105 protein-coding genes and 1 pseudogene (2 of these 106 running past the window's edge) are annotated in these 112588 nt (G+C 72.8%); 56 read left to right on the forward strand and 50 right to left on the reverse strand.

Annotated elements, in window-relative coordinates; all coding sequences use genetic code 11:
* The 4 genes from A6F73_RS18390 to A6F73_RS18405 all read left to right on the forward strand — a co-directional run.
* Positions 1-859, forward strand: partial view of a family 2B encapsulin nanocompartment shell protein gene (locus A6F73_RS18390; protein ID WP_063348812.1) — the 3' portion only. The gene continues 563 nt to the left of window position 1, outside the view; the window shows 859 of its 1422 coding nt (coding positions 564-1422); its start codon lies off the left edge, out of view; the stop codon is at positions 857-859.
* Between the two features lie 265 nt (positions 860-1124).
* The gene (locus tag A6F73_RS18395) at positions 1125-2174 is read left to right on the forward strand and encodes a family 2 encapsulin nanocompartment cargo protein polyprenyl transferase (RefSeq protein ID WP_063348813.1); all 1050 of its coding nucleotides are present in this window, start codon (positions 1125-1127) and stop codon (positions 2172-2174) included.
* A 300-nt stretch (positions 2175-2474) separates the two neighbouring features.
* Positions 2475-3824 carry a DUF1254 domain-containing protein gene (locus A6F73_RS18400; protein WP_063348814.1) on the forward strand — a complete coding sequence of 450 codons (1350 nt, stop codon included), beginning with the start codon at positions 2475-2477 and terminating at the stop codon, positions 3822-3824.
* A gap of 98 nt (positions 3825-3922) precedes the next feature.
* Entirely contained in the window at positions 3923-5257 is a 1335-nt protein-coding gene (locus A6F73_RS18405; protein WP_063348815.1) for a DUF1254 domain-containing protein, read from the forward strand.
* Positions 5258-5302: 45 nt separating this feature from the next.
* Here A6F73_RS18405 and A6F73_RS42230 read toward each other — a convergent pair whose 3' ends face one another.
* Entirely contained in the window at positions 5303-7177 is a 1875-nt protein-coding gene (locus tag A6F73_RS42230) for a hypothetical protein (protein WP_167745865.1), read from the reverse strand.
* 172 nt (positions 7178-7349) lie between these two features.
* On the opposite strand from A6F73_RS42230, the gene radA reads away from it, so the two are divergent.
* Both radA and disA read left to right on the forward strand, forming a co-directional pair.
* Positions 7350-8861 (forward strand): DNA repair protein RadA, encoded by a 1512-nt coding sequence (gene radA / locus A6F73_RS18415; RefSeq protein WP_063348817.1) that lies wholly within the window; start codon positions 7350-7352, stop codon positions 8859-8861.
* Positions 8862-9062: 201 nt separating this feature from the next.
* On the forward strand, positions 9063-10121 hold the full coding sequence (disA, locus tag A6F73_RS18420) for a DNA integrity scanning diadenylate cyclase DisA (protein ID WP_063351299.1): 1059 nt from the start codon (positions 9063-9065) through the stop codon (positions 10119-10121).
* 199 nt (positions 10122-10320) lie between these two features.
* Here disA and A6F73_RS40455 read toward each other — a convergent pair whose 3' ends face one another.
* The gene (locus tag A6F73_RS40455) at positions 10321-11202 is read right to left on the reverse strand and encodes a hypothetical protein (RefSeq protein WP_063348818.1); all 882 of its coding nucleotides are present in this window, start codon (positions 11200-11202) and stop codon (positions 10321-10323) included.
* Between the two features lie 266 nt (positions 11203-11468).
* Between A6F73_RS40455 and A6F73_RS18430 the strand changes: the two genes are divergently transcribed.
* Positions 11469-12344, forward strand: coding sequence for an A/G-specific adenine glycosylase (locus tag A6F73_RS18430; protein ID WP_063351300.1), 876 nt, complete (start codon positions 11469-11471; stop codon positions 12342-12344).
* Positions 12345-12429: 85 nt separating this feature from the next.
* Here the strand turns inward: A6F73_RS18430 and A6F73_RS18435 are convergent, their stop codons facing one another.
* Positions 12430-14037, reverse strand: a complete 1608-nt coding sequence (locus tag A6F73_RS18435; RefSeq protein ID WP_063348819.1) for an MDR family MFS transporter — start codon at positions 14035-14037, stop codon at positions 12430-12432.
* Between the two features lie 219 nt (positions 14038-14256).
* Here A6F73_RS18435 and A6F73_RS18440 point away from each other — a divergent pair, with 219 nt between their 5' ends.
* Positions 14257-14892: a TetR/AcrR family transcriptional regulator gene (locus A6F73_RS18440; protein ID WP_063348820.1), complete on the forward strand. Its 636-nt coding sequence runs from the start codon at positions 14257-14259 to the stop codon at positions 14890-14892.
* A gap of 60 nt (positions 14893-14952) precedes the next feature.
* On the opposite strand, the gene A6F73_RS18445 is transcribed toward A6F73_RS18440, so the two are convergent.
* Positions 14953-15879, reverse strand: coding sequence for a M23 family metallopeptidase (locus tag A6F73_RS18445; RefSeq protein WP_079135796.1), 927 nt, complete (start codon positions 15877-15879; stop codon positions 14953-14955).
* A 373-nt stretch (positions 15880-16252) separates the two neighbouring features.
* Between A6F73_RS18445 and A6F73_RS18450 the strand changes: the two genes are divergently transcribed.
* Complete coding sequence (locus A6F73_RS18450) at positions 16253-17446, forward strand: beta-eliminating lyase-related protein (protein ID WP_063348822.1); 1194 nt, start codon at positions 16253-16255, stop codon at positions 17444-17446.
* A 99-nt stretch (positions 17447-17545) separates the two neighbouring features.
* Here the strand turns inward: A6F73_RS18450 and A6F73_RS18455 are convergent, their stop codons facing one another.
* The 15 genes and pseudogenes from A6F73_RS18455 to A6F73_RS18525 all read right to left on the reverse strand — a co-directional run bounded on the left by A6F73_RS18455 (position 17546) and on the right by A6F73_RS18525 (position 35699).
* On the reverse strand, positions 17546-19903 hold the full coding sequence (locus A6F73_RS18455; protein WP_063348823.1) for an immune inhibitor A domain-containing protein: 2358 nt from the start codon (positions 19901-19903) through the stop codon (positions 17546-17548).
* A 341-nt stretch (positions 19904-20244) separates the two neighbouring features.
* On the reverse strand, positions 20245-22764 hold the full coding sequence (locus tag A6F73_RS18460; RefSeq protein ID WP_063348824.1) for an ATP-dependent Clp protease ATP-binding subunit: 2520 nt from the start codon (positions 22762-22764) through the stop codon (positions 20245-20247).
* Between the two features lie 650 nt (positions 22765-23414).
* Positions 23415-23765, reverse strand: coding sequence for an Lsr2 family protein (locus A6F73_RS18465; protein WP_063348825.1), 351 nt, complete (start codon positions 23763-23765; stop codon positions 23415-23417).
* Between the two features lie 91 nt (positions 23766-23856).
* Positions 23857-24393, reverse strand: a complete 537-nt coding sequence (locus A6F73_RS18470) for an amino-acid N-acetyltransferase (RefSeq protein ID WP_063348826.1) — start codon at positions 24391-24393, stop codon at positions 23857-23859.
* Between the two features lie 10 nt (positions 24394-24403).
* The gene (locus tag A6F73_RS18475; RefSeq protein ID WP_079135797.1) at positions 24404-24841 is read right to left on the reverse strand and encodes a BlaI/MecI/CopY family transcriptional regulator; all 438 of its coding nucleotides are present in this window, start codon (positions 24839-24841) and stop codon (positions 24404-24406) included.
* A gap of 262 nt (positions 24842-25103) precedes the next feature.
* Positions 25104-26639: pseudogene (gene lysX / locus A6F73_RS18480) on the reverse strand (bifunctional lysylphosphatidylglycerol synthetase/lysine--tRNA ligase LysX); the annotation flags it as partial.
* A 115-nt stretch (positions 26640-26754) separates the two neighbouring features.
* A complete protein-coding gene (locus tag A6F73_RS18485; RefSeq protein WP_079135799.1) occupies positions 26755-27495 on the reverse strand; it encodes a hypothetical protein in 741 nt (246 codons plus the stop codon).
* Positions 27496-27652: 157 nt separating this feature from the next.
* Positions 27653-28438 (reverse strand): type III pantothenate kinase, encoded by a 786-nt coding sequence (locus A6F73_RS18490; protein ID WP_063348829.1) that lies wholly within the window; start codon positions 28436-28438, stop codon positions 27653-27655.
* A 29-nt stretch (positions 28439-28467) separates the two neighbouring features.
* Positions 28468-29439 carry a carboxylating nicotinate-nucleotide diphosphorylase gene (gene nadC, locus A6F73_RS18495; protein WP_063348830.1) on the reverse strand — a complete coding sequence of 324 codons (972 nt, stop codon included), beginning with the start codon at positions 29437-29439 and terminating at the stop codon, positions 28468-28470.
* A 4-nt stretch (positions 29440-29443) separates the two neighbouring features.
* Complete coding sequence (locus tag A6F73_RS18500) at positions 29444-31117, reverse strand: L-aspartate oxidase (RefSeq protein WP_063348831.1); 1674 nt, start codon at positions 31115-31117, stop codon at positions 29444-29446.
* A gap of 16 nt (positions 31118-31133) precedes the next feature.
* Positions 31134-31583 carry an aspartate 1-decarboxylase gene (gene panD / locus A6F73_RS18505; RefSeq protein ID WP_063348832.1) on the reverse strand — a complete coding sequence of 150 codons (450 nt, stop codon included), beginning with the start codon at positions 31581-31583 and terminating at the stop codon, positions 31134-31136.
* A 103-nt stretch (positions 31584-31686) separates the two neighbouring features.
* Entirely contained in the window at positions 31687-32592 is a 906-nt protein-coding gene (gene panC / locus A6F73_RS18510; protein WP_079135800.1) for a pantoate--beta-alanine ligase, read from the reverse strand.
* The gene (locus A6F73_RS18515; protein WP_063351303.1) at positions 32592-33521 is read right to left on the reverse strand and encodes a DUF2520 domain-containing protein; all 930 of its coding nucleotides are present in this window, start codon (positions 33519-33521) and stop codon (positions 32592-32594) included. The genes panC and A6F73_RS18515 overlap by 1 nt, the downstream gene beginning before the upstream one ends.
* Positions 33522-33744: 223 nt before the next feature.
* A complete protein-coding gene (locus tag A6F73_RS18520; RefSeq protein ID WP_063348833.1) occupies positions 33745-34434 on the reverse strand; it encodes a response regulator transcription factor in 690 nt (229 codons plus the stop codon).
* A gap of 38 nt (positions 34435-34472) precedes the next feature.
* A complete protein-coding gene (locus tag A6F73_RS18525) occupies positions 34473-35699 on the reverse strand; it encodes a sensor histidine kinase (RefSeq protein ID WP_063348834.1) in 1227 nt (408 codons plus the stop codon).
* 155 nt (positions 35700-35854) lie between these two features.
* Between A6F73_RS18525 and A6F73_RS18530 the strand changes: the two genes are divergently transcribed.
* Both A6F73_RS18530 and A6F73_RS18535 read left to right on the forward strand, forming a co-directional pair.
* Positions 35855-36844, forward strand: a complete 990-nt coding sequence (locus tag A6F73_RS18530) for an SAM-dependent methyltransferase (RefSeq protein ID WP_347878543.1) — start codon at positions 35855-35857, stop codon at positions 36842-36844.
* Positions 36841-38010 carry a hypothetical protein gene (locus A6F73_RS18535; protein ID WP_063348836.1) on the forward strand — a complete coding sequence of 390 codons (1170 nt, stop codon included), beginning with the start codon at positions 36841-36843 and terminating at the stop codon, positions 38008-38010. Before A6F73_RS18530 ends, A6F73_RS18535 begins: the two co-directional genes overlap by 4 nt.
* A gap of 66 nt (positions 38011-38076) precedes the next feature.
* On the opposite strand, the gene A6F73_RS18540 is transcribed toward A6F73_RS18535, so the two are convergent.
* Complete coding sequence (locus A6F73_RS18540) at positions 38077-38913, reverse strand: hypothetical protein (RefSeq protein ID WP_063348837.1); 837 nt, start codon at positions 38911-38913, stop codon at positions 38077-38079.
* 267 nt (positions 38914-39180) lie between these two features.
* On the opposite strand from A6F73_RS18540, the gene A6F73_RS18545 reads away from it, so the two are divergent.
* The 6 genes from A6F73_RS18545 to A6F73_RS18570 all read left to right on the forward strand — a co-directional run bounded on the left by A6F73_RS18545 (position 39181) and on the right by A6F73_RS18570 (position 45958).
* The gene (locus tag A6F73_RS18545) at positions 39181-40032 is read left to right on the forward strand and encodes a glycerophosphodiester phosphodiesterase (RefSeq protein ID WP_063348838.1); all 852 of its coding nucleotides are present in this window, start codon (positions 39181-39183) and stop codon (positions 40030-40032) included.
* Between the two features lie 97 nt (positions 40033-40129).
* Positions 40130-41092, forward strand: coding sequence for a Ppx/GppA phosphatase family protein (locus A6F73_RS18550; protein WP_063348839.1), 963 nt, complete (start codon positions 40130-40132; stop codon positions 41090-41092).
* 606 nt (positions 41093-41698) lie between these two features.
* Positions 41699-42526: a sugar phosphate isomerase/epimerase gene (locus A6F73_RS18555; protein WP_079136295.1), complete on the forward strand. Its 828-nt coding sequence runs from the start codon at positions 41699-41701 to the stop codon at positions 42524-42526.
* Between the two features lie 46 nt (positions 42527-42572).
* The gene (locus A6F73_RS18560) at positions 42573-43340 is read left to right on the forward strand and encodes a class I SAM-dependent methyltransferase (protein WP_063348840.1); all 768 of its coding nucleotides are present in this window, start codon (positions 42573-42575) and stop codon (positions 43338-43340) included.
* Positions 43341-43503: 163 nt separating this feature from the next.
* Positions 43504-45348, forward strand: coding sequence for a dihydroxy-acid dehydratase (ilvD, locus tag A6F73_RS18565; RefSeq protein ID WP_063348841.1), 1845 nt, complete (start codon positions 43504-43506; stop codon positions 45346-45348).
* A gap of 79 nt (positions 45349-45427) precedes the next feature.
* Positions 45428-45958 (forward strand): hypothetical protein, encoded by a 531-nt coding sequence (locus A6F73_RS18570; RefSeq protein WP_063348842.1) that lies wholly within the window; start codon positions 45428-45430, stop codon positions 45956-45958.
* A gap of 3 nt (positions 45959-45961) precedes the next feature.
* Here the strand turns inward: A6F73_RS18570 and A6F73_RS18575 are convergent, their stop codons facing one another.
* Together A6F73_RS18575 and A6F73_RS18580 are read right to left on the reverse strand one after the other, a co-directional pair.
* Positions 45962-47344 carry a hypothetical protein gene (locus tag A6F73_RS18575; protein ID WP_063348843.1) on the reverse strand — a complete coding sequence of 461 codons (1383 nt, stop codon included), beginning with the start codon at positions 47342-47344 and terminating at the stop codon, positions 45962-45964.
* A gap of 157 nt (positions 47345-47501) precedes the next feature.
* Positions 47502-47951, reverse strand: coding sequence for a hypothetical protein (locus tag A6F73_RS18580; protein ID WP_159398487.1), 450 nt, complete (start codon positions 47949-47951; stop codon positions 47502-47504).
* 165 nt (positions 47952-48116) lie between these two features.
* Here A6F73_RS18580 and proC point away from each other — a divergent pair, with 165 nt between their 5' ends.
* The 3 genes from proC (at position 48117) to A6F73_RS18595 (ending at position 50966) form a co-directional block, all read left to right on the forward strand.
* Positions 48117-48944 carry a pyrroline-5-carboxylate reductase gene (proC, locus tag A6F73_RS18585; protein WP_063348845.1) on the forward strand — a complete coding sequence of 276 codons (828 nt, stop codon included), beginning with the start codon at positions 48117-48119 and terminating at the stop codon, positions 48942-48944.
* Between the two features lie 22 nt (positions 48945-48966).
* Positions 48967-49617: an HAD family hydrolase gene (locus A6F73_RS18590; protein ID WP_063348846.1), complete on the forward strand. Its 651-nt coding sequence runs from the start codon at positions 48967-48969 to the stop codon at positions 49615-49617.
* A 152-nt stretch (positions 49618-49769) separates the two neighbouring features.
* On the forward strand, positions 49770-50966 hold the full coding sequence (locus tag A6F73_RS18595; protein WP_063348847.1) for an MFS transporter: 1197 nt from the start codon (positions 49770-49772) through the stop codon (positions 50964-50966).
* A 28-nt stretch (positions 50967-50994) separates the two neighbouring features.
* On the opposite strand, the gene A6F73_RS18600 is transcribed toward A6F73_RS18595, so the two are convergent.
* A complete protein-coding gene (locus tag A6F73_RS18600; RefSeq protein ID WP_063348848.1) occupies positions 50995-51510 on the reverse strand; it encodes a DUF11 domain-containing protein in 516 nt (171 codons plus the stop codon).
* A gap of 120 nt (positions 51511-51630) precedes the next feature.
* On the opposite strand from A6F73_RS18600, the gene A6F73_RS18605 reads away from it, so the two are divergent.
* From A6F73_RS18605 to A6F73_RS18620, 5 genes are all read left to right on the forward strand, one after another.
* Positions 51631-52827, forward strand: coding sequence for an acetoin utilization protein AcuC (locus tag A6F73_RS18605; RefSeq protein ID WP_063348849.1), 1197 nt, complete (start codon positions 51631-51633; stop codon positions 52825-52827).
* Positions 52828-53053: 226 nt separating this feature from the next.
* The gene (locus A6F73_RS18610; protein WP_063351305.1) at positions 53054-53263 is read left to right on the forward strand and encodes a helix-turn-helix domain-containing protein; all 210 of its coding nucleotides are present in this window, start codon (positions 53054-53056) and stop codon (positions 53261-53263) included.
* A gap of 189 nt (positions 53264-53452) precedes the next feature.
* Positions 53453-53551, forward strand: coding sequence for an AURKAIP1/COX24 domain-containing protein (locus tag A6F73_RS39420; protein WP_003948845.1), 99 nt, complete (start codon positions 53453-53455; stop codon positions 53549-53551).
* Positions 53552-53770: 219 nt separating this feature from the next.
* Entirely contained in the window at positions 53771-54883 is a 1113-nt protein-coding gene (locus A6F73_RS18615; protein WP_063351306.1) for an NAD-dependent epimerase/dehydratase family protein, read from the forward strand.
* A gap of 7 nt (positions 54884-54890) precedes the next feature.
* Complete coding sequence (locus A6F73_RS18620) at positions 54891-55910, forward strand: 1-acyl-sn-glycerol-3-phosphate acyltransferase (RefSeq protein ID WP_063348850.1); 1020 nt, start codon at positions 54891-54893, stop codon at positions 55908-55910.
* Between the two features lie 113 nt (positions 55911-56023).
* Here A6F73_RS18620 and A6F73_RS18625 read toward each other — a convergent pair whose 3' ends face one another.
* From A6F73_RS18625 to A6F73_RS18635, 3 genes are all read right to left on the reverse strand, one after another.
* Entirely contained in the window at positions 56024-57346 is a 1323-nt protein-coding gene (locus tag A6F73_RS18625) for a DUF5667 domain-containing protein (RefSeq protein WP_063348851.1), read from the reverse strand.
* A 270-nt stretch (positions 57347-57616) separates the two neighbouring features.
* The gene (locus A6F73_RS18630; protein WP_063351307.1) at positions 57617-58438 is read right to left on the reverse strand and encodes an ECF subfamily RNA polymerase sigma factor, BldN family; all 822 of its coding nucleotides are present in this window, start codon (positions 58436-58438) and stop codon (positions 57617-57619) included.
* Positions 58439-59007: 569 nt separating this feature from the next.
* Entirely contained in the window at positions 59008-60042 is a 1035-nt protein-coding gene (locus tag A6F73_RS18635) for an HAD-IB family hydrolase (protein ID WP_063348852.1), read from the reverse strand.
* A 119-nt stretch (positions 60043-60161) separates the two neighbouring features.
* On the opposite strand from A6F73_RS18635, the gene A6F73_RS18640 reads away from it, so the two are divergent.
* From A6F73_RS18640 to hemB, 7 genes are all read left to right on the forward strand, one after another.
* On the forward strand, positions 60162-60446 hold the full coding sequence (locus A6F73_RS18640; RefSeq protein WP_063348853.1) for a glutaredoxin family protein: 285 nt from the start codon (positions 60162-60164) through the stop codon (positions 60444-60446).
* Positions 60447-60609: 163 nt separating this feature from the next.
* Positions 60610-61356, forward strand: a complete 747-nt coding sequence (locus tag A6F73_RS18645; RefSeq protein WP_063348854.1) for a 3'-5' exonuclease — start codon at positions 60610-60612, stop codon at positions 61354-61356.
* 101 nt (positions 61357-61457) lie between these two features.
* The gene (locus tag A6F73_RS18650) at positions 61458-62351 is read left to right on the forward strand and encodes a redox-sensing transcriptional repressor Rex (RefSeq protein ID WP_208869094.1); all 894 of its coding nucleotides are present in this window, start codon (positions 61458-61460) and stop codon (positions 62349-62351) included.
* Between the two features lie 100 nt (positions 62352-62451).
* Complete coding sequence (locus A6F73_RS18655; protein WP_063348855.1) at positions 62452-63789, forward strand: glutamyl-tRNA reductase; 1338 nt, start codon at positions 62452-62454, stop codon at positions 63787-63789.
* A 41-nt stretch (positions 63790-63830) separates the two neighbouring features.
* On the forward strand, positions 63831-64841 hold the full coding sequence (hemC, locus tag A6F73_RS18660; RefSeq protein ID WP_063348856.1) for a hydroxymethylbilane synthase: 1011 nt from the start codon (positions 63831-63833) through the stop codon (positions 64839-64841).
* Entirely contained in the window at positions 64838-66487 is a 1650-nt protein-coding gene (locus A6F73_RS18665) for a bifunctional uroporphyrinogen-III C-methyltransferase/uroporphyrinogen-III synthase (RefSeq protein ID WP_063348857.1), read from the forward strand. The genes hemC and A6F73_RS18665 overlap by 4 nt, the downstream gene beginning before the upstream one ends.
* Before the next feature lie 67 nt (positions 66488-66554).
* Positions 66555-67535, forward strand: a complete 981-nt coding sequence (hemB, locus tag A6F73_RS18670; RefSeq protein ID WP_063348858.1) for a porphobilinogen synthase — start codon at positions 66555-66557, stop codon at positions 67533-67535.
* Between the two features lie 91 nt (positions 67536-67626).
* Here hemB and A6F73_RS18675 read toward each other — a convergent pair whose 3' ends face one another.
* The 3 genes from A6F73_RS18675 to A6F73_RS18685 form a co-directional block, all read right to left on the reverse strand.
* Positions 67627-67893: a hypothetical protein gene (locus A6F73_RS18675; protein WP_063348859.1), complete on the reverse strand. Its 267-nt coding sequence runs from the start codon at positions 67891-67893 to the stop codon at positions 67627-67629.
* 263 nt (positions 67894-68156) lie between these two features.
* Positions 68157-68501, reverse strand: a complete 345-nt coding sequence (locus tag A6F73_RS18680) for a hypothetical protein (protein WP_063348860.1) — start codon at positions 68499-68501, stop codon at positions 68157-68159.
* Between the two features lie 77 nt (positions 68502-68578).
* On the reverse strand, positions 68579-68923 hold the full coding sequence (locus tag A6F73_RS18685; protein WP_031063477.1) for a hypothetical protein: 345 nt from the start codon (positions 68921-68923) through the stop codon (positions 68579-68581).
* Between the two features lie 302 nt (positions 68924-69225).
* On the opposite strand from A6F73_RS18685, the gene A6F73_RS18690 reads away from it, so the two are divergent.
* Positions 69226-69882, forward strand: a complete 657-nt coding sequence (locus A6F73_RS18690) for a hypothetical protein (protein WP_063348861.1) — start codon at positions 69226-69228, stop codon at positions 69880-69882.
* A gap of 79 nt (positions 69883-69961) precedes the next feature.
* On the opposite strand, the gene A6F73_RS18695 is transcribed toward A6F73_RS18690, so the two are convergent.
* The 4 genes from A6F73_RS18695 to A6F73_RS18710 all read right to left on the reverse strand — a co-directional run bounded on the left by A6F73_RS18695 (position 69962) and on the right by A6F73_RS18710 (position 71567).
* Positions 69962-70342, reverse strand: coding sequence for a hypothetical protein (locus A6F73_RS18695; RefSeq protein WP_063348862.1), 381 nt, complete (start codon positions 70340-70342; stop codon positions 69962-69964).
* Between the two features lie 119 nt (positions 70343-70461).
* Positions 70462-70731: a chaplin gene (locus A6F73_RS18700; protein WP_063348863.1), complete on the reverse strand. Its 270-nt coding sequence runs from the start codon at positions 70729-70731 to the stop codon at positions 70462-70464.
* Between the two features lie 105 nt (positions 70732-70836).
* Positions 70837-71079, reverse strand: a complete 243-nt coding sequence (locus tag A6F73_RS18705; RefSeq protein WP_063348864.1) for a chaplin — start codon at positions 71077-71079, stop codon at positions 70837-70839.
* A gap of 236 nt (positions 71080-71315) precedes the next feature.
* Positions 71316-71567, reverse strand: coding sequence for a chaplin (locus tag A6F73_RS18710; protein WP_063348865.1), 252 nt, complete (start codon positions 71565-71567; stop codon positions 71316-71318).
* A 231-nt stretch (positions 71568-71798) separates the two neighbouring features.
* Between A6F73_RS18710 and A6F73_RS18715 the strand changes: the two genes are divergently transcribed.
* From A6F73_RS18715 to A6F73_RS18730, 4 genes are all read left to right on the forward strand, one after another.
* The gene (locus A6F73_RS18715) at positions 71799-72038 is read left to right on the forward strand and encodes a chaplin (protein ID WP_063348866.1); all 240 of its coding nucleotides are present in this window, start codon (positions 71799-71801) and stop codon (positions 72036-72038) included.
* Positions 72039-72270: 232 nt separating this feature from the next.
* Positions 72271-73947, forward strand: a complete 1677-nt coding sequence (locus A6F73_RS18720) for an RICIN domain-containing protein (RefSeq protein WP_244293434.1) — start codon at positions 72271-72273, stop codon at positions 73945-73947.
* A gap of 171 nt (positions 73948-74118) precedes the next feature.
* Entirely contained in the window at positions 74119-75411 is a 1293-nt protein-coding gene (locus tag A6F73_RS18725; protein WP_063348867.1) for a glycosyltransferase family 39 protein, read from the forward strand.
* A gap of 63 nt (positions 75412-75474) precedes the next feature.
* Complete coding sequence (locus A6F73_RS18730; RefSeq protein WP_063348868.1) at positions 75475-75966, forward strand: MarR family transcriptional regulator; 492 nt, start codon at positions 75475-75477, stop codon at positions 75964-75966.
* Between the two features lie 65 nt (positions 75967-76031).
* On the opposite strand, the gene A6F73_RS18735 is transcribed toward A6F73_RS18730, so the two are convergent.
* On the reverse strand, positions 76032-76520 hold the full coding sequence (locus tag A6F73_RS18735) for a hypothetical protein (RefSeq protein WP_063348869.1): 489 nt from the start codon (positions 76518-76520) through the stop codon (positions 76032-76034).
* Positions 76521-76953: 433 nt separating this feature from the next.
* Here A6F73_RS18735 and hemL point away from each other — a divergent pair, with 433 nt between their 5' ends.
* The 7 genes from hemL to A6F73_RS18770 all read left to right on the forward strand — a co-directional run bounded on the left by hemL (position 76954) and on the right by A6F73_RS18770 (position 83952).
* The gene (gene hemL / locus A6F73_RS18740) at positions 76954-78282 is read left to right on the forward strand and encodes a glutamate-1-semialdehyde 2,1-aminomutase (protein WP_063348870.1); all 1329 of its coding nucleotides are present in this window, start codon (positions 76954-76956) and stop codon (positions 78280-78282) included.
* A gap of 72 nt (positions 78283-78354) precedes the next feature.
* On the forward strand, positions 78355-79002 hold the full coding sequence (locus A6F73_RS18745) for a histidine phosphatase family protein (protein WP_079136296.1): 648 nt from the start codon (positions 78355-78357) through the stop codon (positions 79000-79002).
* Between the two features lie 162 nt (positions 79003-79164).
* Entirely contained in the window at positions 79165-79770 is a 606-nt protein-coding gene (locus A6F73_RS18750; protein WP_244293435.1) for a TlpA disulfide reductase family protein, read from the forward strand.
* Positions 79767-80540, forward strand: a complete 774-nt coding sequence (locus A6F73_RS18755; protein ID WP_063348873.1) for a cytochrome c biogenesis protein CcdA — start codon at positions 79767-79769, stop codon at positions 80538-80540. The genes A6F73_RS18750 and A6F73_RS18755 overlap by 4 nt, the downstream gene beginning before the upstream one ends.
* Before the next feature lie 2 nt (positions 80541-80542).
* Positions 80543-82297, forward strand: a complete 1755-nt coding sequence (locus A6F73_RS18760; RefSeq protein ID WP_244293436.1) for a cytochrome c biogenesis protein ResB — start codon at positions 80543-80545, stop codon at positions 82295-82297.
* Between the two features lie 3 nt (positions 82298-82300).
* The gene (gene ccsB, locus A6F73_RS18765; RefSeq protein WP_063348874.1) at positions 82301-83425 is read left to right on the forward strand and encodes a c-type cytochrome biogenesis protein CcsB; all 1125 of its coding nucleotides are present in this window, start codon (positions 82301-82303) and stop codon (positions 83423-83425) included.
* 122 nt (positions 83426-83547) lie between these two features.
* The gene (locus A6F73_RS18770) at positions 83548-83952 is read left to right on the forward strand and encodes a hypothetical protein (protein ID WP_063348875.1); all 405 of its coding nucleotides are present in this window, start codon (positions 83548-83550) and stop codon (positions 83950-83952) included.
* A gap of 109 nt (positions 83953-84061) precedes the next feature.
* Here A6F73_RS18770 and A6F73_RS18775 read toward each other — a convergent pair whose 3' ends face one another.
* Positions 84062-85180, reverse strand: coding sequence for a ScbA/BarX family gamma-butyrolactone biosynthesis protein (locus A6F73_RS18775; protein WP_159398488.1), 1119 nt, complete (start codon positions 85178-85180; stop codon positions 84062-84064).
* 350 nt (positions 85181-85530) lie between these two features.
* Here A6F73_RS18775 and A6F73_RS18780 point away from each other — a divergent pair, with 350 nt between their 5' ends.
* On the forward strand, positions 85531-86157 hold the full coding sequence (locus A6F73_RS18780) for a ScbR family autoregulator-binding transcription factor (protein ID WP_063348877.1): 627 nt from the start codon (positions 85531-85533) through the stop codon (positions 86155-86157).
* Between the two features lie 67 nt (positions 86158-86224).
* Here the strand turns inward: A6F73_RS18780 and A6F73_RS18785 are convergent, their stop codons facing one another.
* From A6F73_RS18785 to A6F73_RS18800, 4 genes are all read right to left on the reverse strand, one after another.
* Positions 86225-86842: a ScbR family autoregulator-binding transcription factor gene (locus A6F73_RS18785; RefSeq protein WP_063348878.1), complete on the reverse strand. Its 618-nt coding sequence runs from the start codon at positions 86840-86842 to the stop codon at positions 86225-86227.
* A gap of 226 nt (positions 86843-87068) precedes the next feature.
* Positions 87069-87278: an acyl-CoA carboxylase subunit epsilon gene (locus A6F73_RS18790; RefSeq protein ID WP_063348879.1), complete on the reverse strand. Its 210-nt coding sequence runs from the start codon at positions 87276-87278 to the stop codon at positions 87069-87071.
* An 83-nt stretch (positions 87279-87361) separates the two neighbouring features.
* The gene (locus A6F73_RS18795) at positions 87362-88963 is read right to left on the reverse strand and encodes an acyl-CoA carboxylase subunit beta (RefSeq protein ID WP_063348880.1); all 1602 of its coding nucleotides are present in this window, start codon (positions 88961-88963) and stop codon (positions 87362-87364) included.
* Between the two features lie 451 nt (positions 88964-89414).
* Positions 89415-89822 carry a PLD nuclease N-terminal domain-containing protein gene (locus A6F73_RS18800; protein ID WP_063348881.1) on the reverse strand — a complete coding sequence of 136 codons (408 nt, stop codon included), beginning with the start codon at positions 89820-89822 and terminating at the stop codon, positions 89415-89417.
* A 90-nt stretch (positions 89823-89912) separates the two neighbouring features.
* Here A6F73_RS18800 and A6F73_RS18805 point away from each other — a divergent pair, with 90 nt between their 5' ends.
* Positions 89913-91370 carry a menaquinone biosynthesis decarboxylase gene (locus A6F73_RS18805; protein ID WP_063348882.1) on the forward strand — a complete coding sequence of 486 codons (1458 nt, stop codon included), beginning with the start codon at positions 89913-89915 and terminating at the stop codon, positions 91368-91370.
* A complete protein-coding gene (mqnP, locus tag A6F73_RS18810) occupies positions 91358-92263 on the forward strand; it encodes a menaquinone biosynthesis prenyltransferase MqnP (RefSeq protein ID WP_063351311.1) in 906 nt (301 codons plus the stop codon). The genes A6F73_RS18805 and mqnP overlap by 13 nt, the downstream gene beginning before the upstream one ends.
* A gap of 48 nt (positions 92264-92311) precedes the next feature.
* Here the strand turns inward: mqnP and A6F73_RS18815 are convergent, their stop codons facing one another.
* The 6 genes from A6F73_RS18815 to A6F73_RS18840 all read right to left on the reverse strand — a co-directional run bounded on the left by A6F73_RS18815 (position 92312) and on the right by A6F73_RS18840 (position 96518).
* Positions 92312-92569 carry a hypothetical protein gene (locus A6F73_RS18815; protein WP_063348883.1) on the reverse strand — a complete coding sequence of 86 codons (258 nt, stop codon included), beginning with the start codon at positions 92567-92569 and terminating at the stop codon, positions 92312-92314.
* Positions 92566-92916: a hypothetical protein gene (locus A6F73_RS18820; RefSeq protein WP_244293437.1), complete on the reverse strand. Its 351-nt coding sequence runs from the start codon at positions 92914-92916 to the stop codon at positions 92566-92568. Before A6F73_RS18820 ends, A6F73_RS18815 begins: the two co-directional genes overlap by 4 nt.
* 36 nt (positions 92917-92952) lie before the next feature.
* A complete protein-coding gene (locus tag A6F73_RS18825) occupies positions 92953-93744 on the reverse strand; it encodes a nucleoside-diphosphate sugar epimerase (RefSeq protein WP_159398489.1) in 792 nt (263 codons plus the stop codon).
* A gap of 207 nt (positions 93745-93951) precedes the next feature.
* The gene (gene gcvH / locus A6F73_RS18830) at positions 93952-94347 is read right to left on the reverse strand and encodes a glycine cleavage system protein GcvH (RefSeq protein WP_063348884.1); all 396 of its coding nucleotides are present in this window, start codon (positions 94345-94347) and stop codon (positions 93952-93954) included.
* A gap of 116 nt (positions 94348-94463) precedes the next feature.
* On the reverse strand, positions 94464-95219 hold the full coding sequence (locus tag A6F73_RS18835) for an alpha/beta hydrolase (protein ID WP_063348885.1): 756 nt from the start codon (positions 95217-95219) through the stop codon (positions 94464-94466).
* A 72-nt stretch (positions 95220-95291) separates the two neighbouring features.
* Complete coding sequence (locus A6F73_RS18840; RefSeq protein ID WP_063348886.1) at positions 95292-96518, reverse strand: FAD-dependent oxidoreductase; 1227 nt, start codon at positions 96516-96518, stop codon at positions 95292-95294.
* A gap of 102 nt (positions 96519-96620) precedes the next feature.
* Between A6F73_RS18840 and A6F73_RS18845 the strand changes: the two genes are divergently transcribed.
* On the forward strand, positions 96621-97394 hold the full coding sequence (locus tag A6F73_RS18845) for a TetR/AcrR family transcriptional regulator (protein ID WP_063351314.1): 774 nt from the start codon (positions 96621-96623) through the stop codon (positions 97392-97394).
* A gap of 146 nt (positions 97395-97540) precedes the next feature.
* On the opposite strand, the gene A6F73_RS18850 is transcribed toward A6F73_RS18845, so the two are convergent.
* The 3 genes from A6F73_RS18850 to A6F73_RS18860 form a co-directional block, all read right to left on the reverse strand.
* A complete protein-coding gene (locus A6F73_RS18850) occupies positions 97541-99625 on the reverse strand; it encodes a hypothetical protein (protein ID WP_063348887.1) in 2085 nt (694 codons plus the stop codon).
* 249 nt (positions 99626-99874) lie between these two features.
* Positions 99875-100585: an MOSC N-terminal beta barrel domain-containing protein gene (locus A6F73_RS18855; RefSeq protein WP_063348888.1), complete on the reverse strand. Its 711-nt coding sequence runs from the start codon at positions 100583-100585 to the stop codon at positions 99875-99877.
* A gap of 128 nt (positions 100586-100713) precedes the next feature.
* Positions 100714-101457 carry a cyclase family protein gene (locus A6F73_RS18860; RefSeq protein ID WP_063348889.1) on the reverse strand — a complete coding sequence of 248 codons (744 nt, stop codon included), beginning with the start codon at positions 101455-101457 and terminating at the stop codon, positions 100714-100716.
* Between the two features lie 66 nt (positions 101458-101523).
* Here A6F73_RS18860 and A6F73_RS18865 point away from each other — a divergent pair, with 66 nt between their 5' ends.
* The 6 genes from A6F73_RS18865 (at position 101524) to A6F73_RS18890 (ending at position 107547) form a co-directional block, all read left to right on the forward strand.
* A complete protein-coding gene (locus tag A6F73_RS18865) occupies positions 101524-102198 on the forward strand; it encodes a UbiX family flavin prenyltransferase (RefSeq protein ID WP_063348890.1) in 675 nt (224 codons plus the stop codon).
* Positions 102199-102317: 119 nt separating this feature from the next.
* Positions 102318-102776 (forward strand): Lrp/AsnC family transcriptional regulator, encoded by a 459-nt coding sequence (locus A6F73_RS18870; RefSeq protein ID WP_063348891.1) that lies wholly within the window; start codon positions 102318-102320, stop codon positions 102774-102776.
* A 3-nt stretch (positions 102777-102779) separates the two neighbouring features.
* Positions 102780-103742, forward strand: coding sequence for a threonine/serine dehydratase (locus tag A6F73_RS18875; protein ID WP_063348892.1), 963 nt, complete (start codon positions 102780-102782; stop codon positions 103740-103742).
* Positions 103743-103794: 52 nt separating this feature from the next.
* Positions 103795-104958 (forward strand): aminofutalosine synthase MqnE, encoded by a 1164-nt coding sequence (mqnE, locus tag A6F73_RS18880; protein ID WP_063348893.1) that lies wholly within the window; start codon positions 103795-103797, stop codon positions 104956-104958.
* 112 nt (positions 104959-105070) lie between these two features.
* Complete coding sequence (locus tag A6F73_RS44385; RefSeq protein ID WP_347878544.1) at positions 105071-106339, forward strand: L,D-transpeptidase family protein; 1269 nt, start codon at positions 105071-105073, stop codon at positions 106337-106339.
* A gap of 263 nt (positions 106340-106602) precedes the next feature.
* Complete coding sequence (locus A6F73_RS18890; protein WP_063348894.1) at positions 106603-107547, forward strand: beta-ketoacyl-ACP synthase III; 945 nt, start codon at positions 106603-106605, stop codon at positions 107545-107547.
* A 209-nt stretch (positions 107548-107756) separates the two neighbouring features.
* Here A6F73_RS18890 and A6F73_RS18895 read toward each other — a convergent pair whose 3' ends face one another.
* Complete coding sequence (locus tag A6F73_RS18895) at positions 107757-108404, reverse strand: TetR family transcriptional regulator (protein WP_063348895.1); 648 nt, start codon at positions 108402-108404, stop codon at positions 107757-107759.
* A 436-nt stretch (positions 108405-108840) separates the two neighbouring features.
* Here A6F73_RS18895 and A6F73_RS18900 point away from each other — a divergent pair, with 436 nt between their 5' ends.
* A complete protein-coding gene (locus A6F73_RS18900; RefSeq protein WP_063348896.1) occupies positions 108841-111252 on the forward strand; it encodes a PQQ-binding-like beta-propeller repeat protein in 2412 nt (803 codons plus the stop codon).
* Between the two features lie 49 nt (positions 111253-111301).
* Here A6F73_RS18900 and galE read toward each other — a convergent pair whose 3' ends face one another.
* Entirely contained in the window at positions 111302-112288 is a 987-nt protein-coding gene (gene galE, locus A6F73_RS18905; protein ID WP_063348897.1) for a UDP-glucose 4-epimerase GalE, read from the reverse strand.
* 236 nt (positions 112289-112524) lie between these two features.
* Here galE and A6F73_RS18910 point away from each other — a divergent pair, with 236 nt between their 5' ends.
* Positions 112525-112588 carry the 5' end (the start) of a trypsin-like peptidase domain-containing protein gene (locus A6F73_RS18910; RefSeq protein WP_244293649.1) on the forward strand. 995 nt of this gene lie beyond the right edge of the window, so only the first 64 of its 1059 coding nucleotides appear in the window; it begins with the start codon at positions 112525-112527; its stop codon lies beyond the right edge, outside the window.

The raw sequence follows: 112588 nt of genomic DNA on the forward strand, positions 1-112588 counted from the left end.
CACCTCCGGCACCGTGATGGCGCTCTCCTGGCCCGCCTTCCAGGAGCTCCACGACCGCTCCGAGGCCCTGCAACTGCAGGTCATCGAGTACCTGAACGGCTTCCAGCAGGCGCAGAACAAGCACGGCGAGGCCGCGATCGACCTCTCCGCCGGGCACCGGGGCGAGTACGAGCTGCCCGGCGCCTTCGTGGACTACGAGCTCAAGCCCCGCGAGTACGAGCTGAGCGTCGCGCAGACCATCCTCAAGGTGCACTCCCGCGTCGCCGACCTCTACAACCAGCCGATGAACCAGACCGAGCACCAGCTCCGGCTGACCATCGAGGCGCTGCGCGAGCGCCAGGAACACGAGCTCGTCAACAACCCCGAGTTCGGCCTGCTGGAGAACGCCGCGTACGACCAGCGGATCCAGACCCACTCCGGCCCGCCCACCCCCGACGACATGGACGAGCTGCTCAGCCGCCGCCGCGGCACCAAGATGTTCCTCGCCCACCCCAAGGCCATCGCCGCCTTCGGCCGCGAGTGCAACAAGCGCGGCCTCGTCCCCGGCACGGTCGAGGTCGAGGGCAAGCACGTCACGGCCTGGCGCGGGGTGCCGGTCTTCCCGTGCAACAAGATCCCGGTCATCGGCGGGCACACCAGTTCGATCATGGCGCTGCGCGTCGGCGAGGACAACCAGGGCGTCGTCGGCCTGCACCAGACCGGAATTCCGGACGAGTACCAGCCGAGCCTTTCGGTGCGGTTCATGGGAATCGACGACAAGGCCGTCATTTCCTACCTGGTCAGCGCCTATTACTCCGCCGCGATTCTGGTCCCGGACGCGGTCGGCGTCCTGGAGAACGTGGACGTCGCGCAGCGCTAGGCCCTGTCCGGGCGAGTCTCAACCATTCCGGCCCGGGCGCGCGATATCCGGGCACGCGCCCAGGCCCGGGCACCGGCCGACCGGAGCCGGTCGGAATTCCACGCCGCCCGGCCGGGGCACCCACACCCCGGCCGGGCGGCGCGCCGCGGCACGTCCGGAAAGCGGGCCGGCCGTCGGCCGACCCGGCCACCGACCGGGTCGGCCGACCCACGACCGGCACCTCACACCAGGCCGCCTCACCGCAGGCCGACAGGGGGAGAAACCCATGACGAGCTCCACACTGGAGCGGGACCACAAAGAGGGGAACGAGGCGGCGGACGTCCTCGCCCGGGCCCGCAACCTGGTCGACCCGGTCCTGCGGGCCGCCGTCGACTCACTGCCGGGCGCGATGCGCAAGGTCGCCGGCTACCACTTCGGCTGGTGGGAGGCGGACGGCTCGCCCGCCGACGCCCCCTCCGGCAAGGCGATCCGGCCCGCCATGGTCCTCGCCGCCACCCAGGCACTCGGCGGCACGACCGCCGAGGCCACCGCCGCGGCCGCCGCCGTCGAGCTGGTGCACAACTTCACGCTGCTCCACGACGACGTCATCGACCGGGACGAGACGCGCCGCCACCGGCCCACCGCCTGGCGGGTGTTCGGCACCACCGAGGCCATCCTGGCCGGGGACGCCATGCACTCGCTGGCGCTGCGCCTGCTCGCCGAGGACGCCCACCCGGCCGCCCGGAGCTCGGTCCGCCGGCTCACCGACTGCGTGGTCGAGCTGTGCGAGGGCCAGCAGATCGACTGCGCCTTCGAGCAGCGCAGCGACGTCTCGCTCGCCGAGTGCCTGGCGATGGCGGAGGCCAAGACCGGCGCCCTGCTCGGCGCCGCCTGCGCGATGGGCGCCCTGTACGGCGGCGGGTCGGAGGAGGCCGCGCAGGCGATGGACGGCTTCGGCCGGGAGATCGGCCTGGCGTTCCAGCTGATCGACGACCTGATCGGCATCTGGGGCGATCCGGCGGTGACCGGCAAGCCGGTGGGCGCGGACCTGGTCGCCCGGAAGAAGTCGCTGCCGGTGGTCGCGGCGCTGGGCTCCGGCACCCCCGAGGGGGCCCGGCTCGCCGGGCTGTACGCCCTCGAACGCCAGCTCAGCCCTGAGGAGTTGGCGCAGTGCGCGGCGTCCGTCGAAGGCGCCGGCGGCCGCGGCTGGGCGCAGGGCGAGTCCTGCGAGCGGATGGCGGCGGCGATGGCGCAGCTGGCCACGGCCGTCCCGGAGCCGTCGGCGGCCGACGAACTGCTGGTGCTGGCCGAACTGGTCACCCGCCGCAGCCACTGACCGGGCTCGTCCGACCGGGCTCGTCCGACCGGGCTGGTCCGGCCGGACTCGGCTGACCGGACTCGTCGGGAGTGGGAAGTCGGCCGGTCCGACTTCCCACTCCGGGCCCGGCGCCCGCACCCGCACCCGTACCCGTGTCAGCGCCGGTAGCTGGTGGCCGGCGGGCGCCCGGGAAGCGTCGGGCCACCCGACATGCTGACCCGCCCCACCCCGCATAGCATCCCCTATGTACTCGTATGTCCCGAATTCCGGTGCGCGCCTGCGCCGCCGGCCTTCCGTGCACTGGGGAGAGCGACGAGCATGGCCAACCCGGCACTCGTGGACCCGGCCACGATCCGCGCGACCGCCGCCGAGGCCTGGATCCGTGCCTACCCGATCCTGCAGAACTACCGCACCCTGTACGCGCAGGCACTGGACGACGCGGACCCGGGGTACGTCGGCGGCTTCGGCGTCTTCCGCCACCGCTCGCAGCCGTTCACCCCGGCCGACACCGACGTCGCCTCCCCCGACAACGACACCCCGCACTCCTGGGCCTGGCTCGACTTGCGCGCCGAACCGTGGGTGGTGTCCGTCCCGGCCGCGGACCGCTACTACGTCCTCCCGCTGCACGAACTCGACACCGTGTACGCCGGGTTCGTCGGTGCCCGGAGCACCGGCCAGGAGGCCGGCGACTACCTGGTGGCCGGCCCCGACTGGCAGGGCGATCCCCCGCCCGGCATCCGGGGCGTGCTCCGCACCGCCACCCGCCTGGTCGGCATCCTCGGCCGCACCCACCTCACCGGCGACACCCCCGCGGACATCGGCGAACTGAAGGCCGTCCAGCAGCAGTACCGGCTGCGCCCGCTGCACGAGTACGCCGGCACCCCGGCGCCCGCCCCCGCGCCGGAGCCGGTCTGGCCGGTCTGGCGCGAGGAGGTGCTGGACACCGTCGAGTTCCTCAGCTTCCTCGACTTCCTGCTCGGCTTCTTCCCGCTCCGCGGGCCCGTCGAGCTGCCGCCCGCCGAGGTCGACCTGCGCGGCCGCCTCACCGACCTCGGCGTCGACGGGCGCGGCGAGTTCGAGCCCGCCACGCTGCCGATCGAGGTCCGGGCCGAGATCGAGCGCGGCATCGCGGACGGCCGCGCACGGCTGGAGCGCGCCGCCGCCGAATCCGAACCCACCACCCCGGCCGCACTCTTCGGCACCCGTGAGCGGATCGGCGGGGACTTCCTCCGCCAGGCCCTCGGCGCCAGGCTCGGCCGCTACGGGCTGCCCACCGAGGAAGTCTGGTGCGGCGGTTGGGCGGCGGACAGCGCGGGCAACCGGCCGCCGAACGCCAGCGACCGCGACTACGCCGTCCGCTTCGGCCCGGACGACCTGCCGCCGGCCCGGTACTTCTGGTCCGCCACCATGTACGCGCTCCCGGACCGCCTGCTGGTCGACAACACCCTGGACCGCTACGCGATCGGCGACCGCACCCCCGGCCTGGTCCGCGACCCGGACGGCGGGCTCACCCTCCACCTCCGGCACAAGCGGCCCGCCGACGCCCAGCACTCCGCCAACTGGCTGCCCGCCCCGGACGGCCCGTTCACGGTCGTCGTCCGGCTCCACGGCCCGGACCGGTCCGTCCTCGACGGCCGCTGGCACCTCCCGCCGCTCGACCCGAGCTGACCCGAGCTGACCCGCAGCGCAGAAATCCGCACCGCAGAAATCCGCACCGCAGGGATCCGCACCGCAGAGACCGCGCCGACCGGACGAAGGACACCCCGATGAACCACCCCGAGCTGGAGGCCCTGGCCGCCGACGCCTACGTCTACGGCTACCCGATCGTCGCCGACCTCACCATGGTCGAGCGCTTCTCCCGGGGCGGCCTGGGCACCCTGCCGGCGGCGTCGTTCAACCACTTCAGCCACGCCACCCGGCTGGCCGGGCCCAAGGACCACTTCGTCTCGGTCAACAACGACACCCTCTACTCGATCGCCCAGCTCGACCTCTCCGAGGGCCCGCAGGTGCTGCGCGTCCCGGACACCGCGGGCGCCTACTACGTGCTGCAGGTCGTCGGCGCGTGGACGGACAACGTCGCCTACGTCGGCAGCCGTGCCACCGGCACCGGCGAGCAGACCTGGCTGATCGTCCCGCCCGGCTGGCACGGCACCCCGTCCGACCCGGCCCGGGTGATCGAGGCGCCGACCACGGTGGCGACCATCGTCGGCCGCTTCGCCTGCACCGGGCCGGACGACCTCCGCCGGGTCAAGGCCCTCCAGAAGGCCCTCACCCTGGAGCCGCTGGAGCCCGGCGGGCTGGTCGCCGGACTGCCCGAGCCCGATCCGGAGGTGCCCGAGCGGCTGGCCTTCTTCGAACGGCTTCGGGTCTGGATGCAGGCCTTCCCACCGGCCGGTCCGGACGTCGAGTACCAGCAGCGCTTCGCCCCGCTCGGCCTGCTCGACGAGGGCACCTCGCCGTACCGTGCGGCCGCCGCGGACTGGACCCTCGCGCTGGCCAAGGGCCTGGCCGCAGGCCGCGAACGGGTCGAGGACGCCACCCGCCCGCCCGAGGACCACCCGCCCGGCGAGTGGCGCTCGGCGCTCCACCTGTTCGACTACAACATCGACCACCTGGGCCCCGGCACCCTCGACGACCCCGAGTGGCGCATCCCCGACCGCCGCGCCGGCTACCTCAGCCGGGCCGCCGCCGCCCGGGCCGGCCTCTGGGGCAACCACGCCTACGAGGCCTCGTTCGCGATGACCTACGACGACTCCGGCGGCCGCCCGCTCAGCGGCGCGCACCGCTACACGCTGCGGTTCGACCAGCCACCGCCGGCCGAGGCGTTCTGGTCCGTCACGATGTACGCGCTGCCGGACTACTACCTGGTGGACAACCCGATCGAGCGCTACACGATCGGCGACCGCACCCCGGGCCTGGTGTACGGCGCGGACGGCTCGCTCACCCTGACGCTCCAGCACGAGCAGCCCGAGGACGAGGTGGAGGCGGCCAACTGGCTGCCCGCCCCGGTCGGCGAGTTCCGGCCGATCATCCGGCTCTACCAGCCGAAGCCGGCCGTGCTGGACGGCAGTTACCGGGTGCCGCCGATCGACCGGAGCTGACCGCCGACGCCGCCGGACGCGGACGTCGAGGGGGACACCGGACGCTCAGTGCGGAGCCGGGGTCGCGGTGCCCGTCGGGGTGCCCGAGGGCGGTGGCGAGGACGGGTGCGCGGACGCCGATGCCGATGCCGATGCTGACGACGAAGGCGAAGGCGAGGACGACGCCGAGGAGGACGGCGACGGCGAGGGAGCGGAGGACGACGGCGACCCCGACGGGGACGGAGCCGCCGTGGCCGGCACCGACGGCTGCGGGGAACTGCTCGGCTGCGGGTCCGTCGTGGCCGACGCCGACGCCGATGCCGACGTCCCCGGAGCAGCGGGGGAGGAGGCCGAGCCGCCCCGGTTGTGCGGTCCGCCCTCCAGGGTGACCACCGCCTGCGAGGGCGGCAGCGCGATCCGGGCGGTCCAGTGTGCGGTGGGCGCGAGGTCCTCGTCCACGGTGACGGTCACGGTGATCCGCTGGCCCGGTGCGAGGGTGCCGGAGTCGCGGCTGAGCCGCAGCCAGCCGGCGTCCGTCACGGCGTGCCAATGGATCTCGGTGGTGCCGGAGTCGGTGAGGGTGAGGACGGTCCGGCTGCCGTACTCGGCGGCCTCGACGGTGAGCAGCCCGGCCGGGGCCGGTTCGGCGCCGCCCGGGCCGCCGCCGGGCGCGGGTGCCTGGCCGACGGCGGGTGCGGGCGCGGCGACCAGGGTCGGACTGCCGATCGGGGTCGCCCCGTGGGCCGGTACCGGGACCGCCGGGCCCTGGAGAGTCAGCCGTGGAAAGCCGAGGGGCAACGTTTCTGCACCCCCCGCCCCCGCACCCGCCAACTCCATCCCCGGCACCCCCGGCACCCCCATGCCCGCCGTCGTGCCCGCCGCCGGCCACGGCTTCGACGGCTGCTGCCCGCCCGTCCGCCCGGCCTTCTCCACCCGCACCGTGGACACCGCGGCCGCCGTCCCCTCCCCGCTGCTCCGGTGCCCCGCCCACAGGGCGACCACCGGCGCCGCCAGGACGGCCGCGAGCACCCCGGTGGTCACCACCCGCCGACGCACCGCCAGCGCCCGGCCCGCGTCCGGCGCCCGGTGCCGGGGAAAGCCGCCCTGGTCGAACCGCAGCCCCGACTCGGCCACCGGCGCCGCCCCCGCCCGCCGCACCGCACCGGCCGCCGACGGCAGGTACGCCGCTCCCTCGCCTCCCTCGCCCGAGGGCACCGGGGCGGGCGCCGGGGCCGGGGCGGGCGCCGCCAGCAACGGCAGCCCGGACAGCCCCGCCGCGCCCTCCGCCACCTCGCCGGCCACCCGCTCCGCCGTCCCCCGGCAGGTCGGGCAGTCCACCACGTGCTGCACCAGCTCCCGGCGCAGCGCCGGGCCGAGCACCCAGTCCCGCCAGGACTCCGCCCCGGCCCCGCCGAGCCGGTCCAGCTCCGGGCAGCTGCCCACCCCGAGCACCAGCAGCGCCGCCCTGGTCCGGGCCACCTCCGCCTCGGCGGCGGCGAGCAGCGCGCGGGTCCGTTCGAACGGCAGGCCCAGCACCGCCGCCACCTCGTGCGGGGTCAGCCGGTGCCGGACGGACAGCTCCAGCGCCTCGCGCTGCTCCGGGTCGGTGCCGGCCGCCTCCGGCCAGGCGAGCGAGGCCAGCTCGCGCCGCCGCCGGGCCGCCTCGGCCTCGGTCGGCTCCGCCGTGGCGTCCCGCCCGGCGCCGTCCGCGAGCCGCCGCAGGCAGCAGTACCGGGCCAGTGAGAACAGCCAGGCCCGGACCAACCCGGGCTCGGTCAGCCGGGCGCCGTGCCGCCGTGCCAGCTCGCGGGCCTCGCGCAGGGCGCCGGCGGCCGCGTCGTGCTCGCACAGCACCGAGAGACAGTAGGTGAACAGGCCGTCCACCTGCCGGTCGTACGCCGCCAGCACGGCGGCCGGCGGCCCTTCAGTACGCGTTGTCACCCGTCCGACGGTAGAGACGGCGGGCGGCGTACCTCGGCCATTCGCCGTGTATGTACTTCTTTCGGGTAACAACATCGCCCATCTGTGTGGGTTTGGGCCCGGTTCCGGTGGAGTTCGGGCCCGGTTCCGGCGGAGCAGGGCGTTGTCGGACCCAGGCGCTACGGTGGGCCGCATGGCTGCCCGTACCAAGACCACCGCCAAGCCGCGCCCGGCGTACCGCTGCACCGAGTGCGGCAACCAACTGCCCAAGTGGGTCGGCCGCTGCCCGGAGTGCAACGCCTGGGGCACGGTCGAGGAGTACGGCGCGGTGCCGATCCGGACGACCGCCGCGGGCCCGGTCAGCTCGCCGGCCCGTCCGATCGGCCAGGTGGACGGCCAGGTCGCGACGGCCCGCTCGACGGGCGTGCCGGAGCTGGACAGGGTGCTCGGGGGCGGGCTGGTCCCCGGCGCGGTCGTCCTGCTGGCCGGCGAGCCCGGCGTCGGCAAGTCCACCCTGCTGCTGGACGTCGCGGCCAAGGCCGCCACCGACCGGCACCGCACGCTCTACGTCACCGGCGAGGAGTCGGCCGGTCAGGTCCGGCTGCGCGCCGACCGGATCAACGCGCTCTCCGAGCACCTCTACCTCGCCGCCGAGTCCGACCTCGGCGCGGTGCTCGGGCACATCGACGCGGTCAACCCCGGTCTGCTGATCCTGGACTCGGTGCAGACCATCGCCTCCGCCGAGCTGGACGGCGCCCCCGGCGGTCCGGCCCAGGTCCGCGAGGTGGCGGGCGCGCTGATCCGGGTGTCCAAGGAGCGCGGCATGGCGACGCTGCTGGTCGGCCACGTCACCAAGGACGGCCAGATCGCCGGCCCGCGCCTGCTGGAGCACCTGGTGGACGTGGTGCTCAGCTTCGAGGGGGACCGGCACGCCCGGCTGCGGCTCATCCGCGGGATCAAGAACCGCTACGGCGCCACCGACGAGGTGGGCTGCTTCGAGCTGCACGACGAGGGCATCGTCGGCCTGGCCGATCCGTCCGGCCTCTTCCTGACCAGGCGTGACAAGCCCGTCCCGGGCACCTGCCTCACCGTCACCCTGGAGGGCAAGCGCCCGCTGGTGGCGGAGGTGCAGGCGCTGATGGTGGATTCGCAGATCCCGTCCCCGCGGCGCACCACCTCGGGCCTGGAGTCGCCCCGGATCGCGATGATCCTGGCCGTGGTGGAGCGGCACGGCGGGGTGAAGCTCGGCAAACAGGACATCTACACCGCGACGGTGGGCGGGGTGAAGTTGAGCGAGCCGTCCGCCGACCTCGCGATCGCGCTCGCGGTGGCGAGCTCCTCCTCGGACACCCCGCTGCCCAGCAACCTGGTGGCGATCGGCGAGGTCGGCCTGGCGGGCGAGGTACGGCGGGTGACGGGGGTGCAGCGGCGGCTCGCCGAGGCGCACCGGCTGGGCTTCACGCACGCCCTCGTCCCGCCGGATCCGGGCAAGGTGCCGCCGGGCATGAAGGTGGTCGAGGTGGCCGACATCGGCGAAGCGCTGCGGGCCATCCCGGGCCGCCGCCGGGCCGCCGCCAAGCCGCGCGCTGAGGCGCGTGCTGAGGCGCCGTCGGCGCCGCCGGCCCCGCGCGCGGCCCGGGTCGTCGCGCACCCGGAGGAGCTGATGGAGGGCTGGGAGCCGGTCGACTCCGACGAACTGCGCTGACCCAAGCCCTGTCGATGCCGCACGCAGTTAGACTTTCCCCAGTCTCATTGGCCAGAAGGCAGTACCGAGCGGTACTGAGCGACAGAGCAACAGACCGCGGACCGGCGCACGGCGCGAGGCGCGCGGCACGGGGTCGACCGGAGGAGTCACGTGGCAGCCAGCGACCGGGGGGCGGACAAGGCCTCCCGTGAGGAGGCCCTGCTGCGGGCCTCCCTCAGTGCCATCGCACCCGGCACGGGGCTGCGCGACGGCCTGGAGCGGGTGCTCCGGGCCAACACCGGCGGCCTGATCGTGCTCGGTTTCGACAAGACGGTCGAGTCGATCTGCACCGGCGGCTTCGTCCTGGACGTCGAGTTCACCGCGACCCGGCTGCGCGAGCTGTGCAAGCTGGACGGCGCGGTGGTGCTGGACAAGGACATCACCAAGATCGTCCGGGCCGGCGTGCACCTGATGCCGGACTCCACGATCCCCACCGACGAGACCGGCACCCGCCACCGCACCGCGGAGCGGGTCAACCGGCAGACCGGCTTCCCGGTGGTGGCGGTCTCGCACTCGATGCGGCTGATCGCGATGTACGTCAACGGCACCCGCCGGGTGCTGGAGGACTCCACCACCGTCCTGTCCCGCGCCAACCAGGCGCTGGCCACCCTGGAGCGCTACAAGCTGCGCCTGGACGAGGTGGCCGGCACGCTGTCGGCGCTGGAGATCGAGGACCTGGTGACGGTCCGGGACGTCACCGCCGTCGCCCAGCGGCTGGAGATGGTCCGGCTGATCGCCACCGAGATCGCCGGCTACGTGCTGGAACTCGGTATCGACGGCCGGCTGCTCTCGCTCCAGCTGGACGAGCTGATCGCGGGCGTGGAGCCGGAGCGCGAACTGGTCGCCCGGGACTACTTCCCGGAGCGGGCCGCCAAGAAGGGCCGGACGGTCAACGAGGTGCTGGCCGACCTGGAGGCGCTCACCCACGCCGAGCTGCTGGACCTTCAGACGGTCGCCAAGGCGCTCGGCTACTCGGGCTCCCCGGAGTCGCTGGACTCCGCGGTCTCGCCGCGCGGCTACCGGCTGCTGGCGAAGATCCCGCGCCTGCCCAACACGGTGATAGAGCGCCTGGTCGAGCACTTCGGCGGCCTGCAGAAGCTGCTCGCCGCCAGCATCGACGACCTGCAGACGGTCGAGGGCGTCGGCGAGACCCGGGCCCGCTCGGTCCGCGAGGGCCTGTCCCGGCTGGCCGAATCGTCCATCCTGGAGCGCTACGTCTGACCAGGCGCCACGTCCGACCTGACGCACCGCCGCGCACGGCCCCCGGGGAACGCCCCGGGGGCCGTCGTGCACCCCGCCGAGTCACCCCGTCGAGTCCCCCCTCGTCGAGCCACCCCGACCGGCGCACCCCGACCGGCCCGTGAGGCGCCGAAGCCCCCGGCCGCGTCGGCCGGGGGCTTCGAGTCGAGTTGAGGGTGGTTCAGCTGTCCAGGCGGATCGAGGAGCGCGCCGAGACCTGGCCGCCGGAGAGCCCGGTGAGGTCGGCGACCACCAGGTAGGTGCCCGCCGCGGGGGGCGCCGGGTCGGCGGTGGCGCACTGCGGCTTGCTGCGGCTGCGGTCCCAGGTGAACGTCTCGGTCAGGCCGTTGTTGGCCGGGATCTGCACCCAGCTGCTGCCGCGGTCGGACGGGCAGTCGCCCGAGGACCAGACCCGGTCGCCGTTGCTGGCGGTCACGGTGATCGCGGAGGCCGCCCGGCCCAGGTCCACCCGGCAGTTGGCGCCGGAGGCGTTCTTCACGGTGAGCGAGAGCCGCGGCTTGTCCTTGGGCTGGTACGAGTTCTGCGCGCTGGCCAGCTCCAGGGTGACCTGCGAGGAGGCGCAGACCGGAAGCGCCATCACCTCGGGCGTGTTCACCACCGGGGCGCCGCCGCCCGTGCCGCCCGCGCCGCCGGAACTGCCGGCTGCACCGCCGCCCGCCGCCGCGCCGCCACCCGTGCCCCCGCCGGTGGCAGGAGCCGGGTTGGCACCGCCGCCGGTGCCGCCGGTGCTGAGGCTGACCTCGCCGCCGCCGGAGCCGGCCACCGGGCCGCCGCTCGCGTTGCCGCCGCTGCCGCCGCCGGGGCGCGCCGCAGGGCCGCTCGGCGACGCACCGGGCGTGATGGACTGGGCGGGGGTCTGGCTCTGGGACGGAACGGCCTGCGCGGCCTTGCTCGATGAGCCGCCGTCACCGCCCCCGTCCTGATCGATCATCAGCCAGGCGATCAGGGCGGCGACCGCCGCGACGGCGACGAGCACGACGACGCGCCGACGCCAGTAGATCGAGGCCGGCAGCGGTCCCACGGGTTGACGCAGAGAGGGCACGCCCAAACTCTACGAGACTGTGTGTGCCGCTTGACGCACCAACACCGCACAGTCGCCCCTTCCTTCACATGATCCGCCATTTGCGCCGTTCGAGGGAGCTCTGAAGCGGTAAGTTTCCGGGAGATCCACGGGGGTATCCGGAGCGCTTCTCTCCGCTTCGGTCGCGCCCGTCGACATGGGAGGATCGAAGGGCCATGGCTGCCATCACCGTCACCCCCGCCCCCGTCCCCCCGGCAGGCGCCGCGCCGGACGCCGTCCGGCCGCCGATGCCGCTGCCGCTGCTGCACGCGACCGTCCTCGACTGGTACGAGGCCGACAAGCGCGACCTCCCCTGGCGGACGCCCGAGGCGACGCCCTGGGCGATCATGGTGAGCGAGTTCATGCTCCAGCAGACCCCGGTGAAGCGGGTGCTGCCCGCCTGGGAGGCGTGGCTGACCCGCTGGCCCACCCCGGCGGACCTCGCGGCCGATGCGCCCGGCGAGGCGGTCCGGATGTGGGGCCGGCTCGGCTACCCGCGCCGCGCGCTGCGGCTGCACGCGGCCGCGGTGGCGATCACCGAGGAGCACGGCGGCGAGGTGCCGGACGACCACGCCACCCTGCTCTCGCTGCCCGGGGTGGGGGAGTACACGGCCGCCGCGGTCGCCTCCTTCGCCTTCCGCCAGCGGCACGTGGTGCTGGACACCAACGTCCGCCGGGTGTTCGCCCGCGCGGTGTCCGGCGTCGAGTACCCGGCCCAGGCCACCACGGCCGCCGAGCGCCGCACGGCGACGGCGCTGCTGCCCGACGACGCCGAGACCGCGGCCACCTGGGCGGTCGGCGTGATGGAGCTGGGCGCGCTGGTCTGCACCGCGCGCGGCCCGGAGTGCGGGGGCTGCCCGCTGTTCGCCCACTGCGCCTGGCAGCGGGCGGGCCGCCCGCCGTACGAGGGCCCGGCCCGGCGGGGCCAGACCTACGAGGGGACGGACCGGCAGGTGCGCGGCAAGCTGCTCGCGGTGCTGCGGGAGTCGCACGGCTCGGTGCCGCAGGCCCGGCTGGACGCGGTCTGGCCGGACGCGGTGCAGCGGGCCCGGGCACTGGACGGCCTGGTCGCGGACGGCCTGGTGGAGCCCGTCGAGCAGGGCGTCTACCGACTTCCCCAGTAGTCGGCCACGAGTAGTCGGCCACGAACGCGGGACGGCGCCCCCGGAGGATTCCTCCGGGGGCGCCGTCGTGTCGGCGGGAGGGCGGTCAGACGGCCGCCGCCTCCAGCGAGGCCTCGGCGGACTTGTCCGCCTTGCCCGTGCCGGTACCGCGCAGCGGCACCTCGCGCATGAACACCGCGGCGGCGATCGCGACCACGGCCACCCCCGCACCCCACAGGAAGACGGTGTGCATGCCGTTGGACACCGCGTGGTGGTAGGCGTCCTGGATGTTCTCGGGGAGCTTGCGCAGGTCCGCCGGGCTCATCTGGCCCGGGTCCTTCACGGCGCCGCCACCGCCGGCCGCCGCGTGGTCGCCCAGCCGCTCCTTCATGGTGTCGGTGACCCGGTTGTTGAACAGGGCGCCGAACAGCGCGACACCGAAGGAACCGCCGATGGTGCGGAACAGGGTGGCGGTGGAGCTGGCCACGCCCATGTCCTTGAGCTCGACGCTGTTCTGCGCGACCAGCATGGTGATCTGCATCAGGAAGCCCATGCCGGCACCGAGCACGACCATCCAGCAGGCGGAGGTGAAGCTGCTGGTCGCGGTGCCCATGGTGGAGAGCAGCACCATGCCGACGGTCATCACGATGGTGCCGATGATCGGGAATATCCGGTACTTGCCGGTCTTGGTGACGGCCTGGCCGACCACCAGCGAGACGACCAGCATGCCGAACATCATCGGCATCAGCAGCAGGCCGGAGTTGGTGGCCGAGGCGCCCTGGACGATCTGCTGGTAGAGCGGCAGGAAGACGGTCGAGCCGAACATCACGAAGCCGACGATGAAGCCGATGATCGAGACCAGGGTGAAGTTCAGGTTCTTGAACAGGCTCAGCGGCAGCATCGGCTCCTGCACCCGCTGCTCGACGTAGCAGAAGGCGATCAGCGTCGCGGCGGCGAGCGCGGCGAGTCCCAGGATCTGCTTGGAGCCCCAGTCGTACTGCTGGCCGCCCCAGGTGGTGATCAGGACGAGCGAGGTGATGCCCGTCGTGAGCAGGATGGCGCCCCAGTAGTCGATCCGGGCGTTGTTGCGGACCTTCGGCAGCTTCAGGGTGACGACGACCACGGCGAGCGCGATCACGCCGAGCGGCAGGTTGATGTAGAAGGTCCAGTGCCAGCTCAGGTGGTCGGTGATGAAGCCGCCGACCAGCGGGCCGCCGATGGTGGCGAGGGCCATGACCGCGGCGAACATGCCCTGGTACTTGCCGCGGTCACGCGGCGCGACCAGCGCGCCCATGATCGACATGACGCCGACCATCAGGCCGCCGGCGCCCAGGCCCTGGAGGGCGCGGAAGCCGATCAGCTCGTTCATGTTCTGCGACAGGCCGGACAGCGCCGAGCCCACCAGGAAGATCACGATCGAGGTGAGGAAGGTGCCCTTGCGGCCGTAGAGGTCGCCGAGCTTGCCCCAGATCGGGGTGGAGGCGGCGGTGGCCAGGGTGTACGAGGTGACGACCCAGGACAGGTGCTCGGCGCCGCCGAGGTCGCCGACGATGGTCGGCATCGCGGTGCCGACGATCAGGTTGTCGAGCATGGCCAGCAGCATGGTGACGACCAGGCCGACCATGACGAGGCGGATCTCGCGGGGTGACCGCGGCTGCTCCTCCTCGGCTGACTTCTCCTCCGGTACCGGGCCGGTGGTCTTGGACTGTGACATGAGGTGGTGTCTCCCGGAGGGGTGTTTCGGACGGGCGGAGGCCGCGCAGTGATTCACTTACTTGACGCCCGGCTAGTTTGTGGACCGTCGGCACGGTAAGTTGTTTACTAGCCGGTCGTCAAGCCAGTTTCCCGCCCGGCTGCCTGGGCAGGGAGAATAGGCCCGGGGCGGACGCCACCGGGGTCCGCAGCAGTCACCGACGCACTCATGAGGCAGGCCATGGGCACTCCGCACAGCCCCCGCAGCGACACGCGGTCCCGCATCATCGAGGTGTCCCTGGAGCTCTTCTCCGAGCAGGGCTACGAGCAGACCTCGCTGCGCGAGATCGCCGACCGCCTCGGCGTCACCAAGGCCGCGCTCTACTACCACTTCAAGACCAAGGACGACATCGTCCTGGGCATCGTGGAGCGGATGGCCGCGCCGATCGACGAGACCATCGCGTGGGGTCGGCAGCAGTCCTGGAGCCCGGAGATGCGCGACGAGCTGATCCGCCGCTTCGCGGACGGGATGGCCGAGCGGGCGCCGCTGCTGCGCTTCTTCCACGAGAACCAGCCCGCGCTGCGCGAGTCCGCGGCCGGGCTGGCGTTCAAGGACCGCATGATCACGATGATCCAGCTGGTGCACGGGCCGGACGCCGACTTCCGGGAGCGGCTGCGCGCCACGATGTCGCTGTTCACCGTCCACTCGGCGATGTTCCTGCTCAAGCAGGACACCGCGGACTGCGACCACGGCGACAACGTGTGGGGCGAGTCCTGGCCGCCGGCGGCCACCCTGGAGGACGCGATCGGGGCGGCCCGGGAGATCGCGCTGGAGATCGGCGGCCGGATCGGCCACCCGGCCCCCGCCCACTCCTGAGCGGACGGGCGGGCGGACGGGCAGTCGGGCAGGCGGGCGGACCGGTAGCCGGGGCCGGACTCAGAAGTCGGTGACGCCGTGCCCCGCGAGGAACGCGATCGGGTTCACCACCGCGCCGTAGCGGTTGCTGGTGCGGATCTCGAAGTGCAGATGGGGCCCGGTCGAGTTGCCGGTGCTCCCGGACCGCCCGATCTGCTCGCCGGCCGACACCTGGTCCCCGGCCGCGACCCCGAGCGAGGACAGGTGCGCGTACTGCGCGTAGTGCCCGTCCGCCAGCCGCAGCACGACCTCCTTGCCGTACGAGCCGTCCCAGCCGGCCGACACCACGGTCGCGTTCCCGACCGCCAGCAGCGGCGTGCCCGGGTCGACCGCGAAGTCCACCCCGGTGTGGTACCCGGCGGCGTACTCGGAGTTGGCCGCCCCGTACGGATTGCTGGTCGGCGCGTCCGGTACCGGGGCCGACCACTCCGGAGCCGGAGCCGGAGCTGGCTCCGGTGCGGGCGCGGCCTCGGGCCCCGGCGCGGGGGCCTCGGCCGGCGTGCCGGCGACGGGCGGCTCCACCGGCAGCAGGTTGGCGGCCACCGCCACGAACTCCTGTGCCGAGTCGCCGTTGTTCGGCAGCCGGTACGGGCTCGGCCCGGCCACCTGGACCAGGCCCGGGCTGGGCACGGCGGCCTGCGGCGCGGTGAAGGCCGAGCTGCCGGGCGTGGTGGGCCGGACGGTCTGCGCCGAGGCGCTGCCGGGCGCGGCCACCAGCAGCGCGCCGGCGAGCAGCACCGCGGCCGCCCCGGCGGCGACCACCGCGCGCTCCCGCTCGGCCTGCGGGTGCCCGCCGGGCAGCGGGTGCCGGGGCGCGGCGAGCGCGCGCAGCGGCGCGGCATGGGTGCGGGCGGCATGGCCGAGCCGGGGCTGCCAGGCCGCCGCCTGGGCCGCCGTACGGGCGGCGAGCCGGCGCAGGACCGGCCCCACGGGCGGGACAGAGGACATCGGTAGCCGTACCTCACGGTGGACGAGGGCAGCACGAAGTGCCCGTTCGGGCGCGTGCTGAGCGGGGGACCACTCAGGTGTAACGGTCACCGAGCGGAGTCCCAAACGGCGTGACGTACTACGGCGTGTAGTCGGCGTTGCGCCGGAGATTCAAGCTGACGGAGTAATGATCATGAGATCCGATCGTCTGTCACCGGTCTGCGGCAGGCCGCCCGCGCCCGCGGCCGGGCTACTACCGCCGGTCGTACCGCGCCCGGCGGGAGCCCAGCCGGTGTGACCAGCGCCACGCCCGTCCAGGGTTTGGGTCGGCCGCACACCCCTTTCCGCCGTCCGCCCCGCTGACCTGGCGGGCCCGCTGGGGGACCATCGACGCATGTATGGCAACAGGAGCGAAGACCTCGACGGCAATGACCGCCCGAGCCTGCCGGACCGCCGCTTCGCCGCCCTGCGCGGCTGCGAGCGGATCCTGTCCGGCGACCGGCCGCAGAGCATGCGCGAACGCCTCGCCGCCCTCGCGGGGGAGGGCGGCGGCCACGACCTGGACCACCGCCCGGACCAGTACGGCGACGGCGTGGTCCGCACCCTGGAACGCACGGTCGCCGACCTGCTCGGCACCGAGGACGCGGCCTTCTTCCCCACCGGCACCATGGCCCAGCAGGTCGCCCTGCGGATCCACGCCGAGGCGGCCGGGCTGCGCACCGTCGCGACCCACCCGCTGGCCCACACCGACCAGCACGAGCGGCACGCGCTCGGCGTGCTGACCGGCCTGCGCAGCGTCTGGCCGACCATGGCCCCGCGCCAGCCCACCGTCGCGGAGCTGCGTTCCTTCGACGAGCCGTACGCCGCGCTCAGCCTGGAGCTGCCGCTGCGCGAGGCCGGCTTCGTGCTGCCCGACTGGGCGGAGCTGGCGGCGCTGGCCGGGGTCGTCCGGGAGGAGTGCGGCGCGGCCCTGCACCTGGACGGTGCCCGGATCTGGGAGTCGGTGTTCCACCTCGGGCACCCGCTGCCGGAGATCGTCGCGCTGGCCGACTCGGTCTACGTGTCCTTCTACAAGACGCTCGGCGGCATCAGCGGCGCCGCGCTGGCCGGTTCGCTGGGCTTCGTCCGCACCGCCAAGGCCTGGCGGCACCGGTACGGCGGCCAGCTCTACCAGCAGTGGCCGGCGGCGCTCGCCGCGCTGGCCGGGCTGGACGCCCGACTCCCGCTGCTGGAACGGTACGTGACGCACGCCAAGGTGGTCGCCGAGGCGCTGGACGCGGCCTTCGCGGCGGTCCCCGGCGCCCGGGTGCACCCGGCCTCGCCGCACACCCACCAGTTCCAGCTCTGGCTGCCGTACGCCGCCGGGGAGTTGGACGAGGCCGGGCTGGGGCTGGCCGAGGAGACCGGGGTCGCCCTGTTCGGCGGCTGGCGCGAGCGGGACCTGCCGGGCCTGGCGATGACGGAGGTCACGGTGTCGGCGTCCGCGCTCGACTGGACGCCGGCGGACGTCGCCGAGGCGGCCGCCGCCTTCCTGGACCGGCTGCCGGCCCGGGGCGCCGGGGCCGGCGGGAGCCGCGGCGGGGCCTGACCGGAAAGCATCCGGCCCGCCCCCGCGCGATGCGGGGACGGGCCGGACGTGGTGGGTCAGAACCGCCTGGTCACAGGCTGATCGCTACTGCTCGACCGATCAGTTGTCGACCGGGCGGACCCGGATCCAGGTCTCCAGGTAGTTCGAGGACTCGTTCTCGACCTCGATGCTGGTACCGGTCTTCGGGACGTCCACGCCGCTGTACGGGTTGTCCTTGGACCACCACGACTTCAGGTCCGAGAACTCGTCGACACCCTTGGCCTTCGGGACGATCGTCTCGACGCCGTTCTTGTGCAGGGTCAGCTGGCTGGTCTTGCGCGAGCCGAAGGTCGAGTCGTAACCCTGCATGCGCGGACGCAGCAGGGCGCCGTCGCTCCACTTGAGCGGGGTCGGGTGCGAGTCGATCGGCAGGATCAGACCGTGGCCCGGGTGGGCGCTGACGTTGTTGTTGGGCTGCGACTCGTCCCAGAACCAGATCAGCAGACCGGGCTGGTACGGGTAGTACTCGACCCACTTCGGCCGGCTGTTGCCCCAACCGAAGTTGTACGGGCCGGTCTTCAGGGTCTGGTCGAACGAGACGTACTGGCGGTTCTCCGCGATGTAGTACTGCCCGTAGTCCTTGGTGTAGCTGCCGGCGAAGCGGGTGAAGCCCTTGGCCACCCAGCCGTTGTCACCGTTCTCGACGTCGTCGCTGAAGATCGTCGAACCGTCGGCGGTCACCGAGATGTCGTCGACGGCGAAGCCGCGGTAGTGCAGGCCACCGTCGGTGGTGTTGTGGAAGCGGACCTTGACGGCCTTGCCGGCGTAGGCGTCCAGCGAGAAGGACACGTCGCCCCAGGCGGCGGTGAGGCCGGTCAGGGCCGCGCGGCCGCCGGCGTCCTTCGTGATCGGCTTGCCGTTCCAGGTGCCGTCCAGGGCGGTCCAGTTGGTGCCGCCGTCGGTGGAGACCTCGGCGAAGGCGTAGTCGAAGTTCGCCTCCAGCTCGTACCAGGCCTTGGCGTTCAGGCTGGCCTTGGTCTTGCCGGTCAGGTCGATGTCACGGGTGAGCGTGACGTTCAGGTTGTCGGCGCTGCCGCTCCACCACTCGCTCTTGCCCGAAGCGGGCTTGTTGATGTCGGTGGGGATGGTCTTCTTCGGCAGCTCGACGACCAGGGCCTGCGGGAGGCTGCTGTTGTACTCGACCGGGCCGATGTGGTGGGTCGACTCGGTGCCGGCCTTGGCCTTGTCGAACTTCAGCCAGCCGAGCTTGAGCTTGCTCCAGGCGTCGAGGTCGTTCGGCATGTCGCCGATGGCGCCCTTGCCCTCGCCCAGCCAGGAACCGGAGGACATCAGCGACCAGAAGCCGACCGAGTTGTCGATGCCGGTGCCGGCGGTGTCGTAGAGGTCCGGCAGACCGAGGTCGTGGCCGTACTCGTGGGCGAAGACGCCGAGGCCGCCGTTCTCCGGCTGCATCGTGTAGTCGCCGATCCAGAAGCCGGAGTCGCCGACCTGGACGCCGCCGAGCTTGTTGTCGGCCGGGCCAGCCTGGCCGTTCAGGTTGCCGTAGGCGTACGCGCGGTGGGCCCACAGGGCCTTGCTGCCCTGCTTGCCGCCGCCGGCCGACTTGTCCTCACCGGCGTGCACGATCTGGAAGTGGTCGATGTACCCGTCGGGCTGGTTGAAGTTCCCGTCGTTGTGGGAACCGTAGCGGTCCCACTGGTCGTACGACGCCAGGGTGGCCTTGACCTGCTCCTTGGTCTGGCCCTTGGCGATCTGGTCCTTGTACCAGATGTCCACGGCGTCGCGGATCAGGTCCTGGGCGCTGTCGCAGACGTTGGAGCCGCAGTAGTCCGAGCCGTACCGGGCCTCGTTCCACGGCACCCGCACCCAGTCCGAGACCACGCCGTCGACCGAGTAGCGGCCCGAGGACTGCTTCTCGTAGAAGGTCTTCAGCGAGGGCTTGTCCTTGGAGAAGTACAGCTCCTGGAAGTGCTGCTGGTTGTAGTCGGCCTGCCAGGCGGTCGAGTTGTCGTTGGCGCGGTCCGGCTTCTCGATCTCGTTGTGCTTCGGGCCGGCCTCACCGCCGTACATGACCTTGCCGTCTGCGGTCTTGGTGGTGTTGTCCACCTGGTCGCCGAAGTCGACGAGGATGGTGAAGATCTTGTCCGTGCGCTCGCGACCGAGCTCCACGTACTTGTCCTTGCCCAGCTTGATGCTGCTGCTGCCGTTGTGCTGCTCGACCTGGGCGGTGCCCGCGATCAGCTGCTCGGTGGCGGCCTTCTGCTCGGCCTCGACCTTCTCGGTCAGCGGGCCCGGCAGGTTGTGCTCGATGTTGGCGGACTGGACGGCGTCGGCCGGGTCCCTGGGTGCGGGAGCCGAGCCCGCGGCGACGGCGGTGGCCGGGAACAGGCCCGCGCCGAGCGCGACTATGACCGCTGCGGCCGTGGCAGCCGCAGCGGATCTCCTGATGTTCTTCAAAGTTGTGACGTCCTCCCCGACCGGGGCCAGCTCTTGGCCAAAGCCCGGCAAACCAAAATGAAAGACAGGTGGACGTCATTTGATACAAGCGTGGACAAAAAAGATAGCCCTTGACCATGACATGGCCACGGCGCTATCCTGCGCAACTTCCCATCAGCTGACCATATGTCAACCGTATGTCCGTTAAAGCTTACTGAGAAATCGGACGCACCCGCACCAGCCCGCCGCGAGGCCATCCGCCCTCGCCCACGGGCACCCCCGGTCCGGCCGGCCGGAACGCACCGAGCCCCCGGCGCGGACGCCGGGGGCTCGGTAGCTGTGAAGTTGTCTGTTAAATGTTGCTACTTCGTCAGGTCCGGACCGGACGAGGCGACCTCGGCCGGGGTGTCCGCGACGGCCGACTTCTCCTCACCGCGGAAGGTGAACTTGGCCTCCTTGCCCTCACCCTCGACACCGACGACCACGATGTGGCCGGCCCGCAGCTCGCCGAAGAGGATCTTCTCGGAGAGGTGGTCCTCGATCTCGCGCTGGATGGTGCGACGCAGCGGCCGGGCACCCAGGATCGGGTCGTAGCCGCGCTTGGCCAGCAGCTTCTTGGCCTCGACGCTGAGCTCCAGGCCCATGTCCTTGTCCTTGAGGCGGCCGTCCACCTTGTCGATCATCAGGTCGACGATCTGGATGATGTCTTCCTCGGACAGCTGGTGGAACACCACGATGTCGTCGACGCGGTTCAGGAACTCGGGGCGGAAGTGCTGCTTGAGCTCCTCGCCGACCTTCGCCTTCATCCGCTCGTACCCGGTCGTGGAGTCACCCGTGGCCGCGAAGCCCAGGTTGAAGCCCTTGGAGATGTCCCGGGTGCCGAGGTTGGTCGTCATGATGATGACGGTGTTCTTGAAGTCGACCACGCGGCCCTGGGAGTCGGTCAGGCGACCGTCCTCCAGGATCTGCAGCAGCGAGTTGAAGATGTCCGGGTGGGCCTTCTCGACCTCGTCGAAGAGGACGACGGAGAACGGCTTGCGGCGGACCTTCTCGGTCAGCTGGCCGCCCTCCTCGTAGCCCACGTACCCGGGGGGCGAACCGAAGAGCCGGGAGACGGTGTGCTTCTCGGAGAACTCGGACATGTCGAGCGCGATCAGCGCGTCCTCGTCGCCGAAGAGGAACTCGGCGAGCGTCTTGGACAGCTCGGTCTTACCGACGCCGGACGGGCCGGCGAAGATGAACGAGCCGCCGGGGCGCTTCGGGTCCTTGAGGCCCGCACGGGTGCGCCGGATGGCCTGGGAGAGCGCCTTGATGGCGTCCTTCTGGCCGATGACGCGCTTGTGCAGCTCGTCCTCCATGCGCAGCAGCCGCGAGGTCTCCTCCTCGGTCAGCTTGAAGACCGGGATGCCGGTGGCGGTGGCCAGGACCTCGGCGATGAGCTCCTCGTTGACCTCCGCGACGACGTCCATGTCGCCGGCCTTCCACTCCTTCTCGCGCTTGGCCTTGGCCTGGAGGAGCTGCTTCTCGTCGTCGCGCAGGGACGCGGCCTTCTCGAAGTCCTGCGCGTCGATCGCGCTCTCCTTCTCGCGGCGCACGTCGGCGATCTTCTCGTCGAACTCGCGCAGGTCCGGCGGCGCGGTCATCCGGCGGATGCGCATTCGGGAGCCGGCCTCGTCGATCAGGTCGATCGCCTTGTCCGGCAGGAAGCGGTCCGAGATGTAGCGGTCGGCCAGGGTGGCGGCGGCGACCAGCGCGGAGTCCGTGATGGAGACCCGGTGGTGGGCCTCGTAGCGGTCGCGCAGACCCTTGAGGATCTCGATGGTGTGCGGCAGCGACGGCTCGGCGACCTGGATCGGCTGGAAGCGGCGCTCCAGCGCGGCGTCCTTCTCCAGGTGCTTGCGGTACTCGTCCAGGGTGGTGGCACCGATGGTCTGCAGCTCGCCGCGGGCCAGCATCGGCTTGAGGATGCTGGCGGCGTCGATGGCGCCCTCGGCGGCGCCCGCGCCGACCAGGGTGTGCAGCTCGTCGATGAACAGGATGATGTCGCCGCGGGTGCGGATCTCCTTGAGCACCTTCTTCAGGCGCTCCTCGAAGTCACCGCGGTAGCGCGAGCCGGCCACCAGGGCGCCCAGGTCCAGCGTGTAGAGCTGCTTGTCCTTGAGCGTCTCCGGGACCTCGCCCTTGACGATCGCCTGCGCCAGGCCCTCGACCACGGCGGTCTTGCCCACGCCGGGCTCGCCGATCAGGACCGGGTTGTTCTTGGTGCGGCGGGACAGCACCTGCATGACCCGCTCGATCTCCTTCTCGCGCCCGATGACCGGGTCGAGCTTGGCCTCGCGGGCGGCCTGGGTGAGGTTGCGGCCGAACTGGTCCAGGACCAGCGAGGTCGACGGGGTGCCCTCGGCGGGCCCGCCGGCCGTGGCCGACTCCTTGCCGCCGCCGGTCTGGTAGCCGGAGAGCAGCTGGATGACCTGCTGGCGCACCCGGTTGAGGTCGGCGCCCAGCTTGACCAGGACCTGGGCGGCGACGCCCTCGCCCTCGCGGATCAGACCGAGCAGGATGTGCTCGGTGCCGATGTAGTTGTGGCCGAGCTGCAGCGCCTCCCGGAGCGACAGCTCCAGGACCTTCTTCGCCCGCGGGGTGAAGGGAATGTGGCCGGACGGGGCCTGCTGCCCCTGGCCGATGATCTCCTCGACCTGCTGGCGCACGGCCTCAAGGGAAATCCCGAGGCTCTCCAGGGCCTTGGCGGCGACGCCCTCGCCCTCGTGGATCAGACCCAGGAGGATGTGCTCGGTGCCGATGTAGTTGTGGTTGAGCATCCGGGCTTCTTCCTGAGCCAGGACGACAACCCGCCGCGCGCGGTCGGTGAACCTCTCGAACATCGTTTATCGCTCCTCAGAGCGGTCGGGCAGTTCGGGGTCGGTCCCCGCCCTGTCCTTCCGCATGCTAGTCCCGCTCAGCGGCGCGGCCCACGGATTCACTCCCCGGTACGGGAGCGAGATGCTGCGCGACCATCCGACACCAATCCCAACCTGATGCTGGGAAACGGTGTTCCCACAGGTGGCCCGGATGCACCGGATACCGCTACGCCATCGGCGAACAAGAACCGCCGGGGCGGAGCCGGGCCGTCTCCGGCCGGTCACGCATGCTGCCCCTGGACGGGTCCAAGAACCCGTCCACCTGCATTCATACCCGGTATCGGGGCGCTTCTCGCGCAGTTTCCGCGGTGGCGGTGTTCGCCTGGCGAGAAGTCGCGTCGCGGCGACGGCGGTTCGGCACGGCCGGTGCGGCAGGTACGCCGCCCGGTGGTGCCGGCGTTACCGCTTCGCCCTTACAGCGTTGCACAGCTCGTGATTGTTCCGCCGCCCGAGCCCGCGCCCCGGACGCCCCCCGGTACCGGTGCTGTTGCGGCCCCCGGGGTGCGCGCCGCGGGGCGCGGAGGAGAGTCCTCCGCGCCCCGCGCGTGTGTCGTCGGCGCCGTGTGCGGCCGCCGGGGCCCCGCATCCGCTCCGGCGTTCCGGCGGCGCCGGGGTCAGGACGCGTTGGCCTTGTCGTAGGCCTCGCGGACGGTGCTCGGCACCCGGCCGCGGTCGTTGACCTCCATGCCCTGCTCCTTGGCCCACGCGCGGATCTTCGCGGTGTCCGGCGCGCTGCCGGAGGGGCGCGGCGCGGTGCCGCGACCCGGGCGCCGCGGGCCGGCGAGCCGGCCGCTCTGCTTGCGGCCCTTCTCCACGTACGGCGCCAGCAGACCGCGCAGCTTGTCCGCGTTGGCGCTCTTCAGGTCGATCTCGTAGGCAACGCCGTCGAGCGCGAACGTCACCGTCTCGTCCGCCGAACCACCGTCGAGATCGTCTTCAAGAATGACCTGCACCCTCTGTGCCACGGGCTTCCCTTTCCGCTAAACGACCCATTGCCTAAGGAAAGGAAAGCGCCTTTCTCCGGAAAACACAAACCCTTGACCGGCGCGGAGCCGCTCAGAGGTGCAGCAGCATGCGCGAGTTGCCCAGTGTGTTGGGCTTCACCCGCTCCAGGTCAAGGAACTCCGCGACACCTTCATCGTACGAGCGGAGAAGTTCTTCATAGACATCCGTAGCGATCGCCGCCGGGTCTGTCGTACCATCATCGGTTTCCTGAAGCTCACCGATCTCGACGAAACCGTGTTTCGCGAAGAACGGAACCTCGAACGTCAAGCAGAAAATCCGACGGACGCCGAGCCAGCGTGCGGTCTGCAGCAGCTTCTCCAGCAGCAGATGTCCGACCCCGAAGCCCCGGCAGGATGGATCGACGGCGAGCGTGCGGACTTCGGCCAGGTCCTCCCACATCACGTGCAGGGCGCCGCAGGCCACCACCGCACCGGTGTCGTCGCGTTCGGCGACCCAGAACTCCTGGACGGATTCGAACAGTGTGACTGTGGGCTTGTCGAGCAGAATGCCGTTGCGTGAGTAGGCGTCGATGAGCCCGCGTACGGTCCGCACGTCCGTGGTCCGCGCACGGCGGATGGTGACCTCCATGGCCGGGACGTTATCGTGTCGCGCCCGGCGGGGTCTCCCCGGTATCCGGTCCCGGCTCCGCGGATTCGGCGGGGGCCGGATCCGACGGGAACAGAGCGGCGACCCGCAAGGCGTCCCGCAGTGCCTCGCGCTGGCCGGGCGACATCAGGCCGAAGAAGTGCACCAGGGCCGCGGCCGGATTGTCACTGGTGGCCCACGCGTCGTTCATCAGCGCCGCGGTGTACGCCTCGCGGGACGAGACCGGTTCATATCGATAGGCCCGGCCGACCCGCTCGCGGCGCAGCCAGCCCTTTCTGTGGAGCTTGTCCAGGACGGTCATCACCGTGGTGTACGCGATTTCGCGTTCCGACTGCAGATCCAGGAGAACCTCGCGAACCGTCACCGGTCGGTTCCACTGCCACACCCGGGTCATGATGGCGTTCTCAAGTTCACCGAGTTGCCGGACCATAGTGCGGCCAGGATAGGGAGTGAATGGGGCAAATCTTGTGAAGTGCGCCAAACCGGCGCGCCGCCACCCCCGGAATCGGGAATGGCGGCGCGCCGGTGGTTCGGCGGCTGACGGTGTCAGTCGCGGGTTCGCTCGCGGGTCAGTCGAGGTCTTCCTTGGCCTTCTGCGCTCCGCCCTGGCTGCGGATGATGGCCCGCACCAGGAATCCGAAGCCGATCGCCATGACCAGCGGCGGCACGATCGCGCTGACGTAGTCCATCAGTCACTCCTCCTCGGTCTTCTCCGCCGTCGCGGCGGAAGCCTTCGCCTCCGGCTTCACCAGCGGGAAGAGCACGGTCTCCCGGATGTTCTTGCCGGTCAGCAGCATGATCAGGCGGTCCACCCCGAGGCCGAGGCCGCCGGTCGGCGGCATCGCGTACTCCAGGGCCCGCAGGAAGTCCTCGTCGATCTGCATCGCCTCGACGTCGCCGCCGGCCGCCAGCAGGGACTGCGCGGTCAGGCGGGCGCGCTGCTCGACCGGGTCGACCAGCTCGGAGTAGGCGGTGCCGATCTCGGTACCGAAGATCACCAGGTCCCACTTCTCGGCCACGCCCGGCACCGAGCGGTGCTGGCGGGTCAGCGGGGAGACCTCGGTCGGGTAGTCCTTGATGAAGGTCGGCCGGACGGCGTTCTCCTCCAGCAGGCGCTCGACCATCTCCAGCACGATCTGACCGTGGCCCCAGTCCTTGTCGAACGGGATGCCGTGGTCGAAGGCCAGCTTGCGCAGCTCCTCGACGCCGGTCTCCGGGGTGACCTCGACGCCCAGGCGGGCGGAGATGCCCGGGTAGACGGAGACCTCCTCCCACGGCTCGGCCAGGTCGATCTCGTGCTCCACGCCGTGCGCGTCCAGGCCCTTGATCACCGTGGTGCCCAGCGCGTCCCGGGCCGCGTTGACGATCGTCTCGCGGATCAGCTCGGCCTGGGTGTCGTAGTCGCCGTACGCCTCGTACGACTCCAGCGAGGTGAACTCCGGGTTGTGGGTGGAGTCCGCGCCCTCGTTGCGGAAGTTGCGGTTGATCTCGAAGACCTTCTCGGCGCCGCCGACCACCAGCCGCTTGAGGTACAGCTCGGGGGCGATGCGCATGTAGAGGTCGATGTCGTACGCGTTGATGTGCGTCTTGAACGGGCGGGCGTTGGCGCCGCCGTGCACCGGCTGCAGCATCGGGGTCTCGACCTCGATGTAGCCGCGGTCCTCGTAGGTGCGGCGGATCGAGCGGACCACCTTGCTGCGCAGGTGCAGGATCTCGCGGGCCTCGGGGTTGACGATCAGGTCGACGTACCGCTGGCGGACCCGGGCCTCCGGGTCGGTCAGGCCCTTGTGCTTGTCCGGCAGCGGGCGCAGGCACTTGGCGGTGAGCTCCCAGCGGTCCACCATCACGGACAGCTCGCCGCGCTTGGAGGTGATCACCTCGCCCTCGACGCCGACCTGGTCGCCCAGGTCGATGTCCGTCTTCCAGGCCGCCAGCCGCTCCGCTCCCAGCTTGTCCAGGGAGAACATCACCTGGAGGTCGCCGGTGCCGTCGCGCAGCGTGGCGAAGCAGAGCTTGCCGCCGGTGCGGGAGAGGATCACCCGGCCGGTGACGCCGGCCCGCTCACCGGTCGCGGTGTCGGGCTCCAGGTCGGGGTGCTTGGCGCGCAGGTCCGCGATGGTGCTGGTGCGGGGGAAGCCGACCGGGTAGGGGTCGACACCGGCCGCCCGGAGCCGGTCCAGCTTCTCGCGCCGGACGCGCATCTGCTCGGGAAGGTCGTCGGTCGCGGGGATGGGGCTCTGATCGCTCACCCCACAAGGGTAGCCAGCCACACACCGTGCTCCGCCACGGGATAACGCAGGAGGGGGACCGCGTCGGCGGTCCCCCTCCTCGGGCGCGGGCGGCTCAGCCGGTGCCGGTGGCGAGTTCGATCTCGTCGGGATCCGGGGCGGCCGGGGGCGCGGGGTGGGCGGGGGGCTTGGGGCGGCGCCCGAAGAGTTCGGCCGGGGTGGGCATCCGGTGCGGGCGGGGCGGGTTCTGGGGGGCGGTGGGCCGCTCGGCGGGGGAGTCGGTGCTGCTCATCGTGATCCGTCCTCCAACAGGGGTGGGGAGACTGCTCGGGGGTGCGGCGGGGCTCGGTACGACGACGAGGTGGCGGTGCTGCCCGGTGGTGAGGGCGAGCCGTTCGCGGACGGCGGCCTCGGCCAGCGCGTGGCAGCGGCCGGCCAGCCGGGAGCGGCGGGCGCGTTCGCCGTGGCCGCACGGCTGGCGGGTCAGCCCGCGCAGCGCGGTGAGGTCCTCCGGGCCGGGCAGGTAGCCGTCGGTCACGGCCTCCTCCAGGCGTTCCAGGTAGCCGGGGGCACTGCCGGGCAGGGCTGCCCGGTAGCGCCCGAGGTCGGCGAGCAGGAAGGCGCGCAGCCGGCCGCCCTCCTGGACGGCCTCGTCGATCGCCTCGGTCAGACGCAGCGCGTCCTGGACGTCCTCCGCCCACAGCTCGGCGCCCGGCCCGGCGAACACCGGACGGTCGGGGAGCTGGAGGTGGACGGGGACGGCGGGGTGCAGGGCTTGGGCGAGGGCGCGGCGCAGCACGCGGACTTCGTCGGCGCTGAAGGCCATGCCGCCGCGCGATCCGTGTGGCGTAGGCATGGGCTGACACTACGTGAGGAATATCCGATTTGTCGGTAGCGTCGCGCCGACGCCCCACGTTCGGCCCGGCGGAATCGGCCGCGGGGGTGGGGGAGGACGCGCGTCGGCGCCCCCCGGGACGGACCGGGGGGCGCCGACGGTGGGCCCTGGGGGCCGGTCAGGCCGGGCGGTTGCGCTCGAAGACCAGGCGCAGGCCGATCAGGGTGAGCCAGGGCTCGTGCACGTCGATGGTGGAGGCCTCGCCGAGGACCAGGGGGGCCAGCCCGCCGGTGGCGATCACCTGGACGTCGTCCGGGTCCTTGGACAGTTCCTTGGCCATCCGGTCGACCAGGCCGTCGACCTGGCCCGCGAAGCCGTACAGGATGCCGGACTGCATGCCCTCGACGGTGTTCTTGCCGATCACGTTGCGGGGCTTGGCCAGCTCGATCTTGCGCAGCTGGGCGCCGCGGAGGCCGAGCGCCTCGACCGAGATCTCGATGCCGGGGGCGATCGCGCCGCCCACGTAGTCGCCGCGGGCGTTGACGGCGTCGAAGGTGGTGGCGGTGCCGAAGTCGACCACGATGCACGGGCCGCCGTACAGGTGGTTGGCGGCCAGGGCGTTGACGATCCGGTCGGCGCCGACCTCCTTGGGGTTGTCCATCAGGACGTGCACCCCGGTCTTCACACCGGGCTCCACGATCACCGCGGGGACGTCGCCGTAGTAGCGGCGGGTCACCTCGCGCAGCTCGTGGAGCACGGCGGGAACGGACGAGCAGATCGCCAGGCCCTCCACCGCGGCCTCCCGGACCGCAGTGTGGTTGCCCATCAACCCCTGTAGCAGCACTGCCAGTTCATCGGCCGTGCGGCGCGAATCGGTCGAGATCCGCCAATGTTCCACCACGTCCTCGCCGTCGAACAGGCCGAGCGTGGTCTGGGTGTTGCCGACGTCGATGGTGAGGAGCATGGGGCGCTTTCTGCGAGTCGGGACGAGGGTCAGGCGCGCAGGTCGAGGCCGATGTCCAGGATCGGCGAGGAGTGGGTGAGCGCGCCCACCGCCAGGTAGTCGACACCAGTCTGGGCGACCTCGCGCGCGGTGGCCAGGGTCAGGCCGCCGGAGGCCTCCAGCTTCGCCCGGCCGGCCACCAGCTCGACGGCCTCCTTCAGCTGCGGGACGGTGAAGTTGTCCAGCAGGATCAGGTCGGCCCCGGCCGCCAGCACCGGCGGGATCTGCTCCAGGGTGTCGACCTCGATCTCGACCGGCAGGTCGGGGTAGGCGGCCTTGACGGCCCGGAAGGCCTCGGCGACGCCGCCGGCCGCGACCACGTGGTTGTCCTTGACCAGGGCGGCGTCGGACAGGGCCATCCGGTGGTTGGCGCCGCCGCCGCAGCGCACCGCGAACTTCTCCAGCGCGCGCAGGCCCGGGGTCGTCTTGCGGGTGTCCCGGACGACGGCGCCGGTGCCCTCCAGGGCGTCGGCCCAGGCGCGGGTCGCGGTGGCGATGCCGGACAGGTGGCAGAGCAGGTTGAGCGCGCTGCGCTCGGCGGTGAGCAGGTCGCGGGTGCGGGAGCGGACCGACAGCAGCACCTGGCCGGCCTCGACCCGGTCGCCGTCCTGGACGTGCCGCTCGACCTCGAACTCCTCCTCGCAGATCAGCGAGACGACCGCCTCGGCGATCCGCAGGCCGGCCACCACACCGGCCTGGCGGGCGGTGAAGTCGGCGGTGGCGACGGCCTCGGCGGGCACGGTGGCCACCGAGGTGACGTCCTCGCCGCCGGCCAGGTCCTCGGCCAGCGCCAGGGTGGCGATGTCCTCGACCTCGATCGGGTCCAGTCCGGCCTGCTCCAGCAGCTCGGCCAACTGCGGGTCCAGGCCGGTCTCGTAGCCCTCGCCGTCCCCGCAGGCGCAGCCGTCGCCGCAGCCGCCCTGGGCGTCGGCCAGGGGGAGTTCCTCGTGGGAGTGGGTCATGGTTCTACTGCTCCTCAGGGGTGCTGACGGGGTCGCCGGAGGCGGTGAGGGTGGTGATCAGGTGGCGCCGCCAGTGGGCGTCGTCGCGCTCGGGGAAGTCCTCGCGCCAGTGGCAGCCGCGGGTCTCCTCGCGCTGCGCGGCGGCCGCGACCAGCGCGGTGGAGACCAGCAGCAGGTTGGCGGCCTCCCAGGTCTCCACCCGCGGGTCGGCGGGCTTCTCCTCGGCGACGTGCGCGTGGGCCTGCTCGGCGAGCAGGGCCAGCCCGGCGGCGGCGCCGGCCATCGAGGCGGCCGAGCGCAGCACGCCGGCGCCGCGCGACATCAGCCGCTGGATCTCGGCGCGCGACTCGGGGGCGGGCAGCGGCACCGGCCGTGCGGCGCGGGCGGCGGCGACGTCCACGGCGCGCTCGGGCAGCGCGCCGTGGCGGTGCCGGTCGGCGAGGTCGGCGGCGATCCCCTCGGCGAAGACCAGGCCCTCCAGCAGCGAGTTGGAGGCCAGCCGGTTGGCGCCGTGCACCCCGGTGCAGGCGACCTCGCCGCAGGCGTACAGGCCGGGGACGCTGGTGCGGCCGTGCCGGTCGGTGCGGATGCCGCCGGAGGCGTAGTGCGCGGCCGGGGCGACCGGGATCGGCTCGGTGACCGGGTCGATGCCGTGCGCGCGGCAGGAGGCGAGGATGGTCGGGAAGCGCTGCTCCCACATCTCGGCGCCGAAGTGCCGCCCGTCCAGGTACATGTGCTCGGCGCCCTGCTCCTGCATGCGCCGGGTGATCGCCTTGGCGACGATGTCGCGCGGGGCCAGTTCGGCCAGCTCGTGCTGCCCGAGCATGAAGCGGGTGCCGTGCGCGTCCACCAGGTGGGCGCCCTCGCCGCGGACCGCCTCGGAGACCAGCGGCTGCTGGCCCTCGGCCTCCGGGCCGAGCCAGAGCACGGTCGGGTGGAACTGGACGAACTCCAGGTCGGTGACGGCGGCGCCGGCCCGCAGGGCGAGCGCCACGCCGTCGCCGGTGGAGACCGCCGGGTTGGTGGTGGCGGAGAAGACCTGGCCCATGCCGCCGGTGGCGAGCACCACCGCGCGGGCCCGGACGGCGCCGACGCCGTCGCGCTGGCCCTCGCCCATCACGTGCAGGGTGAGGCCGGCGGCGTGCCCGTCGGCGTCGGTGAGCAGGTCGAGGACGAGGGCGTGCTCGATCAGCTCGACGCCGGGGTCGCTGCGGACGGCTTCCACCAGGGCTCGCGATATCTCGGCGCCGGTGGCGTCCCCGCCGGCGTGCGCGATCCGGCGGCGGTGGTGGCCGCCCTCGCGGGTGAGCAGGATCTCGCCGTCGGTGCCGCGGTCGAAGGCGGCGCCGACGGCGATCAGCCGGCGGACGGCGTCCGGGCCCTCGGTGACCAGGGTGCGCACGGCCTCCTCGTCGCAGATCCCGGCGCCGGCCACCAGGGTGTCGTCCAGGTGCTGCGCGGGGGTGTCGCCCTCGCCCAGGGCGGCCGCGATGCCGCCCTGGGCCCAGCGGGTGGAGCCGTCGTCCAGCATCGCCTTGGTGACCACCATGGTCCGCAGACCGGCCTTGCGGGCGTTGAGGGCGACGGTGAGGCCGGCCACCCCGGAGCCGACCACGACCACGTCGGTGGTGGCGGTCCAGCCGGGGGCCGGGGCGGTGAGGCGGTGCGTGGCGGACATGGCGTCAGTGGCTCCTTCAGCGCGCGGCGGTCGGGGCCGCGCCGTTGCCGTCACCGTACGCCTCGTCGCCGCGGAGCAGTCCGGTGCCCTCCGGGGCCTCGGCGGGGTCGTCGCCCAGGCCGGTGATCCGGTTCCGCTCGTCCACGAAGACGATGCTCGGTGCGTAGCCCTTGGCCTCGGCCGTGTCCATCTGCCCGTAGGCGATGAGTATGACCAGGTCGCCGGGGTGGACCAGGCGGGCGGCGGCGCCGTTGATGCCGATCACGCCGGAGCCGCGCGGGCCGGCGATGGTGTAGGTCTCCAGCCGGGCGCCGTTGTTGATGTCGACGATGTGGACCAGCTCGCCGGGGAGCAGGTCGGCGGCGTCGAGCAGGTCCTCGTCCACCGTGACGGAGCCGACGTAGTGCAGGTCGGCCTGGGTCACGGTGGCCCGGTGGATCTTGGACTTGAGCATGGTGCGGAGCATTGCGGGTCACGCCTCCTGTGAGTGCATGCCTAAAGGGGAGCTCTTACCGAACGGTTCCGTGCCGGGTGGCCGGCTGCCCAGGTCCTGTCCGGCCGGACAGGACCTAGCGGCAGATGACGTGGACGTTGTCGATCAGGCGGGTGGAACCCACCGTCGCGGCGACGGCCAGCACCGCCGCGCCCTGGAAGTCGTCCGCCGCTTCGCTGAAGTCGTGCGGGTCGACCAGGGCGAGGTAGTCGAGGGTGATGCCTTCGGCCGCGTCCAGGACCGCCGAGGCGGCCTCGCGGACGGCCTTCGGGCCCTGGGCGGCGGCGTCCCGGCCGGCGAACAGCGCCTTGGAGAGGGCGAGGGCCTGCTCGCGCTCGTCGGCGGAGAGGTAGCGGTTGCGCGAGGAGCGCGCCAGCCCGTCCTCCTCGCGGGCGGTCGGCACCCCGACCACCTCGACGTCGAAGTCCAGGTCGGCGACCATCCGCTGGATGATCGCGAGCTGCTGCGCGTCCTTCTCGCCGAAGAACGCGAAGTCCGGGTCGGTGATGTGCAGCAGCTTGGCGACGACGGTCAGCACGCCGTCGAAGTGGCCGGGGCGGGTGGCGCCCTCGAAGCGCTCGCCCATCGGGCCGGCCGACAGGCGCACCTGCGGGCGGCCGTTCGGGTACACCTCGTCGACGGAGGGCGCGAACACCACGTCGGCGCCGTTCTCCTCGGCCAGCTTCACGTCCTCGTCCAGGCTGCGCGGGTAGCGCTCCAGGTCCTCGGCCGGGCCGAACTGCAGCGGGTTGACGAAGACCGTCACCGCGACCCGGCCCTCCTGGCCGACCTGCTTGCGGGCGGCCCGGATCAGCGCGGCGTGGCCCTCGTGCAGCGCGCCCATGGTCATCACGACTGCGTTGTCGACCGGGCGCTCGTCCGGCCAGAACGCGGCCTCGAAGTCGTCCACGGTGCGAGTGACGACGGCCCGGTGGACCTTCGGCGCCCGCTGGGTCCTGACCGGCTGCTTTCCGCGTGCCATTAGCGATTCTCCTCGTTCAGTACGTCCAGCAGCGCCGCCGCCGACGCTTCGTCGATCGTCCCGTTGGCGAGCGCCCGCTGCGCGGTGGCGCGGGCCATCGCGCGGTAGGCCGCCGGGATGTCCGGGGACACCGTACTGAGCTGCGCCAGGTGGCGCCGCACGGTGCCCGCGTCGCCCCGGGCGACCGGGCCGGTGAGGGCCGCGTCGCCGGAGCGCAGGCTGTTGTCCAGGGCGGCGCCGAGCAGCGGGCCGAGCAGCCGGCCGGGCTCGGCGACGCCGGCCGTGCGCAGCAGGTCCATCGCCTGCGCGACCAGGGTGACCAGGTGGTTCGCGCCGTGCGCGAGGGCCGTGTGGTAGAGCGGGCGGACCTGCTCCGGCACCCACTCCGGCTCGCCGCCCATCTCCACCACCAGCGCCTCGGCGACCGGCCGCAGCTCCTCGGGGGCGGTCACCCCGAACGGGCAGCCGGCCAGCCGGTCCAGGTCGACGGAGGTGCCGGTGAAGGTCATCGCCGGGTGCAGCGCCAGCGGCAGCGCCCCGGCCCGGGTGGCGGGCTCCAGGATGCCGACGCCGTGCGCGCCGGAGGTGTGCACCAGCAGCTGCCCGGGGCGGACGGCGCCGGTCGCGGCGAGGCCGGCCACCAGGTCGGCCAGCGTGTCGTCCGGCACGGTGAGCAGCACCAGGTCGGCGGCGGCCAGCACCTGCGGCGGGGTGACGATCCGCACCCCCGGCAGCAGTGCCTCGGCGCGGCGGCGGGAGGTGGCGGACACCCCGGAGGCGGCGACCACGGTGTGCCCGGCGAGCTGCAGGGCGGCGCCCAGTGCCGGGCCGACCCGGCCGGTGCCGACCACGCCGACGGCCAGCCGGGCCGGGCGGTTGCCGGGGTCGGCCGGGTCGTCGGGGTAGCTCGGGTGGCTCGGGTCGTTCAGGTGGCTCGGATCGCCGAAGCCGTCGGCGAGCGGGGCGAACCCGCCGTCGGCGGCGTGGTCGGCACTGTCGGACGTGTTCACGGCCCGGCCCTCGTCCTTAGCTCCTCGTTCCGGTCCTCTTCGGGTACCGGACGTACCGGCCCATTCTACGGGCGCTCAGCCGGTCCTCCACGGGGTGCTCCACGGGGTCCTCCACGGGACGCCCGGGGGTGCCCTGGGCCGCTCAGTCCGTCGCCCCGGCCCGGATCAGCCCGGCCTCGTAGGCGAGCACCACGGCCTGGACCCGGTCGCGCAGGCCGAGCTTGGCCAGGATCCGGCCGACGTGGGTCTTCACGGTGGCCTCGGAGAGCACCAGCCGGGCCGCGATCTCGCCGTTCGACAGCCCCTGGGCGACCAGCAGGAACACCTCCCGCTCCCGCTCGGTCAGCGGCCCGAGGGCGTCCGAGCCGGGCGCGCTCTGCGGGGTCGGCAGCACCTCGGCGAAGCGGTCGATCATGCGGCGGGTGGTGGTCGGCGCGACCACCGCGTCCCCGCCGTGCACCGCGCGGATCGCGGCCACCAGCTCGGTCGGCGGGACGTCCTTGAGCAGGAAGCCGCTGGCGCCGGCCTTGAGCGCGGCGAAGGCGTACTCGTCCAGGTCGAAGGTGGTCAGGATGAGCACGTGCGGGGCGTTGGGTACGGGGCTGCCGTCCTCGGCCAGGCAGATCCGGCGGGTGGTCTGCACCCCGTCCAGGCGCGGCATCCGCACGTCCATCAGGATCACGTCCACCTGGGTGTGCCGCAGCTCCTCCAGGGCCCGGGCGCCGTCGCCGGCCTCGGCGACGATCTCGATGTCGCCCTGCGACTGCAGGATCATCCGGAAGCCGGTGCGCAGCAGTTCCTGGTCGTCGACGAGCATCACGCGGATGGTCAAGGTGGCTCCTTCGGGGGGGCGTCGGGGGGACCGGGGGGTTAGTGGGCCGCCTTGAGCGGCAGGATGGCGCGGATCCGGAAGCCGCCGCCGGGGCGGGGGCCCACGTCGAGGCTGCCGCTGACCATGCCGACCCGCTCGCGCATGCCGATCAGGCCGTGGCCGAGGCCGTCCGCGCCGCCGACGGCCAGTTGCTCGTCGGTGCTGCCGCGGCCGTCGTCCTCGACCAGGACGGCCAGCTCGCGCTCGCCGAAGTCGACCGCGACCCGGGCGTGCACGTCGGGGCCGCCGTGCTTGCGGACGTTGGTCAGCGCCTCCTGGACGATCCGGTAGACCGTCAGCTCGACGCCGCGCGGCAGTTCGCGCGGATGCCCGGAGGTCGCGTAGTCCACCTGCAGCCCGGCCGTGCGGACCTGCTCCAGCAGCTCCGGCAGCTCCTCGACGCCCGGCTGCGGCACGTACTCCTCGGCGGTGTCGGCGGTGCGTAGCACGCCCAGCAGGCGGCGCATCTCGACCAGCGCCTGCCGGCCGGTGGACGCGATCGTGCCGAGCGCCTCCTTCGCCTGCTGCGGCGAGTTGTCGAGCACGTACGCGGCGCCGTCGGCCTGGACGATCATCACCGAGACGTTGTGCGCGACCACGTCGTGCAGCTCGCGGGCGATCCGGGCGCGCTCGGCGGCCACCGCCACCTTGGACTGGGCGTCCCGCTCGCGCTCCAGCCGGGCGGCGCGGTCCTCCAGCTCGGTCAGGTAGGCGCGGCGCACCCTGGTCAGTCGGCCCCATGCCCAGCACAGGATGAACGGGGTGCTCATCAGCAGCGTGATCAGCGCCGCCTCGCCGAAGGAGTACGGGCGGGTGTGGTAGTCCCCGGCGCCGTTGGCGACCGTCTTCAGCGGGTGGAGCTGCCAGAACACCAGGGGCCCGGCGGCCAGCCCGGCGACCAGTGCCAGCCGGGACGTCCACTTCTGGCCGAAGGCGGCGCCGGTGTACGCGAACACCAGGTAGGCGAGGGAGGAGGCGGCCGGGAGGACGTCGGCGGCCACCTGGCCGAGGCCGAGGCCGGTGGCGGCCGCCACGGTGACGTCGGGGAAGCGTCGGCGGAAGACCATCAGCGCGGGCAGCAGCACCGCGATCAGGATCTGTGCGTCGAAGCGCCAGCCGTCGCTGAAACTGTCGTTCGGCAGCAGGCCGACGAAGAGCACCATCGCAGCCCAGGCGGCGTCGACCACCACGGGGTGACGGCGGAGCCAGGCGTTGAGTCGATGCACGTCTCCAGCCTAGGCAGTCACCTGGCGTGTTCAGGTCCGCCGGTAGGGCGATCCGTCCTACTCCGTAGGTCGGAGACGCACCGTACCGGTGGGGAGGGCGCGCCCGGCTGCGGGTAGCGTCCCGCGCTATGACTTGGATGCGGTGGGCGCCTGCCATGGAGCAGGCCCTGTACGACCCGGACGGCGGCTTCTACCGCAGGTCGGAGGGCCCGGCCGGGCACTTCCGTACCTCGGTGCACGCCTCGCCGCGGTTCGCCCGCGCGGTGGCCCGGCTGCTGCTGGAGGTTGACGCCGCCCTAGGCCGTCCGGAGGAGCTGGCCCTCGTCGACGTCGGGGCCGGGCGCGGTGAACTGCTCACCGGGGTGCTGGCCGAACTGCCCGGCGAGGTGCTGGCGCGGCTGCGCCCGTACGGCGTGGAGATCGCGCGGCGCCCGGCGGACCTGCCGTCCACAGCCCTGTGGACGGACGAGGTGCCGCGCGGCGTCACCGGGCTGCTGTTCGCCAACGAATGGCTGGACAACGTGCCGCTGGACGTCGGCGAGGTCGACGACGGCGGGGTGCTGCGCTACCGGGAGGTGGACACCGCGACCGGCGGGGAGCGGCTCGGCGGGCCCGCCTCGGCGGCCGACGCGGCCTGGGCCGAGCGCTGGTGGCCGGTCGGGCACCCCGGGGACTCCGTGGAGTTCGGCGGCACCCGGGACGCCGCCTGGGCGCGGGCCGTCGCCGGGCTGGAGCGCGGCCTGGCCGTCGCCGTCGACTACGGGCACACCGCCGACCGGCGCCCGCTGTTCGGCACCCTGACCGGCTTCCGGGGCGGCCGCGAGGTGGCGCCGGTGCCGGACGGCTCCTGCGACGTCACCGCGCACGTCGCCCTGGACTCCGTCGCCGCACCCGGTCTCCACAGCCTGTGGACAACCCAGCGGGACGCCCTGCGCGCCCTCGGCGTGAGCGGCGCCCGGCCGCCGCTCGCGCTCGCCTCCAGCGACCCGGTCGGCTACCTGCGGGCGCTCGGCGGGGCCGGCGAGGGCGCCGAACTGACCGACCCGGCCGGGCTCGGCGCGTTCGGCTGGCTCGCCCAGGCCGTCCGCATGCCGGTACCGGAGGCCCTGGCCGCCCTGCCGGGGTGGCAGACTCTGACCCCATGAGGGAGACCACGGTCGGCATCGGGGCGGGAGCCGAGAACTTCACCGGCGAGGCGGGCACCACCGACATGGTGCTCAACATCGGCCCGCAGCACCCCGCCACGCACGGCGTGCTGCGGCTGCGGCTGGTGCTCGACGGCGAGCGGATCATCACCGCCGAGCCGGTGATCGGCTACATGCACCGGGGCGCGGAGAAACTGTTCGAGGCCCGCGACTACCGGCAGATCATCATGCTGGCCAACCGGCACGACTGGCTCTCCGCCTTCGGCAACGAGCTCGGTGTCGTCCTCGGCGTCGAGCGGATGCTCGGCATGGAGGTCCCCGAGCGGGCGGTGTGGATCCGCACCCTGCTCGCCGAACTCAACCGGGTGCTCAACCACCTGATGTTCCTCGGCTCCTACCCGCTGGAACTCGGCGGCATCACCCCGATCTTCCACGCCTTCACCGGCCGCGAGGACCTCCAGCACGTCCTGGAGGAGGCCTCCGGCGGGCGCATGCACTACATGTTCAACCGGGTCGGCGGCCTCAAGGAGGACCTCCCGGCCGGCTGGCTCGGCCGCGTCCGCACCGCCGTCGCCACCGTCCGCTCCCAGCTGCCGGTCTTCGAGGACCTCGTCCTCGGCAACGAGATCTTCCGCGCCCGCACCGCCGGCGTCGGCATCCTCACCCGGGCCCAGGCCCAGGCGTACGGCGTCAGCGGCCCGATCGCCCGCGCCAGCGGCCTCGACCTCGACCTGCGCCGCGACGAGCCCTACCTCGCGTACGACTCCGACGAGCTGCGGCAGGTGCTCACCGTGGTCACCCGCGAGGAGGGCGACTGCCTGGCCCGGTTCGAGTGCCTGCTGGAGCAGACCCTCAACTCGCTGGACCTCGCCGTCGCCTGCCTCGACAAGATCGCCACCCTGCCGCCCGGCCCGGTCAACCAGCGGCTGCCCAAGGTGCTCAAGGCCCCCGAGGGCAGCACCTACTCCTGGACCGAGAACCCGCTCGGCATCAACGGCTACTACCTGGTCTCGCGCGGCGACAAGACGCCGTGGCGGCTCAAGCTGCGCTCGGCGTCCTTCAACAACGTCCAGGCGCTGACCGAGCTGCTGCCCGGGACGCTGGTCGCGGACATGGTGGCGATCCTCGGGTCGATGTTCTTCGTCGTCGGGGACATCGACAAGTAGGGCCCGGCCCTTCGCGGGCCGGGCCTGCGCAGGTCCCGTGCTTTTCGGGCCCGGTGCTTCCCGGGCTCAGCCCTTCTTCGGCCGCTTGGCCGGGTCGGCCGGGTGCGGGGCCACCTTGCGGTCGCCCTTGGTGGCGATCCGCTCCGCGCACAGGCCGGCCAGCACGTCGTACGCCGCCTTGCCCATCAGCTCGGTCAGCTCGGGGCGGTAGCTGACGTACACCGGGTCCGGCCCCTGGTGCGCCGCCGGGCTGCCGGTGCACCACCAGTGCAGGTCGTGGCCGCCCGGGCCCCAGCCGCGGCGGTCGTACTCGCCGATCGAGACCTGGAGGTAGCGGGTGTCGTCCGGCCGGTCGATCCAGTCGTAGGTGCGGCGGACCGGCAGCTGCCAGCAGACGTCCGGCTTCGTCTCCAGCGGCTCCCGGCCCTCCTTGAGCGCCAGCGCGTGCAGCGCGCAGCCGGCGCCGCCCGCGAAGCCGGGGCTGTTCACGAAGATGCACGCCCCGCCGACCCGGCGGGTCTGGCGGTCGCCGTCCTCGTCGAGCATGGTGATGCCGCCGTCGGACGTGATCCGGCCCGCGGCGTCGGTGCCGTGCGCGAAGTTCTCCCACAGCTCGGGCGTCAGCCGCGCCGCGTGGCCGAGGACGCGCTTCTCGTCGTCCTCGTCCGAGTAGTGCGCGCCCAGCGTGCAGCAGCCGTCCGACTCGCCGCGGCCCTCGCGGATGCCGTGGCAGCCCTGGCCGAAGACGCAACCCCAGCGGGAGGTCAGCCAGGTGAGGTCACAGCGGAACACCTGCTCCTCGTCGTCGGGGTCGGCGAACTCGACCCAGGCGCGCGGGAAGTCGAGCGGGACCTCGTCACGGGGGATCCCGCCGAGCGGGCTCTCGCCGCGCAGGGTCGGCATCGCCAGGTCGACGGGGGCGGGGGAGGCCTTGGACTTCTTCTTGGACGTTTCTGCTGGTGCCACCCGGCAAGGGTAGAGCCTTCGGGCCGGCCGGCCGGGACCCGTCCGGGTGATCCGGCGTGCGCCGTGGCGTCGGCGAGGGCCGGCCGACCGCAGGCTGGAGGGAACCGGGCGCCACTGTCGGGTTGTCAGATCAGTTTGATGATCTCGCGTTGACCCGTATTGGATGCCCTGGAACACCCCGGATCACCACTGGAGCACCGAGCCGTGACCGCCTCGCCCCGCGCCGCCCACACGGCCGTCCTCGCCGCCCTCGCGGTCCTGGCCGCCGGGTGCGCCTCCGCGCCCGCGCTGCGGGCCCGGACGGCCGCCGCCGCTCCGCTGTGCGACGCCCCGGTGGTGATCGGTCACCGGGGCGCCCCGCGCAACGCCCCCGAGAACACCATGGCCTCCTTCGAAACCGCCCTCGACCAGGGCGCCGACTGGCTGGAGACCGACGTCCAGACCACCAGGGACGGCGTCCCGGTGCTGATGCACGACCCCACGGTGGACCGCACCACCAACGGCAAGGGCGCCGTCGCCGACCTCACCGCCGCCCAGATCGCCGCCCTGGGAGTGACCGTCGGCCCCGGCCCCACCGAGCCCGTCCCCACCCTCCAGGAACTGCTCAAGCGCCTCTCCGACAGCAACGCCACCCTGCTGATGGAGATCAAGTGGCAGCGCGCCGAGGACGTCACCCGGATCGCCCGGATCGCCGCCGCCAGCGGTGCCAGGGTCGTCCTCTACTCGTTCTCGGCGGAGCACCTGCGCCAGGCCCACGCCGCCGCGCCCGCCCTGCCGGTCGTGCTGATCCAGGGCTCCGCGATCGCCGAGGACCCGGGCGACCTGCCGCTGCGCGGCATCGCCCTGGACGCGGCGCTGGCCAGCGCCTCCCGGATCGCCGCCGAGCGCAAGGCGGGCCGCGAGGTGTACGTCTGGACGCTCGACGACGAGGAGTCCTGGCAGCTGATGTCGGCCCGGGACGCGGACGGCCTGATCACGGACACCCCGGGCCGGGCCCGCCGCTGGGTGGACACCAACTGCCGCCCCGAGCGCCGGGCCGGACCGCGCGGCCACTGAGGGCGTCCGGTCGCCGGAGGCGGGGTACGGGCGGGACCAGTGTGAAGACGGTCGAGACCGGTTTCGTCCGGGGCCGGATCGCGTAGCGTGGAGAGTTATGCGACTCGGTGTACTCGACGTAGGTTCCAACACCGTCCACTTCCTCGTGGTGGACGCCCATCCGGGTGCCGCCCCGCTGCCCGCGTACTCGCACAAGGCCGAGCTGCGGCTGGCCGAACTGCTCGACGACGACGGCGCGATAAGCGAGGCAGGCGTCGAGCGGCTGGTCGGCCACATCGCCTCGTCGCTGCGGGTCGCGGAGGACAAGGGCGTCGTCGACATCCTGCCGTTCGCCACCTCCGCCGTCCGGGAGGCCGCCAACGGCGAGGAGGTGCTGCGCCGGGTCGCCACCGAGACCGGGGTGGAGCTGCGGGTGCTGTCCGGGCAGGACGAGGCCCGGCTCACCTTCCTGGCCGTCCGGCGCTGGTTCGGCTGGTCCTCGGGCCGACTGCTCAACCTGGACATCGGCGGCGGCTCGCTGGAGATCGCCTGCGGTCAGGACGAGCAGCCCGACGTCGCCTGCTCGCTGCCGCTGGGCGCCGGCCGGCTCACCGCCCGCTGGCTGCCCGGCGACATCGCCGACCCGGAGGGGCTGCGCGGGCTGAGACGCCACATCCGGGCCGAGATGGCCACCGTCGTGGGCGAGGTCGCCCGGCTCGGCGCGCCGCAGCACGCCGTCGCCACCTCCAAGACCTTCAAGCAGCTGGCCCGGATGACCGGCGCCGCCCCCGCCGACGCCGGCCCGTACGCCGACCGCCGGCTCACCCGCAGCGGGCTGTCCGCCTGGCTGCCGCGACTGTCCTCGATGACCGTCGAGGAACGGGCGCGGATCCCCGGCGTCTCCGAGGGCCGCGCCAAGCAGCTGCTGGCCGGGGCACTGGTCGCGGACGCCGCGATGGACCTGTTCGGCCTCGACGAGCTGGACGTCTGCCCGTGGGCGCTGCGCGAGGGCATCATCCTGCGCCGCCTGGACGCCATGGACGGCGCCGCCGACCGCCGCCGCCCGGCCCTCACCCCGTAGGGCCCGCGCGGCAGGGCTCCATACCGTGGGCCCCATGGCCCGTCCGGCGGCTCCCGCCGGGGCCGGCCGGGGATCCGGTCCCGTTCGGAGCGCGGTCCGCTTACGCTGTCTCCCGTGGCGCAACCAGCGGGTGAGGACGGGACGCGGGAGGGCCGCGCTCCCGGGGACGGGCAGCCGCGGCCGGACGGCCCGCGCCGCAAACTCGGCAAGGCCGTCAAGGGTGCCACCGGGGCGCAGGCCGCGAAGGCCGTCGAGGCGGCCCGGCGCACCGGGCGCAAGAGCGCCGCGCGCAAGGCCGCCGAGCAGCCGTCCGCGCCCAAGGCGAAGACGCCCGCGGGGGACACGTCCGAGGCGAAGACGACCGCCGGGACGAAGCCTGCCGGGACGAAGCCCGAAGCGCGGAAGCCCGAAGCGAGGAAGCCCGCCGGGGCGAAGCCCGAAGCGCGGAAGCCCGGGACGCGGAAGGCCGCCGCGACGGCCGCCCCCCGGGAGACCCGTACCGCCCGGGCCGCCGGCGCCGCCAAGGCCGCCGTCCAGTCGGTGCGCTCGGTCAAGGCCGCCCGGCGCGACGCCGCCCGCCCGCCGCTGCTGCGCACCACCGACCGGCTGGTGCTGCCCTCGCACCCGGCCCTGCACATCCCCGACACCAAGGTGGTCCTGTCCACCGCGTCGGTGTACCCGGCGGGCACCGCCGTCGCCTTCGAGCTGGCCGCCAAGCTCGGCTACGACGGGGTCGAGGTGATGGTCTGGAACGACCCGGTCAGCCAGGACATCGACGCCCTGCGCCGCCTCTCCGACGCCCACCAGCTGCCGATCCTGGCCGTGCACGCGCCCTGCCTGCTGATCACCCAGCGGGTGTGGACCACCGACCCGTGGACCAAGCTGGTCCGGGCCCGGGCGGCGGCCGAGAAGCTCGGCGCGAGCGCCGTCGTGGTCCACCCGCCGTTCCGCTGGCAGCGCCAGTACGCCCGGGACTTCGTGACGGGCATCAACCGGATGGCGGGCGAGACCGACGTCCGCTTCGCGGTGGAGAACATGTACCCGTGGCGCTACCGCGACCGCGAGGTGCTGGCCTACGCGCCGGGCTGGGACGTCACCGACGAGGAGTACCGGCACTTCACCATCGACCTCTCGCACGTCGCCACCTCCCGGATCGACGCGTTCGCCATGGTCGAGCGGATGGGCGACCGGCTCGCCCACATCCACCTCGCCGACGGCAGCGGCTCCGGCAAGGACGAACACCTGATCCCGGGCCGCGGCAAGCAGCCCTGTGCCGAACTGCTGGAGCACCTGGCCCGTACCGGTTTCGACGGCCACGTGGTGCTGGAGGTCAACACCCGCCGCTCCGCGTCCCCCGCCGAACGCGAGGCCGACCTGGCCGAGGCGCTCGCCTTCACCCGCTTGCACCTGGCCACCCCCTCGCGCGTACGCTGAGGAGCCGCGCCCGGCTGGGTGCGAACTTCCTTGGGTAGGGGGAGAGATGACGGATCGACAGGGCTTCCGGGAGATCGCCGAGAGCTTCGGCGGGGTCGCCGCCGAGTACGACCGGGGCCGCCCCGGCTACCCGGACGGGCTGTTCGAGGCGCTGGAGCGGTTGTCCGGCCGCAGCCTCAAGGGCGCCCGGGTGCTGGACATCGGCGCCGGCACCGGCATCGCCACCCGGCTGCTGGCCGCGCGCGGCGCCGACGTCGTCGCGGTGGAGCCCAACGCGGGCATGGCCGCCCAGTTCCTGGCCTCCTCGCCGGGCCTGCCGCTGGTCAGGGCCGGCGGTGACGAACTGCCGTTCCACGACGACTCCGCGGACCTGATCAGCTACGCCCAGTCCTTCCACTGGACCCGCACCGAACGGGCCATCCCCGAGGCGATCCGGGTGCTGCGGCCCGGCGGCGCCCTCGCCGTCTGGTGGAACGTGCACGACGAGACCGTGCCCTGGGTCCGGGCCCGGGTGGAGCGGCTGAGCGCCGCGCTGCCCAACTACCACGGCTACGGCCGGGTCGCCGAGTTCACCGCCCTCCTCGCCCCGGCCGGGCTGACGGTCGAACGCGCGGTGCTGCGCTGGGAGCGGCGGGCCACCGTCGACCACGTGCTCGACGACCTGGTCTCCCGCTCGTTCATGGCCGCGCTGTCCCCCGCCGAGCGCGAACCGGTGCTGGCCGTCGAGCGGCAGGCGATGATCGCCGAGTTCCCCGACGGCTGGGTGGTCGAGCCCTACGTCCTGGAGCTGGCGGTGGGGATCACCCCGGCCTGACCTGCACCTTGCCCGACCCGCGCCCGGACGGCCCGCCCGCGTGCCCGCATCGCGGACGGACCGTCCGCCGCCTGGACGGCGGGCGTAGGCTCGGTAGCCACAGCGGCCCCCGCATCCTCCTACCGGCGGGGCGCCGGCGAGAGCCCCGAAGGAGTGGAGCACAGTGCCCGAGCTGAGGTCCCGTACGGTCACCCACGGTCGCAACATGGCAGGCGCCCGGGCGCTTCTCCGGGCCGCCGGCGTAGCCCGCGAGGACTTCGGCAAGCCGATCATCGCGGTCGCCAACTCCTTCACCGAGTTCGTCCCGGGCCACACCCACCTCCAGCCGGTCGGCCGGATCGTCTCCGAGGCGATCAAGCAGGCGGGCGGCATCCCGCGCGAGTTCAACACCATCGCCGTGGACGACGGCATCGCGATGGGCCACAGCGGCATGCTCTACTCGCTGCCCTCGCGCGACCTGATCGCCGACTCGGTCGAGTACATGGTCAACGCGCACTGCGCCGACGCGCTGATCTGCATCTCCAACTGCGACAAGATCACCCCGGGCATGCTGATGGCCGCGCTGCGCCTGAACATCCCGACCGTCTTCGTCTCCGGCGGCCCGATGGAGGCCGGCAAGGCCACCCTCGTCGACGGCACCGTGCGCAGGCTCGACCTGATCGACGCGATCTCCCAGGCGGCCAACGAGAACGTCTCCGACGAGGACATCGCGATCATCGAGGAGAACGCCTGCCCCACCTGCGGCTCGTGCTCCGGCATGTTCACCGCCAACTCGATGAACTGCCTCACCGAGGCCATCGGCCTCTCGCTGCCCGGCAACGGCTCCGTCCTCGCCACCCACACCGCCCGCAAGGCCCTGTACGAGCGGGCCGGGCGGGCGGTCGTCGAGATCGCGGACCGCCACTACGGCCAGGACGACGCCTCGGTGCTGCCCCGCGCGATCGCCACCCGCGCCGCCTTCGAGAACGCCATGGCCCTGGACATCGCCATGGGCGGCTCGACCAACACCATCCTGCACCTGCTCGCCGCCGCCCAGGAGGCCGAGCTGGACTTCGACCTGCGGGCCATCGACGCCGTCTCCCGCCGGGTGCCCTGCCTGTCCAAGGTCGCGCCCAACGGCTCGTACTACATGGAGGACGTGCACCGGGCCGGCGGCGTCCCCGCCATCCTCGGCGAGCTGTACCGCGGCGGAATGCTCAACGAGGACGTCCACACCGTCCACTCCGACTCGCTCGCCGAGTGGCTCAAGACCTGGGACGTGCGCGGCGGTTCGCCCTCCGCCGAGGCCGTCGAACTGTGGCACGCCGCCCCCGGCTGCGTCCGCTCCGCCGAGGCCTTCTCGCAGTCCGAGCGCTGGGAGTCGCTGGACACCGACGCCGCCAAGGGCTGCATCCGCAGCGTCGAGCACGCCTACTCGCTCGAGGGCGGCCTCGCCGTCCTGCACGGCAACCTCGCCGAGGACGGCTGCATCGTGAAGACCGCCGGCGTCGACGAGTCGATCTGGACCTTCAGCGGCCCGGCCGTGGTCGTCGAGTCCCAGGACGACGCCGTCGAGGCGATCCTCGCCAAGCGGGTCAAGGAGGGCGACGTCGTCGTCATCCGCTACGAGGGCCCCAAGGGCGGCCCGGGCATGCAGGAGATGCTCTACCCGACGTCCTTCCTCAAGGGCCGCGGCCTCGGCAAGGCCTGCGCGCTGGTCACCGACGGCCGCTTCTCCGGCGGCACCTCCGGCCTGTCCATCGGCCACGCCTCCCCGGAGGCCGCCTCCGGCGGCACCATCGCCCTGGTCGAGGACGGCGACACCATCGCCATCGACATCCCCGGCCGGAGCATCTCCCTGGAGGTGCCCGACGAGGTCCTGGCCGAGCGCCGCCGCGCCCTGGAGGCCGCGGGCGGCTACCGCCCGAAGAACCGCGACCGCCAGGTCAGCCAGGCCCTGCGCGCCTACGCCGCGATGGCCACCTCCGCCGACAAGGGCGCCGTCCGCGACGTCACCAAGCTCGGCTGAGCCCCGCGGCACCGCAGCACCGCAGGAGCCGTCCCGCAGGCCGGGGCGGCTCCTCGCGCGTTGGGTGATAATCGACCCCGTGAGCGAGCAGCCCCCCACCCCCGCACCCAAGCCCGCCGGCGCCCCCGAGCCGGAGCCGATCCGCTGGTTCGGCACCAGCTGGGTGAACCGGGACAACGGCTACTGGCTGCGCCGCGTCGCCGTGTCGGTCGGTGCGCTGGTCACGACCGCCGTCGCCGTCCTGCTGCTGCGCTTCGGCGTCGAGGGCGTCGCCCTCTCCGACGGCGGCGGCTTCCTGAACGGGCTGCTGACGGCCGCGATCGCGGTCTGCTCGATGATGTGCGTCATGCGCACCTGGAAGGTCCTCACCGAGGGCAAGGACCAGCTGAGCGGCTGGATGGCCGAGGACAAGTCGCTCGGCGCGGTCTGGCTCATCGGCGGCGCCGGCAGCCTGGCCGCCTACTTCGCCCGCAGCCTGGTCGAGGCCCCCGGCGAGGCGGTCAGGCGCTCCTCGTACGAGCGGGCCGTCGCCCAGTACGAAAAGCGCCAGGCGGGCCGCAGCGGCCGGCCCGGCACCAAGGCGCCGGGCCGGGGCAAGCGCCGGGGCTGAGCCTCAGAGGCGGCTGGCCGCGCCGCACTCGTCGCGGGTCGACAGGTCCTTGCGGCGGTCGTACGGGTCGGTCGTGGGGCCGGTCGGACGGCTGCCCGGGGCGTCCGGCGACTGCGCCGCGAACTGGTCGAACTCCGGGTGGTAGTAGCCGTCATAGACGTCGCAGGACGAGTTGGCGGACTCCGACCCGCCGCCCTCGCCGAACACGAGCTTCTTCGGGTTGACCCGGTAGCGGGCCGGGTCGTAGAAGCGGAAGTTCTCGACCCGGCGCACGATCGTGCGCGTGGTCCAGGTGTCCCCGGCCACGTCGGCCGCCGGCACCAGCAGACCCACCGGCACCAGCAGACCCACCGGCTTGGCCGTGCCGTCCTTCGGCGTGGCCGGCTTCGTCGGCGGCTGCCCGCCCGTCGGCGGCTGGGGTGACGCGGCGCGCTTGGCGGCGTCCGGGCCGGGGCGCATCGCGTACACGTAGCTGAAGTCGGCGTGGACGAGGAGGCCCTTGTCCCCGTCGCCCTCGAAGGTGATCCGGCCCTGCACCTTGACCGTGTCGCCCACCTGGACGGCCTCGCGCTGGTCGAAGCGGCTGAACCAGGTGGTCGGGTCGGTGTCCTTGGCGGGGTTGGCCAGCGCGTTGATCGCGCGGTCCCGGTCCTCCCGGTCCAGCAGCGCCAGGGCGGCTTCCGGCCGGCCGCCCGCGATCACCTGCGGGTCCAGGTTGGCGGCGGTCAGGTAGTCCTTGACCAACTGCAGCTGGGCGCCGACCTGTTCGGCGGAGAACACGCCGGTGGCCCGGGCGTCGGGCAGGACGAAGGCCTCCGCGCCGTTCGGCCAGCCCTCGGCGACGGAACCGGCCCACGGGTGGTCCACGGTCGGCTGCTGCTCGTCGACCTTCGGCGGCGCGGCGGTCGGCTGGGCCGTCTCCGGGGCGACGGTGGGCACGGGGGTGTGGGCGTTCGAGGAGCCCCCGCCGTAGTGGTCGGAGTACCAGCTGCGCAGCCCGTCGAGGTTCAGGGCCGCGAGCAGCACCGCGATGGTCAGCACGACGTACAGCGGCGCGCGCCAGTCCAGCCGGCGGCGGCGCGGGCGCGGGTTGCCCCACGGGTCGGTCACCGGGGGCTTCGGCGTGCGGCCGAACCGGCGGCCGGCCTTGGCCGGGCCGTCGTTGACCGAGCGGCGGCCGCCCGGGTCGACCGGCGGGGTGTGCTTCCATCGGGCGGCCAGCATCCGGGTGCGCCCGGACTGCTCGGTGACGGCGGCCCCCTTGACGAACTCCTCGTCCAGGACGAGGTCGGCGAACGGGTCCTTCTCACCCGCTCCGGACGGGTCGGACCCGCCCGGCTCACGGCCCTCGGCGGGGCGCGGTTGTGGATCTTCGGCTATCGGCATCGCGCCAGTATGCCGACGGGGTGTGACGATTCGTCGATCGGGGGCACACCTTGTGGTGAACTCGTGCGCGGGCGCGGCGATCCGTCCCGGTCTGTTCCGTTCTATTCCGTTCCGTTCCGGCCGGGTCCGGTCGAGTCCGGGCCGCCCTGCGGGGGCGTCAGTCCTTGGTGCGGGCCTGCTTCACCGACCCCACGATCCCGGCGACGGCCAGCAGGATGCCGGCCGGCAGCAGCGCCAGGAAGAACGCGCCGAACAGGCCCGCGTCCCCGAGCAGCAGCTGCGCCAGCATGTCCAGCACCAGCAGTCCGCCGGCCGCCGGGAGGGCCGACTGCCACGGGTGGTCGTTCGCCCAGCGGCGCAGCCGCCGTTCGGAGGTGTCGCGGCGCAGCTGCCCGCCGACGGTGCCGACCAGGAAGAAGAAGAACAGGGCCCAGCCGGCCGGCCCGGCCAGCATGCCCAGTGACCAGTGCCCGGAGATCGCGTCGATCCCCAGGGCGGTCGCACCCACCACCGCACCGACCCCCGCGGCCGTCCGCCACGGTCCCACGGTCGCCGAGGCGACGGCGAGTTGCCGGTTCTCACGTCGGGACATTTCGTCGTGTGCCATGACTCCACGGTGCTCCCGCGCGGCGCCGGAGGCCATAGGGGAAACCCCCGAGATTCTCCCTAGGGACGAGGTCGGGCAACTCGTCGCCGACCACGGGCTGGACGGTCCCGGCGGGTGCCCCCGCGCGGTGCGAGGATGGCCGCAGTACCGAGGTAAGGAGCGGCCATGGGCGCCAGCGCAGCACACGGACAGAAGATCGCCTTCCTGGGCACGGGCAAGATCGGCGAGGCCCTGCTCTCCGGCCTGCTGCGGGCCGGCAAGGACCCGGCGGACGTCCTGGTGACCGCCCGCCGCCCCGAGCGCGCCGCCGAACTCGCCGCCCGCTACGGCGTGGTGGCCGCCTCCAACGCCGAGGCCGCCAAGCTCGCCGACACCCTGATCCTCGCCGTCAAGCCGCAGGACATGGGCACCCTGCTGGAGGAGCTGGCCCCGCACGTCGGCGCGGACCGGCTGGTGATCTCGGCCGCGGCCGGCATCCCCACCGCCTGGTTCGAGGAGCGGCTGGCGGCCGGCACCCCGGTGGTCCGGGTGATGCCCAACACGCCGGTCCTGGTGGATGAGGGGATGAGCGTCATCTCCGGCGGCTCGCACGCCACCGAGGAGCACCTGGAGCGGGCCGAGGAGATCTTCAGCTCGGTCGGCAAGGCGCTGCGGCTGCCCGAGGCCCAGCAGGACGCGGCCACCGCGCTCTCCGGCTCCGGCCCGGCCTACTTCTACTTCCTGGTCGAGGCGATGACCGACGCCGGCATCCTGCTCGGCCTGCCCCGGCAGGTGGCGCACGACCTGATCGTGCAGTCCGCGATCGGCGCCTCGGTGATGCTGCGCGACTCCGGCGAGCACCCGGTGAAGCTGCGCGAGGCCGTCACCTCCCCGGCCGGCACCACGATCGCGGCCATCCGCGAGCTGGAGAACCACGGGGTGCGGGCCGCGCTGCTGGGCGCCCTGGAGGCGGCCCGGGACCGCTCCCGGGAGCTCGCCTCCGGGGGCAAGTAGCCGACTGGGTAGGCTCGACGGCATGGCCTACGACCTGGTGATCTTCGACAACGACGGTGTCCTGGTGGACAGCGAGCCGCTCTCCAACCGGGTGCTGGCCGCGTACCTGACCGAACTCGGCTACCCGACCACGGTCGAGGACTCCTACCGGGACTTCATGGGCTGCGCCGCCCACCGCATCCACGACGTGATCGCCGAGCGGCACGACGGCGCGACGTTGCCGGAGGGCTTCGACGAGCTGTTCCACGGCCGGGTCTTCGACGCGTTCGGCACCGAGCTGACGGCCGTCCGGGGTGCGGAGCAGCTGCTGAAGGAACTGCGGCAGCGCTCCGTCCCCTACTGCCTGGCCTCCTCGGCGCACCACGTGTGGATCCGCACCGCGCTGGACGTCACCGGCCTGCGCGGGTACGTCGCCGAGGAGCGGATCTTCAGCGCCCAGGACGTCGGCGTGGGCAAGCCCGCGCCGGACCTCTTCCTGCACGCCGCCCGTACCCTCGGCGTCGACCCGGCCCGCTGCCTGGTCGTCGAGGACAGCACCAACGGCGTGCTGGCGGCCCGGGCCGCGGGCATGGACGTGTACGGCTACACCGCGCTCACCGACCCGGCGAAGCTGACCGCCGCCGGGGCCACCGGGCTGATCGCCGACCTCTCCGAGGCCACCGCCCTGCTCTGACCCGCCCTGTCCCGACCCGCCCTGTTCCGCCCGGCTCTCCGCCCGGCCTTGTGCCCGACGGCGGAAAGTCCTTGCGCGACCCCTCCCGCAATCGCGGTCCACCGCCTACGCTCTCGCCAACATCGTCGTACTGGCCAGTAGCGAGGTCCGTCATGAGTGCCGCGTCACCCGCGATCCCGCCCGGCCTGCGCGCCGGGCGGGCCGCGCTCGCCGTCAGCTTCCTGCTCCAGGGCACCACCTTCGCGCTGCTGGTCACCTGCATCCCGGAGATCCAGCACCGGTACGGGCTGAGCGACGCGCTGCTGCCGCTGTTCCTGGCCGCGGTGCCGATCCTCGCCGGGGTCGGCTCGATCACCTCCGAGCAGCTGGTGAAGCGCACCGGCGCGCGGGCCGTGCTGCGGGTCGTCCAGCCGCTGGTCTGCCTCAGCCTCGCGGGCGCCGGCCTCGGCGACACGCTCTGGCAACTCGCCGTCGCGCTCGGGGTGTTCGGCCTGCTGGTGGGCGCGCTCGACGCGAGTATGAACATGCTGGGGGTGGGCCTGCAGCACCGCTACGGCCGCTCGATCATGATCGGCTTCCACGCCGCGTTCAGCCTCGGCGGCATCCTCGGGGCGGCCCTCGCCGGCCTCGGCTCGCACTACGACCTCGGCCTGCCAGTGCTGTTCGGCACGGCCGCGGCGGTGATCGTCCCGCTGGCCCTGCTGACCGGCACCCGATTCGCCGGACCGGCCGAACTCGGGGACGCCGTACGGGAGGCCGCCGAGGCCGCCGCGCGGTCCATCCCCTGGCGGCCGCTGCTGCCGCTGTGCCTGGCGATGGCGTTCGCGTACATCGCCGACGCCTCGGTCTCCAACTACAGCGTCAAGTACCTCACCGACGGCCTGGGCAGCGCCGCGGACGTCGCCAAGCTGTCCTACCTCGGCTACATGGTCGCGATGCTGCTGGGCCGCGCGCTGGGCGACCGCGCCGTGCAGCGCTGGGGCGCCGTCCCGGTGGTCCGGGCCGGTGCCGGGCTGGCCGCGCTCGGCTTCGCGCTGGCCGCCGCCGCGCCCACCGCCTGGGTGGGGATCGCCGGTTTCACCGTGCTCGGCTTCGGCATCTGCGCGATCATCCCGCAGGTGTTCGCGGCCGGGGGCCGGCTGTTCCCGGCCGACTCGGACGCCGCGGTGGCCCGGCTGAACCTCTTCAACTACGTGGGTTTCCTGATCGGTTCGCCGCTGGTCGGGACGATCGCCGACGCGAGTTCGTACCGCTGGGCGCTGCTCGCCCCGATGCTGCTGGTGCTCGCCGTCCTGCCGCTGGCCGAGCGCTTCGCCCCGGCGCCGGCGCTCGCCCCCGCCAGGGTGTGACGGGGGCGAGCTGGGGCGGGAAGGGAGGTCAGCCGATCACGGTGGCCAGCTCGGGCAGGCCGTTGGCCCACAGCTGGTCCTTGATGCCACCGCCCGACTGGTAGTACTCGTAGTAGACGTACGGTGCCCAGTTCAGGGTGTACGGCCCGGTCCAGGTCGGGGCCGAGGTGATCTGGACGGTGACCGCGACGGTGCGGGTCTCGCCCGGGGCGATCGGCGCCCGGAAGTGGAAGTTCGCGTTGTTCCCGCCGAAGGCGCAGTCGGTGGAGTCACCGGAGCACCCGGTGACCGTGAACGCGCCGGCCTGCTGGTTGGCCGGCCAGATCGGCTGGATGTACTCGTAGGCGAAGTAGATGTCGGTGGTCTCGGTGTTGGTGAGCGAGAGCGTCAGGGTCAGCTGGTCGCCCGGTGCCGCCGTCTTCTTGTCGACGGCGAACGAGCTGCCGCTAACCGCGGCGGAGGCCGGCTGGGCGGCAAAGAGCAGGCCAAGTCCCAGTAATGCAGCGAGAATTACCCCAAGGCGTTGCGCGCTGAATGGCTTCATGGCGGAGAGGATATGAAGTCGTGAAGGTTTTGTCTGTAGGGCCTCCGCAGGGGCCCTGAGCCCCGCCCCCGGCGCGCCCTGGACAAGGCCCGGCCACCCCCACCCGCTACGGTGGAGGCCATGCCCGACGCCGAGCGTGACACCCCCTGCGGCCTGCACCTCTTCTGGGACGAGGCCGTCACCGCCTACGACTTCGGCCCCGGCCACCCGATGGACCCGACCCGGCTGGCGCTCACCATGCGCCTGGTCGAGGCCCTCGGACTGGACGCCGGGCCCGGGGTGACGGTGCGGGCCGCACCGCCCGCCGGCGAGTCCACCCTGCGGCTGGTGCACACCCGGGAGTACGTCGAGGCGGTCAAATACGCCGCCGCCCACCCCGACGAGTCGGATCCCCGGCACGGGCTCGGCACCGACGACAACTGGGCTTTCCCCGCAATCCATTCGGCCTCCGCGCTGATCGCCGGTCAGTCCGTGGCCGCCGCCGAGGCGGTCTGGCACGGGGAGACCCCGCACGCGGTGAACTTCGCCGGCGGACTGCACCACGCGATGCCCGCCAAGGCCTCGGGCTTCTGCGTCTACAACGACCCGGCGCTGGCCGTCGCCCGGCTGCTCGAACTCGGCGCCGAGCGGGTCGCCTACGTCGACGTGGACGTCCACCACGGGGACGGCGTCCAGCAGGTCTTCTGGAACGACCCCAGGGTGCTCACGATCTCGCTCCACGAGCACCCCGCCACGCTCTTCCCGCAGACCGGCTGGCCCACCGAGACCGGCGGCCCGGACGCCCCCGGCTCCGCCGCCAACCTGCCGCTGCCGGCCGGCACCGGCGACGCCGGCTGGCTGCGCGCCTTCCACGCCGTGGTGCCCGAACTGCTCACCGCCTTCCGCCCGCAGGTCCTGGTCACCCAGCACGGTGCCGACACCCACCTGGAGGACCCGCTCGCCCACCTCGCCGTCACGCTGGACGCCCAGCGGATGATCGCCGAGGAACTGCACGACCTCGCCCACCAGCTCACCGGCGGCCGCTGGATCGCCACCGGCGGGGGCGGCTACGCCGTCGTGGACGTCGTCCCGCGGACCTGGACCCACCTGGTCGCCACCGCTGCCGGACGGCCCGTCGACCCGGCCACCGAGACCCCCGAGTCCTGGCGCGCCGAGGTCTACCGCCGCACCCGCCGGCCCGCCCCGCTGCGGATGACCGACGGCGCCCGACCGGTCTGGCGCGACTTCGACGCGGGTTACGATCCGGCCGACCGACTCGATCAGGCCATCCTCGCCAGCCGCCGCGCGGTGTTCCCCCACCTCGGCCTCCTGGCCTGAGACCGGCCTCCCGGCCCAGGTGCGGGTGGGCCGTGCGTATGCCCGCTCCCGCGTTCCGCCGAGTGACTACGTACTGCAACAGTCCTATCTCTCACCGTACGAGGACCGCACCTCCCCTCTTCCCACTGGTACCACCCATAACTACTCTGGGGATACACGTGTGCCGGTGGAGTCACCGGAGGGGAAGCCGGTGCCTTGCACACGGGTGAAGGGTCGGGTGATGGTCATGAGTTCCGGCGAACGCCCCTTGCAGGAAGTCGTCTTCCTGACCGTGGCGGAGGTTGCCTCGGTCATGCGGGTGTCGAAGATGACGGTGTACCGGTTGGTGCACAGCGGAGAGCTGCCGGCCATCAGGGTCGGGCGGTCCTTCCGGGTGCCCCAGCAGGCGGTGCACGAGTACCTCAAGGAGTCCTACGTGAGGCTTGAGAGCGCGTAGTTCCGGGTGGGCGGGGGTGGGGCCGCAGCTGCGGATCCCACCCCCGTTCGCCGGGGATTCCCCGCGAGTTTCCCGGTCACCGGGAGCACGATTACGGCCCAGGGCCCGTGGACGGTAGGCTAGGCCGTCCGTCAGTCGTATGGACTCCGTCTCTCACGGGCGCGAGTCTCAGTGAGCGAGGGTTGTTCCGTGGGCTCTGTCATCAAGAAGCGTCGCAAGCGTATGGCCAAGAAGAAGCACCGCAAGCTTCTGAAGAGGACCAGGGTCCAGCGTCGCAACAAGAAGTAACGCCTGAGCCTGCGCTTCGGCCCCGCCCAGGCGGGGATTAGTCGCGGACTCGCGTACAACGGCGCAGGAAGAAGTAGTGCGCCCCGCCTTGGCGGGGTTCAGGCGTTCCACCGCCCGTCCAGGCCTCGGCCTGGGCGGGCGGTGTCGTTTCACGGCCCGGCAGGGCGGCGCGGTACGGTGCACGCAGGCCGCTCGGGCCGAGGGAATGGGGTGCACACCGTGGGCGTGGTCGTGCTCGTCACCGGCGTGGCACGCCATCTCGGTGCCCGCTTCGCCGCCGAGGTCCGCCGCCGTCCGGGCGTGGACCTGGTGGTCGGCGTGGACGTGCAGCCGCCCCGGCTGCCGGTCGAGGAGCCGGACGGACCGGCCGCCGAGTACCGCTTCCACCAGCTCGACCTGCGCCGCCCGGCGGTCTCCCGGGTGATCGCCGAGCACCGGGTCGACACCGTGGTCCACCTCAGCGTCAGCGCCACCGGCCTGGGCTCCACCAACCGCTCCGCGGTGAAGGAGTCCAACGTCATCGGCACCATGCAGCTGCTCGGCGCCTGCCAGAAGGCGCCCGGGGTGCGCCGGTTGGTGGTGAAGTCGACCACCGGCGTCTACGGCTCCGCGCCCCGCGACCCGGCGGTGTTCACCGAGCGCATCCAGCCGAAGAACCCGCCCGGCGGCGGCTTCGCCAAGGACGCGGCGGAGGTCGAGGGCTACGTCCGCGGCTTCGCCCGGCGCCGCCCGGACGTCGCGGTGACGGTCCTGCGCTTCGCCAACATCGTCGGCCCCGCCGCGGACACCCCGCTCAGCGAGTACTTCGCGCTGCCCGTGCTGCCGACCGTCCTCGGCTACGACCCCCGGCTGCAGTTCGTGCACGAGGACGACGCCGTCGCGGTGCTCTGCCGGGCCGCCGCCGAGGCCGAACCGGGCACCGTCAACACCGGGACCTTCAACGTGGCCGGGGAGGGCGTCCTGCTGCTCTCCCAGTGCGCCCGCCGGCTCGGCCGGCCGACCGTGCCGCTGCTGCTGCCCGCGGTCAGCTGGATGGCCGGGCTGGCCCGGCAGACCCGGCTGCTGGACGTCTCGCCGGAGCAGCTGCGGCTGCTCACCCACGGCCGGGTGGTGGACACCACGCGACTGCGCGAGACGCTCGGCTACCGCCCGGCGTTCACCACCCCGGAGGCCTTCGCCGACTTCGCCGCCGCGCAGGGGTCCGGCCTGCTGCCGCCCGAGCGGCTGGCCGCCGTCACCGACCGGCTGGCCGCCCTGCTCGGCCCGGTGCGGGCCCCGGCCGCCGGCGTCCCCACCGTCCGTACCGACCGCCCCCGCCGACCCAGGAGCTGAACCCGCGATGAGTGCCGCAGCCGAGAACGCGCCGGGCGAGGCCAGGGTCATCCCGATCGAGTCCGCCCCCAGCTGGACCTCGCCCGACGACCCCGGGCCCGCCGACCGGCCAGCCGACCGGCTCGCCGACGCCGTCGGCGGGGCGCTGTCCGGGCAGCTCGGTTCGGCGGCCACCCGGCTGTTCGGCAAGGGCTGGGAGGGCCGGGCCGCGGACGGGCTGGCCTTCCTGCGCCGCCGGATCACCGGCGACTACGAGGTGGACGAGTTCGGCTTCGACCGGGAGCTCACCGAGGAGGTGCTGCTCGCCCTGCTGCGCCCGTTGTCCGAGAAGTACTTCCGGATCGAGGTCCAGGGCGTCGAGAACATCCCGGCCGAGGGCGGCGCGCTGATCGTCGCCAACCACTCCGGGACGATCCCGCTGGACGCCCTGATGACCCAGGTCGCCATCCACGACCACCACCCGCACCACCGGCACCTGCGGATGCTCGCCGCCGACCTGGTGTTCGTGCTGCCGGGCGTCAACGAGCTGGCCCGCAAGGCCGGCCACACGCTGGCCTGCAACGAGGACGCCCAGGCGCTGCTGGAGCGCGGCGAGGTGGTCGGGGTCTGGCCGGAGGGCTTCAAGGGCATCGGCAAGCCGTTCGCCGAGCGGTACAAGCTCCAGCGCTTCGGGCGCGGCGGCTTCGTCTCCTCGGCGCTGCGCGCGAAGGTGCCGATCGTGCCGTGCTCGATCGTCGGCGCCGAGGAGACCTACCCGATGATCGGCAACGTGAAGACACTGGCCCGGCTGCTGGGCCTGCCGTACGTGCCGATCACGCCGACCTTCCCGTGGCTGGGGCCGCTGGGCGTGCTGCCGCTGCCGACCAAGTGGACCATCCGGTTCGGGGAGCCGATCGCCACCGACGGGTACCCGGCGGAGGCGGCGGACGACCCGATGCTGGTCTTCGACCTGGCCGACGAGGTGCGCGAGACGATCCAGCACACGCTCTACAAGCTGCTGGTGCAGCGCCGGTCGGTGTTCTTCTAGGTTTCCCGCGACCTCTGGGGGCCTTCCGTGGCTTCCGAGGCACGGCCGAGGGCCCCGGCGATCCTGGAACTCCAGGGATCGCCGGGGCCCTGCGCCGTCCGGTCGGCCGCCGGTCAGCCGCCGAGGAGCCGCAGCCCGGGCAGCAGGCCCGGGATCAGCGGGGGCACCTCGACGCCCTGCGGCTGGCCGGCGGCCGGGGCGCTGGGCGTGCCGGAGGGCTGCTGCGGTGCCTGCGGCGGGGCCGGGACGGCGCTCGGCGAGGTCTTGCCGCCGGTGAGCCCGCTGGTGAGGTCCCCGACGAGCCCGTTGACGGCGTCCGGCGCGCTGCTGGGCAGGGTGCTGGGCAGGCCGCCGCCCTTGGCGCCGATGCCGCCGGGCGTGCTGGCGCCGGTGCTGGCGGGGGCCCGCTCGGTGCCGCCGGGGCGGTTGTTGCCGCCGCTGCTCGCGCCGGTGCCGCCACCCTGGGCCGGGCGTTCGCCGGGCGCGGTGCCGGAGCCGTTCGCCGGGGTGTCGGCGGGGGCGCCGCCGGTGGCCGGGCCGGCCGTGTCGCCGCCCGCTCCGGTGCCGGCCGGGCCACCGCTCTTGGCGGTGGGCTGGGCCAGGCGCAGGGGCGCGACGTCCTCGCTTATGTCGTCGAAGAGCTGGTCGACCAGGTGGGCCTGTTGGGTGAGCTGGACGGGCAGCTGGCCCGCCAGTTCGGTCCAGCGGCCGTCCTCGCCCTGGGCGAAGCCGGCCAGGGCGCGCATCGGGCCGAGCGAGCCGTTGCTGCGGTAGACCGAGCGGAGCAGCTCGCGGCCCTTGATGGCGTCGGCGTGCATGTCGTCCAGCGCGCGGCGGACCCGTTCGACGGTGCCCGGGCTGAGCCCGGTGGCCGGGCCGGGGTGGCCGACCAGGGTCTTGGCCTCGCCGAGCCTGGTGGCGGCGTTGTCGAGCAGCAGTTCGCCGCGTTCGGAGTCGGTGTCCGCCAGGTCGAGCCTGAGCCCTTCGAGGCCGCGCTTCATGCCGTACAGCGTGTCCCCGGGGAGGGCGTTGGAGCTGGCGGCGGCGGCGCCGGCGAGGCTGCCGACGGCCAGTCCGGCGACCAGTCCGCCGATCGCGAACCGGCGGCTCCAGCGGCCGCGCGGCGCCGTCCGGATGGCCCGGTGCCGGCGTTGGCGGGGCACTGTGGCGCCCGGTCCGCCGGCGAAGGCCTGCTCGAACGCGGCCATCAGCTGCGCGCGTTGGACGGTCCGTACCTCCGGGTCCAGCGCTGGTCCGGGCATCGCGCCCAGTGCGTCGGTCAGGCCGACCAGTTGGGCCATCGCGACCGAACCGGCGCCGGTGGCAGCGGTGTTGGCCGATTCGGCGTCCGCTGCGCCGCGCTGCTCCGCCCGGTGGGCCTCCAGCGCCTCGGCGAAGGCCTTCGCCCGTCGGTGCTCCAGCACGTTTGCCGTCACGGGCCACACCTCCCTTCGTCGTTGTCGACACCCCGGCCTGCCGGACGGTTGCCTCGGCGGGCCAAAGCCACTCCATCGGGTGACAGGTCGCAATTCGGCTTGACCGTACGCCTGGTGGGGACTTGCACGCTGGCCAACGAGTGGTGCGGGCGGTGGGTTACGCGCGGCTGATCATCGGATCGACCGTTCACCCGGACGTGTCGGTCGGGTACGGATGGTGACGGCCCGTCGGGCTGCCCGCCGGCTATGCCTCCTCCGGTCACCGCGGCCTCACCGGGCGTCCGGCGGCAGCAGCCGGGCCAGGGTGCGGACGGCGCGGTACTGGAGGGTCTTGATGGCACCCTCGTTCTTGCCCATGATCCGCGCGGTCTCGGCCACCGAGAGCCCCTGGAGGAAGCGGAGCGTCACGCACTCCTGCTGCTGCGGGTTGAGCCGGTGCACCGCGTCCAGCAGGGCGGCGTTGGAGAGCGACTCCAGCACCGACTCCTCCGGGCTGCGCTCGCACTCGTTGGAATCGAGCATCTCGCCGGTGGTCACCTCCAGCCGGAAGCGGCTGGACTTGAAGTGGTCGGCGACCAGGTTGCGGGCGATGGTCACCAGCCAGGCGCCGAAGTCCCGGCCCTGCCAGGTGAAGGTGCCGATCCGGCGCAGCGCGCGCAGGAACGTCTCGCTGGTGAGGTCCTCGGCGGTGGCCCGGCTGCCGACCCGGTAGTAGATGTAGCGGTAGACGGTGTCCGCGTAGTGGTCGTAGAGCCGGCCGAAGGCCTCGCTCTCGCCGGCCTGGGCCCGCTCGACCAGCTCCATGATCGGGTTGTGCTCGGTCTCGTAGCCGGGGCTCGGCGCGGTCCGGGCGCGGCCGCGGCCGACGCCGGTGCTGCCGGTGCGGCCGCGCGAGCCGGTGCCGGTGGAGCCGGCGGCGGTGGTGCGCAGTGCCAGGCCGGAGCCGTGCGGGTGGCCGAACGGGGCGCCGGCGGGCACGAGTTGGGGCGAGGCGGCGAGCTGGCTGCGGAGCAGGTTGCGCAGCAGGTCCAGGCCGGTGGAGATCTGCCGGTCGGCGACGGGGCGGCCGCGGAGGCCGGTGCGGGGGCGCAGGGGCGCGGACGACGGGCGGGAGGGTGCAGGCGCGTCGTTCCGGACGGGTGGGTACACGGGACTCCCAGAGGCAGAACTGTGGACGGATCACCTCCGCCTGCGCGGAGAGCACTCCCGCGCCGCCCGTTCGAGCGGGGCGCGTGGGTGACGTGCATCCAGGAGAGAATAACGCTTTGTGCAATGACAGCTACACCGTGTGGTCGAAGTGGTCGTTTGGGATCCATTTATCGCGCATATTCGGCTGACTCTGACCGGACCTGCCATCGTTCATCCGGCTCAACGTGACCGTTCGGGCGCCCAGGGTGACCAATTCGGGGGTCCGGCCGGTGGTTTCCCAGTCTTGAGGCCTGGCAACCCCCGACTTTCCCGGTCTGGCGAACGATCAGAACCGGTCACCGGCTGACAGGTTCGCTCATTGGGCCGGAAAGCCGTACCGGAAACGGGAGTTCGCCCGTACGAGGGGCCAGGTCAGAGGCCTGGTTGACGGCCGGCCACCCGCGCGGGAAGGCCGTGGGGAGGGCGCGGACAGGCCCGGCGGCGGGGGCGCGACCGGGGGTGGCGGGAGCCCGTCAGGCGCAGCGGCGGCGGCGGTTCAGGGCCACCCCGGCGGCCGCCGCACCCGCGAGCACCCCGAGCGCGGCCGCCGCCGGCAGCCCCACCCGGGCCGCCTTCCGGCCGGTCCGGAAGTCCCGCACCCGCCAGCCCTGGGCCCGGGCGTGGCGGCGCAGCGCGCCGTCCGGGTTCACCACGTACGGGTGGCCGACCAGCGAGAGCATCGGGATGTCGTTGGCCGAGTCGCTGTACGCGGCGCAGCGGTCGAGGTCCAGCCGCTCGTGCCGGGCCAGCGCGTGCACCGCGGCCGCCTTGGCCGGGCCGTGCAGCAGCTCGCCGACCAGCCGGCCGGTGTACAGGCCGCCGTCGGCCTCGGCGACGGTGCCCAGGGCGCCGGTCATGCCGAGCCGGCGGGCGATCACCCGGGCGACCTCCAGCGGGGCGGCGGTGACCAGCCAGACCCGCTGGCCGGCGTCCAGGTGCATCTGGACCAGGGCGCGGGTGCCGGGCCAGATCTTGTCGGCCACGACCTGCTCGAAGACCTCCTCGCAGATCGCCTCCAGGTCGGCGGTGCGCTTCCCGGCGACCAGGCCGAGCGCGGTGTGCTGGGCGTCCGAGATGTGCTCCGGGTCCTCGGCGCCGTTCAGCCGGAACCAGGCCTGCTGCCAGGCGAACCGGGCGATGTCGCGGCGGGTGAGGAAGCCGCGCCGGTAGAGGCCGACCCCGAGGTAGAAGATCGCGGCCCCGCGCAGGATGGTGTTGTCGCAGTCGAAGAACGCGGCGGCGCGCGGGTCGCCCGGCTCGGGGGTGTGGTTCTCGGCCGGGGCCTTGGGCGCCTTGCCGGGCCTGCCCGCGGCGGGCGCGGCGCTCTCGGTGGAGCTCTCGGCCGGAGCGGTGCTCCCCGCGGGCGCGGTGCTCTCCGCGGGGGCGGTGGCCGGCTCCGGCTCGGCCTGTAGCGCAGCTGCCGCCGCCTCGGCGGCAGCCTCGCCCGCCAGGGCGCTCCGCTCGGTGGTGGAACGCTTCGCCTGGGTGAGCCTTCGGAGCACGGCCATGTCATCGAGCATAGCCAGCCGGGCGCGCGGCGGCCGTGACGGCGCCGTGCCCGCGCGGTGAACACCGGGCGGTCCCGGGCCCCGGTGGGGCGGCCGCCGGGCGGGCGGACAATGGCCGGGTGAGCCCACTGCTGCGACGTGACAAGAGCCCGAAGCCCGCGCCGGCCGACCGCACCGTGACCCTGGTCGGCAAGCCCGGCTGCCACCTGTGCGACGACGCCCGGGAGGTGATCGTCCGGGTGGCGGGCGAGCTGGGCGCGACCTTCGAGGAGAAGGACATCACCCAGGACGAGGAGTTGTACCGGCGCTACTGGGAGCAGATCCCGGTGACCCTGATCGACGGCCGCCAGCACGACTTCTGGCGGGTCGACGAACGCCGCCTGCGTGCCGCCCTCGGCGGCTGACCGCTCCCGCCCGCCACCGTCGCCGCCCCCGCCGCTCGGCGGGGGCGGTTCGCCGAATCGTTGTCAAAGACACCCCGGTCCGGCTTGAGCCGGGGCCGGTTGGTCGGCTTACGATCGAACGCGTTTGCGCCCAAGGGGGGCTGAGCACACGAGGAGTGCCGCCATGCTTCCCGGCCCGACCCCTGGGACGCCCGAAGCCCCGCCGGGCGCCCGGGGCTTCGCCGTGGTGGACGTGGAGGCGACCGGCCGCAGCCCGTGGCGGCACCGGGTGGTCGAGATCGCGGTGGTCCTGCTGGACGAGCGGCTGCGACCGGAGGCGGAGTTCGCCACCCTGCTCGACCCGCTGGGCCCGGTCGGTCCGACCCATGTGCACCGGATACACCAGGCGGACGTCGAGGGCGCCCCGCGCTTCCGGGAGATCGCCCCGCGGCTGCTGGAGCTGCTGGCCGGCCGGGTGCTGGTGGGTCACCACGTCAGCTGCGACCACGGATTCCTGGATCGCGAGTTCGCCCGGATCGGGGTCGCGCTGCCGCCCGTGCCGCTGCTGTGCACGATGCGGCTGGCCCGCGCCCACCTGCCGCAGGCCCGCGGCCACGGCCTGGCGGCCTGCGTGGAGGCGGCGGGCCTGGGCTGGTACCCGGCGCACACCGCGCTGGGCGACGCCCGGGTGACCGCCGAGCTGCTGCGGCACTGCGTCGGCGTCCCGTCCTGCCCGCCGGACGACTGGGCGGGCCCGCTGCGCGAGGCGGCCCGGGTGCCCTGGCCGCGGCTGGGCCGGGCCCGCTCCCGTTCGTCCGGCACGCCCGTCCCGCTGGTGCGCCGGGAGGCGCCGTACGGCCCGTGGCTGCCCGGGGTGCCCGCCCCGGCCGTCCTCCTGACCGAGCGCGGTGCTATGGGTTCGACGGCGTGATGCGCATCACTGTGTGGGGACAAAACGGACACCATCTTTGTGCACACGTTCACAAACGCATAGCCTGGCTGCCAAAGCCCAGCTTCACCCACAGGAGCACCGTGGCAATCGGCCGATCACCACAGAGCAGTTCGCAGACGCCCGACCAGGGCGCCGCGCGCCGACCCTCGCGTGCCCGGGGCATCCCGGAGGCGACCGTCGCCCGCCTGCCCCTCTACCTGCGCGCGCTCACCGCGCTCTCCGAGCGTTCGGTGCCGACGGTCTCCTCCGAGGAGCTGGCCGCCGCCGCCGGCGTGAACTCGGCGAAGCTGCGCAAGGACTTCTCCTACCTGGGCTCCTACGGCACCCGCGGCGTCGGCTACGACGTCGAGTACCTCGTCTACCAGATCTCCCGCGAGCTGGGCCTGACCCAGGACTGGCCGGTCGTCATCGTCGGCATCGGGAACCTCGGCCACGCCCTCGCCAACTACGGCGGCTTCGCCTCCCGCGGCTTCCGGGTGGCCGCCCTGCTGGACGCCGACCCGAACGTGGTCGGCGGCAGCGCGGCCGGCCTGCCGGTGCGGCACATGGACGAGCTGGAGTCGATCGTCGAGAGCCAGCACGTCTCGATCGGTGTGATCACCACCCCGCCCGGCGCCGCCCAGCAGGTCTGCGACCGGCTGGTGGAGGCCGGCGTCACCAGCATCCTCAACTTCGCCCCGACCGTGCTGACCGTCCCGGACGGCGTGGACGTGCGCAAGGTCGACCTCTCCATCGAGCTGCAGATCCTGGCCTTCCACGAGCAGCGCAAGGCCGGCGAGGAGCCGGACCGCACCGAGTCGGTGCTGGACCGCGCCCCGGGCCCGGTCCGGGCGGCGGCCGCCAAGCTGCGCCGCGCGGCGGGCGGCAACGGCAAGGGCCGTGGCACCGCCGAGACCGCGGCCAAGGACCAGACCGAGCAGGGCCAGCCCGGCAAGGGCGGGGAGGGCGATCTCCCCGCGGTGATGCCCGCATGAGCGAGCGAGTCAGTCGCAGGGCGCAGGTCGTGCGGAGCACCCGCCGAGCGGTGCGGGGCGGCCTCATGAGTACGGACAACCGTGGGACCTGGGGGCGGGCGTGAGTCTTCTCGTCGTTGGACTGAGCCATCGCACGGCGCCGGTCGGCGTGCTGGAGCGCGCCGCGCTGACCGGTGAGGTGCCGACCCGGCTGCTGCACGACGCGGCCGCCACCGCGACCGTCGCCGAGGCCGCGCTGCTCAACACCTGCAACCGGATCGAGCTGTACGCGGACGTGGACAAGTTCCACGCCGGCGTCGCCGAGCTGTCGCTGCTGCTCGCCCACCACAGCGGGGTGGACCTGGAGGAGCTGACCTCCCACCTCTACGTCCACTACGAGGACCGCGCCGTCCACCACCTGTTCTCGGTGGCCTGCGGCCTGGACTCGATGGTGGTCGGCGAGGGCCAGATCCTCGGCCAGCTGCGCGACGCGCTGGCCACCGCGCAGGAGGAGCACACCGCCGGGCGCGGCCTGAACGAGCTGTTCCAGCAGGCGCTGCGGGTCGGCAAGCGGGCGCACAGCGAGACCGGCATCGACAAGGCCGGCCAGTCGCTGGTGACCTTCGGCCTGGAGCAGGTCGCGGCGGGCGCGGGCGAGATCGCCGGCAAGCGGGCGCTGGTGGTCGGCGCGGGCTCGATGAGCTCGCTGGCCGCCGCCACCCTGGTCCGCTCCGGCGTCACCGACGTGCTGATCGCCAACCGGACGCCGGCCCGCGCCGAGCGTCTGGTCGAGATCCTCGGCTCCGGCGTGGCCCGCACCCTGGACCTGGCCAAGGTGCCGGAGGCGCTGGCCGACGTCGACCTGGTGATCTCCTGCACCGGCGCGGCCGGTGTGGTGGTCAAGGCCGGGGACGTGGCCGCCGCGGTCGCCGCCCGCACCGCCGACCAGCCGCTCGCCCTGCTCGACCTGGCCATGCCGCGCGACGTCGACCACGCCGTGCACGAGCTGCCCGGCGCCCTGCTGGTGGACCTGGAGAGCCTCTCCCACGCGCACGCCGCCACCCCCGGCGCCGGTGACGTGGACCAGGTCGGCCGGATCGTCGCCGACGAGGTGGCCGCCTTCGGCGCCGCCCAGCGGGCCGCCCGGATCGCGCCGACCGTGGTCGCGCTGCGGGCGATGGCCTCCGGCGTGGTCTCCGCCGAGCTGGGCCGGCTGGACTCCCGGCTGCCCGACCTGGACGAGCGCTCCCGCGCGGAGATCACCCAGACCGTCCGCCGCGTCGTCGACAAGCTGCTGCACGCCCCGACCGTCCGGGTGAAGCAGCTGGCCGCCGAGCCCGGCGGCGCCTCCTACGCGGACGCGCTGCGCGAGCTGTTCGACCTCGACCCGGCGGCCGTGCACGCCGTGTCGGGCACACCCGTCGGCGGCCCCCAGCCCTCGGGCGGGGGCGCCAGATGAACCGTCAGCCATCCCACGAGTACCACCGGGACGATCACCTCATGAATGGTCAACCGATCACGGAGCAGACTCCGGCCGCCACCGCGACCCTGCGGCTCGGCACCCGGCGCAGCGCGCTCGCCATGGCCCAGTCGGGCATGGTGGCCCGCGAGGTCACCCGGGTCACCGGGCGCCCCGTCGAGCTGGTCGAGATCACCACCTACGGCGACACCTCCCGGGAGGCGCTGGCGCAGATCGGCGGCACCGGCGTGTTCGTCTCCGCACTGCGGGACGCGTTGCTGGAGGGCCGGATCGACTTCGCCGTGCACTCGCTCAAGGACCTGCCCACCGCCGAGCCGGAGGGCCTGGCGCTGGCCGCCGTCCCCGAGCGCGAGGACGCCCGGGACGCCCTGGTCGCCGCCGAGGGCCTGACCCTGGACGAGCTGGTGGAGAAGCTGGCCGGCGCCGGCCGCCCGGCCCGGATCGGCACCGGCTCGCCGCGCCGGATGGCCCAGCTGAACGCCTGGGCCACTGCCCGCGGCGCCGCGCTGGAGACCGTCGCGATCCGCGGCAACGTGGACACCCGGATCGGCTACGTGACCAGCGGCGAGCTGGACGCGGTGGTGCTGGCCACGGCCGGCCTCAACCGGCTCGGCCGCAGCGCCGAGATCTCCCAGCACCTCGACCCGGAGCTGATGGTCCCGGCCCCCGGCCAGGGCGCGCTCGCGATCGAGTGCACCAGCGCCGACACCGACCTGACCGCCGCGCTCGCCGCCCTGGACCACGCCCCCACGAGGGTCGCCGTGGTCGCCGAGCGGGCCCTGCTGGCCACCCTGGAGGCCGGCTGCTCGGCTCCGGTGGCCGCGCTGGCCACCTGGGTCCGACCGAACGAACTGCGGCTGGAGGGCGTGGTCGGCGACCCCGACGGCGCCGCCCTGCTGAAGATGTCCGCCAACGGTCCGATCGTCCTCGACGAGACCGCCGAGCAGCACGCGACGGCCCTCGGCCGCGCGCTGGCCGCCCGGCTGCTCGACGCGGGCGCGGCCACCCTGATGGGGGAGCGAGCCCGATGAGCCCCACCGCCGCCACCGAAACCCCGTTCCCGGGCGGCCAGTCCGCCACCGGACGGTGCACCTTCCTGGGCGCGGGCCCCGGGGACCCGGGGCTGCTGACCCTGCGCGCGGTCGAGGTGCTGTCCTCGGCCGACATCCTGGTCGCCGACCCGCTGACCGCGGTCGCCGTGCGCACCCACTGCCCGGCCGGTGTGCAGGTGCACACCCCGGTCGCCGAGGGCGCGGACTTCAACCTGGCCCGGCTGGTCGCCGAGGCCGTGCGGGCCGGCAAGCACGTGGTCCGCACCGTCGACGGCGACCCGGGCCTGGACGGCTGCGCCGCCGAGGAGATGCTCAGCTGCGCCGGCGACGGCATCCCCTTCGAGGTGATCCCGGGCGTCGCCCAGTCGGTCGGCGTCCCGGCGTACGCGGGCGTCCCGCTGCGCGGCGCGGCCGGCACCGACGTGCGCTTCGTGGACGGCACCGCGCTGCTGGCCGGCAGCCCGGTGGACCTGGGCGCGCCGGAGACCACCCTGGTGGTCCGGACCACCCTGGGCCAGCTGCCGGCCACCGCGGGCGCCCTGGTCGCCAACGGCCGCAAGCCGGAGTCGGCGCTGAGCGCCACGCTCTCCGGCACCACCACCCGCCAGCGGACCTTCACCTCCACCCTGTCCGGCATCGCCGCCGACCTGAAGGCCGCCCGGGTGCTGCCCTCGCCGGTCTCCGCCCCGGTGGACCCGGCGACCTCGGTGATAGCCGTGGTGGGCGAGCAGGTCGCCCACCGGTCCTCGCACTCGTGGTTCGAGACCAAGCCGCTGTTCGGCTGGAACGTGCTCGTGCCGCGCACCAAGGAGCAGGCCACCGGCCTGTCCGAGCAGCTGCGCTCGTACGGCGCGGTGCCGCAGGAGGTGCCGACCATCGCGGTCGAGCCGCCGCGCACCCCGCAGCAGATGGAGCGGGCCATCAAGGGCCTGGTCACCGGCCGCTACGAGTGGATCGCCTTCACCTCGGTGAACGCGGTCCGGGCGGTCCGGGAGAAGTTCGAGGAGTACGGCCTGGACGCCCGCGCGTTCGCCGGGATCAAGGTCGCGGCGGTCGGCGAGACCACCGCGCAGGCCCTGGTGGACTTCGGCGTGAAGCCGGACCTGGTGCCCTCCGGCGAGCAGTCCGCGGCCGGCCTGCTGGAGGACTGGCCGCCGTACGACCCGGTGTTCGACCCGATCGACCGGGTGCTGCTGCCGCGCGCCGACATCGCCACCGAGACCCTGGTGGCCGGCCTGGTCGAGCTGGGCTGGGAGGTCGACGACGTGACGGCGTACCGGACGGTGCGCGCCTCGCCGCCGCCGGCCGAGACCCGTGAGGCGATCAAGGGCGGCGGCTTCGACGCGGTGCTCTTCACCTCGTCCTCGACCGTGCGGAACCTGGTCGGCATCGCGGGCAAGCCGCACAACGTCACGGTCATCGCCTGCATCGGCCCGGCCACCGCCAAGACCGCCGAGGAGCACGGCCTGCGGGTCGACGTGATGGCCCCGGCGCCGTCGGCGGCCGCGCTGGCCCAGGCGCTGGCAGACTTCGGGGCCAAGCGCCGCGACACCGCCACGGCCGCCGGCGAGCCGGTCTACCGGCCCAGCGAGCGCCGTCCGGGTTCGCGCCGCAAGGCCCGCTGACACCCTCGGGACCGGGGGCGGCGATCCGTCGCCCCCGGCACTGCACAACCGTTCGGAGAGAGAAGCCGTGTCCGCTGAATTCCCGTACGTACGCCCGCGCCGGCTGCGCCAGAGCCCGGCGATGCGCCGCCTGGTCGCCGAGACCCGGCTGCACCCGGCGGAGCTGATCCTGCCGCTGTTCGTCCGCGAGGGCGTCAGCGAGCCCGTCCCGGTCACCTCCATGCCGGGCGTGGTCCAGCACAGCCGGGACACCCTGCGCAAGGCCGCGGTGGAGGCGGCCGAGGCGGGCCTGGGCGGCCTGATGCTGTTCGGCGTGCCGGCCGTGCAGGACGCCACCGGCAGCGAGGGCACCAACCCGGACGGCATCCTCCAGCAGGCGATCCGCGACGTGGTCGCCGAGGTCGGCGACGCCCTGGTGGTCATGTCCGACCTCTGCCTGGACGAGTACACCGACCACGGCCACTGCGGCGTGCTGGCCGCCGACGGCAGCGTGGACAACGACGCCACCCTGGAGCGCTACGCCGAGATGGCCCGGGTGCAGGCGGACGCGGGCGTCCACCTGGTCGGCCCGTCCGGCATGATGGACGGCCAGATCGGCGTGATCCGGCGGGCGTTGGACGAGGCCGGACACCAGGACGTGGGCATCCTCGCCTACACCGCCAAGTACGCCTCGGCGTTCTTCGGCCCGTTCCGCGAGGCGGTCGGCTCCTCGCTCAAGGGCGACCGCAAGAGCTACCAGCAGGACCCGGCCAACGCCCGTGAGGCGCTGCGCGAGCTGGACCAGGACCTCGCCGAGGGCGCCGACCTGGTGATGGTCAAGCCGGCCATGGCCTACCTGGACATCCTGCGCCAGGTCGCCGACGCCTCCCCGGTGCCGGTCGCCGCGTACCAGGTGTCCGGCGAGTACGCGATGGTCGAGGCGGCCGCGGCGAACGGCTGGATCGACCGGGAGCGGATGATCATGGAGACGCTCACCTCGATCCGTCGGGCCGGGGCCGAGCAGATCCTCACCTACTGGGCGGTCGAGGCCGCCGCGATGCTCAAGTAGTCGGCGCCGCAAGGCAGGGCATCAAGTAGCAGGCGCAGGGCAACGAGAAGGCCGGGCCGCTCCCCGTGGGGGCGGCCCGGCCTTCCGGGTTCTACTTCCAGCCGTTGATGTGTGCGAAGCCCTCGCCGCCGCCGATCACGTCGGTGGAGGTGGCGGCGCCGCCGCCGAAGCCGCCGGCGATGACGTCGCTGGTGTGGCCGACGCCGAAGCCCGCACCGGCCACGAACGGCTGGTCGCCCGAGGCGACGAACTCGCCGCCGCCCGCGAAGCCGACGTGCGCGAACGCCGGGGTGGCGGCACCCGCGAGCGCCAGCGCGGCGGTGGCGGTCAGTGCGGCCTTGGCCAGCTTGCTCTTCATGGAAATGCCCTCTCTTTCGGAGCGCCCCGGCGGGCGCTGCCTCTGACACGTGATCACATCCGGCCGTTCGGGTCGGCGCCCCACGCGCCGGTCCGAACGCCCGCTCACCCGGCCGGTCCGCACCTGTTCGGCGGTCGGCCGGACACCTCGCCCGTGGCGCCTTGAGCACCCGTGGCGCTCGTAGCACCCGTGGCGCCCGTAGCGCCCGGAGGGCCCGGGGAGACGTACCTCCCCGGGCCCTCCGTCCGTGCCGTGCCCCTTGATCAGCCGATCAGGTGCGAAACGCCCGCGTCGCCCGAGGACTGGGTGTTCTGGCCGACGTTGCAGATCTGCTTCGGGGTGCTGTTCAGGACGGGCACCTCGACCGGAACCGCGACGCCGATCACGGCGACGGCGATGTTGTGGACCTCCGGCAGGCAGATGTTCGCGTTGTCCAGGGTGTGGAAGTTCGGGCTGCCGTTGCCGTGGGTGCCGGTCTGGTTGGTGCCACCGTTGCCCTGGACGGAGGTGGCGGCGCCGTCCGCGTCGACGATGGCGGAGGCCGAGCCGGCGGACATCGCGATGGCGGCGGCGGCCAGGCCGGCGGCGGCGAGGGACTTCTTGATCATTTCCGGTTTTCCTCTCGAGGGGTGAATCGGGGAGCGATTCGAAGGGTGGTTCAGGGGGAGTGCAGCTGGGGGAACGGTCAGCCGACCAGGTGGGACACGCCCGCGTCGCCGTGGCTCTGGGTGCCCTGGCCCTGGGTGCAGTACTGCTTGCCACCGCTGTTGGCGATCGGGACCTCGACCGGGACGGCCACGCCGAGCACGCCCACCGCGATGTTGTGGATCTCGGGGAGGCAGACGTTCGCGTTGTCCAGGAAGTGGAAGTTCGGGCTGTTGTTCCCGACCGTGCCGGTGAAGTTGGTGCCGCCGTTGCCCTCGATGGAGGCTGCGGCGCCGTCCGCGTCACCGATCGCCGAGGCGGGCGCGGCGGCGGCGGCCAGCGCGGCGACGGCCAGGCCGGCGGCGGCGAAAGACTTCTGGATCATGGGGAGATCCCTCTCTGAAATGCTCTTGGTTTCCGTGCGTACAACGCGTAGAACGCTCAGACCCGGTCTGCAGTCACTGACGTCCAGATCAAAGAATGACGGCACGGAAGGTTACGGGGATTTTTGAAAAGAGTCCGGGAGGCGCGTCGTAGGGTGGTTTCCGGTCGGATTATTAGGCCGAACCGGTTAACCGCCGCAATCCGTACCAGCGGTCACTCGTTGAGGCAGATTGCTTTCCGGCTGCGCCCCGCAGCCCCTCCCTTCAGGGATCTCCAGTACGGACAGGCAGAACGGTGAAAAGCATGAAGTTCTCCAAGCGGGCCGGCGCGATGCTGTTGGCGGTCGGTGCGGGCATGCTCGCCTCCCAGGGAGCGGCCAGTGCCGCCCCGGTCAGCCCCGACCAGGTCGGTGCCCTGGAGGACAAGCTGGCCACCCAGCAGGTCCCGGCGGACGTGCCGCTCACCCCGCTCGGCAGCCGCGTCACGGCCGGCATCCCGACCTCGCTGCTCCTGCCGCCGGCACCCGGCCGCACCACCAGCACCGAGCTCATCCCGGACCGGCTGGTCCCCGGGCTGCAGACCGGGAAGGTCGGCCCGAGCGCCAAGGCCCAGTTGCCGCTCCCGCTGGTCGACCGGGGCGCCGACCTCGGCCAGGTGCTGCTGGAGGCCCCGGCCGCGCCGCTGCACGCCGACACCCCCGGCCTCGCCGTCGGCAAGCCGCTCGCCCTCGTCCAGGACGGCACCGGCCAGCTGGCCGACGGCCGGCTCAAGGTGGACGAGGTGGACCCGCGACTGGTCACCGGCACCGTGCAGGCCGTCCCCGGGGCCACCGCCAGCCTCGGCGACGACGACCACCCGATCTCGGTCACCGACAAGGTGGGCGACCTGGCCGCGACCACCACCGCGACCACCACCGGCGTGGTGCAGCAGACCGGCCTGACCGACCTGACCCAGCTCTGAGCCCAGCGGCTCCGGGCACGGCGGAGCCCGGCACCCCGGACGCGACCGGGGTGCCGGGCTCCTGCCTGCGCCGGGCGGCTCAGCCCGGCAGCACACCGGTCAGGCCGCCGACCAGCGGGAGGTCCCGGATGCCGCCGCCCGCGCTCAGCGGGCCGGTCAGCCCGCCGGTGCCGACCGGGGCCAGGCCCTGGTCGGGCTTGACGGTCGCGCCGTTGTTGAGCACGTCGGCCGAGGAGTTCGCCCACGGGTCCAGGCGCAGGTCCTTGACCGGCGCGAGCCCGTAGCCGAGGCCGGAGGTCGTCCCGTTCAGCGCCTGACCGACGTCGGTCTTCGCCAGCTTGGCCGGGCCCGACGCGGGGGCCGAATCGGTCGTGGTGGCGGCCTGTGCCGAACCCGCGCCGAGCAGCATCGTGGCGCCGACGGCGACGACCAGGCAGGCCCCGCTCTTCTTCGAAACCATGCGGATCACCCTTCGGTGGATCGGGGGCCCGGACGGCCACCGGCCGCCCGGGGATGCCGAACTGCCCCCCGGCCGGCTGGTCGGGGGGCAGTACGGCCGGAACGGGTGCCGATCGGGGATCAGCAGTCGTCCGCGGGCGGCGGGGGGAGCTCCACGTTGGCGCAGCTGTTGCCGAAGGCCGGGTTCAGCAGGCCGACGATGTTGATGGAGTTGCCGCACAGGTTGACCGGGATGTGCACCGGGATCTGGACCTGGTTGCCGGAGACGACACCGGGGGAGCCGGCGGCCACGCCCTCGGCGCCGGAGCTGGCGGCGGCGGACCCGGCCGCGCCGAGCACCAGGCCGGCAGCGGCGGCGGACAGGACGGCGGCCTTCTTCACGTTCTGCATGGGGGTTGATCTCCTCGATCACACACGGGTGGAGCGTGCCGCGCCCCGGCGTCGCGGGGCGCGGCACTCGGTGAATCTGCTGTCGCCGGTGCGGCGACGGCCGGTTCAGCCGGCGTTGACGCAGGTGTTGCCGAAGGCCGGGTTGAGCAGGCCGACGATGTTGATGGAGTTGCCGCACAGGTTGATCGGGATGTGCACCGGGATCTGGAGCTGGTTGCCGGAGAGCACGCCGGGGGAGTTGGCGGCCACGCCCTCGGCGCCGGAGCTGGCGAACGCACCGCCGGCGGCACCGAGGACCAGACCGGTGGCGGCCAGGGACAGGACGGCGGCCTTCTTGAAGTTGCGCATGTCTTTCCTCCGTTTTCTGCCCGACGGATGGGAAATGTCGGGAGCCGGGCGAGCACGAATACTCACCCGCTGGCTTCTGGGGATTGCCGTGATTGTCACTCCGGCGGCGCACACCGGCGTGTTTCGCCCATGGCTCGGGCGTCGACGCGGCCGCCGCGTTCTTCCAGCACCTCGCGAACAATTCCCGCACGGCCGGGAGCGGTTCGGTGCAGAGGCGCGACCAGGGGAATTCCCGGTCAGGCGCTGAGGCAGTTATTGCCGAACGCCGGGTTCAGGAGGCCCACCACGTTGATCGAGTTGCCGCACACGTTGAGCGGAATGTGCACGGGCACCTCCACCGAGTTGCCCGAGACCACGCCGGCCGAGCCGGCCGCGACACCCTCGGCGGACGCGCCGTGCAGGTGGTGGGCGGACGCGACGCCGGCGCCGGCGGCGAGCAGGGCGGCGCTGGCCGCGGTGCCGACGACGCCGTGGGCGAGCTTGCGCATGGGCGGTACTCGATTCGTGTGAAGGGGGCCGGGTGGATCGTGTTCCGCCAGAGAGAACGAGGCACCGTGCGAGGGGAAACGGTCCGGTCCGCTGATCACCCGAATGCCGGTCGCCGTCCCCGTTGGGCCGGATGGGTGACAGTGCGTCCACCGACGCAACCGGTCCGGGTGGGTGTCGTTCTTGATGTCGCACTCCCCGTGCATCTCTGTATGAACAGTCAGGAGGCTCGTATGAGCATCAAGAAGACCGCCGCCGTCGGCGCGGCCGTGGTGGGCATCGTGGCCGCCGGCGCCGGCACCGCGATGGCCAGCTCCGGCGCCGAGGGTGTCGCCGCGGGTTCCCCCGGTGTCATCTCGGGCAACCAGGTTCAGGTTCCGGTTCACGTGCCGATCAACCTGTGCGGCAACACCATCGACATCATCGGCCTGCTCAACCCGGCGTTCGGCAACCACTGCGCCAACGTGGGCTGATCCTGCTCCCGGTTCGGCCGGTACGAGCCGCTGTTCCGCGCTTCCCTCCTGGGGCGCGGGGCGGCGGCTCTCCGCATGTCCGGAAGCGTGTCGGGGCGTCAGGTTCCGGCGGTGTCACAAGCCTTGTTGCGTTACTTGTCAGTACCTAGAATGTGAGACCTGCTCACCTTTCTTGCTCCGCGCCGCTCGGCGCCCGGCCGGGCGGCCCCCACCCCCCCGCAAGGAGTCGCGTGTGATCAGGTCCCGACTGACAGCGGCGCGGCGGCCCCGGACGGTGGCGCGCCGCTCCCCGTACGGCGCACTGCTCGCCACCGGCGCCCTCGTCGCCACCCTCGGCCTGGCCGGCGCCCCCGCCGCACTCGCCGACCCGGCCCCCGCGGCCGGCGCCACCCGCCCGGCCGCCATCGTCGCCCTCGGCGACAGCGCCATCTCCGGGGAGGGCGCCGGCACCGACACCAACGACGGTTACTTCCCGGAGACCGACAGCCCCACCAACTACTGCCACCGGCACCCCAAGTCGGAGATCTTCGTCACCGACATCCCCGGCGTCACCCCGATCGACCTCGCCTGCTCCGGCGCCCAGACCGGCGACCTGGTCAGCGACCCCGAGCTCGCCAAGGTCACCGGCTCCGGCAGCGGCGACTTCGGCGAGCCCAAACAGGACGTCAAACTCGCCGACGCGGCGGGCAAGTACGACGTGAAGATGGTCGTCGTCACGATCGGCGCCAACGACGACTTCGACTTCAGCGGGATCATGATGCACTGCCTCGCGCAGTACTTCCCGATCCCCAAGGATCAGGGCTGCCGCGACACCATCGGCAGCGACGAGATCGTCCAGCGCGCCAAGCGGGTCCAGCCCAAGGTCGTCGCGGCGCTGCAGAACATCCGGCAGACCATGCGGAAGGCGGGCTACGCCGACTCCTCGTACCAGCTGGTCTACCAGTCGTACTTCAATCCGATCACCCCGGACATCCGGCGCAACGACTACCTCGGCAAGGTCGCCGACGGCTGCCCGGCCTTCCCCGAGGACCTCGCCTGGGGCCACAACTGGGTGGTGCCGACCTTCAGCGACGCGCTGCGCGGCGCCGCCGAGCAGGTGCCCGGCGTGCGCTACCTCGACCAGCGGCGGGTCGCCTTCGGCCACGAGGTCTGCGCGGAGTGGACCAGCTCCCCGTACGAGTACAGCAACGGGGACGTCATCAACCTCGCCGAGTGGGCCCGCAACGGCTGCGACTCGCAGATCGGCATCCCCGGGCTGTGCATGAACATGGTCCGTCAGTCGTACCACCTGCGGGTGGCCGGCTACCGCGGCGAGGGCGTCTGCCTCGGCCAGTTCTTCGCCAAGCCCGAACTGGCGCAGGCCTACTGCACGCTCAACCAGCAGAACACCACCTCCATCCAGCCGCTCACCCCCGGGCAGCCGTTCGCGGACGTCCCCGAGGACGGCTCCTGGTACCAGCTCACCAACGCGGCCACCGGCAACGCGCTCGACCTCACCGGCGGCGGCACCTACGGCGACTCCACCAACGGCCGGGCCGCCATCACCTATCCGGCCACCGGCGGGCTCAACCAGTCCTTCGTCCTGGAGGCCAAGGCCGGCGGCAGCTACGAGCTCGACTTCAGCGGCAACCGGGACATGTGCCTGGACGCCAACGCCGCCTCCACCGCCGCCGGCACCCGCATCCAGCAGTGGCGCTGCAACGGCGGCGGCAACCAGCACTGGGTCCTCAAGCCGGCCGGCGGCGGCCGCTACAAGATCGCCGACTCCCAGGACCCGACCAAGGTGATCGCCCCCGGCACCACCCTCGACGCCAAGGGCAACCCCGCCGTCGAACTCGCCACCGACACCGGCGCCGCCGGCCAGCTCTGGCAGCTCACCAAACTCGGCATCGTCTACCTCCACGGCTGATCCCCGGCCCCTCCGCGGCGCCGCCCCCACCGGCCGGGTGGGGACGGCGCCACGGCGTTTTCGGGGCGGGCGGGCGTTCGCGGGGCAGGTGGGGGTGTGCCGTAGGCTCACCTGAAATCGCTGCGCCGTAGCCGCGCGGACCACCAGCGTGGCGGGGAGTACCCAGAGCAGATGAGCACGGCATCGAGCACCGAGTCGTCCAGCACCGAGCCCGGCGCGCCCGCGGCGCCGGAGACGGAGCGGCCCGCGGAGCGCTCCGAGGAGCGGGCGGGCCGGCGGCCCGGGCGGTTCGGCGCCCTGGTGGAGCGCTTCGCGCCCGCGCTCGGGGCGTACGCGGTGGTCAAGGCCATCGGCCTCACGGTCTTCATGCTGCTGCTGTCGCACACCGGGGACTACCTCAAGAAGAACCCGGGCCGCGGCGGCGGCGCCCAGCCGTGGGACGTGCTGGGCACCTGGGACGGCGTCTGGTACCAGCGGATCGCCGAGAACGGCTACGACCCGCAGCTGCTCCCGATGCACGGCTGGCCGCTGGCCTCCTACTACGAGAACTCGGCCGCCTTCTTCCCGCTCTACCCGTGGCTGATGCGGCTGGTCGGCGCGGTCACCGGGCTCGGCCCGTACGGCTCCGGGATCGCCGTCTCGGTGATCGCCTCGCTCGTCGCGGCGGCGGGGATCTTCGCGATCGCGGAGCGGCTCGGCGGCTTCCGGGCGGGCGTGATCGCCGCGGTGATCTGGGGCCTGTTCCCGGGTTCGGGGGTGGAGTGGGCGGTCTACTCGGACTCGCTGTTCGTCGCGCTGTCCGCCTGGGCCTGCTACTGCGTGATGACCCGCCACTGGCTGACGGCCGGCGTGCTGGCGCTGGTGGCGGGCCTCAACCGGCCGACCGCCGCCGCGCTGATCGCCGCGGTGTCGATCGCCGCGCTGGTGGCGCTGATCCGGCGCACCGACGGGGTGGCCCGGCCGCTGACCGCGATGCTGATCACCCCGTGGGGCCTGATCGGGTACGTCGTCTGGGTCGGCTACCGGATGGGCGACTGGGGCGGCTACTTCAAGCTCCAGCGGGGCGCCTGGAACCGCTACTTCGACGGCGGCGCCTCCACGGTCCGCACGATCATGGACGTGATCACCGGGCACTGGAACTTCTGGCAGTCCAACCCCGTCCCGGACCTGATCGCGATCGCCCTGCTGATGGCCCTGCCCGGACTGCTGGTGCTGCTGTGGCGCACCCGGCCGCCGTTGGTGCTGGTGGTCTACACGGTGCTCACCATCGCCACCGCGCTGAGCAGCAACCAGATCTTCGGCAACATCTCGCGCTACCTGCTGCCGGCCTTCCCGCTGTTCATCGGCCTGGCGGTGGCGCTGCGCCGGGTGCGGACGTCCTCGCTGGTCGGCCTGCTCGCGATGCCCGTGGTGGCGGCGGGCTGGTACGCGGGGTATGCGCTGTTCGAGTTGGGCATCCCGTAGACCCGGGGTTGGTTGCCAACGGGATCATCCGGCAGCGGACGGGCCGTTGCTAATCTCGGACGTATGACGACGACCCCGCCCGTGCGCCAGATCCGTGACATCTCCGGCCTGCTGGACCACGCGAGCCACGTGCTGGCGACCCGGATGGCGGCCGCCTTCACCGAGCTCGGGATCACCCCCCGCGCGTACTCCGTGCTGTTCCACGCGCAGGAGACCGAGCGCACCCAGATCCAGCTGGCCGAGCTGTCGGACCTGGACAAGACCACCATGGTGGTCACCGTGGACGAGCTGGAGAAGGCGGGCCTGGCCGAGCGCCGCCCGTCCGCGACCGACCGCCGGGCCAGGATCATCTCCGTCACCGAGGCGGGCGAGCGCGCCGTCGAGCGGGGCACCGCGATCGCCGACCGGGTGCACCGGGAGGTGTTGGAGTCACTGCCCGGCCCGGAGCGGGACGTGTTCGTGTCGGCGTTGACGCGCCTGGTGGACGGGCCGCTGGCGGAGCCGGTGGAGAGCGAACGGGCGGTACGGCGGGCGCGCCGCGCCCGGACGAACTGACGCGAGGTCACATCCCTTCGCCCCGGCCGCCGTTCGACGGGCGGGGCGAAGGGTCCCGGGAAGTCCTACGGCCAGACCAGGCAGTACAGCTGGTGCCCGGCCTCGTGCAGCCGGTTGGCGAAGTCCTGCCACTCGTGCAGCATGCTGTAGATCACGAAGGCGTCGCGCGGTCCGCGCCGGTCGGGGACGGTGGACCAGATGAAGGCGGCGGCGCCGAGTTCGGTCTCGTCGGCCTTGCGGAGCGGTTCGACGACGTTCTGCGGGAGTTGGACGACGGCGTAGTCGGGGTGCAGCACGACGAGTTCCAGCGGCGGGACCTGGTGCAGCGGGACGCCCTGGATGCCGGTGAGGACCATGGCGCTCATGGTCTCCGGCTTGATCTTGGTGGAGAGGTGGCCGTTGGGGGAGCCGCTGGTCTCCATCAGGTCGCCGAGCCGCCCGAGCGAACCGAGTTCGCCGGCGTCCAGGCCGAGCCCGCCGGGTCCGAGGGCGGTGGGGACTCTGGCAGCGGTGGCGCGATCCGGTGCGCCGAAGTACTTGTACGTCACCCCCACGCGTCCCTCACCCCGCCTCTCGCCGCCGCGGCGGCCACGACCCGTGCCCGCTCCCTTACCCCCGCGTGCGGTTTCGGCGGGCCTGCGGGAGCCCCCCGCAGCCTCGTCGTAGCCGTCCTGCGCCTCGGACACTCGGACCATCCTCACCGGAATTCGCCGGAATCGACAGACCCCCGCACGTCCGGCGTCCCTCCGGACGTGCTCCTTACCCGTCATGCGCCGCCGTACCCACTCGCGGTACGCGGCAGTCCTCTCCACACCCCTGCACACAACCGGAACACTTGCGCACTCTGAGTGCACAGTCTGACTGGTCCGTGCTCCGGAGCAGTCAGCGGCCCCGTCTGTACGGACAACCGTACAGACAACGGTGCCCGGATCATCGTTCCAGATGATCGGGTCCGACATGCAGAGCTCAAGGACACGATTTGAGACCATGTCTCCCGTGAGCTACCCCTACGAAGCCCCCCAGTCCCAGTCGCTGTTCGACCGCGCCTCCGTCGTGACGCCCGGCGGCGTCAACTCCCCGGTGCGCGCCTTCCGCGCGGTCGGCGGCACGCCGCGCTTCATGGTGTCCGGCACCGGCCCCTACCTCACCGACGCCGACGGCCGCGAGTACGTCGACCTGGTGTGCTCGTGGGGCCCGATGATCCTCGGCCACGCGTACCCCGCGGTGATCGACGCCGTCCAGCAGGCGGTCACCCGCGGCACCTCCTTCGGCACGCCCGGCCAGGGCGAGGTCGAGCTGGCCGAGGAGATCGTCGGCCGGGTCGCCCCGGTCGAGCAGGTCCGCCTGGTCTCCTCCGGCACCGAGGCCACCATGTCCGCGATCCGGCTGGCCCGCGGCTTCACCGGGCGCGCGAAGGTGGTGAAGTTCGCCGGCTGCTACCACGGCCACGTGGACGCCCTGCTGGCCGCCGCCGGTTCGGGCGTGGCCACCTTCGGCCTGCCGGACACCCCGGGCGTCACCGGCGCCCAGGCCGGCGACACCATCGTGCTGCCCTACAACGACCTGGCCGCCGTCGAGCAGGCCTTCGCCGCCCACCCGGGCGAGATCGCCTGCGTGATCACCGAGGCCTCGCCCGGCAACATGGGCGTCGTCCCGCCGCTGCCCGGCTTCAACGCGGGCCTGGCCCGGCTCTGCCGGACGAACGGCGCGCTGTTCGTCTCGGACGAGGTGATGACCGGCTTCCGCGTCTCCAAGGCCGGCTGGTACGGCCTGGAGGCGGCGAACGAGGGCTGGGCGCCGGACCTGCTGACCTTCGGCAAGGTCATGGGCGGCGGCTTCCCGGCCGCGGCCTTCGGCGGGCGCGCCGACGTGATGGCCCACCTGGCCCCGGCCGGCCCGGTCTACCAGGCGGGCACCCTGTCCGGTAACCCGATCGCCACCGCGGCCGGCCTGGCCCAACTGCGCGGCTGCACCGACGAGGTGTACGCGACGGTGGACAAGGTCGCCGCCGAGATCTCCGGCCTGGTGTCGCAGGCGCTGACCAAGGAGGGCGTGACGCACCGGCTGCAGACCGCCGGGAACATGTTCTCGGTGTTCTTCACCGAGGCCGCCGTCACCAACTACGACGAGGCCAAGACCCAGGAGGCGTACCGTTTCACCGCCTTCTTCCACGCGATGCTCGCCGAGGGCGTCTACCTGCCGCCGTCCGCCTTCGAGTCCTGGTTCGTCTCGGCGGCCCACGACGAGCGGGCGATCGAGCGGATCGCCGCCGCCCTTCCGGCCGCCGCCCGCGCGGCCGCCGCGGCCACGGTCTAGGCCCCGAACCATCCCTGCGAGCCCCAGGAGTACTGAGAAGTGAGCGCCAAAGAGATCACCGTCGTCCATCTGATGCGGCACGGTGAGGTGCACAACCCGGAGGGCATCCTGTACGGGCGCCTGCCGGGCTACCGGCTGTCCGAGCTGGGCCGGGAGATGGCCGAGCGGGTCGCCGAGGACCTGGCCGGCCGGGACATCACCCACGTGGTGGCGTCCCCGCTGGAGCGGGCCCAGGAGACCGCCGGGCCGATCGCCAAGGCGCACGGCCTGGACGTCGCGGCGGACGAGCGGCTGATCGAGGCGGACAACATCTTCGAGGGCAAGACCTTCGGCGTCGGCGACGGCTCGCTGCGGAACCCGGGCTACTGGAAGTACCTCACCAACCCGTTCAAGCCCTCCTGGGGCGAGCCCTACCTCGACCAGGTGGTGCGGATGATGGGCGCGCTCGGCGCCGCCCGGGACGCCGCGCGCGGGCACGAGGCGGTCTGCGTCAGCCACCAGCTGCCGATCTGGATCGTCCGCTCCTTCGTCGAGCGCCGCCGGCTCTGGCACGACCCGCGCCGCCGGCAGTGCTCGCTGGCCTCGCTGACCAGCTTCACCTTCGAGGGCGACAAGATCGTCTCGGTCGGCTACCGCGAGCCGGCCCGCGACCTGCTGCCCGCGCACCTGATCGGCAAGGGCGGCAAGGACAAGCCGGTGGGCAAGAGCTTCGGCGCGTGAGCCCGCGGGGCCGTTGGTAAACCCCGCGTAAATATGGGATCGGGCCGCCCGGCGAGAGCCTGGCGGCCCGACTCCGTCACAGGTCAGAGGGGGTGCGACGCGCTAGGGAGGACCCCGGCGAACCTGCCCGGAACTCCATGCGAAACTTTTCACATGTCTGCCATGGCGCGCCCCCGTCCCCGTGTCGCCGCAGCCGCCGCCACTGTCGCCGCCGCTGCGCTCGTCCTCACCGGCTGTTCCTCCTCGGGCTCGTCGGGCAGCGGCGAAGGCCAGGTCGGCTTCGTCACCGTCAAGGGGACCAACCTGTCGAAGGTGGACACCGGCAAGCGTGGGAGCGCCCCCGACATCTCCGGGGAGACCCTGGACGGCAGCCAGACCAAGCTCTCGGACTACCACGGCAAGGTCGTGGTGCTGAACGTCTGGGGCTCCTGGTGCGGGCCGTGCCGGGCCGAGGCGAAGAGCCTCCAGGCCGTCTCGGAGAAGTACAAGGACCAGGGCGTCCAGTTCCTCGGCGTCAACACCCGGGACAGCGACAAGACCAACGCCGTCCGCTTCGAGCAGGAGCAGGGCGTCACCTACCCGAGCATCTTCGACCCGGCCGGCACCCAGCTGCTCAAGTTCCCCAAGGGCAGCCTCAGCCTGCAGTCGCTCCCGACCACCCTGATCGTCGACCGCGACGGCAAGCTGGCCGCCCGCGCCGTCGGCGGCACGACCCAGGACGCGCTGGAGTCGATCCTCCAGCCGGTGGTCGCGGAGCAGAAGCAGTGAGCCTGCCGCTACAACTCGCCGACAACACCGGGACCCTCCAGAGCGGGGCACTGCTGGTGGCCGCGCCGATCGCGCTGGCCGCCGGGCTGGTCTCGTTCTTCTCGCCCTGCGTGCTGCCGCTCGTCCCCGGCTACCTGTCGTACGTGACCGGCTTCTCCGCCGCCGACCTCGCGGACGCCCGCGGTGCCCGGCGCGGCCGGATGCTGCTCGGGGCGACGCTGTTCATCCTCGGCTTCACCGCGGTGTTCGTCTCGGGCGGGGCGCTGTTCGGCCAGTTCGGCGACACCCTCCAGGCGCACAAGCGGGTCATCTCGATCGTGCTCGGCGCGCTGACCATCGTCATGGGCCTCGCCTTCATGGGCCTCGTCCCCGGCCTGAGCATGCGCGAGGTGCGCTCCCACCGCCGCCCGGCGGTCGGCCTGTGGGGCGCCCCGCTGCTCGGCATGGTGTTCGGCGTCGGCTGGACGCCCTGCATCGGCCCGACCCTGGCGACCGTCCAGAACCTGGCCCTGAACCAGGCCGACGCGGAGCGCGGCGCCCTGCTGATGACCTTCTACTGCCTCGGCCTGGGCGTACCGTTCATCGTGGCCGCGCTCGCCTTCCGCCGGGCACTGGGTGCCTTCGGCTGGGTCAAGCGGCACTACCCGCTCGTCATGCGGATCGGCGGCGGCATGCTCGTCGCGGTCGGTCTGCTGCTCGTCACCGGGATCTGGGACTCGACGATGAGTGAACTGCAGTCCTGGACCGCCGACTTCTCGATCGGAATCTGACCGTGAGCAAGACCACGACCGAGGCCGAGCTGCCCCTGGCGCCGGACGACGCGGCCGCCGAGCGGCTCAGCACCGCGCCGGTCGAGTCCGAGGGCCCGACCGGCATAGGGGTCCTGGGCTGGGCGCGCTGGATGTGGCGCCAGCTGACCTCGATGCGGGTCGCGCTGATCCTGCTCTTCCTGCTGTCGCTGGCCGCCATCCCGGGCTCGCTGATCCCGCAGTACCAGAACGGCCAGGGCCTGCTCAAGGTCGAGGCGTGGAAGACGCACCACACCGCGGTCGCGCCGATCTACGAGAAGCTCCAGCTGTTCGACGTCTACAGCTCGGTCTGGTTCTCCGCGATCTACATCCTGCTGTTCGTCTCGCTGGCCGGCTGCATCGTCCCGCGTACCTGGCAGTTCGTCGGCGTGCTGCGGGCCCAGCCGCCGACCGCGCCGCGCAACCTGACCCGGATGCCGGTCTACGCGGCCTGGCGCACCGAGGCGGACGCCGACGCGGTGAACGCCGCCGCCCACCGGCTGCTGCGCAAGCGCCGGTTCCGCACCAACCTGGCCGGCGGCTCGGTGGCCGCCGAGAAGGGCTACCTGCGCGAGGTCGGCAACCTGCTCTTCCACATGTCGCTGTTCGCGCTGCTCGGCGGCTTCGCCTGGGCCAGCCTGGCGTCCGGCACCGGCGGCAAGCTGATGGTCGAGGGCGAGGGCTACTCCAACACCATCACCCAGCTCGACGACTTCAACGGCACGCGGTTCTACGGCACCGAGGACCTCGACCCCTTCTACCTGAAGCTGAACGGCTTCACCGCCAAGTTCCAGGACAAGGGCGACCAGATCGGCGCCGCCCGGCAGTTCACCGCGAACGTCGAGTACACGGCGGGCGAGGACACCTCGAAGCTCAAGCAGGGCACGATCGAGGTCAACCACCCGCTGGAGATCGGCGGCAGCAAGGTCTTCCTGATCGGCCACGGCTACGCCCCGGTCATCACCGTCAAGAACGGCAAGGGCGACGTCGTCTACCGGGGTTCCGTGCCGTTCCTGCCGCAGGACGGCAACCTGACCTCGACCGGTGTCGTGAAGGTCTCCGACTACGGCGTCGGACCGGACGGCAGCTCGACCCAGATGGGCTTCTCCGGCTACTTCCTGCCGACCGCGCCGCTGAGCTTCGAGGGCACCGGCCCGATCTCGCTCTTCCCCGGCGACGCCGCCCCCGAGCTGGTGCTGAACGCCTTCGCGGGCGACCTGGGCACCGACTCCGGCCTGCCGCAGAACATCTACCAGCTCAACACCCGCAAGCTGACCCAGCTGACCCAGGACGGCCAGCCCGCCAAGGCCCGGCTCAAGCCCGGCCAGGCCTGGGACCTGCCGGACGGCTACGGCAGCGTCACCTTCGAGGGCTACAAGCAGTGGGCCAGCTTCAACGTCTCGCACCGCCCGGGCAACACGATCGCCCTGACCGGTGCGGTGCTGGCGATCCTCGGCCTGATCGGCTCGCTGTTCGTGCAGCGCCGCCGGATCTGGGTGCGCGCGGTCGCCCTGCCGGGCGGCGGCACCCAGGTGGAGCTGGCCGGCCTGGCCCGCAGTGAGTCGGCGAAGATCGCCGAGGAACTGGCCGAACTCGCGGTGGACCTCCAGGACGACGCCCCGGCGTCGGAGGACGAGGACGACGCCGCGCCCGAAGGCCCCGCGCCCGAAGGCCCCACAGCCGAAGGCCCCGCGCCCGAGGACCCCGCAGTCCCTGCCGACCAGAACTCCAAGGAGTAGACGGTGCATCTCGCCTCGGGGGTCGACCCACAGCTGGCCGACCTCTCCAACAAGCTGATCTATTCGGCGATGGTGGTCTACACACTCGCCATGTTCGCCCACATGATCGAGTGGACCTTCGGCAGCAAGGGCGCCGTCGCCGTCCGCTCGACGGAGCAGTCGGGCAGCCTGTCCGAGACCGTCGCCGGGACCAAGGGCGCGAAGAAGGTCACCGTCACCGTGGCGGGGGCCGGCGGCGGCACCACCACGCTCACCCGCACCGCCCTGGCGGGCGAGGGTGCGACGGTGGTCACCAGCGGGCGCGGCGCGGACGAGGAAGACGGCCCGGGCGCGGCCGGCAACAGCACCCGGGCCGACCTGGCCGGCCGGATCGCGGTCTCGCTCACCGTGCTGGGTGCCCTGCTGCACGCCGGCGGCATCGTCACCCGCGGCCTCTCGGTCTCCCGCTGGCCGTGGGGCAACATGTACGAGTTCTCCTGCGCCTTCGCCTTCGCCATGACGGCGGCGTACCTGGTGCTGCTGGCCTCGAAGAAGAACGTCCGCTGGCTCGGCCTGCCGGTCGTGCTCGCTGGGCTGCTGACCCTCGGCATCGCCACCACGGTGCTCTACACCGACTCCGAGCAGCTCGTCCCGGCGCTGCACTCGCCGTGGCTGGCGATCCACGTCTCGACCGCGATCTTCTGCGGCGGCGCCTTCTACGCGGCGTTCATCGCCACGCTGCTGTACCTCGGCAAGGACTCCTTCGACAAGCGGATCGCGGCCGGCCTGACCACCGGCCCGCTGGGCACCCCGGCGTCGGTCTGGCGCCGGCTGCCCGCCGCGTCCACCTTCGACAAGCTGTCCTACCGGATCAACGCCCTGGTCTTCCCGCTCTGGACCTTCACCATCATCGCGGGCGCGATCTGGGCCGAGGCGGCCTGGGGCAAGTACTGGGAGTGGGACCCGAAGGAGACCTGGTCGTTCATCACCTGGGTCGCCTACGCCTGCTACCTGCACGCCCGCGCGACGGCCGGCTGGAAGGGCCGCAAGGCGGCCTACCTGGCGCTGGCGGCCTTCGCCTGCTGGCTCTTCAACTACTACGGCGTGAACATCTTCGTCACCGGCAAGCACTCCTACGCGGGGATCTGACCGGGGCACACAGTCACCCACCGGCCCGGCTCTCCGCAGAAGGTAGCCGGGCCGAGGTGCGACAGGGGTAGTTCGTGCCGGCCGCCGGCCGGCACGGGGAGGAACGAGGAGGAAATCGCGCAATGGAGTGCGACGAGGTCATGCTGACCGTCCGAATCACCGCCGCCGAGCGCACGTTGCTCCGCCGGCTCGCCCAGGGACACCGCAGCGACGTGTCCGAGGTGGTGGCCGACGGCCTGCTGGACATCATCCCCACGCTCAGCTCGCCGGGGGACGCCTACCGCCTGCTGGGCGCTCTGACGGCGCCGGCGCCGTGCGCGCTGACGGTCTGGCTGCCGACCCCGCTGGCCGACCTGCTGGTGCCCGGCGCGGCGCGGATCGCGCAGGTCACCGAGGTCCGGATCGAGTCGGCCAGCGCGATGCTGGGCGCGGCGCTGCGGCTCTGGCTGGCCCAGGACCCGGTCCGGCTGGCCACCAACCTCAGCGTGATGCACGCGGGTCGGCCGTCGGCGCTGGTCGCCGCCTAGCGGGCGGCCAGGGGGTACTCAGGGGGTGTTCAAGGGGTGCTCAGGGGGCGCTCAAGGGGTGCTCAAGGGGTGCTCAAGGGGTGCTCAGGGGGTGCTCAGGGGAGGCCGTTCAACTGGCCAGCGGCAGCCGGGGGCTGCCGATGCCCTGGCCGGCGGGGCGGTCGTCGAAGGCCTCCCGCCGGGCGGGCACCGTCGGCGGCTCGGCCGGTCTGTCGCCCGGTCTGTCACCCCGTCTGTCGGTCGGCCTGTCCGCCGATCCGTCGGCGGGTCCGTCGATCGGTTCGGTGAGCAGCCGGCAGTCGGCCGCCGTCCGCCCGTCCTGGACCAGCAGCACCCGGACGGGCAGCCGGCGGCCGTCCGGCGCCTGCTCGTGGACCGCCTGGACGAGGCAGGGCCGGTCCAGCTCGATGTAGCGGTCGAAGGACGTCACCAGCTCGACCGGTACCACCGGTTCGGGGTGGCGCAGCCGCTGGGCGGCCTGCCGGGCGGCCTCCAGCACCAGCATCCCGGGCACGTGGTCCAGCTCGTGGTCGAACAGCACCGGGTGCCCGGCGTCGGTGCGCAGCAGCCAGGTGTCGGGCCGCAGGGTGGGGCTGAGCACGACGTCCGTGGGCTGTGCGCGGCCGACCAGCTCGGGCGCGGTGGGCGCGGGCAGCCGGGGCAGGGCGGCGGCCCGCCGCTCGGGGCCGCGCAGCCGGGCGTAGGAGGCGGGGGAGACGACCCGCAACTGGCCGGAGCCGTGGCCGATCGGGTGGCCGTCCCGGGATATGTCGATGTGCACCCGCAGCGAGACCAGCCGGCCGTGCCGCATCCGGACGTCCTCGCAGCCGACCGCGAGCATCAGCGAGGCCGGCCCGGTGGTGACGGCCAGGCCGCGCAGCCCGTCCGGGCCGAGCGCGTAGGAGAGGTCCTCCATGACGAAGTGGTGGCCGCGCGGCACCCCGAAACCGGCGTGGCCGATCAGCAGCCCGGCCTGCCGGATGGTCTCGGCCATCAGCACCGGGTCGTGGAAGCGGTCCCCGGGCAGGCGGTAGAAGGCGTGCAGCCGGGGCCACTGGGCGCCGAGCAGGAAGTCGTACGGACCGGTGGCCTGCCAGCCGGTGAGGAACACCTCGGACACCGAGGTGCGGTGCACCAGGTGGCGGGAGACGGTCCGCTCGTGGAAGTCGTAGCCGGGACCGGGGTGGGCGTACGGACCGTGGGCGTCCGGCTCTACGATCAATGGCATGACGGGCCCTACTCCAGGGTGACGGTCGAGCGGCCGGTACGGTCGCCTGAGATAAAACATACAGACCACCCGGTTTCTCTTCTGCGTCTGGGGTGGCCCCTGCCGCGCAGCCCGACGCGACCACGCTACCCCTACCCTGGACTGGGGTAATGGCCGCCCGGGGGGCGGCAGGCCCGGGGCGGGGGTGCTCCCCACTGGACGGCGGGGTCCGCGAAGGAGCTAGATTAGATACCAACCATGCGGTTTCGGTCGGCGCCGTCCGCATGCGAGGCGTCGCCCCCAACGGCGGCGCGCTGACAGCAGCGGGGCGGGCGGGGGGAAACGCGTCCGGCCGAGTCCGGAGGGGCCCAGTGGTCAAGCAGGAACGCGCGGGGCGGACCAGGCGTGCCGTGCTGCTCGCCGCGGCGGACACGTTCGCCGGCGTGGGCTTCGAAGCCGCCAGCCTGGTCGACATCAGCCGCCGGGCCGGGGTGAGCAAGGGCGCTCTCTACTTCCACTTCGTCTCCAAGCAGGCCCTCGCCGACGGCGTGCGCGCCGCCGCCGGGCGCGAGATCGGCTCGGCCGCGCTGCGCGCCCTGCGCTCCGGCGGACCGGCCCTCCAGGGCCTGATCGACTTCTCGCACGAACTCGCCCGGCTGCTGCGCGAGGACGTGATGGTCCGGGCCGGCGTCCGGCTCGGCCGCCAGGGCCCGCCCCGGGCCGACACCCCGGACGGCCCGCCCGGCGCGGACGCCGCCTGGCGCAGCCTCACCGCCGTCGTCCACCGGCTGCTGGACCGCGCCGCCGAGGCCGGCGAGCTGCGCCCCGGGCTGGACCGCCGGGCCGCCGCCGAACTGCTGACGACGATGGCGGCCGGCCAGGTGCTGCTCGCCGCCGAGGAGGCCGACCGGCCCGGTCCGGAGGCCGTCGGCCGACTCTGGGCGGCCGCGCTGCCGGCCCTGGTGGCGGTGGAGCACTGCGCCGGCTACCGGCTCTGAGCGGCCCTGGGCGGAGAGCCCCGGCAAGCGCCCTGGGAAACGTCCGGGAGACGCCCCGGGAGACGCCCTAGGAAGGCACGCGCTCGGCGACGCTCAGCCGGGCGAGCGCGTGCGGCTGGACCAGGCCGGGCAGCACCAGCGTCCACAGGTCGGACATCCGCTGGATCAGGTCCCGCCGGTCGGTCAGCACCTGGGAGCTCAGCTGGATCCCGGTGACGGCCCCGGTGATCACCCCGGCGGCGGCCGCCAGGTCGATCCCCGGGTGGAGGTCCCCGGCGTCCCGGGCGCGTTCCAGCAGCCCGCGGGCCACGTCGGACCAGCCCTGGTAGGCGGCGATCTGCGGCTGGGTGAAGCTGCCGTGCTCGATCGTCAGCCGGATGCTGCCGCGCACCAGCGGGTCGTCCTGGAGGGCGTGGGCGAAGGCGTACCCGAGGTCGATCAGGGTCTGCACCGGGCTGTCCGAGGACGGCTGCCAGGTGCCCAGCCAGGCGCCCTGCCCCTCGATGACGGCGAGCGCCAGCTCTTCCTTCGAGTGGAAGTGGAAGTACAGCGCGCCCTTGGTGACACCGGCCCGGTCCAGGATCTCGGACATCGTGGCGGCGGCGTAGCCCCGCTCGTCGAACACCTCGGCCGCCGCGAGGAGTACCGTCTGGCGGGTCGCCAGCGCGCGGGCCTGCCTGGCCATCGCAGCCTCCCTGGATAGTTCTGGTCCATCGGCAGCGGCCGATCCTATGGGGGCCGACGGGGCGGCGGGCCGCATACCGTCCAGTAGGTATTCTACCGAGCCGCGCCGGGGCGGAGCGGACACCCGGTGGTCGGACCGGCCGGGACCGGCGCCCCAGGCCGCCGGGAAGGCCGGAAGGCCGGCCACCCGGGTGGGGTGACCGGCCGTCGCGGGAGGTTCCGGGCCGTCAGGCGGCCTGCTGCCAGCTGACCGGCGAGTAGTAGGCCGGGCGGCGCTCCAGGCGCTGCCAGTTGGCGATCGGCTCGACCTGCGCGGTCGCGGCGGCCTGCTGCGCGACGGCCGCCCGGGCCATCAGCACGGCGGTGAGGGCGGCCAGCTCCTCGTCGGAGAGCGAGCCGCGGACGATACGGACGAGGGGTTCGGCGGAAGCAGTCATGGTCTGGTTTTCTCCCCCGGTGGCTTGTGGTGTGTGGTGGTCGCTCGGAACTGCGTGCTGCGGGCCGCGCGTGGGCGCGGGCGTTACATCGGCGGGTTGCCGTGCTTGCGGCTGGGCAGGTCGGCGTGCTTGGTGCGGAGCATGGCCAGGGCGGAGGCGATCACCTGGCGGGTCTCGGCGGGGTCGATGACGTCGTCGACGAGGCCGCGTTCGGCCGCGTAGTACGGGTGCATCAGTTCGTTCTTGTATTCCTTGATCTTCTGGGCGCGCATGGCGTCGGGGTCTTCGGCGGCGTTGATGTCGCGGCGGAAGATGACGTTGGCGGCGCCTTCGGCGCCCATGACGGCGATCTCGTTGGTGGGCCAGGCGTAGGAGAGGTCGGCGCCGATGGAGCGGGAGTCCATGACGATGTAGGCGCCGCCGTAGGCCTTGCGCAGGATGAGCTGGATGCGGGGCACGGTGGCGTTGCAGTAGGCGTAGAGGAGCTTGGCGCCGTGGCGGATGATGCCGTCGTGCTCCTGGTCGACGCCGGGCAGGAAGCCGGGGACGTCGAGCATGGTGACGAGGGGGATGTTGAAGGCGTCGCACATCTGGACGAAGCGGGCGGCCTTCTCGCTGGCGTTGATGTCGAGGACGCCGGCGAGGGACTGGGGCTGGTTGGCGATGATGCCGGTGACGTGGCCGTCGATGCGGGCCAGGACGCACAGGACGTTGGTGGCCCAGCGTTCGTGGACTTCGAGGTATTCGCCGTGGTCGACGATCTCCTCGATGACCTTGCGCATGTCGTAGGGGCGGTTGCCGTCGGCGGGGACGAGGTCGAGGAGGGTGTCGTTGCGGCGCTCGACGGGGTCGTCGTTGACGGCGGGGGGCGGCATCTCGCGGTTGTTCTGGGGGAGCAGGGAGAGGAGGTAGCGGACTTCCTCGATGCAGGACTGCTCGTCGTCGTAGACGAAGTGGGAGACGCCGGAGACGCCGGCGTGGACGTCGGCGCCGCCGAGGCCGTTCTGGGTGATCTTCTCGCCGGTGACGGCCTGGACGACGTCGGGTCCGGTGATGAACATCTGGGAGGTCTCGCGGACCATGAAGACGAAGTCGGTCAGCGCGGGGGAGTAGGCGGCGCCGCCGGCGCAGGGGCCGAGCATGACGGAGATCTGCGGGATGACGCCGGAGGCCTTGGTGTTGCGCTGGAAGATGCCGCCGTAGCCGGCGAGGGCGGTGACGCCCTCCTGGATGCGGGCGCCGGCGCCGTCGTTGAGCGAGACCAGCGGGGCGCCGGCCGCGATGGCCATGTCCATGATCTTGTGGATCTTCTGCGCGTGGGCCTCGCCCAGCGCGCCGCCGAAGATCCGGAAGTCGTGCGCGTAGGTGAAGACGGTCCGCCCGTGCACGGTGCCCCAGCCGACGATCACACCGTCGGTGTGCGGCTTCTTCGCCTCCAGGCCGAAGCCCTGGGCGCGGTGCCGGCGCAGCGGCTCGACCTCGCGGAAGGAGCCCTCGTCCAGCAGCAGGTCGATGCGCTCGCGGGCGGTCAGCTTGCCCTTCGCGTGCTGGGCCTCGGTGGCCTTCTCGCTGGGGCCGCGCCGCACCTTCTCGCGCAGTTCGTGCAGCTCGGCGACCCGCCCGCGGGCGTCGGCCGCGACCTCGGGGACCTCGCCGTCGACTGGCGCCTCATGCACAACCGTCATCTCGAACCACTCCAAGGGTGAGGGAACTGTCCGACAGCCAACGTCTGCTGTGCCCCCGGCTGCGAATCACTTTCTTCACTTATGACTGTACGAGGGGCCGTGCGTTGGTTTCGGCGTCGATTCCGTACAAGGTCAGGTCCGTTTAGATGTCAGGCCTGCACAGAAGCGGTGGTGTCGAAGCCGGAGCACTGGGTGTCCGTTCGAATACCGGGGGCTGTCGGTCAGGTGATGGCCCGATGATCTGAACATGAAGGAAAGCGCAGGTCAGGGCCCTCGTTCAGTAATGTAGGGCGGCCCTCTTGCGCCTTGCTCAAGCCCCGCTCAAGTCCGGTCGGGCACGGGTGCGGATCCGTGCTAGAGGGCGCCGAGTCGTAGGGAAGCGCCAAAAACACCACAGCCCACCCGGTGCCGTCCGGGTGGGCTGTCCGGGGGATCCCCCCAGTGGCTCCGATCAGCTCTTTCGGCCGTCCTCGGGCTCGTCCTCGCCTCGCAGCTCCTGCTCGCGGCGGCGCAAATCGGCCTCCCACCGCTTCAGCATGTCCTCGTGATCGTTGTCGCTCCTCTTCAACGAAGCGAGGAATTCGGGGTCGTCGTCCGGTGCGAGCGGGCGGCCGTCGCGCCGGACCGGCTGCCCCGGACGACCGTCGGCGTCGTCGGGAGCCCCGGTCCGCAGGAGGCCGCGCTGCTTGCCGGCCACCAGCCAGGCGATCGGGCCCACCGGCGGGAACAGCAGCACGATGAGCACCCACACCGGCTTGGGCAGGTGCTTCACCTGGTCCTCGGACGTGGTCAGGCAGTCGATGAACGCCCACACCCAGAGCGCGAGCGGAAGGACGATGGTCAGAAGAATTCTCAGCACGGCGGCGATCTCCCTGCGGGGCGGTCGGGGCGGGTGCCTTCCCGGGGCCCTTGACGGAGCCAGGCTATCCGGTGGCGGATACTGACAGGCATGGCATACGACGATCTCCGCTCGTTCCTGCGGGCACTCGACCGTGAGGGCGACCTCAAGCGCATCAAGGCAGAGGTGGACCCGCACCTGGAGATCGGCGAGATCGTCGACCGGGTCCAGAAGGCCAAGGGCCCCGCGCTGCTCTTCGAGAACGTCAAGGGCTCGTCGATGCCGCTCGCGATGAACGTCTTCGGCACCGAGCGGCGCCTCGCCAAGGCGCTCGGCCTCAAGGGCCCGGACGACATCGCGGAGAAGATCGCCGGCCTGCTCAAGCCCGAGCTGCCGCAGGGCTTCACCGGCTTCCGGGACGCCTTCGGCAAGCTCGCCTCGATGGCGCACGTGCCGCCCCGGCACGTGAAGTCCGGTGACGCGCCGGTCCACGAGGTCGTGCTCACCGGCGACGACGTCAACCTGGACGAGCTGCCCGCCCTGTTCACCTGGCCGATGGACGGTGGCTCCTTCTTCAACCTGGGCCTCACCCACACCAAGGACCCGGACAGCGGCATCCGCAACCTCGGGCTCTACCGGCTCCAGCGGCACGACCGCCGCACCATCGGCATGCACTGGCAGATCCACAAGGACAGCCGCAACCACTACGCGGTGGCCGCGAAGCGCGGCGAGCGGCTGCCGGTCGCGATCGCCTTCGGCTGCCCGCCCGCCGTGACCTACGCGGCCACCGCGCCGCTGCCCGGCGACATCGACGAGTACCTGTTCGCCGGCTTCGTCGCCGGGGAGCGGGTGAAGATGGTCGACTGCAAGACCGTCCCGCTCCAGGTCCCGGCCGACGCCGAGGTGGTGCTGGAGGGCTGGCTGGAGCCCGGTGAGATGCTCCCCGAGGGCCCGTTCGGCGACCACACCGGCTTCTACACCCCGCAGGAGCCGTTCCCGGCGCTGAAGATCGACTGCGTGACGATGCGCCGCCGCCCGATCCTCCAGTCCATCGTGGTCGGCCGCCCGCCGACCGAGGACGGCCCGCTGGGCAAGTTCACCGAGCGGTTCTTCCTGCCGCTGCTGAAGATCATCATCCCGGACATCGTCGACTACGACCTGCCCGAGGCCGGCGGCTTCCACAACTGCGTGATCGTCTCGATCGACAAGAAGTACCCCAAGCACGCCCAGAAGACGATGCACGCCATCTGGGGCGCCCACATGATGTCGCTGACCAAGCTGATCATCGTGGTGGACTCCGACTGCGACGTGCACGACTACCAGGAGGTCGCCTGGCGGGCCTTCGGCAACGTCGACTACAGCCGCGACCTCACCGTCGTCGAGGGCCCGGTCGACCACCTCGACCACGCCTCCTACCAGCAGTTCTGGGGCGGCAAGGCCGGCATCGACGCGACCCGCAAGCTCCCCGAGGAGGGGTACACCCGCGACGGCGGGTGGCCCGAGATGGTCGAGTCGGACCCGGCCACGGCCGCCCTGGTGTCCCGCCGCTGGAAGGAATACGGGCTGTGAGCACGGCTGCCGTCGAAACCCCGGGGCGCACGAAGGCCTTCCTGCGCCTGGTGATGATCGAGCACTCGGTCTTCGCCCTGCCCTTCGCCTACACCGCCGCACTGACGGCCATGTTCCTCGCCGACAAGCGGGTGCACTGGGGCGAGCTGTTCATCGTCACCGTCTGCATGGTCGGCCTGCGCACCTTCGCCATGGCCGCCAACCGGATCATCGACCGCGAGATCGACGCCCGGAACCCGCGCACGGCCTCGCGCGAACTCGTCACAGGCGCGGTGTCGCTGAAGACGGCGTACGCCGGCTCGGCCGTGGCGCTGATCGTCTTCCTCGGCGCGGCGGCGATGCTCAACCCGCTCTGCCTGGCGCTCGCGCCGGTCGCCGTCGTGCCGATGGTGGTCTACCCGTACGGCAAGCGCTTCACCGACTTCCCGCAGGCCATCCTGGGCCTCGCCCAGGCCATGGGCCCGGTCGGCGCCTGGCTCGCGGTGACCGGCACCTGGTCGTGGGACGCCCTCGTACTGGGCGTCGCGGTCGGCGTGTGGATCGGCGGCTTCGACCTCATCTACGCCTGCCAGGATGTCGAGTCCGACCGGCACGGCAAGGTGCGGTCGGTACCGGCCCGCTTCGGCATCCCGGCGGCCATCTGGGGCGCACGGGTGTGCCACGTCGTCACGACGCTCCTGCTGGGGTGGTTCGCGCTCCTGACCCACGCCGGTGCGGCGTTCTGGGTCGGCCTGGTCGTCGTCGCGGGGGCGTTCGTCTACGAGCACACCATCGTCAAGCCGAACGACCTCTCCAAGCTGAACCGGGCGTTCTTCCAGACCAACGGCTTCGTGGGCATCTCGCTGTTCGTCTTCGCCCTGCTGGACCTGATCATCCGTGGGATCGGGGTCTGATCCCCGCGAAGCCGCTTGCGTAGACCCCGTCGCCTTGGCTGGCCTGGATCAGGTGAGCGGCGGGGTCAGCTGGCAGACGACGACGAGTTCGAGTCGGGGGACGATGTAGTAATTGATCAGTCCTCCAGCGACGTCGAGGCACTGCATGGGCTCGCCGCTGCCCTCGTACGTGGTGCCATCCAGGTAGAGCGCCTCGGCTGCCCGAACCAGTTCGGCGGCCTTCTGCTCGACTGCCGCGAGGAAGCCAGCCGGTGCCCCGCCGGTGACATGCTCCTCGCTGGGCAGGTACTCCCAGCTCCAGCTCACCCGTTCACCGCCGAGAAGGCGGACCGGTACAGCACGGCGACCTCCGTGGCGTGTCGGCGGCACTCCTCAGTGGTTGCCGCGTGGTTGGCCAGGTAGTTCGCCCGGTGGTAGGCCAGTGCCGTGGCCGGAACCCGTTCGATCTCCACCACGGCGGCCCAGTGGGCAACGAACGCGCGGATCGGGTTGACGCTGCCTGCCTCGATGGCTGCCGCCATGGCTCTGGTCTGCCCTTCCACCATCTCCGGAAGTCGGTCGGCAGCCACCACGGCGAGCGCGGCCTTGATCGCCGCGGGGGTCTTCTCAGGCTGAGGGATGAGTTCGGCTCCATTCGACACCGGCTGGCTCACAGGGCGCTCCTCTCGTCTCGTCCGAGCCTAGCCGGGTCAGCGGAACAGCGCGGCGTGATCCGTGGCCCAGGTGCGGAAGTTGCGGGGTGGGTGGCCGGTGAGGTCCTGGACCGTTGTGGTGGCCGGGTTCGGGGTGGTGATGCGGGCGTGGATGAAGTCCAGTGCGCTGTCGACGGCCACCCCGGGCCGGCCGGTGGCGGACATGCGGCGGCGGGCCGCCTCGCGGGGGATCTCCTGCCACTTCACCGGGCGGCCGGCGGCCTCGCCGATGATGTCCACCTGTTCCGCCTGGGTGGGGCACTCCGGGCCGGTGAGCAGATAGTGCGCGCCGTCGTGGCCGTCCTCGGTGAGGGCGCGGACGGCGACCGCCGCGATGTCCCGCTCGTCCACCGGGTTCAGTCCGGCCGCGCCGCCGTAGCCCTGCACGGCGCCCCCGGAGCGGATCTCCTGCGCCCACTGGAGCGCGGCGGTGAACCCGTGCGCCCGCAGCACCGTGTGCCGGACCCCGCTCCCGGCGAGCAGCGCCTCCACCTCGCCCTCGGCCCGGGCGGCCGTCGAGGAGAGGAACACCACCCGCCCGACCTCCCGGGCCAGCACCCCCACCGCGTCCGCCGCCTCGTCCGCCGTGGGGAACGGCCACCCCAGCAGCACCGCGCCCGCCTCCTGGACCGCCGCCTCCAGCGATGCCGGGTCGAGCAGGGCCCGCTGTGTCAGCGTCCGCACGCGCACCCCGGCGGCGGCGAGCTGCAGCCCGACGTGTCGCTCGACCGCTCCGGGGGCGCCGACCGCCAGTACAGGTGACGCCTCGTCAACTCGCTTCTCTGTCATGCCTCGAACGTAGGCGAGAAGTATGAGACGCCCCATGCGTGCGGGTCTCCGGTTCATGCGCCATCGTCTACCAGGCGCGCGCCAACTCGCGTGCGCCCCCGAGTGCTTCACGCGCCGACCTCGCCCTGGCCCCCGCCACCTGGCCGGGCGCCGGCTGCGCACAGGAAGTCGGTGAGTCCGACTTCCTGTGCGCTCGGCCCGGGGTGGCTACTCCGAACGGCTGGAGATGAAGGCCTCGTACTGGGCGGCCGTGAGCAACTGCTTCAGCTCGTCAGGCTTGGCGACGGTGAGCTCGATGATCCAGCCGTCGCCGTACGGGTCCGTGTTGATCAGCTCGGGTTCGTCGTTCAGGCCCTCGTTCACCGCGGTGACCGTTCCGGTGAGCGGCATGAAGATCTCGCTCACCGCCTTGACGGACTCCACCGTGCCGAACGCTTCGCCGGATTCGAGCTGCTTCCCCATGGTGGGGATGTCGGCGAAGACGACGTCACCGAGCTGCTTCTGCGCGAAGTCGGTGATGCCCACACGGGCCTTGTCCTTGCCGGTGGTCCGCACCCACTCGTGGTCCTTGGTGTACTTGAGGTCTTTCGGGACGTTGGCCATGGGGATCTCCGCGAGGTCGAGGCGACTGCACTGACGGACCGTCAGTCATGCGGAGGAGCCTGCTACAGGTCCCCGCCCCTCGCCGCGAAGCGCACCCGGTCGGGTGAAGGCGGGTGTCAGTTGTGGAGGAAGGACTCCAGCGAGGTGGCCAGTGCCACCGGCGTCTCGTACATCGGGTAGTGGCCGCTGCCGTCGAGCTCCTCCAGTTCGGCGTTGGGGTAGTGGGTGAGCCAGGTGCCGCGCATCACGTCGGCGGTCAGGGCGAGGTCGTGTGCGCCCACGATCACTTTGACGGGGACGGGGTTCCCGTTGATGCGGCGTTCCAGGTCGGCCGTCGCCCAGTCCCGCACGTACCCGCCGAAGGCCTCGGGTGTGGAGAGCCGGAGCGACTGGTCGACCATGCGGTCCAGCCAGACCCGGCCCGCCCGCTGCCCGGTGACCAGGTCGAGGATCGCGTACCGCTTCTCGCGGTCCTCGGCGGCGCCGTAGAACAGTGCCTCGCCGTCGGCGTCCAGCGGGTAGGCCCCGGCGGGGACGGGTGCCAGGCCGACGAGCTTGCGCACCCGCAGCGGCGCCTCGGCCAGCACCTGCTGCGCGGCCTTGCCGCCCATCGAGTGGCCGATCAGCGAGAAGCGGTCCCAGCCGAGTTGGTCGGCCAGGGCGAGCGCGTCGGCGGCGATCTCGGCGAGCGTGTAGGAGCCGGTGACGTCCTTGCGTTCTCCGTAGCCCCGGTAGTCGAGGAACGCGTAGCTGAAGGCCCTGCCGTCGAGGTAGTCGAGGAAGGGGCCCCAGCCCGCGCTGGTGCCGAACCAGTCGTGCAGGACCAGGACGTGGTGGTCGCCGGTGCCGGTCGAGCGGTGAGGGATCGTCATGCCCTCGGTCCTTCCCCGGAAGCCTCCCGCCCGAACGGCCGGTCGCCGGCCCGTGCGGCAGGCGGCGGGCGGCTAGGCCATGGGCCGTCGGGCGAAGTCCGGGGCGTGTTCGGGGCGGGGGCCGAAGGCGATCAGGCGGGAGATGCCCAGCCGGACCGCCGGGACGTGGCGGACGAGCGCGGCGAATCCCATCGGCGGGCCGGACCGCCGGCCGGTGAGCGCCGGGACGAACATCACGCCGTGCAGGATCCGTTGCAGCCGTTGGATGACCACCGTCGGCATCTGGCGCCGCCGTTGCACCCGGGCGAGCGCGGCGGTGGTCGGGCGGCCGCGCAGCAGCGGCTCGGCGAGCAGGGTGGCGGCCGCGACGGCGTCCTGGATGGCGAGGTTGATGCCCACCCCGCCGGCCGGGGACATCGCGTGGGCAGCGTCGCCGATCAGCAGCAGCCCGTCGGTGTACCAGCGGTCCAGCCGGTTGAGCCGGGCGTCGAGCATGTGGACGTCGTCCATGCCCGCCAACTGGTCGACGCGGTCGGCGTACTGGGGCAGCAGCCGGGCGATCCGCTCGCGGAAGCGCTCCACGCCTTCGGCGCGCAGCTGCGGGTCGGAGCCCTTCGGCTTGAAGTAGGCGATCTGGAAGTAGCTGTCGCGGGCGATGCTGAGCGCCAGCTCGCCGTCACCGAAGCCGGCGACGAGGCTGGGCGGCGCGGCCTGCTCCTCCGCGTGCCGGGGCAGGCGGAACCACCAGACGTCGAAGGGCACCGGGTACTCCTCGGCCACCAGCCCGGCCGCCTTGCGCAGGGTGGAGTGCCGGCCGTCGGTGCCGACGGTGAGGTCGGCGCGGAGCTCGCCCTGCTCGCCGTCCCGGGTGCGGTAGCGCACGCCGGCCACCCGGCCGCCCTCCCGGATCAGTCCGGTGGCCTCGGTGTTCATCCGCAGGGTGAAGGTGGGCTCCTGCCGGGCTTCCTCGACGAGGAAGTTGAGCAGGTCCCACTGCGGCATCATCGCGATGTAGTTGTACGGCGCGGGCAGCCGGTCGTAGGCGCTCAGCGGGACTTGGCCGACGCCGGGCACCGGCACCACCAGGTTGCCGAGCCGGCTCTGCGGCAGCGCGGCGAACTTCCGGCCGAGGCCGAGTTCGTCCATCAGCCGCACGGTGGAGGCGTGGACGGTGTCGCCGCGGAAGTCCCGCAGGAAGTCCCCGTGCTTCTCCAGCACGGTCACCTCGACACCCGCCCGGGCCAGCAGCAGGCCCAACATCATTCCGGCCGGTCCGCCCCCGGAGATCACGACGCTCATGGCTCTCTCCCTTGCTGTGCTCGGTTGATCACCTTCCGTGTGGAACTTACATTTACAGAGTCTCTGGAACTGTCTCAGGTGTCAAGTAGTATGCTGCTCCACATGAAGGATCTGGTGGCGGCCGCCCTCACGGCGGCGAAGGACCGGGGCCAGGACGTCGCGGACGTCCCGCTGACGGCGATCGCCGCGACGGCCGGCATCTCCCGCAGCACCCTGCTGCGCAGGCTCGGCGGCTGCCGGGCACCGCTGGACGAGGCGGTCCGGCAGGCGGGCGTCGACCCGGGCGGACGGCCGCCGGTACGGGAGCGCGCGATCGCGGCGGCGGCCGGGCTGGTGGCCGAACGCGGCCTGGGCGGGGTCACCCTGGACGCCGTGGCGGACCGCGCCGAGTGCTCGCTGCCCAGCCTGCACACCGTCTTCGAGGGCCGGGACGGCCTGCTCACCGCCGTCTTCCTCCAGTACGGCCCGCTGCCGGACCTGGAAGCGCTCGCCGCGAACCCGCCGGAGCGCCTGGAGGACACCGTCCGGGCGCTCCACCGCGCCTTCGCCGCGGCCTTCGACCGCCAGCCCCGGGTCATGCCGGCGGTCTTCGCCGACCTGTTCGCCCGACCGGACGGCCCCGCCTCCCGGATGATGGCGGCCCACCTGCCGCGACTGTTCGACGGCCTCGGTCGGCTGCTGCTGCCGTACATCGAGGCCGGACGGCTGCGTCCGCTGCCGCTCCCGGTGCTGGTCCAACTGCTGTTCGGCCCGCTGATCAACCACATCCTGCTGCGGCCGGTCCTCGAACCGGCGCTCGGCGCCGGACTGCCCTCGCTGGAGGAGTCCATCGACCTCTTCGCCGAGGCCTACCTGCGGGCGGTCGCCCTGCCGTAGCGGGGCCGGGAGACCGCCTGATCCGTTCCTGGGACGTGTCTGCCGGAGAACGTCGAGCTCTGCCGGAAAACACCGGGCTCTCCCGGAAAACGCCGAGCCCCGGCCCGCCGGGCGAAGCCGGGGAGCCGGGGCTCGGACGGGGGCGGTCAGGCGCTGCGGCGGCGGCGCGCGACGAAGAGCGCGCCGATGCCGCTGACGAGCAGGGCGGCGGCGCCCGCCGCGGTCTTGATGACGCCGTCCGACCCGGTGTGGGCGAGCTCGCCGCCCGCCAGCTGGGTGGTGCCGGTGGTGCCGGTGGTGCCGGTAGTGCCAGTGGTGCTGGTGGTGTCGGTCTCGTCGGCGGTGCCGGTGGTGTAGCTGGTCCGGATGACGGGGCCGGTGCCGATGCCGGAAGTGTCGGCGGTGACCTGGATCGCGTTGCCCTGCGGGCTCGCGCTGGCGGCGTGGGCGGTGCCCTCGTTGATGACGGCGGACGGGTTGACGGAGGTCTGGCCGACCTTGGCCTCGGCGGTGTAGGCGAGGCGGACGTGCTTGGTGATGGTCGCGCCTGCCGAGAGGGCGTCGCCGCTGAGGAGGTAGCGGACGGGGCCGCCGGCCTGGGGGCCCGGGGTGCCGGGCACGGTCTCCCAGGCACCATCGGCCTTCTGCATCTCCAGGACGCTGTGCGAGTCGGCCCACAGGATGGTGGCGAGCTTGTCGTAGCGGGAGGCGCTGGGGTTGTTGACGGCGACGTCGAACTCGACCGGGGCGCCGCCGGCGACGGCGGTGGTCGGCGCGTTCTTGAGCTGGACGACCAGGGACTTCACCGCGACGTCCTTGGTGGCCTCGGCGAGCACGGTGTCCTCGGCCGCCGGGTCGACGACGGCGGAGTAGAGCTTGGTCGGCAGGCTGTAGCCGCCCGTGTCGTTGTTCCCCACGGCGGCGAGCCGCAGCTGGAAGGTCTTGGTGGCGCCGGCGGGGACGGTCAGGCCGGTGACCTTGCCGCCGAAGTTGAAGGTCTTGTCGCTCTGCTTGAAGGTCAGCTCGACGGGCTTCCAGGTGCCGTCGGCGTCGCGGTACTCGATGGCGAACGCGTCGTGAACCCGGGCGTGCACGTTGCTCACGTTGAGCTTCAGGGTGAACGGGGCCTCGGCGGTGCCCGGGTTGGTGACGGTCTCGGAGAACTCGACGGGCTCGCCGCCGTAACCGATCGAGGACGGCTCCTGGACGGTCAGCGCCGGCTTGGCGGCGACCGGGGCGGCGGTGACGTCGATCGCGACGAACTGGGGGCCCAGGACGAGGGGCATGAAGCCGGGGCCGCTGTCGAGCATGGCCCACGGGTGGATGTAGGCCGTGCCGAGCGGAGCGTCGGCGGCGAACGCGAAGCGGACGTGCCGGGTGTCGCTGCTGCCGGCGGCGATGGTCCTGTCGTCGGTGAGGTGGTACGTGACGCGGTCGGAGCCCGGCTGGCTGCTGGCGGTGCCGGTGATGTTCTCCCAGCTGCCGTCGGCCTTCCGCACCTGGAGCGTGCTGTGCTTGTCCGCCTCCACGACCTTGTCGACGTTGGTGTAGCGCGAGGCGCTGGGGTTGTTCACGGTGACGTCGAACTCGACCGGGGCGCCGCCGGCGACGGCGGTGGTCGGCGCGTCCTTGACCTGCACGGTGAGGGCCTTGGCCGTGATCTGCTTGGTGCTCTCGGCGAGAACGGTCCCGGCCGGGTTGGTGAGGGCGGAGCGGAGGGTGACGGGCGAGTCCTGGTTGCCCCAGGTGTTGTGGACCGGGGTGGCGATGCGCAGCTGGAGCGTCTTGGTGGCGCCGGCGGCGACGGTCACGCCGGTGATCTCGCCGGTGGCGCCGGTGGACTGGCTGGAGGTCGACGTGACGGGCTTCCAGGTGCCGTCGGCACCGCGGTAGTCGAGGGTGATGCTGCCGTTCGAGATGGCCGTCGTGCTGCTCGCGTTGAGCTCCAGGGTGAACGTCGCCTCGGCGGTGCCGGGGTTGGAGACGGTCTCGGTGAACTCGACCGGCTCGCCGCCGTGGCCGATCGACGCCGGTGCGTTGACCGTCAGCTCCGGCTTGGTGGCCTCGTTCGCGGCCTTCGTGGTGCCCTCCGCCGCGGCGGTGGCGGCCGCCGGTGCCTCGGCGGCGTACGCGGCCGGGGAGGACAGTACCGCGCCGGTGGCCAGCAGCACGCCGAGGGTGGCGGCGGTGAGGACGGTGGAGCGGGAACGACGGGCGCGGACAGCAGGCATGGAAATACCCCCGAGGGTGTTCTGCCGTCGGCATTTCAGCCGCCGGCCGGTACGTGTGCTTGGAGTCGGACCCGAAGTTCGAGGGCGTCGCCCCCGGCGCCTCTCGCGGTCCGGGTTCGGCGGGCTTCCCCGCCTCTCACTGGCATAGACGTGCGGCGGCCGCCGGGGTTGCAGGTGATCCAAAAGTTTTTTCGAAAACCTCTGAGGCCGCCCTGACCTGCGGTTCCGCTCTCCAGGTGCTCGCCGGGCTCAGCGCAGCGCGAGCTCGTCGCCCACGCTCAGCCGCCCGGGGGCGGCGACCTCGGCGAGGGCGTCGAGCCGGCCGTCGTGGGCGTGCACGATCGCCTTGAGGATCTCGGGGGCGTGCGGCAGCCCCGGCTGCGGGGCGCCGGTCATCGCGCAGCGCTCGCTGGAGCGGACGAAGGCGAGGCGGACGCCGGTGCCGCCGTGCCCCTCCCGGCCGAACCAGCCGTCCTCGACGAAGGGCGGGGTGCCCGGGGGCGTCCGCAGCAGGATGTTGGGGCGGAACCGGCGCTCGTCGACCACCGTGAAGGGGGCGGCCTCGCGGACCCAGTCCAGGGTGGCGGTGGTGAGCACGCTGACCGGCAGCTGGTCGAAGTGGGAGACGGCGTCCTCGCGGGCGAGTTCGACGTCCTCACGCTGGAGGTAGGCGCGCAGGAAGGCGCCCGGGTCGGCGACCGGGCGGCCGAGCGGGTCGAACAGTTCGGGGCCGTCGATCCGGTGGCCGAGGCGGGCGGAGAGGCGGAGCAGGCCGTCCATCCGGCGGAAGCGGCGGGTGTTCTTGCCCGAGCCGAGCTTGCCGTCCGCGTCGCGGACGGCGTAGAGGCGGTCGCCGGCCAGGCCGCGCTCGTCCACCTCGACGGAGTCGAGCCGCTCGCCGCCGGTGGACTTCACGGGGTAGCGCCAGAGTCGCTCGATCACTCCGATGATCTCTGCCATGGGCGGACAGCGTAGCGGCGGCGCCGGGGGATGGTCTAGACCAAGTCCCGTGCGGCGACTGGCCGGAACGGCCCACGGCGGGTCTTCAAACTCCAGTCGGCGCGCAGGCGGGGGTTTGAAGACCCGCCCTAGCCCAGCCGTGCCACCGCCCGGACCGGCGCACCGTCCGCCGCCGCCAGCCGCAGCGGGAACAGCGACACCTCGACCGGCCGCCCGGCCTCCTGGGCGTCCAGCAGCGCCCGCAGATCGGTCAGGTTCTCGGCGATCACCCCGCCGCCGGGCGCCCCCAGCAGCACCCGGTGCGCGGCGAGGGTCGGCTCGTCGGCGCCGGGCTGGTCGTGCTCGTCGGTGAGGTCCGCGAGCAGCGCGGCGACCGCCGGGTCGCCCGGGCCCGGGTCGGGGGTGGGGTCGACGCTCAGCGCGTCCACCCCGACGGTCCGCACCCCGGCGGCGACGATCGCCTCGGCGGCGGCCGCGGTCAGGCTGGGGTGCGCGAGGTAGGCGTCGGTGCCCCAGTGCCGGGCCCAGCCGGTGGCGAGCAGCAGGACGGACCCCTCGCCGACGCGCGCCAGGGCGGGCGCGAGCAGCTCGGGGGTGACGGCGGCCCGGGGCTCCAGTCCGCGCAGGTCGGCGAGCACCGCGGGGCCGGTGAACCGCTCCAGCGGCAGCCCGTCCAGGGTCGGCCAGGTGACGTCCACGTGGTAGGGCGCGTCCACGTGCGTCCCGGACTGCGAGCCGAGGTGCAGGGCCAGCACGTTCACCCCGGCGGTGGCGGTGGTGAGCGCGGGCTCCAACAGGACGGCCGGATCGCCGGGGTAGACCGGCATCGCGGTGGTCACCTGATGGGTGAGGTCGACGAGGGTCGCTGCCATGCCCCCATCCTTCCAGGGGAGCCCGCGGATGAGGCCCGACCGGGTGAGTCCGGATAGAAATGGGACATGGGAACAGTCAAGCGTCAGCCGTGGGTGGTCGGGGTCTCTGGTGCGTCGGGGACGCCGTACGCCGCCTCGGTGATCCGGGCGCTGCTCGCCGCCGGGGAGCCGGTGGACCTGATCGTCAGCCGAGCCGCCCGGCTCACCATCCTCGACGAGACCGGCATCTCCTTCCGGGACGCCCACTGGCACGCCGACCTGGCCGCCTGGCTGGGCTCCGACGAGGGCCTGGACGACGTCCGCTACTGGCCCGCCGGGGACTTCGCGGCCGGCCCGTCCAGCGGCTCGTACCCGGCCAAGGGCATGCTGGTGGTGCCCGCGACCACCGGCGCGGTGGCCGGGATCGCGCTCGGCCTGAGCAAGGACCTGCTGCAGCGGGTGGCCAGCGTCACCCTCAAGGAGCGCCGCCCGCTGGTCGTGTGCGTGCGTGAGGCGCCACTCAACGGGGTGACGTTGAAGCACCTGGTGGAGCTCGACGCGCAGGGCGCCGTCGTCCTCCCCGCCTCTCCCGGGTTCTACGCCGGCGGCTCGACCGTGCGGGAACTCGTCGACTTCGTGGCCGGCCGGGTGCTGGACGCGGTCGGCGTCCCGCATTCCCTGTACCTGCGTTGGGAAGGGGAGTTGGGGGCGGCGGCCCGCCGGGCCGACGAGAACGGCAGCGTGTCGGCTGAGGGGGAGTGAGGAGGCCGGGGGCGGGAGAGTATCTTCTCTGCGATATCCGGGTTGTTCCGCGCATGGCGCCTTGGAATCCGGATAATGATCTGTGGGTCTGGTGAGGTTCGGAAGGACGCGGACGGTATATGGACACGGTGGACAGACAGCTCATCCAGGCGCTCCGGGAGAACGGCCGCGCGTCCTACGCCGAGCTGGGCCGGCTGGTCGGGCTCTCCGGCCCGAGCGTCACGGACCGGATCAACCGGCTGGAGCAGGCCGGTGTCATCACCGGCTACCGCGCGACGGTCAATCCGGCCTCGCTCGGCTTCGGCGTCACGGCCCTGATCGGCCTTCAGCTGACCGACGCCGCCGATCACGAGGACGTCGCGCACCGGCTCAAGGACCTCAACGAGGTCGAGGACTGCTGGTTCATCGCGGGTGACGACTCCTACATGCTCAAGGTCAGGGTGGCCGACGTGGCTGGCCTGGAGTCGGTGGTCAAGCGGATCTCGGGCACGAAAGGCGTGGCCCGCACCCGCACCACCGTCGTACTCTCCACGAAGTGGGAGAACCGGGTGAGCGAACTCCCTCCCGAAGGAGAGTGACGGATGGCACTGGTCGGTCTGGAGGAGCTGCGCGCCGCTCGGCAGCGGATCGCGGGGGTGGCCGTGCGCACCCCGCTGGTTCCCGCCCCGTGGGCGGACGAGGGGGAGCGCCGGCTCTGGCTGAAGCCCGAGAACCTCCAGCCGACCGGGGCCTTCAAGACCCGCGGCGCGTACAACCGGCTGGCCGCGCTCACCGAGGCCGAGCGGGCCCGCGGCGTGGTCGCCCAGTCGAGCGGCAACCACGCGCAGGCGGTGGCGTACGCGGCGGCGCTGCTCGGCATCAAGGCCGTGATCGTGATGCCGGACACCTCGCCGGCGGTGAAGGTGGAGTCCACCCGGGGGTTCGGCGCCGAGGTGGTCCTGGTGTCGCCGGAGGAGCGGGACACCCTGCCCGCCGAACTGGCCGAGCGGCACGGCTACGTCTGGGTGCCGCCGTACGACGACCCGTTCATCATCGCGGGTCAGGGCACGGTCGGCCTGGAGATCGCCGAGGACGCCCCGGCCGGGCTGGACACCGTCCTGGTGCCGGTCAGCGGCGGCGGCCTGATCTCCGGGACGGCGGCCGCGCTCAAGCTCACCCGCCCGGGCATCCGGGTGATCGGCGTGGAACCGGAGCTGGCCGCCGACGCGCAGGCCAGCTTCCGGGCCGGCCGCCGGCTGGCCTGGCCGGTCGCCGACACCTACCGGACCATCGCGGACGGCCTGCGCACCCCGTCGGTCGGCGAGCTGCCCTTCGAGCACCTGACCGCGTACGTGGACGACATCGTCACCGTCACCGAGGACGAGATCCGCGCCACCGTCGCCCTGCTGGCCCGCCGCGGCCGGCTGGTCGCCGAGCCCTCCGGCGCGGTCGCCCCGGCGGCCTACTTCCACCGCGCCGCCGAGACCGGGGGCCGGACGGTCGCGGCCGTGGTCAGTGGTGGCAACATCGACCCTGCACTGCTCGCTGAGCTGCTGTCGGCATAGGCGTACGCTCGGGTCCGGCAAGGAATCGAAGTCGGAGGAGGCGGGGCACCGCATGGACGCAGGGCTGAAGCGCGAGCTGGAGGCGAAGGTCTACGCGGGTGAGCGGCTGACCCGCGAGGACGGGATCGCGCTCTACGAGAGCGACGACCTGGCCTGGCTGGGCGGTCTGGCCCACCACGTGCGGACGCGGAAGAACGGCGACGTCGTCCACTTCAACGTCAACCGCCACCTCAACATGACCAACGTGTGCAGCGCGTCCTGCGCGTACTGCTCGTTCCAGCGCAAGCCGGGCGAGAAGGACGCCTACACGATGCGCATCGAGGAGGCCGTCCGGCTCGCCAAGGCGATGGAGGTCGACTCCCTCACCGAGCTGCACATCGTCAACGGCCTGCACCCGACCCTGCCCTGGCGCTACTACCCGCGCTCGCTGCGGGAGCTGAAGGCGGCCCTGCCGAACGTCTCGCTGAAGGCCTTCACCGCCACCGAGATCCACTGGTTCGAGAAGATCAGCGGCCTGCCCGCCGACGAGATCCTGGACGAGCTGATCGACGCCGGCCTGGAGTCGCTGACCGGCGGCGGCGCGGAGATCTTCGACTGGGAGGTCCGCCAGCACATCGTCGACCACGACACCCACTGGGAGGACTGGTCGCGGATCCACCGCCTCGCCCACAGCAAGGGCCTCAAGACGCCGGCCACCATGCTGTACGGCCACATCGAGGAGCCCCGCCACCGGGTGGACCACGTGCTGCGGCTGCGCGAGCTGCAGGACGAGACCGGCGGCTTCCAGGTCTTCATCCCGCTGCGCTACCAGCACGACTTCCACGACTCCAAGGACGGCGTCGTGCGCAACAAGCTGATGGCCCGCACGGAGATGGCCACCGGCGCCGAGGCGCTGAAGACCTTCGCGGTCTCCCGGCTGCTCTTCGACAACGTCCCGCACGTCAAGGTCTTCTGGGTGATGCACGGCGTCACCACCGCCCAGCTGGCGCTCAGCCACGGCGCGGACGACATGGACGGCTCGGTGGTCGAGTACAAGATCACCCACGACGCGGACAACTTCGGCACCCCGAACAAGCTGGGCCGTGACGACCTGCTCGACCTGATCCGCGACGCCGGCTTCCGCCCGGTCGAGCGCAACACCCGCTACGAGATCATCCGCGAGTACGAGGGCCCGGACCTGGGGCGCCGCGAGGCCCCGCAGGCGATGCGCCTCTGACCGGAGAACTCCCCCGCCGCCCGGGCCCCGGCCCGGGCGGCGGCGTTTCTTCACCGCCCCCGCACCCGCCCCGGGTTTACCAACCGGTACACCGTTTGGCAGGATCGGCGGTATGTCCGGTTCTCATCGCGCCACCACGTACCCGTCGTACGAGCCGATAGCGGAGCCGGTGTACGGGGTGCCGCAGCAGCCGTACGGGGCGGGTGAGCCGTACCGGCAGCCCGTCCGGCAGGACCACTACGGCGAGTACGGGCAGCTCCCGCAGGCCCCTGACGGGTACTTCGAGGCGTACGAGCAGCCGTTCCAGCCATCCCAGCCGTTCCAGCCGTACGCCGCCGGGCCCGACCCGCTCGTCGCCCCCGGGCCGGTCTACACCCCCGGGCCGGCGTACGACGCCGAGCCGGTGTACGCCCCCGAGTCGGTGTACGACGCCGAACCGGTGTACGCGTTCGAGCCGGAGCCCGTCCGGCAGCCCACGCCCCCGCCCGTGGCGGCGCCCGTGGGTGCCCGGGCGGCCGCCCGGGCGGCCGCCCGGGGGCACCGCCGGAAGGCGAAGAAGAAGCGTCACGGCAAGGCGGTGATGGCCGGCACCGCGCTGCTGGTCGCGGCCGCCGCCGGCTGGTACACCGTCGGCCAGGACGACGCCAAGCCCGTCGCCGCAGCCGCCGACGGCCCCGGCCCGGAGGGCGTCAGCACGCCCGACCAGCCGGCTCCCGCCGCCCGGGCCGCCGCCGACCGGCAGACCCAGCCCCCGGCCGCCGACCGCAGCCAGGTCCGTGCGGACGGCTCGGTCGCCGCGATACCCGGCCTCGGCGCCGACTTCGTCGCGAAGATACCCACCGAGACCACCCAGGTGGTGCTCGCCTCCGGCCAGGACAAGAACGGCAACAAGAACACCGTCACCCTCTGGACCCGCACCCCCGAGGGCCGCTGGCTGGCCGGCGAGACCTGGCAGGGCCACAACGGCAACAACGGCTGGACCGCCGACCACAACGAGGGCGACCTGCGCAGCCCGATCGGCGTCTTCGCGCTCTCCGACGCGGGCGGCCGCAAGGCCGACCCGGGCAGCAAGCTCCCGTACGACAAGGACCCGAGCTTCGTGGTCTCCGGGACGGGCTTCTTCGGCGACCAGCTGGCCGGCTCCTTCGACTACGTGGTCGCGATCAACTACAACCGGGTGCCCGGAAACTCCCCGCTGGACCCGCGCCGCCCGATGGGGGCGAAGAAGGGTGGCGGGATCTGGATCCACGTCGACCACGACGGCCCCACCCACGGCTGCGTCTCGATCCCCGAGGACAAGATGGCCGAGCTGATCCGCACCCTGGACCCGGCGGCCCACCCGGTGATCGTGATGGGCGACGCCGCCTCGCTGTCCGCCTGACCCCGGCGTTCCGACCCCGGCCCGACCCCGACCTGCCCCCGGCCTGACTGCGGCGTTCCGGGGGCGTCCGTACGGTGTTCCGGGCGGTGTCGGCCCCGTCATCGGCGGCGGTGCCCGCCCCCTCGTCCGTATCGGCGTCGATCCCGGCGCGCCCGGAGGCCAGTCGCCGCAACGCCCCTTGTCGGGCTCCTACAGATCACGGGGGCGGATCCTGTAGCCGGGCGCGCCCCGCTGACCAGTGGGTAACCCGGTTCCATGGCACTATGAGCGGTTCGCGCATTGTGGCACTCGGCCACTACCAGCCCCCCAAGGTCCTCTCCAACGACGACCTGGAGGCGCTCGTCGACACCAACGACGAGTGGATCCGTAGCCGGGTGGGCGTCAGAACCCGGCACATCGCCGAGGGCGAGACCCTGGTCGACCTCGCCACCGAGGCCGCGCAGAAGGCGCTCGCCAAGAGCGGCCGGACGGCCGACGAGATCGACCTGATCGTGGTCGCCACCTGCACCGCGATCGAGCGCAGCCCCAACACCGCCGCCGCCGTGGCCGCCCGGCTCGGCGTCCGGGCGCCCGCCGCGTACGACATCAACACGGTCTGCTCCGGCTTCTCGTACGCCCTGGCCACCGCCGACCACGCGATCCGGGCCGGCGCGGCGCGCCGCGCGCTGGTGATCGGCGCCGAGCGGATGTCCGACACGCTGGACTGGACCGACCGCACCACCTGCGTGATCTTCGGCGACGGCGCCGGCGCCGCGGTGGTCGAGGCCCAGGAGGACGGTGCCGAGCCCGGCATCGGCCCGGTGGTCTGGGGCTCCGAGCCGGAGAAGGGCGACGCCGTGGTGATCACCGGCTGGGACCCGGTGATCAGCCAGCAGGGCCAGTCGGTGTTCCGCTGGGCCACCACCCAGCTCGCCCCGCTGGCCCGCCGGGCCTGCGAGCAGGCCGGGATCGACCCGTCGGAGCTGAAGGGCTTCGTGCCGCACCAGGCCAACCTGCGGATCATCGACTCGATCGCCGCCAAGCTGGGCCTCACCGACGCGGTGGTGGCCCGGGACGTGGTCGACTCCGGCAACACCTCGGCCGCCTCCATCCCGCTGGCCTTCTCCAAGCTGGTCGAACGCGGCGAGCTGTCCCCGGGCGACCCGGTCCTGCTCTTCGGCTTCGGCGGCGGGCTCGCCTACGCCGGCCAGGTGGTCCGCTGCCCCTGACGGCGCGGGGCACCTAGGGCCCCTGAGGGGCGGGAACGCGAACATGCCGGTGGGCGGGCACCCTGTGTGAGGGGTGCCCGCCCACCGGCATGTCTGGCGCGCGTGCGGTACGTCGGCGGACCTCCCCCGAGGACACGGCCGCCGTCCGTCGTACCCCGGACAGGAGGCCGGGGCTGCGCGCGGAGCGGATGGTCGGTTGAGCGGATGGTCTACTTGGGCGGCTTCTTGCCGGTGACGCCCAGGTACACCAGGGGAGCGAGGTTGGGCTTGAGGTCCTTGACCTTGACGCCCCAGGCGGTGAAGGCCTTCTGGTGCTCGGCCGCCGAGGCGAGCAGCGAGACCAGGGCCCCGGCGACGGCGTTCGGGTCGAGCGACTTGTCGGCCTGGCCCTTCGCCTGGAGTTCCTTGACGGCCTCCGCGAGCGGCTTGGCGACCGCGTTGAGGACCGTCATGCGGATCTTGAAGAACCGCTTGTCCCCTTCGGCGGCACCGAGCGTGACCACTCGGAGAATGGCGTCGTTCTTGCGCCAGAAGGCGAGGAATCCGTCGACCAGTTCTTCCGAAGTGGTCGGACCGGACTTCCCTGCCCAGGACTTTCCGGCCACCAGCTCTTTGAGGGTGTCGGCGTCCTTGGCCATTTCCTCGGCGATTTCGAGGACAGCGCCCTCGACATCCGGGAAGTACTGGTAGAAGGTCGCGGGGGAGGTACCCGCCATACGGGCGACGTCGATGACCTTGACGTCCCGGTACGGCGACGTGCTGAGCATCTCGCGGAGGCAGTCGAGCAGCTTCTGCCGCGTTTCCTGTCCGCGTCGCCCGGCGACGCGACCGTCGACGGTGCGAACTTGTCCTGTCATGCCGTCAGCTTACCGTGGCACGATCTTGGCGCGATTCGGTGATGCGACTATTACTCCGCACGGGGGGTTGCTATAGGGGCATGAACCACTTCGGACGGATATTCACCGCGCTCCGCAGGCGTCGTTGAAGCCCCCCCGTGTGCCTTTGACCCCACAGCGTGACGGCGAGTCCGCTGAGGGGTGATCGAGTGACAGAGCGTGACGACTGGCGGCGTCGGAAGATCGGCGCCGAAGGGGAGGGTCCGGGCGTCCGGGTGCAAGCCGCGGCCGGAACGGGCGTCAGAATCCGGCCGTTCCGTCATCACCGGCCGGACGGCGGCGCTCCCGGGGCGGCCGTCGGCTCTGGGCGGGGGAGGTTGGAGATGGGCCGGGCGGCATTGGAGAATCGGGTCCGGCACCACGCGGCGGGTGCGGAAAACGGGGAGGTGGCAGCGGAGTGGACCAGCTGACGGCGCACGATCCGAGGCGGATCGGGCCCTTCGAGGTGCTGGGGCGGCTCGGCGCGGGTGGGATGGGGCTGGTCTACCTGGCGCGCTCCGCCTCCGGCCGGCGGGTGGCCATCAAGACCGTCCGGGGGGAACTGGCCGAGGACGAGCTGTTCCGCGTCCGCTTCGCCCGCGAGATCGAGGCGGCCAAGACGGTCGGCGGTTTCTACACCGCGGCCGTGGTGGACGCCGACGCGGACGCCCGGGTGCCCTGGCTGGCCACCGCGTACATCCCGGCCCCCTCGCTGGAGGACCTGGTCGAGGAGTGCGGTCCGCTGCCGGTGGACGCCACCCGCTGGCTGATCGCGGGCATCGCCGAGGCGCTGCAGTCCATCCACGCGGCCGGGCTGATCCACCGGGACCTCAAGCCCTCCAACGTGCTGGTGGTCGAGGACGGCCCGAAGGTGATCGACTTCGGCATCGCCTCCGGCGTCTCCAGCACCCGGCTCACCATGACCAACGTCGCGGTCGGCACCCCTGCCTACATGTCCCCCGAGCAGGCCAAGGACAGCCGTAACGTCCGGGGCGCCAGCGACGTCTTCTCGCTCGGCTCGCTGATGGTGTTCTGCGCGACCGGGCACCCGCCCTTCAGTGGCTCCAACCCGGTCGAGACGGTGTTCCAGCTGCTGCGCGAGGAGCCGGACCTGTCCGGGATGCCGCGCGAGCTGATGGACCTGGTCCGCGCCTGCATGCGGCCCTCGCCCGAGCACCGGCCCACCCCGGCGCAGATCCAGGCCGAACTGGCCCCGCACCTGTTCTCCCGGGACGACGCCGCCGGCGAGGTCGGCGACTGGCTCCCCGTGAACGCGCTGGAGCTGATCGAGCGCAAGCGCGGCCGCCGCCCGAGCGCGCCGCCCCGGGCCGTCCAGCTGCCGGGCGGCGCGCCGCCGCCCCCGGCCGGGCCGCCGCAGGCCGGCCCGCTCCAGCCCCACCAGCCGCCGCAGCCGCACCAGCCGGTCCCGGTGCAGCGCCCCGGCCTGGACGACCCGCGCACCCACCCGGGCGGGGGGCACGCGCCGCCGCCGTCCGGGCCGGTGCACACCGGGCGGAGGCCGGGCCCGGTGTCCGACGGCGAGATCCCGACCGCGAAGATCGCCTCCCCCAACAAGCACCGCGCGCCGGGCGGCGGCGGGGCCGTCGAGGTGCGGCTGTCCGGAGCCTCGGTGCGGATAGGCCCCGGGCCGCGGGCCGAGCACGAGCAGCCCGGCCCGGGCACCGCCCCGGCCGAGACCGACTGGGTCCGCCGGATCACCCCGCCGCCGGCGCCGGCCGCCCGCTGGCGCCCCTGGCGGTTCCGGATGTCCAACGACGTCTGGGGCACCCCGGTGGTCGCCGACGGCACGCTCTTCGTCTCCAGCTTCGAGGTGCACGCGTTGGACATCGCCTCCGGCGAGCGGCGCTACAAGACCCGGGACGTCGCCTGGGCGCTCGCGGTGGACGCCGGCCGGGTGCACGCGGCCGACGGCCCGCACCTGTACACCGTGGACGTCGCGGACGGCACCGAGCGCTGGCGCACCTCACTGGACGGCTGGGTCTACTCGCTCTCCGCCGCCGACGGGGTGCTGTGCTGCGGCGTCCGCGGCGGCGGCGTCCAGCTGCGCTCGGCCGCCAACGGCGCCGAGCTGTGGCGGGCCGACGACGCCCAGCAGGACTACGAGAACCCGCAGTCCGGACCGGCCCTGGTGGCCGGCGCGGCCTACTACTACGGGGCCGGGCGGCTGCGCTGCATCGACCCGCACGGCGCCGGCCTGCGCTGGTCCTTCCCGGTCGGCGAGGACGTGCCCTCGCACCCGGTCGAGCGCGGCGGCGTGCTGTACGTGACGGCCGGCTCCCGGGTGTACGCGCTGGACGCGGCCAGCGGGGTCGAGCGCTGGCGCTTCGAGGCCCCGGTGGTGCTGTTCACCCCGCCCGCGCTGGACGCCGACGCGGTCTACGTGGCCGACTACCTCGGGACGGTGTACGCGCTGGACGCGGCCACCGGCCGGGACCGCTGGCGCGGGGTCACCGGCAACCGCCAGGGCGCCGAGCCGGTGGTGGTCGGGGACGGCATGGTGCTGGTCGGCAGCGGCGGGGTGCTGTACGCCTTCGAGGCGGCGAGCGGCCGGGAGCGCTGGCGCTACACGGCGCGCGGCGAGATCGTCGGCTCCCCGGCGGTGGCCGACGGCCTGGTGCACCTGGGCAGCCGGGACCACTCGCTGCACACCCTGGACCTGGCGAGCGGTCAGCTGCGCTGGGAGCTCGGCACCAAGGGCGAGCTGACCGGCTCGCCGGTCGCGGTCGGCGGCCGGGTCTTCGTCGGCTCCAAGGACCGCTGCGTGTACGCGCTGGACGCCTTCTACGGCACGGCCGTCCCGGCGCGCTGAACCGGCGCGGCGGCGGGGCGGGCGCCCCGCCGCCGTCGGACGCGTCCGATCAGGCCTTGCGGGCCCCGGGGTGGCGGCTGCACCAGCCGTCCCACGCGGAGGCCACCATCTCCGCCACGTCGTGGCGGGCGCCCCAGCCCAGCTCGCGGCGGATCAGGTCGGCCGAGGCCACCACCCGCGCGGGGTCGCCGGCGCGGCGCGGGGTCACCTCGGGGGTGGTGTCGTAACCGGTGACCTTGCCGATCACCTCCAGCATCTCCTTGACGCTGACGCCCTCGCCGCGGCCGATGTTGAGCACCAGCGAGGTCTCGCCGGCCGGGTCGGCGGCCAGCCGCTTGGCGGCCGCGACGTGGGCCGAGGCGATGTCGGAGACGTGGATGAAGTCGCGGACGCAGCTGCCGTCCTGGGTGGGGTAGTCGTCGCCGAAGACCCGCGGGGCCTCGCCGGCGGTGAGCCGCTCGAAGACCATCGGGATCAGGTTGAAGACCCCGGTGTCGGACAGCTCGGGGGAGGCGGCACCGGCCACGTTGAAGTAGCGCAGCGCCACGGTGGAGATGCCGTGGGCCTTCCCGGCCGCAGCGACCAGCCACTCGCCGGCCAGCTTGGTCTCGCCGTACGGGCTCATCGGGGCGCACGGGGTCGACTCGGTGACCAGGTCGACGTCCGGCATGCCGTAGACGGCGGCGGAGGAGGAGAAGAGGAAGCGCTTGACCCCGCCCTCGGCGGCGGCCTCCAGGACGGTCTGCAGGCCGATCATGTTCTCCCGGTAGTAGAAGAACGGCTGCTCGACGGACTCGCCGACCTGCTTCTTGGCGGCGAAGTGCAGGATGCCCTCGATCGCGTGCTCGCGGATGGCGGCGTCCAGGGCGGCCCGGTCCAGGGTGGAGCCCTCGACCAGGGCGACGCCCTCCGGCAGGCGGGAGGCGTCGCCGGTGCTGAGGTCGTCCAGGACGGCGACGCGCTCACCGGCGTCGAGCAGCTGGCGGACGACGTGCCCGCCGATGTATCCGGCACCGCCGGTGATCAACCAAGTCATGGGCCGATTCTAGGGTGTTCGGGTTTCCGTGGTGAGTGCCGGGCGAGTCGAGCCATCAAATCGGACAAATCGGTGAAATGCTGACAAAGATTTCCGTGCTCTCAGCGTGGTGACGAATCGGAGGCAGTCAGGTGAGCCGAAAGAAGGAACACGCCCGCCCCCTGCCGGCCGGGCCCCGGCCGACCGGCCCCAGGACGGCCCACGGCCGGTTGCTCGTGCCCGGCGCGGTGGCCGTACTGACCGCGCTGGCGCTGGCCGGGTGCAACAGCGGTTCCTCCTCGTCCGCCTCGCAGGCCGCGG

It is taken from the genome of Streptomyces sp. MJM8645 (assembly GCF_001625365.1).
Classification (GTDB): domain Bacteria; phylum Actinomycetota; class Actinomycetes; order Streptomycetales; family Streptomycetaceae; genus Kitasatospora.

Excerpts from the sequence above, each read along its gene's own strand:
- A6F73_RS18435 (WP_063348819.1), bottom strand. The coding sequence starts at position 14,037 with ATGTCACAGTCCAAGACCACCGGCCCGGTACCGGAGGAGAAGTCAGCC.
- A6F73_RS18595 (WP_063348847.1), top strand. The coding sequence starts at position 49,770 with ATGAGTGCCGCGTCACCCGCGATCCCGCCCGGCCTGCGCGCCGGGCGG.
- A6F73_RS18770 (WP_063348875.1), top strand. The coding sequence starts at position 83,548 with ATGGAGTGCGACGAGGTCATGCTGACCGTCCGAATCACCGCCGCCGAG.
- A6F73_RS18535 (WP_063348836.1), top strand. The coding sequence starts at position 36,841 with ATGAGGGAGACCACGGTCGGCATCGGGGCGGGAGCCGAGAACTTCACC.
- A6F73_RS18475 (WP_079135797.1), bottom strand. The coding sequence starts at position 24,841 with ATGGTCCGGCAACTCGGTGAACTTGAGAACGCCATCATGACCCGGGTG.
- A6F73_RS18560 (WP_063348840.1), top strand. The coding sequence starts at position 42,573 with ATGACGGATCGACAGGGCTTCCGGGAGATCGCCGAGAGCTTCGGCGGG.
- radA (WP_063348817.1), top strand. The coding sequence starts at position 7,350 with ATGGCTGCCCGTACCAAGACCACCGCCAAGCCGCGCCCGGCGTACCGC.
- A6F73_RS18440 (WP_063348820.1), top strand. The coding sequence starts at position 14,257 with ATGGGCACTCCGCACAGCCCCCGCAGCGACACGCGGTCCCGCATCATC.
- A6F73_RS18875 (WP_063348892.1), top strand. The coding sequence starts at position 102,780 with ATGGCACTGGTCGGTCTGGAGGAGCTGCGCGCCGCTCGGCAGCGGATC.
- panD (WP_063348832.1), bottom strand. The coding sequence starts at position 31,583 with ATGCTCCGCACCATGCTCAAGTCCAAGATCCACCGGGCCACCGTGACC.
- A6F73_RS18450 (WP_063348822.1), top strand. The coding sequence starts at position 16,253 with ATGTATGGCAACAGGAGCGAAGACCTCGACGGCAATGACCGCCCGAGC.
- A6F73_RS18805 (WP_063348882.1), top strand. The coding sequence starts at position 89,913 with ATGGCATACGACGATCTCCGCTCGTTCCTGCGGGCACTCGACCGTGAG.
- A6F73_RS18405 (WP_063348815.1), top strand. The coding sequence starts at position 3,923 with ATGAACCACCCCGAGCTGGAGGCCCTGGCCGCCGACGCCTACGTCTAC.
- A6F73_RS18690 (WP_063348861.1), top strand. The coding sequence starts at position 69,226 with ATGAAGTTCTCCAAGCGGGCCGGCGCGATGCTGTTGGCGGTCGGTGCG.
- A6F73_RS18445 (WP_079135796.1), bottom strand. The coding sequence starts at position 15,879 with ATGTCCTCTGTCCCGCCCGTGGGGCCGGTCCTGCGCCGGCTCGCCGCC.
- A6F73_RS18840 (WP_063348886.1), bottom strand. The coding sequence starts at position 96,518 with ATGAGCGTCGTGATCTCCGGGGGCGGACCGGCCGGAATGATGTTGGGC.
- A6F73_RS18430 (WP_063351300.1), top strand. The coding sequence starts at position 11,469 with ATGCCGCTGCCGCTGCTGCACGCGACCGTCCTCGACTGGTACGAGGCC.
- A6F73_RS18395 (WP_063348813.1), top strand. The coding sequence starts at position 1,125 with ATGACGAGCTCCACACTGGAGCGGGACCACAAAGAGGGGAACGAGGCG.
- A6F73_RS18730 (WP_063348868.1), top strand. The coding sequence starts at position 75,475 with ATGACGACGACCCCGCCCGTGCGCCAGATCCGTGACATCTCCGGCCTG.
- mqnE (WP_063348893.1), top strand. The coding sequence starts at position 103,795 with ATGGACGCAGGGCTGAAGCGCGAGCTGGAGGCGAAGGTCTACGCGGGT.
- A6F73_RS18470 (WP_063348826.1), bottom strand. The coding sequence starts at position 24,393 with ATGGAGGTCACCATCCGCCGTGCGCGGACCACGGACGTGCGGACCGTA.
- A6F73_RS18680 (WP_063348860.1), bottom strand. The coding sequence starts at position 68,501 with ATGATCAAGAAGTCCCTCGCCGCCGCCGGCCTGGCCGCCGCCGCCATC.
- A6F73_RS18620 (WP_063348850.1), top strand. The coding sequence starts at position 54,891 with ATGAGTGCCGCAGCCGAGAACGCGCCGGGCGAGGCCAGGGTCATCCCG.
- A6F73_RS18695 (WP_063348862.1), bottom strand. The coding sequence starts at position 70,342 with ATGGTTTCGAAGAAGAGCGGGGCCTGCCTGGTCGTCGCCGTCGGCGCC.
- A6F73_RS18745 (WP_079136296.1), top strand. The coding sequence starts at position 78,355 with ATGCGGCACGGTGAGGTGCACAACCCGGAGGGCATCCTGTACGGGCGC.
- A6F73_RS18870 (WP_063348891.1), top strand. The coding sequence starts at position 102,318 with ATGGACACGGTGGACAGACAGCTCATCCAGGCGCTCCGGGAGAACGGC.
- A6F73_RS18685 (WP_031063477.1), bottom strand. The coding sequence starts at position 68,923 with ATGATCCAGAAGTCTTTCGCCGCCGCCGGCCTGGCCGTCGCCGCGCTG.
- A6F73_RS18605 (WP_063348849.1), top strand. The coding sequence starts at position 51,631 with ATGCCCGACGCCGAGCGTGACACCCCCTGCGGCCTGCACCTCTTCTGG.
- A6F73_RS18825 (WP_159398489.1), bottom strand. The coding sequence starts at position 93,744 with ATGACAGAGAAGCGAGTTGACGAGGCGTCACCTGTACTGGCGGTCGGC.
- hemC (WP_063348856.1), top strand. The coding sequence starts at position 63,831 with ATGAATGGTCAACCGATCACGGAGCAGACTCCGGCCGCCACCGCGACC.
- A6F73_RS18715 (WP_063348866.1), top strand. The coding sequence starts at position 71,799 with ATGAGCATCAAGAAGACCGCCGCCGTCGGCGCGGCCGTGGTGGGCATC.
- galE (WP_063348897.1), bottom strand. The coding sequence starts at position 112,288 with ATGACTTGGTTGATCACCGGCGGTGCCGGATACATCGGCGGGCACGTC.
- A6F73_RS18460 (WP_063348824.1), bottom strand. The coding sequence starts at position 22,764 with ATGTTCGAGAGGTTCACCGACCGCGCGCGGCGGGTTGTCGTCCTGGCT.
- A6F73_RS18550 (WP_063348839.1), top strand. The coding sequence starts at position 40,130 with ATGCGACTCGGTGTACTCGACGTAGGTTCCAACACCGTCCACTTCCTC.
- A6F73_RS18785 (WP_063348878.1), bottom strand. The coding sequence starts at position 86,842 with ATGGCCAGGCAGGCCCGCGCGCTGGCGACCCGCCAGACGGTACTCCTC.
- A6F73_RS18860 (WP_063348889.1), bottom strand. The coding sequence starts at position 101,457 with ATGGCAGCGACCCTCGTCGACCTCACCCATCAGGTGACCACCGCGATG.
- A6F73_RS18635 (WP_063348852.1), bottom strand. The coding sequence starts at position 60,042 with ATGGCCGTGCTCCGAAGGCTCACCCAGGCGAAGCGTTCCACCACCGAG.
- A6F73_RS18645 (WP_063348854.1), top strand. The coding sequence starts at position 60,610 with ATGCTTCCCGGCCCGACCCCTGGGACGCCCGAAGCCCCGCCGGGCGCC.
- A6F73_RS18675 (WP_063348859.1), bottom strand. The coding sequence starts at position 67,893 with ATGAAGAGCAAGCTGGCCAAGGCCGCACTGACCGCCACCGCCGCGCTG.
- A6F73_RS18490 (WP_063348829.1), bottom strand. The coding sequence starts at position 28,438 with ATGCTCCTCACCATCGACGTCGGCAACACCCAGACCACGCTCGGCCTG.
- A6F73_RS18500 (WP_063348831.1), bottom strand. The coding sequence starts at position 31,117 with ATGTCCGCCACGCACCGCCTCACCGCCCCGGCCCCCGGCTGGACCGCC.
- A6F73_RS18590 (WP_063348846.1), top strand. The coding sequence starts at position 48,967 with ATGGCCTACGACCTGGTGATCTTCGACAACGACGGTGTCCTGGTGGAC.
- A6F73_RS18400 (WP_063348814.1), top strand. The coding sequence starts at position 2,475 with ATGGCCAACCCGGCACTCGTGGACCCGGCCACGATCCGCGCGACCGCC.
- A6F73_RS18775 (WP_159398488.1), bottom strand. The coding sequence starts at position 85,180 with ATGCCATTGATCGTAGAGCCGGACGCCCACGGTCCGTACGCCCACCCC.
- A6F73_RS18835 (WP_063348885.1), bottom strand. The coding sequence starts at position 95,219 with ATGACGATCCCTCACCGCTCGACCGGCACCGGCGACCACCACGTCCTG.
- A6F73_RS18855 (WP_063348888.1), bottom strand. The coding sequence starts at position 100,585 with ATGGCAGAGATCATCGGAGTGATCGAGCGACTCTGGCGCTACCCCGTG.
- A6F73_RS18750 (WP_244293435.1), top strand. The coding sequence starts at position 79,165 with ATGGCGCGCCCCCGTCCCCGTGTCGCCGCAGCCGCCGCCACTGTCGCC.
- A6F73_RS18795 (WP_063348880.1), bottom strand. The coding sequence starts at position 88,963 with ATGACGGTTGTGCATGAGGCGCCAGTCGACGGCGAGGTCCCCGAGGTC.
- panC (WP_079135800.1), bottom strand. The coding sequence starts at position 32,592 with ATGGCACGCGGAAAGCAGCCGGTCAGGACCCAGCGGGCGCCGAAGGTC.
- A6F73_RS18580 (WP_159398487.1), bottom strand. The coding sequence starts at position 47,951 with ATGGCACACGACGAAATGTCCCGACGTGAGAACCGGCAACTCGCCGTC.
- A6F73_RS18890 (WP_063348894.1), top strand. The coding sequence starts at position 106,603 with ATGAGCGGTTCGCGCATTGTGGCACTCGGCCACTACCAGCCCCCCAAG.
- A6F73_RS18530 (WP_347878543.1), top strand. The coding sequence starts at position 35,855 with ATGGAGCAGGCCCTGTACGACCCGGACGGCGGCTTCTACCGCAGGTCG.
- A6F73_RS44385 (WP_347878544.1), top strand. The coding sequence starts at position 105,071 with ATGTCCGGTTCTCATCGCGCCACCACGTACCCGTCGTACGAGCCGATA.
- A6F73_RS18845 (WP_063351314.1), top strand. The coding sequence starts at position 96,621 with ATGAAGGATCTGGTGGCGGCCGCCCTCACGGCGGCGAAGGACCGGGGC.
- A6F73_RS18865 (WP_063348890.1), top strand. The coding sequence starts at position 101,524 with ATGGGAACAGTCAAGCGTCAGCCGTGGGTGGTCGGGGTCTCTGGTGCG.
- A6F73_RS18700 (WP_063348863.1), bottom strand. The coding sequence starts at position 70,731 with ATGCAGAACGTGAAGAAGGCCGCCGTCCTGTCCGCCGCCGCTGCCGGC.
- hemL (WP_063348870.1), top strand. The coding sequence starts at position 76,954 with ATGTCTCCCGTGAGCTACCCCTACGAAGCCCCCCAGTCCCAGTCGCTG.
- A6F73_RS18540 (WP_063348837.1), bottom strand. The coding sequence starts at position 38,913 with ATGCCGACCCTGCGCGGCGAGAGCCCGCTCGGCGGGATCCCCCGTGAC.
- proC (WP_063348845.1), top strand. The coding sequence starts at position 48,117 with ATGGGCGCCAGCGCAGCACACGGACAGAAGATCGCCTTCCTGGGCACG.
- A6F73_RS18485 (WP_079135799.1), bottom strand. The coding sequence starts at position 27,495 with ATGCCTACGCCACACGGATCGCGCGGCGGCATGGCCTTCAGCGCCGAC.
- A6F73_RS18575 (WP_063348843.1), bottom strand. The coding sequence starts at position 47,344 with ATGCCGATAGCCGAAGATCCACAACCGCGCCCCGCCGAGGGCCGTGAG.
- A6F73_RS18665 (WP_063348857.1), top strand. The coding sequence starts at position 64,838 with ATGAGCCCCACCGCCGCCACCGAAACCCCGTTCCCGGGCGGCCAGTCC.
- A6F73_RS18705 (WP_063348864.1), bottom strand. The coding sequence starts at position 71,079 with ATGCGCAACTTCAAGAAGGCCGCCGTCCTGTCCCTGGCCGCCACCGGT.
- A6F73_RS18600 (WP_063348848.1), bottom strand. The coding sequence starts at position 51,510 with ATGAAGCCATTCAGCGCGCAACGCCTTGGGGTAATTCTCGCTGCATTA.
- A6F73_RS18710 (WP_063348865.1), bottom strand. The coding sequence starts at position 71,567 with ATGCGCAAGCTCGCCCACGGCGTCGTCGGCACCGCGGCCAGCGCCGCC.
- A6F73_RS18725 (WP_063348867.1), top strand. The coding sequence starts at position 74,119 with ATGAGCACGGCATCGAGCACCGAGTCGTCCAGCACCGAGCCCGGCGCG.
- A6F73_RS18790 (WP_063348879.1), bottom strand. The coding sequence starts at position 87,278 with ATGACTGCTTCCGCCGAACCCCTCGTCCGTATCGTCCGCGGCTCGCTC.
- A6F73_RS18850 (WP_063348887.1), bottom strand. The coding sequence starts at position 99,625 with ATGCCTGCTGTCCGCGCCCGTCGTTCCCGCTCCACCGTCCTCACCGCC.
- gcvH (WP_063348884.1), bottom strand. The coding sequence starts at position 94,347 with ATGGCCAACGTCCCGAAAGACCTCAAGTACACCAAGGACCACGAGTGG.
- A6F73_RS18895 (WP_063348895.1), bottom strand. The coding sequence starts at position 108,404 with ATGACAGGACAAGTTCGCACCGTCGACGGTCGCGTCGCCGGGCGACGC.
- nadC (WP_063348830.1), bottom strand. The coding sequence starts at position 29,439 with ATGACCCACTCCCACGAGGAACTCCCCCTGGCCGACGCCCAGGGCGGC.
- A6F73_RS18610 (WP_063351305.1), top strand. The coding sequence starts at position 53,054 with ATGAGTTCCGGCGAACGCCCCTTGCAGGAAGTCGTCTTCCTGACCGTG.